This window comes from Streptomyces malaysiense, from assembly GCF_000980885.2.
Lineage (GTDB): Bacteria > Actinomycetota > Actinomycetes > Streptomycetales > Streptomycetaceae > Streptomyces > Streptomyces malaysiense.
In genome coordinates this window covers 1-111,885 of record NZ_LBDA02000001.1, presented here as the reverse complement: position 1 = coordinate 111,885, position 111,885 = coordinate 1, and the positions used below count along the sequence as shown (strand labels likewise).

At 73.8% G+C, this 111,885-nt stretch carries 109 protein-coding genes, 2 pseudogenes and 1 riboswitch (1 of these 112 only partly in view); of the genes and pseudogenes, 65 read left to right on the top strand and 46 right to left on the bottom strand.

What is annotated here, in order from left to right:
- On the bottom strand, positions 1-181 hold the 5' end (the start) of the coding sequence (locus VT52_RS00535; RefSeq protein WP_046426784.1) for a L,D-transpeptidase family protein. The gene continues 518 nt to the left of window position 1, outside the view; the window shows 181 of its 699 coding nt (coding positions 1-181); its start codon is at positions 179-181; its stop codon lies off the left edge, out of view.
- A gap of 120 nt (positions 182-301) precedes the next feature.
- A complete protein-coding gene (locus VT52_RS00530) occupies positions 302-931 on the bottom strand; it encodes a maleylpyruvate isomerase family mycothiol-dependent enzyme (protein WP_046426782.1) in 630 nt (209 codons plus the stop codon).
- A gap of 71 nt (positions 932-1,002) precedes the next feature.
- On the opposite strand from VT52_RS00530, the gene VT52_RS00525 reads away from it, so the two are divergent.
- Positions 1,003-1,905, top strand: coding sequence for a LysR family transcriptional regulator (locus VT52_RS00525; protein ID WP_046426781.1), 903 nt, complete (start codon positions 1,003-1,005; stop codon positions 1,903-1,905).
- Between the two features lie 28 nt (positions 1,906-1,933).
- Here VT52_RS00525 and VT52_RS00520 read toward each other — a convergent pair whose 3' ends face one another.
- The 4 genes from VT52_RS00520 to VT52_RS00505 all read right to left on the bottom strand — a co-directional run bounded on the left by VT52_RS00520 (position 1,934) and on the right by VT52_RS00505 (position 4,994).
- Positions 1,934-2,728, bottom strand: a complete 795-nt coding sequence (locus VT52_RS00520; protein WP_071387335.1) for an SDR family NAD(P)-dependent oxidoreductase — start codon at positions 2,726-2,728, stop codon at positions 1,934-1,936.
- Positions 2,729-2,873: 145 nt separating this feature from the next.
- Positions 2,874-3,248, bottom strand: a complete 375-nt coding sequence (locus VT52_RS00515; RefSeq protein WP_071387334.1) for a DUF4180 domain-containing protein — start codon at positions 3,246-3,248, stop codon at positions 2,874-2,876.
- Positions 3,249-3,276: 28 nt separating this feature from the next.
- Positions 3,277-3,906 carry an MBL fold metallo-hydrolase gene (locus VT52_RS00510; protein WP_046428916.1) on the bottom strand — a complete coding sequence of 210 codons (630 nt, stop codon included), beginning with the start codon at positions 3,904-3,906 and terminating at the stop codon, positions 3,277-3,279.
- The gene (locus VT52_RS00505) at positions 3,906-4,994 is read right to left on the bottom strand and encodes an S-(hydroxymethyl)mycothiol dehydrogenase (protein WP_071387333.1); all 1,089 of its coding nucleotides are present in this window, start codon (positions 4,992-4,994) and stop codon (positions 3,906-3,908) included. The genes VT52_RS00510 and VT52_RS00505 overlap by 1 nt, the downstream gene beginning before the upstream one ends.
- Positions 4,995-5,253: 259 nt before the next feature.
- Here VT52_RS00505 and VT52_RS00500 point away from each other — a divergent pair, with 259 nt between their 5' ends.
- The gene (locus VT52_RS00500; protein WP_240509614.1) at positions 5,254-6,036 is read left to right on the top strand and encodes an acyltransferase domain-containing protein; all 783 of its coding nucleotides are present in this window, start codon (positions 5,254-5,256) and stop codon (positions 6,034-6,036) included.
- A gap of 9 nt (positions 6,037-6,045) precedes the next feature.
- Here VT52_RS00500 and VT52_RS00495 read toward each other — a convergent pair whose 3' ends face one another.
- On the bottom strand, positions 6,046-6,348 hold the full coding sequence (locus VT52_RS00495; RefSeq protein ID WP_046425548.1) for a hypothetical protein: 303 nt from the start codon (positions 6,346-6,348) through the stop codon (positions 6,046-6,048).
- Between the two features lie 172 nt (positions 6,349-6,520).
- On the opposite strand from VT52_RS00495, the gene VT52_RS00490 reads away from it, so the two are divergent.
- A complete protein-coding gene (locus VT52_RS00490) occupies positions 6,521-6,886 on the top strand; it encodes a nuclear transport factor 2 family protein (RefSeq protein WP_046425550.1) in 366 nt (121 codons plus the stop codon).
- A gap of 367 nt (positions 6,887-7,253) precedes the next feature.
- Positions 7,254-7,333, top strand: a riboswitch (ZMP/ZTP riboswitch).
- A 26-nt stretch (positions 7,334-7,359) separates the two neighbouring features.
- Positions 7,360-8,220 carry a bifunctional 5,10-methylenetetrahydrofolate dehydrogenase/5,10-methenyltetrahydrofolate cyclohydrolase gene (locus VT52_RS00485; RefSeq protein ID WP_046425551.1) on the top strand — a complete coding sequence of 287 codons (861 nt, stop codon included), beginning with the start codon at positions 7,360-7,362 and terminating at the stop codon, positions 8,218-8,220.
- A 132-nt stretch (positions 8,221-8,352) separates the two neighbouring features.
- Here VT52_RS00485 and VT52_RS00480 read toward each other — a convergent pair whose 3' ends face one another.
- The gene (locus VT52_RS00480; protein WP_046425553.1) at positions 8,353-9,378 is read right to left on the bottom strand and encodes an alcohol dehydrogenase catalytic domain-containing protein; all 1,026 of its coding nucleotides are present in this window, start codon (positions 9,376-9,378) and stop codon (positions 8,353-8,355) included.
- A 333-nt stretch (positions 9,379-9,711) separates the two neighbouring features.
- Positions 9,712-9,924, bottom strand: coding sequence for a hypothetical protein (locus VT52_RS39630; RefSeq protein WP_046425554.1), 213 nt, complete (start codon positions 9,922-9,924; stop codon positions 9,712-9,714).
- A gap of 253 nt (positions 9,925-10,177) precedes the next feature.
- Between VT52_RS39630 and VT52_RS00470 the strand changes: the two genes are divergently transcribed.
- The 6 genes from VT52_RS00470 to VT52_RS00445 are packed head-to-tail and all read left to right on the top strand — an operon-like array spanning position 10,178 to position 16,733.
- Positions 10,178-10,708, top strand: a complete 531-nt coding sequence (locus VT52_RS00470; RefSeq protein ID WP_046425555.1) for a (2Fe-2S)-binding protein — start codon at positions 10,178-10,180, stop codon at positions 10,706-10,708.
- Positions 10,705-13,080, top strand: a complete 2,376-nt coding sequence (locus tag VT52_RS00465; protein ID WP_046425556.1) for a xanthine dehydrogenase family protein molybdopterin-binding subunit — start codon at positions 10,705-10,707, stop codon at positions 13,078-13,080. The genes VT52_RS00470 and VT52_RS00465 overlap by 4 nt, the downstream gene beginning before the upstream one ends.
- Positions 13,077-13,931, top strand: coding sequence for an FAD binding domain-containing protein (locus tag VT52_RS00460; RefSeq protein ID WP_046425593.1), 855 nt, complete (start codon positions 13,077-13,079; stop codon positions 13,929-13,931). The genes VT52_RS00465 and VT52_RS00460 overlap by 4 nt, the downstream gene beginning before the upstream one ends.
- Positions 13,932-13,946: 15 nt before the next feature.
- A complete protein-coding gene (locus tag VT52_RS00455; protein WP_046425567.1) occupies positions 13,947-14,822 on the top strand; it encodes an AAA family ATPase in 876 nt (291 codons plus the stop codon).
- A 5-nt stretch (positions 14,823-14,827) separates the two neighbouring features.
- Entirely contained in the window at positions 14,828-16,027 is a 1,200-nt protein-coding gene (locus VT52_RS00450; RefSeq protein WP_079174758.1) for a vWA domain-containing protein, read from the top strand.
- A gap of 31 nt (positions 16,028-16,058) precedes the next feature.
- The gene (locus VT52_RS00445; protein ID WP_046425569.1) at positions 16,059-16,733 is read left to right on the top strand and encodes an SRPBCC family protein; all 675 of its coding nucleotides are present in this window, start codon (positions 16,059-16,061) and stop codon (positions 16,731-16,733) included.
- 86 nt (positions 16,734-16,819) lie between these two features.
- Here the strand turns inward: VT52_RS00445 and VT52_RS00440 are convergent, their stop codons facing one another.
- Both VT52_RS00440 and VT52_RS00435 read right to left on the bottom strand, forming a co-directional pair.
- Positions 16,820-17,416, bottom strand: a complete 597-nt coding sequence (locus VT52_RS00440; RefSeq protein ID WP_046425572.1) for a GNAT family N-acetyltransferase — start codon at positions 17,414-17,416, stop codon at positions 16,820-16,822.
- A gap of 7 nt (positions 17,417-17,423) precedes the next feature.
- On the bottom strand, positions 17,424-17,939 hold the full coding sequence (locus VT52_RS00435) for a metallophosphoesterase family protein (protein ID WP_046425575.1): 516 nt from the start codon (positions 17,937-17,939) through the stop codon (positions 17,424-17,426).
- Between the two features lie 122 nt (positions 17,940-18,061).
- Between VT52_RS00435 and VT52_RS00430 the strand changes: the two genes are divergently transcribed.
- Positions 18,062-18,499, top strand: coding sequence for a MarR family winged helix-turn-helix transcriptional regulator (locus tag VT52_RS00430; RefSeq protein ID WP_046425577.1), 438 nt, complete (start codon positions 18,062-18,064; stop codon positions 18,497-18,499).
- A gap of 77 nt (positions 18,500-18,576) precedes the next feature.
- On the top strand, positions 18,577-19,161 hold the full coding sequence (locus VT52_RS00425) for an isochorismatase family protein (protein WP_046425578.1): 585 nt from the start codon (positions 18,577-18,579) through the stop codon (positions 19,159-19,161).
- Positions 19,162-19,284: 123 nt separating this feature from the next.
- Here VT52_RS00425 and VT52_RS00420 read toward each other — a convergent pair whose 3' ends face one another.
- Both VT52_RS00420 and VT52_RS00415 read right to left on the bottom strand, forming a co-directional pair.
- Entirely contained in the window at positions 19,285-19,470 is a 186-nt protein-coding gene (locus VT52_RS00420; protein ID WP_046425581.1) for a hypothetical protein, read from the bottom strand.
- A 242-nt stretch (positions 19,471-19,712) separates the two neighbouring features.
- Positions 19,713-20,000: a hypothetical protein gene (locus tag VT52_RS00415; RefSeq protein WP_046425583.1), complete on the bottom strand. Its 288-nt coding sequence runs from the start codon at positions 19,998-20,000 to the stop codon at positions 19,713-19,715.
- 735 nt (positions 20,001-20,735) lie between these two features.
- On the opposite strand from VT52_RS00415, the gene VT52_RS00410 reads away from it, so the two are divergent.
- The 8 genes from VT52_RS00410 (at position 20,736) to VT52_RS00375 (ending at position 32,068) form a co-directional block, all read left to right on the top strand.
- A complete protein-coding gene (locus VT52_RS00410; RefSeq protein WP_046425584.1) occupies positions 20,736-20,951 on the top strand; it encodes a hypothetical protein in 216 nt (71 codons plus the stop codon).
- A 103-nt stretch (positions 20,952-21,054) separates the two neighbouring features.
- Positions 21,055-21,861 (top strand): HlyD family efflux transporter periplasmic adaptor subunit, encoded by an 807-nt coding sequence (locus tag VT52_RS00405; RefSeq protein WP_046425585.1) that lies wholly within the window; start codon positions 21,055-21,057, stop codon positions 21,859-21,861.
- Positions 21,858-24,083 (top strand): NHLP family bacteriocin export ABC transporter peptidase/permease/ATPase subunit, encoded by a 2,226-nt coding sequence (locus VT52_RS00400; RefSeq protein WP_046425586.1) that lies wholly within the window; start codon positions 21,858-21,860, stop codon positions 24,081-24,083. Before VT52_RS00405 ends, VT52_RS00400 begins: the two co-directional genes overlap by 4 nt.
- Positions 24,080-26,914 carry an NHLP bacteriocin export ABC transporter permease/ATPase subunit gene (locus VT52_RS00395; RefSeq protein ID WP_046425588.1) on the top strand — a complete coding sequence of 945 codons (2,835 nt, stop codon included), beginning with the start codon at positions 24,080-24,082 and terminating at the stop codon, positions 26,912-26,914. The genes VT52_RS00400 and VT52_RS00395 overlap by 4 nt, the downstream gene beginning before the upstream one ends.
- Positions 26,915-27,276: 362 nt before the next feature.
- The gene (locus VT52_RS00390) at positions 27,277-29,055 is read left to right on the top strand and encodes a hypothetical protein (protein WP_143070820.1); all 1,779 of its coding nucleotides are present in this window, start codon (positions 27,277-27,279) and stop codon (positions 29,053-29,055) included.
- Positions 29,048-30,001 carry a hypothetical protein gene (locus VT52_RS00385; protein ID WP_143070819.1) on the top strand — a complete coding sequence of 318 codons (954 nt, stop codon included), beginning with the start codon at positions 29,048-29,050 and terminating at the stop codon, positions 29,999-30,001. The genes VT52_RS00390 and VT52_RS00385 overlap by 8 nt, the downstream gene beginning before the upstream one ends.
- 113 nt (positions 30,002-30,114) lie before the next feature.
- On the top strand, positions 30,115-31,398 hold the full coding sequence (locus tag VT52_RS00380) for an MFS transporter (protein ID WP_046426590.1): 1,284 nt from the start codon (positions 30,115-30,117) through the stop codon (positions 31,396-31,398).
- A gap of 34 nt (positions 31,399-31,432) precedes the next feature.
- Complete coding sequence (locus VT52_RS00375; protein WP_046426593.1) at positions 31,433-32,068, top strand: FMN-binding negative transcriptional regulator; 636 nt, start codon at positions 31,433-31,435, stop codon at positions 32,066-32,068.
- 23 nt (positions 32,069-32,091) lie between these two features.
- Here the strand turns inward: VT52_RS00375 and VT52_RS00370 are convergent, their stop codons facing one another.
- The gene (locus VT52_RS00370; RefSeq protein WP_240509613.1) at positions 32,092-32,940 is read right to left on the bottom strand and encodes a ribonuclease BN; all 849 of its coding nucleotides are present in this window, start codon (positions 32,938-32,940) and stop codon (positions 32,092-32,094) included.
- Between the two features lie 238 nt (positions 32,941-33,178).
- On the opposite strand from VT52_RS00370, the gene VT52_RS00365 reads away from it, so the two are divergent.
- On the top strand, positions 33,179-34,255 hold the full coding sequence (locus VT52_RS00365) for an MGDG synthase family glycosyltransferase (RefSeq protein WP_079174757.1): 1,077 nt from the start codon (positions 33,179-33,181) through the stop codon (positions 34,253-34,255).
- Between the two features lie 44 nt (positions 34,256-34,299).
- Here the strand turns inward: VT52_RS00365 and VT52_RS00360 are convergent, their stop codons facing one another.
- Genes VT52_RS00360 through VT52_RS00350 form a run of 3 tightly spaced genes read right to left on the bottom strand, consistent with a single transcriptional unit; the run spans position 34,300 to position 36,820 of the window.
- Entirely contained in the window at positions 34,300-35,058 is a 759-nt protein-coding gene (locus tag VT52_RS00360) for a polysaccharide deacetylase family protein (RefSeq protein ID WP_053055681.1), read from the bottom strand.
- Positions 35,051-35,962 carry a DMT family transporter gene (locus VT52_RS00355; RefSeq protein WP_046426599.1) on the bottom strand — a complete coding sequence of 304 codons (912 nt, stop codon included), beginning with the start codon at positions 35,960-35,962 and terminating at the stop codon, positions 35,051-35,053. Before VT52_RS00355 ends, VT52_RS00360 begins: the two co-directional genes overlap by 8 nt.
- A gap of 6 nt (positions 35,963-35,968) precedes the next feature.
- Positions 35,969-36,820 (bottom strand): SDR family NAD(P)-dependent oxidoreductase, encoded by an 852-nt coding sequence (locus VT52_RS00350; RefSeq protein ID WP_046426711.1) that lies wholly within the window; start codon positions 36,818-36,820, stop codon positions 35,969-35,971.
- Between the two features lie 340 nt (positions 36,821-37,160).
- Between VT52_RS00350 and VT52_RS00345 the strand changes: the two genes are divergently transcribed.
- The 5 genes from VT52_RS00345 (at position 37,161) to VT52_RS35140 (ending at position 40,857) form a co-directional block, all read left to right on the top strand.
- Positions 37,161-38,666, top strand: coding sequence for an MFS transporter (locus VT52_RS00345; protein WP_046426601.1), 1,506 nt, complete (start codon positions 37,161-37,163; stop codon positions 38,664-38,666).
- 176 nt (positions 38,667-38,842) lie between these two features.
- Positions 38,843-38,980, top strand: coding sequence for a hypothetical protein (locus VT52_RS37735; protein WP_167377645.1), 138 nt, complete (start codon positions 38,843-38,845; stop codon positions 38,978-38,980).
- Entirely contained in the window at positions 38,977-40,005 is a 1,029-nt protein-coding gene (locus VT52_RS00340) for an iron-containing redox enzyme family protein (protein ID WP_046426603.1), read from the top strand. Before VT52_RS37735 ends, VT52_RS00340 begins: the two co-directional genes overlap by 4 nt.
- Positions 40,005-40,679, top strand: coding sequence for a HemK2/MTQ2 family protein methyltransferase (locus VT52_RS00335; protein WP_046426607.1), 675 nt, complete (start codon positions 40,005-40,007; stop codon positions 40,677-40,679). The genes VT52_RS00340 and VT52_RS00335 overlap by 1 nt, the downstream gene beginning before the upstream one ends.
- Positions 40,660-40,857, top strand: coding sequence for a CDGSH iron-sulfur domain-containing protein (locus VT52_RS35140; RefSeq protein WP_079174756.1), 198 nt, complete (start codon positions 40,660-40,662; stop codon positions 40,855-40,857). Before VT52_RS00335 ends, VT52_RS35140 begins: the two co-directional genes overlap by 20 nt.
- 215 nt (positions 40,858-41,072) lie before the next feature.
- On the opposite strand, the gene VT52_RS00330 is transcribed toward VT52_RS35140, so the two are convergent.
- The 3 genes from VT52_RS00330 to VT52_RS00320 all read right to left on the bottom strand — a co-directional run bounded on the left by VT52_RS00330 (position 41,073) and on the right by VT52_RS00320 (position 42,568).
- Positions 41,073-41,507 (bottom strand): protease inhibitor, encoded by a 435-nt coding sequence (locus VT52_RS00330; protein ID WP_046426713.1) that lies wholly within the window; start codon positions 41,505-41,507, stop codon positions 41,073-41,075.
- Positions 41,508-41,947: 440 nt separating this feature from the next.
- Positions 41,948-42,325 carry a toxin Doc gene (locus tag VT52_RS00325; protein ID WP_046426714.1) on the bottom strand — a complete coding sequence of 126 codons (378 nt, stop codon included), beginning with the start codon at positions 42,323-42,325 and terminating at the stop codon, positions 41,948-41,950.
- Positions 42,326-42,328: 3 nt separating this feature from the next.
- On the bottom strand, positions 42,329-42,568 hold the full coding sequence (locus VT52_RS00320) for a hypothetical protein (RefSeq protein ID WP_046426609.1): 240 nt from the start codon (positions 42,566-42,568) through the stop codon (positions 42,329-42,331).
- Between the two features lie 307 nt (positions 42,569-42,875).
- Between VT52_RS00320 and VT52_RS00315 the strand changes: the two genes are divergently transcribed.
- A complete protein-coding gene (locus VT52_RS00315) occupies positions 42,876-45,269 on the top strand; it encodes a SpoIIE family protein phosphatase (RefSeq protein ID WP_046426611.1) in 2,394 nt (797 codons plus the stop codon).
- On the opposite strand, the gene VT52_RS00310 is transcribed toward VT52_RS00315, so the two are convergent.
- Positions 45,256-45,804, bottom strand: coding sequence for an RNA polymerase sigma factor (locus VT52_RS00310; RefSeq protein WP_046426613.1), 549 nt, complete (start codon positions 45,802-45,804; stop codon positions 45,256-45,258). The genes VT52_RS00315 and VT52_RS00310 overlap by 14 nt on opposite strands.
- A gap of 47 nt (positions 45,805-45,851) precedes the next feature.
- On the opposite strand from VT52_RS00310, the gene VT52_RS00305 reads away from it, so the two are divergent.
- The 4 genes from VT52_RS00305 (at position 45,852) to VT52_RS00290 (ending at position 49,994) form a co-directional block, all read left to right on the top strand.
- Positions 45,852-47,264, top strand: a complete 1,413-nt coding sequence (locus VT52_RS00305; RefSeq protein WP_046426615.1) for a serine/threonine-protein kinase — start codon at positions 45,852-45,854, stop codon at positions 47,262-47,264.
- Between the two features lie 159 nt (positions 47,265-47,423).
- Positions 47,424-48,131: a DUF4232 domain-containing protein gene (locus tag VT52_RS00300; protein WP_046426617.1), complete on the top strand. Its 708-nt coding sequence runs from the start codon at positions 47,424-47,426 to the stop codon at positions 48,129-48,131.
- Between the two features lie 102 nt (positions 48,132-48,233).
- Entirely contained in the window at positions 48,234-49,487 is a 1,254-nt protein-coding gene (locus VT52_RS00295; protein WP_046426716.1) for an SLC13 family permease, read from the top strand.
- Positions 49,488-49,502: 15 nt separating this feature from the next.
- Positions 49,503-49,994, top strand: a complete 492-nt coding sequence (locus VT52_RS00290; protein WP_046426620.1) for a universal stress protein — start codon at positions 49,503-49,505, stop codon at positions 49,992-49,994.
- Positions 49,995-50,114: 120 nt separating this feature from the next.
- Here the strand turns inward: VT52_RS00290 and VT52_RS00285 are convergent, their stop codons facing one another.
- Positions 50,115-51,083, bottom strand: a complete 969-nt coding sequence (locus VT52_RS00285) for an aldo/keto reductase (RefSeq protein WP_046426622.1) — start codon at positions 51,081-51,083, stop codon at positions 50,115-50,117.
- Positions 51,084-51,185: 102 nt separating this feature from the next.
- On the opposite strand from VT52_RS00285, the gene VT52_RS00280 reads away from it, so the two are divergent.
- Positions 51,186-51,992 (top strand): endo alpha-1,4 polygalactosaminidase, encoded by an 807-nt coding sequence (locus VT52_RS00280; protein WP_046426624.1) that lies wholly within the window; start codon positions 51,186-51,188, stop codon positions 51,990-51,992.
- 136 nt (positions 51,993-52,128) lie between these two features.
- Positions 52,129-52,986: a hypothetical protein gene (locus tag VT52_RS00275; protein WP_046426626.1), complete on the top strand. Its 858-nt coding sequence runs from the start codon at positions 52,129-52,131 to the stop codon at positions 52,984-52,986.
- On the opposite strand, the gene VT52_RS00270 is transcribed toward VT52_RS00275, so the two are convergent.
- The 3 genes from VT52_RS00270 to VT52_RS00260 form a co-directional block, all read right to left on the bottom strand.
- The gene (locus VT52_RS00270; protein WP_046426627.1) at positions 52,983-53,525 is read right to left on the bottom strand and encodes a flavoprotein; all 543 of its coding nucleotides are present in this window, start codon (positions 53,523-53,525) and stop codon (positions 52,983-52,985) included. The two genes, VT52_RS00275 and VT52_RS00270, sit on opposite strands and share 4 nt — an antisense overlap.
- Positions 53,526-53,608: 83 nt before the next feature.
- Complete coding sequence (locus VT52_RS00265; RefSeq protein ID WP_046426629.1) at positions 53,609-54,385, bottom strand: thioesterase II family protein; 777 nt, start codon at positions 54,383-54,385, stop codon at positions 53,609-53,611.
- The gene (locus VT52_RS00260; protein ID WP_046426631.1) at positions 54,382-55,380 is read right to left on the bottom strand and encodes an LLM class flavin-dependent oxidoreductase; all 999 of its coding nucleotides are present in this window, start codon (positions 55,378-55,380) and stop codon (positions 54,382-54,384) included. Before VT52_RS00260 ends, VT52_RS00265 begins: the two co-directional genes overlap by 4 nt.
- 348 nt (positions 55,381-55,728) lie before the next feature.
- Here VT52_RS00260 and VT52_RS00255 point away from each other — a divergent pair, with 348 nt between their 5' ends.
- The 3 genes from VT52_RS00255 (at position 55,729) to VT52_RS00245 (ending at position 59,646) form a co-directional block, all read left to right on the top strand.
- On the top strand, positions 55,729-56,598 hold the full coding sequence (locus tag VT52_RS00255; RefSeq protein WP_240509611.1) for an AfsR/SARP family transcriptional regulator: 870 nt from the start codon (positions 55,729-55,731) through the stop codon (positions 56,596-56,598).
- A 432-nt stretch (positions 56,599-57,030) separates the two neighbouring features.
- Positions 57,031-58,491, top strand: a complete 1,461-nt coding sequence (locus VT52_RS00250; protein WP_206306401.1) for a flavin-containing monooxygenase — start codon at positions 57,031-57,033, stop codon at positions 58,489-58,491.
- A 189-nt stretch (positions 58,492-58,680) separates the two neighbouring features.
- Positions 58,681-59,646 carry an alpha/beta hydrolase fold domain-containing protein gene (locus tag VT52_RS00245; RefSeq protein WP_053055682.1) on the top strand — a complete coding sequence of 322 codons (966 nt, stop codon included), beginning with the start codon at positions 58,681-58,683 and terminating at the stop codon, positions 59,644-59,646.
- Between the two features lie 223 nt (positions 59,647-59,869).
- Here the strand turns inward: VT52_RS00245 and VT52_RS36630 are convergent, their stop codons facing one another.
- From VT52_RS36630 to VT52_RS00225, 4 genes are all read right to left on the bottom strand, one after another.
- Positions 59,870-60,385, bottom strand: coding sequence for a hypothetical protein (locus VT52_RS36630; RefSeq protein WP_046426635.1), 516 nt, complete (start codon positions 60,383-60,385; stop codon positions 59,870-59,872).
- Between the two features lie 136 nt (positions 60,386-60,521).
- Positions 60,522-62,105: a long-chain-fatty-acid--CoA ligase gene (locus VT52_RS00235; protein WP_046426637.1), complete on the bottom strand. Its 1,584-nt coding sequence runs from the start codon at positions 62,103-62,105 to the stop codon at positions 60,522-60,524.
- On the bottom strand, positions 62,102-66,634 hold the full coding sequence (locus VT52_RS00230; RefSeq protein ID WP_046426639.1) for a type I polyketide synthase: 4,533 nt from the start codon (positions 66,632-66,634) through the stop codon (positions 62,102-62,104). The genes VT52_RS00235 and VT52_RS00230 overlap by 4 nt, the downstream gene beginning before the upstream one ends.
- Positions 66,635-66,659: 25 nt before the next feature.
- A complete protein-coding gene (locus VT52_RS00225; RefSeq protein ID WP_240509610.1) occupies positions 66,660-66,923 on the bottom strand; it encodes an acyl carrier protein in 264 nt (87 codons plus the stop codon).
- 198 nt (positions 66,924-67,121) lie between these two features.
- Here VT52_RS00225 and VT52_RS00220 point away from each other — a divergent pair, with 198 nt between their 5' ends.
- Positions 67,122-68,576, top strand: coding sequence for a CoA transferase (locus VT52_RS00220; protein WP_046426641.1), 1,455 nt, complete (start codon positions 67,122-67,124; stop codon positions 68,574-68,576).
- Positions 68,577-68,632: 56 nt separating this feature from the next.
- On the top strand, positions 68,633-69,190 hold the full coding sequence (locus VT52_RS00215; RefSeq protein ID WP_046426642.1) for a carboxymuconolactone decarboxylase family protein: 558 nt from the start codon (positions 68,633-68,635) through the stop codon (positions 69,188-69,190).
- Positions 69,191-69,370: 180 nt separating this feature from the next.
- On the opposite strand, the gene VT52_RS00210 is transcribed toward VT52_RS00215, so the two are convergent.
- Positions 69,371-69,589 (bottom strand): ferredoxin, encoded by a 219-nt coding sequence (locus VT52_RS00210; protein ID WP_046426643.1) that lies wholly within the window; start codon positions 69,587-69,589, stop codon positions 69,371-69,373.
- Positions 69,590-69,601: 12 nt separating this feature from the next.
- Positions 69,602-70,831 carry a cytochrome P450 gene (locus VT52_RS00205; RefSeq protein ID WP_046426644.1) on the bottom strand — a complete coding sequence of 410 codons (1,230 nt, stop codon included), beginning with the start codon at positions 70,829-70,831 and terminating at the stop codon, positions 69,602-69,604.
- Positions 70,832-71,211: 380 nt separating this feature from the next.
- Here VT52_RS00205 and VT52_RS00200 point away from each other — a divergent pair, with 380 nt between their 5' ends.
- Positions 71,212-71,661 (top strand): nitroreductase family deazaflavin-dependent oxidoreductase, encoded by a 450-nt coding sequence (locus VT52_RS00200; RefSeq protein ID WP_046426645.1) that lies wholly within the window; start codon positions 71,212-71,214, stop codon positions 71,659-71,661.
- 78 nt (positions 71,662-71,739) lie between these two features.
- Here VT52_RS00200 and VT52_RS00195 read toward each other — a convergent pair whose 3' ends face one another.
- Entirely contained in the window at positions 71,740-72,651 is a 912-nt protein-coding gene (locus tag VT52_RS00195) for a cation diffusion facilitator family transporter (protein ID WP_240509617.1), read from the bottom strand.
- Between the two features lie 291 nt (positions 72,652-72,942).
- Between VT52_RS00195 and VT52_RS00190 the strand changes: the two genes are divergently transcribed.
- Together VT52_RS00190 and VT52_RS00185 are read left to right on the top strand one after the other, a co-directional pair.
- Complete coding sequence (locus VT52_RS00190) at positions 72,943-73,959, top strand: glutathione S-transferase family protein (protein WP_046426647.1); 1,017 nt, start codon at positions 72,943-72,945, stop codon at positions 73,957-73,959.
- Between the two features lie 28 nt (positions 73,960-73,987).
- Positions 73,988-74,308: a DUF4235 domain-containing protein gene (locus tag VT52_RS00185; protein WP_046426650.1), complete on the top strand. Its 321-nt coding sequence runs from the start codon at positions 73,988-73,990 to the stop codon at positions 74,306-74,308.
- A gap of 114 nt (positions 74,309-74,422) precedes the next feature.
- Here the strand turns inward: VT52_RS00185 and VT52_RS00180 are convergent, their stop codons facing one another.
- Positions 74,423-74,887 (bottom strand): pyridoxamine 5'-phosphate oxidase family protein, encoded by a 465-nt coding sequence (locus VT52_RS00180; protein ID WP_046426651.1) that lies wholly within the window; start codon positions 74,885-74,887, stop codon positions 74,423-74,425.
- Positions 74,888-75,184: 297 nt separating this feature from the next.
- On the opposite strand from VT52_RS00180, the gene VT52_RS00175 reads away from it, so the two are divergent.
- Both VT52_RS00175 and VT52_RS00170 read left to right on the top strand, forming a co-directional pair.
- Positions 75,185-76,135, top strand: a complete 951-nt coding sequence (locus tag VT52_RS00175; protein WP_046426723.1) for an NADP-dependent oxidoreductase — start codon at positions 75,185-75,187, stop codon at positions 76,133-76,135.
- A gap of 126 nt (positions 76,136-76,261) precedes the next feature.
- Complete coding sequence (locus tag VT52_RS00170) at positions 76,262-76,642, top strand: anti-sigma factor antagonist (protein WP_046426655.1); 381 nt, start codon at positions 76,262-76,264, stop codon at positions 76,640-76,642.
- A gap of 73 nt (positions 76,643-76,715) precedes the next feature.
- Here the strand turns inward: VT52_RS00170 and VT52_RS00165 are convergent, their stop codons facing one another.
- Together VT52_RS00165 and VT52_RS00160 are read right to left on the bottom strand one after the other, a co-directional pair.
- On the bottom strand, positions 76,716-77,660 hold the full coding sequence (locus VT52_RS00165) for a ribose-phosphate diphosphokinase (protein ID WP_046426656.1): 945 nt from the start codon (positions 77,658-77,660) through the stop codon (positions 76,716-76,718).
- A 43-nt stretch (positions 77,661-77,703) separates the two neighbouring features.
- Positions 77,704-79,902, bottom strand: a complete 2,199-nt coding sequence (locus VT52_RS00160; protein WP_046426658.1) for an ArnT family glycosyltransferase — start codon at positions 79,900-79,902, stop codon at positions 77,704-77,706.
- Between the two features lie 327 nt (positions 79,903-80,229).
- On the opposite strand from VT52_RS00160, the gene VT52_RS00155 reads away from it, so the two are divergent.
- Complete coding sequence (locus tag VT52_RS00155) at positions 80,230-81,474, top strand: ricin-type beta-trefoil lectin domain protein (protein ID WP_046426660.1); 1,245 nt, start codon at positions 80,230-80,232, stop codon at positions 81,472-81,474.
- Between the two features lie 9 nt (positions 81,475-81,483).
- On the opposite strand, the gene VT52_RS00150 is transcribed toward VT52_RS00155, so the two are convergent.
- Positions 81,484-81,729, bottom strand: coding sequence for a hypothetical protein (locus VT52_RS00150; RefSeq protein WP_046426662.1), 246 nt, complete (start codon positions 81,727-81,729; stop codon positions 81,484-81,486).
- 104 nt (positions 81,730-81,833) lie between these two features.
- On the opposite strand from VT52_RS00150, the gene VT52_RS00145 reads away from it, so the two are divergent.
- Together VT52_RS00145 and VT52_RS39510 are read left to right on the top strand one after the other, a co-directional pair.
- On the top strand, positions 81,834-82,877 hold the full coding sequence (locus VT52_RS00145; RefSeq protein ID WP_046426664.1) for a PHP domain-containing protein: 1,044 nt from the start codon (positions 81,834-81,836) through the stop codon (positions 82,875-82,877).
- Entirely contained in the window at positions 82,775-83,581 is an 807-nt protein-coding gene (locus tag VT52_RS39510; protein ID WP_338059170.1) for an HAD hydrolase-like protein, read from the top strand. The genes VT52_RS00145 and VT52_RS39510 overlap by 103 nt, the downstream gene beginning before the upstream one ends.
- Here the strand turns inward: VT52_RS39510 and VT52_RS00140 are convergent.
- Positions 83,484-84,377, bottom strand: coding sequence for an alpha/beta fold hydrolase (locus VT52_RS00140; protein ID WP_063888377.1), 894 nt, complete (start codon positions 84,375-84,377; stop codon positions 83,484-83,486). The two genes, VT52_RS39510 and VT52_RS00140, sit on opposite strands and share 98 nt — an antisense overlap.
- A 194-nt stretch (positions 84,378-84,571) precedes the next feature.
- On the opposite strand from VT52_RS00140, the pseudogene VT52_RS00135 reads away from it, so the two are divergent.
- Together VT52_RS00135 and VT52_RS00130 are read left to right on the top strand one after the other, a co-directional pair.
- Positions 84,572-84,984: pseudogene (locus tag VT52_RS00135) on the top strand (hypothetical protein); the annotation flags it as partial.
- 191 nt (positions 84,985-85,175) lie between these two features.
- Entirely contained in the window at positions 85,176-85,928 is a 753-nt protein-coding gene (locus VT52_RS00130; protein WP_046426668.1) for a dienelactone hydrolase family protein, read from the top strand.
- A 30-nt stretch (positions 85,929-85,958) separates the two neighbouring features.
- Here VT52_RS00130 and VT52_RS00125 read toward each other — a convergent pair whose 3' ends face one another.
- On the bottom strand, positions 85,959-87,251 hold the full coding sequence (locus VT52_RS00125) for an ROK family transcriptional regulator (RefSeq protein WP_046426670.1): 1,293 nt from the start codon (positions 87,249-87,251) through the stop codon (positions 85,959-85,961).
- Between the two features lie 141 nt (positions 87,252-87,392).
- Complete coding sequence (locus VT52_RS00120) at positions 87,393-88,277, bottom strand: DUF3626 domain-containing protein (RefSeq protein WP_046426672.1); 885 nt, start codon at positions 88,275-88,277, stop codon at positions 87,393-87,395.
- Positions 88,278-88,359: 82 nt separating this feature from the next.
- On the opposite strand from VT52_RS00120, the gene VT52_RS00115 reads away from it, so the two are divergent.
- The 3 genes from VT52_RS00115 to VT52_RS00105 all read left to right on the top strand — a co-directional run bounded on the left by VT52_RS00115 (position 88,360) and on the right by VT52_RS00105 (position 91,479).
- The gene (locus tag VT52_RS00115) at positions 88,360-88,854 is read left to right on the top strand and encodes an FBP domain-containing protein (RefSeq protein WP_046426674.1); all 495 of its coding nucleotides are present in this window, start codon (positions 88,360-88,362) and stop codon (positions 88,852-88,854) included.
- Positions 88,855-88,947: 93 nt separating this feature from the next.
- Positions 88,948-90,198, top strand: coding sequence for an FUSC family protein (locus VT52_RS00110; protein WP_206306400.1), 1,251 nt, complete (start codon positions 88,948-88,950; stop codon positions 90,196-90,198).
- An 87-nt stretch (positions 90,199-90,285) separates the two neighbouring features.
- Positions 90,286-91,479, top strand: a complete 1,194-nt coding sequence (locus VT52_RS00105) for a lactonase family protein (protein ID WP_206306399.1) — start codon at positions 90,286-90,288, stop codon at positions 91,477-91,479.
- Here VT52_RS00105 and VT52_RS00100 read toward each other — a convergent pair.
- A complete protein-coding gene (locus tag VT52_RS00100; RefSeq protein ID WP_046426677.1) occupies positions 91,447-92,172 on the bottom strand; it encodes a DUF2470 domain-containing protein in 726 nt (241 codons plus the stop codon). The two genes, VT52_RS00105 and VT52_RS00100, sit on opposite strands and share 33 nt — an antisense overlap.
- Before the next feature lie 129 nt (positions 92,173-92,301).
- A complete protein-coding gene (locus VT52_RS00095; protein WP_046426678.1) occupies positions 92,302-92,907 on the bottom strand; it encodes a TetR/AcrR family transcriptional regulator in 606 nt (201 codons plus the stop codon).
- A gap of 121 nt (positions 92,908-93,028) precedes the next feature.
- Between VT52_RS00095 and VT52_RS00090 the strand changes: the two genes are divergently transcribed.
- A complete protein-coding gene (locus VT52_RS00090; RefSeq protein WP_079174753.1) occupies positions 93,029-94,603 on the top strand; it encodes a cytochrome P450 in 1,575 nt (524 codons plus the stop codon).
- A gap of 55 nt (positions 94,604-94,658) precedes the next feature.
- On the opposite strand, the gene VT52_RS00085 is transcribed toward VT52_RS00090, so the two are convergent.
- Complete coding sequence (locus tag VT52_RS00085; protein ID WP_046426731.1) at positions 94,659-95,510, bottom strand: pentapeptide repeat-containing protein; 852 nt, start codon at positions 95,508-95,510, stop codon at positions 94,659-94,661.
- A 209-nt stretch (positions 95,511-95,719) separates the two neighbouring features.
- Here VT52_RS00085 and VT52_RS00080 point away from each other — a divergent pair, with 209 nt between their 5' ends.
- Positions 95,720-96,874, top strand: coding sequence for a glutathione-independent formaldehyde dehydrogenase (locus VT52_RS00080; protein WP_046426732.1), 1,155 nt, complete (start codon positions 95,720-95,722; stop codon positions 96,872-96,874).
- 60 nt (positions 96,875-96,934) lie between these two features.
- On the opposite strand, the gene VT52_RS00075 is transcribed toward VT52_RS00080, so the two are convergent.
- Positions 96,935-98,236, bottom strand: a complete 1,302-nt coding sequence (locus VT52_RS00075) for an alpha/beta fold hydrolase (RefSeq protein WP_046426681.1) — start codon at positions 98,234-98,236, stop codon at positions 96,935-96,937.
- Positions 98,237-98,497: 261 nt separating this feature from the next.
- Between VT52_RS00075 and VT52_RS00070 the strand changes: the two genes are divergently transcribed.
- The 4 genes from VT52_RS00070 to VT52_RS00055 all read left to right on the top strand — a co-directional run bounded on the left by VT52_RS00070 (position 98,498) and on the right by VT52_RS00055 (position 102,583).
- Entirely contained in the window at positions 98,498-99,253 is a 756-nt protein-coding gene (locus VT52_RS00070; protein WP_046426682.1) for a (Fe-S)-binding protein, read from the top strand.
- Entirely contained in the window at positions 99,250-100,725 is a 1,476-nt protein-coding gene (locus VT52_RS00065) for a LutB/LldF family L-lactate oxidation iron-sulfur protein (protein ID WP_046426685.1), read from the top strand. Before VT52_RS00070 ends, VT52_RS00065 begins: the two co-directional genes overlap by 4 nt.
- Positions 100,722-101,366 carry a LutC/YkgG family protein gene (locus VT52_RS00060; RefSeq protein WP_046426687.1) on the top strand — a complete coding sequence of 215 codons (645 nt, stop codon included), beginning with the start codon at positions 100,722-100,724 and terminating at the stop codon, positions 101,364-101,366. The genes VT52_RS00065 and VT52_RS00060 overlap by 4 nt, the downstream gene beginning before the upstream one ends.
- A 62-nt stretch (positions 101,367-101,428) precedes the next feature.
- On the top strand, positions 101,429-102,583 hold the full coding sequence (locus tag VT52_RS00055) for a betaine/proline/choline family ABC transporter ATP-binding protein (RefSeq protein WP_046426690.1): 1,155 nt from the start codon (positions 101,429-101,431) through the stop codon (positions 102,581-102,583).
- A gap of 27 nt (positions 102,584-102,610) precedes the next feature.
- Here VT52_RS00055 and VT52_RS00050 read toward each other — a convergent pair whose 3' ends face one another.
- Genes VT52_RS00050 through VT52_RS00040 form a run of 3 tightly spaced genes read right to left on the bottom strand, consistent with a single transcriptional unit; the run spans position 102,611 to position 104,891 of the window.
- Positions 102,611-103,546, bottom strand: a complete 936-nt coding sequence (locus VT52_RS00050) for an ABC transporter substrate-binding protein (protein WP_046426733.1) — start codon at positions 103,544-103,546, stop codon at positions 102,611-102,613.
- A complete protein-coding gene (locus VT52_RS00045; protein ID WP_046426692.1) occupies positions 103,543-104,214 on the bottom strand; it encodes an ABC transporter permease in 672 nt (223 codons plus the stop codon). The genes VT52_RS00050 and VT52_RS00045 overlap by 4 nt, the downstream gene beginning before the upstream one ends.
- Positions 104,211-104,891 (bottom strand): ABC transporter permease, encoded by a 681-nt coding sequence (locus tag VT52_RS00040; RefSeq protein WP_046426693.1) that lies wholly within the window; start codon positions 104,889-104,891, stop codon positions 104,211-104,213. Before VT52_RS00040 ends, VT52_RS00045 begins: the two co-directional genes overlap by 4 nt.
- A gap of 200 nt (positions 104,892-105,091) precedes the next feature.
- Between VT52_RS00040 and VT52_RS00035 the strand changes: the two genes are divergently transcribed.
- The 8 genes and pseudogenes from VT52_RS00035 to VT52_RS39625 form a co-directional block, all read left to right on the top strand.
- Positions 105,092-105,949, top strand: a complete 858-nt coding sequence (locus VT52_RS00035; protein ID WP_046426695.1) for an AAA family ATPase — start codon at positions 105,092-105,094, stop codon at positions 105,947-105,949.
- Positions 105,946-107,298 (top strand): vWA domain-containing protein, encoded by a 1,353-nt coding sequence (locus tag VT52_RS00030; protein ID WP_046426697.1) that lies wholly within the window; start codon positions 105,946-105,948, stop codon positions 107,296-107,298. Before VT52_RS00035 ends, VT52_RS00030 begins: the two co-directional genes overlap by 4 nt.
- Positions 107,299-107,495: 197 nt before the next feature.
- Positions 107,496-108,464, top strand: coding sequence for a pyridoxal-phosphate dependent enzyme (locus tag VT52_RS00025; protein ID WP_046426699.1), 969 nt, complete (start codon positions 107,496-107,498; stop codon positions 108,462-108,464).
- Between the two features lie 192 nt (positions 108,465-108,656).
- Positions 108,657-109,073 (top strand): hypothetical protein, encoded by a 417-nt coding sequence (locus VT52_RS00020; protein WP_046426700.1) that lies wholly within the window; start codon positions 108,657-108,659, stop codon positions 109,071-109,073.
- Positions 109,074-109,135: 62 nt separating this feature from the next.
- The gene (locus VT52_RS00015) at positions 109,136-109,789 is read left to right on the top strand and encodes an RNA polymerase sigma factor (RefSeq protein ID WP_046426702.1); all 654 of its coding nucleotides are present in this window, start codon (positions 109,136-109,138) and stop codon (positions 109,787-109,789) included.
- A complete protein-coding gene (locus tag VT52_RS00010; protein WP_046426704.1) occupies positions 109,786-110,136 on the top strand; it encodes a hypothetical protein in 351 nt (116 codons plus the stop codon). Before VT52_RS00015 ends, VT52_RS00010 begins: the two co-directional genes overlap by 4 nt.
- Positions 110,137-110,202: 66 nt before the next feature.
- Positions 110,203-111,168, top strand: coding sequence for a pirin family protein (locus VT52_RS00005; protein ID WP_046426705.1), 966 nt, complete (start codon positions 110,203-110,205; stop codon positions 111,166-111,168).
- 119 nt (positions 111,169-111,287) lie between these two features.
- Positions 111,288-111,503, top strand: a pseudogene (locus tag VT52_RS39625) (IS5/IS1182 family transposase); the annotation flags it as partial.
- Positions 111,504-111,885: the final 382 nt, after the last annotated feature.

Here is a 111,885-nt window from a genome sequence, read left to right as displayed (position 1 = left end):
CGGACTGGCGGCCGTCCACCGGGCGGCCGAGGAACTTCTCGGCCTGCTTCTGGTACGGGCCCGTCGATGTGGTGCAGTAACTCGCGGCCTGGGCCGGTGCCGCGGTGAGGGCGAGTGTGAGCGGCGCCACGAGTCCCGTGATTCCGGCCGCCACAACACCTCGTCTGCGTATGTCCCCCATGAGGGCTTTTCTCCTTCTTCTCACCTTTTTTCCCAGGGCCTCCCCCGGGTGCTCGCGTCCGCGATTCCCACGATCTCGGACAAGTAGACCCGATCGGACACGCCGGGGTTGCCTTTCTGGTCACCTCGTGACGAAACGGTGAGCTTCCTCACCCCGGAGCCGGCCGTCGGGGAGCGCCCGGCCGTAGGCGACGAGCAGCAGGTCCTGGGCACTGCCGCGCAGGGGTGCGCCGGCACCGAAGGACCAGTCGAGATCGTCGGCGCACAGCCGCACCCCGGTGAGGTCGGTGCCGAAGAGGCGGAAGGCGCGCGGATCGACGGCGTCGAGGAGGACCCGCAGCCGGTCCTCGGGGACCCGGCGGTCCAGGCCCAGCGCCACGGTGACGTCCAGGCCGTGGACGACGTCATGGCCGAGGGCCGCGGCGAGGCCGCCGACCGGCGGCTTCCAGGGGTGGCGGGCATGAGTGCGCAGAAAGCCGGCGAGGGCGCGGTCCGGGTGGGCGGCCGCGTCCCGGCGGGCGAGCCGGTCGGTCATCCGGTGCAGGCTCCCGCGCGCCTTGGCCAGCTCCAGCAGCACCTTCGCGGTCGGGTACCGGAACCCCATCGACATGTGCGCCACGACCTCTCGGACCCGCCAGCCCGCGCAGAGGCTGGGAGCGTCCCACTGCGCCGGCGACAGCTCCTCGAAAAGTTTGGCCGATTCGCGGCGTTCGGCGGCGATGAGTGCGGCGATGTCCGGTGCTTTCTCCATGCCCCCAGCATGGGGAGCGCCGCGGCGACGCGTCCAAGACCGGGTCCGTATCGCAACTAGCATGATCCGTTATGGAGTTGAGGCAGCTGCGCTACTTCGTGACGGTGGTGGAAGAGGCCGGTTTCACCCGGGCCGCCGCACGGCTGCATCTGGCACAGCCGGGGCTGAGCGCGCAGATACGGCAACTGGAGCGGGAGTTGGGACAGCCGCTGCTGGACCGCTCGGGGCGCACGGTGCGGCCGACCGAGGTCGGCGAGGCCGTACTGCCGTACGCGCGGGCGGCACTGGCGGCGGCCGACGGGGCGCGGCGGACGGCGCAGGAGTACACGGGTCTGCTGCGCGGGCGGGTCGCGATCGGACTCGTGCCCGGTGCCCTGGGCCATCCGTCCGACCTCGCCGGGCTGCTGGCCCGCTTCCACCGGACGCATCCCGGGGTGGAGGTCACCCTCACCGAGGACCTCTCGGACGGGATGCTCTCCGCGCTGCGCGCCGGCACGCTCGACCTCGCGGTGGCCGGGGTGGCGGACCGGACCCCGCCGGCGGGCCTCGCCTGGGAGGTGTTCGTCGATGTGCCGCTGGTGGTGGCGGCCGTACCGGAGCATCCGCTGGTGGGCGGCTACCGGGAGGGGGAGGCCGTCCCGGTGGGCGCCCTGGACGGGCACCGGCTGATCGGAACGCCGCGCGGAACCGGGACGCGGACGGTGCTGGAGCGGCTGTGTGCCGAGGCCGGGTTCGCGCCGCACGTCGTGTTCGAGGCGGCGGCTCCGGACGCGCTCGCCCGCCTCGCCGCGCGCGGCCTCGGCGTCGCGGTCCTGCCCGGTCCAAACCCCCGGCCCGGCCTGCGCGTCCTCCCCCTCGACAGCCCGCGCGCCCGCGGCCGCGTGGCCCTGGTCTGGCGGGCCCGGGGTCCGCTGGGCCCGGCGGCGCGGGAGCTGCTGGGGCGGCTGCGACGGGAGTTGCGCGCGGAGGGCTGACGAGGACCGCGTCCAAGCTGGTCCGGGGTCAGTCGTGCCGATCGTGCAGGGCGGCGTGGAAGCCGGTGTGCACCGAGGTGAGGCCGCCGTCGACCACGAGGGTGGTGCCGGTGATCCAGGCGGCGTCGCGGGAGGCGAGGAAGGCCACCGCGGCGGCGACGTCCTCGGGTTCGCCGATCCTGCCCAGCGGGTACAGGGCGCGGACGGCGTCGAGTTCGTCGTCGCGGCCCTGCCACGCCGAGGTGCGCACCGTGCCCGGCGCCACGAGGTTGACCCGGACGCCCCGGGCCGCCGCGTGCCCGGCGAGGGTGCGGGTCAGGGAACCGAGACCGGCCTTGGCGGCGCTGTAGGCGTGGTTGCCGAAGTCCTGGAGGCCGTTGACGGAGCCGATGCTCACGATCGCGCCGCGTCCGGAGGCGGCCAGGTGGGGCAGGGCGGCGCGGCAGCAGCGGTGGACGCCGGTCAGGGTGATGTCGAGGTCGCGCGCCCACGTCTCGTCCGCGCCGTCCTCGAAGCGCGGGGTGTCCGGGGTGCAGTGGGCGGCACAGTTGACCAGGACGTCCAGGGAGCCGTAGGCGTCGACGGCACGGCCCACGGCCGCCTCCACGCCGGCGCGGTCGGCCACGTCGCAGGCGAACGCCTCGGCGATCAGCCCCTGTTGGCGCAGCCCGGCGGCGGTCCGCTCGGCCTCGGCCGGGTCCCGGTCGGCCAGCAGGACCCGGCCACCCTCCTCGGCGAGCCGCCGGGCGACGGCGGCGCCGATGCCGCGGGCCGCTCCGGTGACGAGGACTCCGTGTCCCGCGAAACGGGTGTGATCGCTCATGGGGCGACGGTACGTCCGTACCCTGTGGTCCTTCACCGTCCCGTGCCGGCGCGTTTCCCGACCGTCCCGCGCCGGCGTGTTCCCCCGACCCCCCGTCGGGGCCGCCCGGTTGTGGCCGCGTGCCGCCCCGTGTCCTGGACCCGCGTCAGACGGCGCCGGCGAGCCGCCCGGCGAGGGCGTCGGCGTCCGGCAGGAACCAGAGCTGGTCGCCCTGGTTGGACTCGTGCACGAAGTCGCGCAGGGCGCCGCTCGCCCCGGTGTGAACCGAGATGTCGCCGACGACGGCGAGCCGCACCCGGTAGTTCACGAACTTCTGGACGATGGCGCCCGCGACGCCCGACCGCAGCCGGAAGAACTCCTGGGCGATTCGCGCCACGGGCACCTCGACCAGCTGGGCGTCCTGCCCGAAGGCGTCGCCGATCAGGTCCAGTGCCGCCCGCTCGCCGTCCAGGGGCGGGCCGTCGGGGGCGCAGCGCAGGACGCGGACGTCGTGCAGGGTCACGAGCGTGTTCGTGGTCATGATCGCGACCCTATGCGCACGACGCGGTTCAGTGCCCGCGTTTGATCCACTCGTCCAGGTGGGAGGCCTCGGCGCCGATGGTGGTGGAGTCGCCGTGGCCGGTGAGGACCCTGGTCTCGGGCGGGAGGGTGAGCAGTTTGCCGCGGATGGAGTCGATGATCGTCGGGAAGTGGGAGAAGGAACGGCCGGTGGCGCCGGGACCGCCCTGGAAGAGGGTGTCGCCGGTGAAGACGGCGCCCAGTGCGGGGTCGTAGAGGCAGACCGCGCCGGGTGCGTGCCCCGGGGTGTGCAGCACGGTCAGGTCGGCGCCGGCGGCCTCGATGACCTGGTCGTCCACGAGGAGCCGGTCGGGGTCGCGGTCGGGGTGGGTCATCCGCCACAACGGCAGGTCGTCGGGGTGCAGCCAGATGACGGCGCCGGTGCGGTCGGCCAGCGCGGGAGCGGCGTCGATGTGGTCGTTGTGGGCGTGGGTGCACACGATGGCGGTGAGCCGCCGGTCGCCCACGGCGCGGGCGATGGCGTCGGCGTCATGGGCGGCGTCGATGACGATCGCCTCGTGGTCGTCGCCGACGATCCAGACGTTGTTGTCGACGTCCCAGGTGCCGCCGTCGAGGGTGAACTGCCCCGAGGTGACGAGCCGTTCGATGCGTGCGGTCATCAGAGGACCACCACCGAGCGCAGTACGTCGCCCTGGTGCATCCGCTCGAACGCCTTCTCGACCTCGTCCAGTCGGATGGTCTCGGTGACGAAGGCGTCGAGCGGCAGCCTGCCTTGCAGGTGCAGGTCGATGAGCATCGGGAAGTCGCGGGAGGGCAGGCAGTCGCCGTACCAGCTGGACTTGAGGGCGCCGCCGCGGCCGAACACGTCCAGCAGGGGAAGTTCGAGCTTCATCTCCGGCGTGGGGACGCCGACGAGGACGACGGTGCCGGCGAGGTCGCGGGCGTAGAAGGCCTGCTTGTACGTCTCCGGGCGGCCGACCGCCTCGATGACGACGTCGGCCCCGAAGCCGCCGGTCAGCTCGCGGACGGCTTCGACCGGGTCGTCGCGCTTGGAGTTGACGGTGTGGGTGGCGCCGAGGGCGCGGGCCTTCTCCAGCTTGCGGTCGTCGATGTCCACGGCGATGATCTTCGCCGCGCCGGCCAGGCCGGCCCCGGCGATGGCCGCGTCGCCGACACCGCCGCAGCCGATGACGGCGACCGAGTCGCCCCGGCCGACTCCACCCGTGTTGATGGCGGCGCCGATGCCGGCCATCACGCCGCAGCCGAGGAGGCCCGCGACCGCCGGGGAGACGGCCGGGTCGACCTTGGTGCACTGGCCGGCGGCGACGAGGGTCTTCTCGGCGAACGCGCCGATGCCGAGGGCCGGGGAGAGCTCCTGGCCGGTGGCGGCGAGGGTCATCTTCTGCCTCGCGTTGTGGGTGTTGAAGCAGTACCAGGGGCGGCCACGCAGACAGGCACGGCAATTGCCGCACACCGCACGCCAGTTGAGGACGACGAAGTCACCGGGCGCCACCTCGGTGACCCCCTCGCCGACCGACTCCACCACGCCGGCGGCCTCATGACCGAGGAGGAAGGGGAAGTCGTCGGAGATGCCGCCCTGCTTGTAGTGCAGGTCGGTGTGGCAGACACCGCAGGCCTGGACGCGTACGACGGCCTCGCCCGGCCCGGGATCCGGCACCACGATCGTCTCGACTCGTACGGGCTCGTCCCGGCCCGGTGCGATCACGCCGCGTACTTCCTGCGCCATGGTCTGGTTCCTTCCATCGAGTGCTTACGGTGCAGACCCTACGCGCGTCCGGTGGGCGGCGGGACGGGCCACGGCGGTGACCGTGGATCTTTCCCCCGGGGGCGCCGGTTCACCGGGCACGCGTCCCTCCCGGCCCGAGGAACGCTTATGAATCGCACAAGAATCGGACCGAATGACGACGTCCGCTGATGGCGATTCCTTTGCGCGGCGGGGGCACGCGACCGGTCCCGTGCTTACCCGGCCGTGGCTTCATGGAGGCATGCTCGCTGATGGCCGTAAGGGACGTACCGCATTCCTGTTCTCGGCCGGGGCCTTGCCGCGCCCGGGGACGGAACGTGAACTCGCGGCGGCTTTCCCGCTGTTCGCGAAGACGCTGGACGAGCTCTGCGCGCGTCTGGACCCGTATCTCGAACTGCCTCTGAAAAGCGTGATGTTCGCGGATCCCGGTACCCGGACGGCGGCCCTGCTGGGCCGGGCGTCTTACGCGGGCCCGGCACTCTTCGCGGTCCAGGTGGCGCAGTACCGGCTGCTGCGGAGCTGGGGCGCCCGCCCCGATGTGCTGTTCGGGCACGGGGCCGGGCGGATGGCCGCCGCGTACGCCGCCGGGGTCTTCTCGCCGGCGGGCGGCTGCCACGCGGTCGGCACGCTGGCCCGGCTGCTGGACGGCGCCCCGGGCGCGGCCGCCCCGCAGGCTCTGCGCACCGCCTACGGCCGTACGCTCGCCACCCTCCACCCCCGCCCGCCGCGGCTCCCGCTCGTCTCCGACCTCACCGCCCGCCCGGTCGGCGCCGAGACCGCCGAGCCGGGGTTCTGGCTGCCGGGCCCGGGGAGCCGGCGGTTCGCGGACGTGGCGGCTCTGCTGCACCGGGACGGGGTGCGGAACTGGCTGGAGCTGGGCCCGGCGGACACCCTGACCCGCGCGCTGGCCGAGGCCCTGCCGTCGGACGCCGCCCCGGCCCCCGGCTCTGCGTACGCCGTGGCCCGGGACTGGGCGGTGCTGAGAGCGGGCTTCGGCTCGGGGCTGCGCGGCGCCCCGGTGTGAGGCGCCGGGTCAGGCGACGGCGGGCACCAGGCCGGTCACCGGCGCCACGATGTCGGTGACCTGGTGGAGCTCGCTGAGCCGGTTCAGCTCGCCGACCTGGTTCAGGGCCTTGAGCTGCTCGGAGGTCGTGGGCAGCTGCGCCCGCTGCGCGGCGGGGATGTCACCGGCGGTCAGGGAGTCGAGAGCGGTCATCGGGTTGATCCGCCCGCTGTGCGAGGCGCTCGCGTCGGCCGCGTTGGCGAGGGGGGCGGCCAGGCCCGTGACCCCGGCGGCGAGACCGAGGACGGCGACGATACGGCGTGTTGAGATCATGCCCTCAGCAACGGCCCGGACCCCCGGCCGGACACGGGCGGCGGCCCGCGCTCACTCGTGAGGCGGAGCGCGCCCCGTGCGCTTGCCGAGGCCGCCGGGCCGGGGGACGCTCGAAGACGGGGCCCGTACGGTCCGCCGCGTGCCGGGCCGGGAGCGCCCGAAGGAGGTCACCATGGGCACCGTGACAGGCTCCGGCTTCGACGTCGAGACACTGCGCCGGGGCATCGAGGGGAACACCGGGAACACCCTGCTGTCCCTGTACGCGGACGACGCGGAGATCCGCATCATCGACCGCGACACCCAGCCCAGCCACCCCAGGATCCTGCACGGCAGGGGCGAGATCGCCGAGTTGCTCGACGACGTCTACCGCCGCGACATGATCCACAAGCTGGACCGGTGTGTGGTGCAGGGCGACCACGTCGCGTTCACCGAGTCCTGCCAGTACGGGGACGGCACCCGCGTCCTCGCCGAGTCGATGATCACCCTGCGGGACGGGAAGATCGCCGAGCAGATTCTGATCCAGGCATGGGACGACTAGGCGGAAGGTGCGCGCGGATCCGGATCAGCTCCCGGCTGACCTGGACCTTCTCGGCCCGCGCGGTGATGGGCCGGGTGCGGCCCCGCCGCCGCGGGCTGGTCCGCGCGGCGGGTGTGCCGGTGACGAGGGCGGCCGTGCGGTCGGCCCTGAAGGCGGTACGCGGACGTCCCCCGGCGGCGGTGCCGCGCGGGTCCCGGGTGCCGCGGGTCCGGCGTGGGCCGATACGGAGGCGGTGAGCCTGCCCGGCAGCGGGCTTCCCGGGCCGGCCGGTCCGGGGGACCCGGGCAGGTGCGCGCGGATCGCGGCGGCGGAGCCACGTGGGTGAGGGCGCCCGCGGCTCAGCCGCGTACCCGCCTCGGATACGCTGTGTCCGGGCCGTGACTGGCGCTGAGGTGGAGTACCACCGGGGAGCGGTCCGTGTGGTTGCCGCGCGCCTGGGCGAGAGACTTCGATCCAGCTCAGGAGTGTGCCGCATGACCCAGGCCCGTCTCATGGACGGAACCGCCCTCGCCCGTCGCATCGTCGAGGACACCGCGCGCAGGGCGGCGCAGCTCACCGCCCGCACCGGTGTGGTGCCCGCTCTCGCGACCGTGCTGGTCGGCGAGGACCCGGCGTCCGTGACCTACGTCCGGATGAAGCGGAACCGCTGCCGCGAGGCCGGCATCACCTCCCGGCACGTGGCCCTGCCCGCGAGCACGAGTACCGCGGAACTGGTGGGCACGCTGCGGGAGTTGTCGGCCGATCCGGCCGTGCACGGGATCCTGCTCCAGCATCCGGTGGGAGACCACATCGACGAGCGGGCCGCGTTCGAGGCGATCGCGCCCGGGAAGGACGTGGACGGGGTCACCTTCGCCTCCTTCGCCACGATGAGCTTCGGCCTGCCGGGCTTCGTGTCCTGCACGCCGGGCGGCATCATGCGGCTGCTGGACGAGTACGCCGTCGACCCGGCCGGGAAGCGGGCCGTGGTGGTGGGCCGCAGCGCGATCCTCGGCAAGCCGGTGGGCATGCTGCTCCTGGCCAGGGACGCGACGGTGACGTACTGCCACTCGCGCACCCGGGATCTGTCGGCGGCGGTCCGCGAGGCGGACATCGTCGTCGCCGCGGTCGGCCGGCCGCGGCTGCTGCGGGGCCAGGACATCAAGCCCGGCGCGGTCGTGATCGACGCCGGATACAACGCGGGAAACGTCGGCGACGTCGACTTCGACTCGGCCGTCGAACGGGCCTCCCTGATCACCCCGGTGCCGGGCGGCGTCGGTCCGATGACGATCGCCACGCTGCTGGAGCAGACGGTGACGGCGGCGGAGGCCGCCGCGGGAGGGCTCCAGGCCGCCTGACGGAAGGGGGCGGGGCGGGCGCGCTCGGCCGTGCCGGCCGTACCAAGGTCGTCCCCCGCGGGAGCCGGTGGGAGCCGTCCGCCCCGCCGGGTGCCGTCCGCCCCGCCGGGTGCCCCGCCCCCGCCGCCCGGCTCACCCGTCCGTCAGCACCATCCTGAACCGCGCGCCGCCCGACATCATCTTCCGGTACGCCGCGTCCGCCTCCGCCAGGGGGACCTTCTCCGTCATCGGACGGATGCCGTGCAGGACGCTGAAGGCCATGGTGTCCTCGACGTCCCGGGAGGTCCCGGAGGGGTGGCCCCGGACCACGCGGCCGGCCATGAGGAGCTGGTTGGGGCTGATGCCGAGGGGGGCGGTGTCCGCGCCGATGACGACCAGTTCGCCGCGGTGGGTCAGGCCGTCCACGGTGGCGGAGATGGCCTCGGAGTTGCCGGCCGTGCCGAGGACGACCTTGGCGCCGCCCAGGGACTGGAGCGCCTCGGCGACCGGGGTGGCGGCGGTGCTGTCGACGTAGTGGTGGGCGCCGAGCTGCTTCGCGAAGTCCGCCTTCTGCGGGCCCCGCGCGATCGCGACCGTCTCGAAGCCCATCGCGGCCGCGTACTGCACCCCGAGGTGGCCGAGACCGCCGAGGCCGAGCACCGCGACCAGGTCGCCGGGACGCCCCGCGCTGCGCCGCAGCCCGTTGAACGTGGTCACACCCGCGCACGCGAGCGGCCCCGCGTCGCTCGCGGCGAGCGCGTCGGGGATCCGGGCCAGGGCGTCGACGGGTGCGACCACCTGCTCGCCGAAACCGCCGTCGTAGGTCCAGCCCGGCACCTTGAGACTCTCGCACACGATGAAGTCGCCCTCGCGGCAGGCCCGGCAGTGGCCGCAGCTGCCGCCGAACCAGCCCACGGCCACCCGGTCGCCGACCTGCCACCCCCGGTCGCCCGCCCCCTCGCCCAGCTCCGCGATCCGCCCGGCGATCTCGTGACCGGGTACCTCGGGGAAGGTGATGCCCGGCATGGCCGCGCTGACGAACAGCGCGTCGCTGTGGCAGACGCCGCACGCCTCGACGGCGATCCGCGCATGGCCGGGCCCCGGCCGCGGCACCTCGCGCTCGACCATCTCGAACGTGCCGTTCGGGGCGGTCACCTGGGCCACTCGATAGCTGCTCATGGATCTCTCCGCGGAAGGTGTACGAGTGATGGGGGCGACCGGGCGGACGCTCCGGCCGCCGCTCTCCCGGACGGGCCGGTGCGACGGTCCGCCCCTCCCCAGCAGACCAGTTCCGGCGCGATCGCGCGCGCCGAACGGCTCCCGCCGGACCGGACCGCTCAGGCCCCCACCCTGCGCGTCACGTTGAGCAGGTACTCCTTCCGGTCCAGCGGGTCGCGGTCGGTGCGCGGACGCCGGGGGACCGGGCCGTGGGCGAAGGAGTCGCGTAGTGGGAGAAGGCGGTCTCCGGTCCGCCCTCGCCGCGGGCCAGCCCCGGCAGCCGTCGCTCCGGCTCTAAACCCGGGCGGCGGGCAGTACGCCCGCCAGGACGGCCGCGGGGCCGCCGGTGCCGGTGTTCCCGGGGATCGCGCCGAGCCGGGCGAGCACCGGCGGCAGGACGCCGAGGGTGCCGGCCGGTGCCGCCGGACGGACGCGGTGCGCGAAGCAGACGACGGCGGACTTGACGGTGATCCACCTGGACGTGATCGACGGGTGATCGACAGACACCCCGCGTCATGGCGAAAGGACCTCGGATGCGCACCGCGTGCGTGTCCGCCCGGGAAGGAATCCACCCCCATGCCGAAGGACGTCACGCTCAGTGCACCTGCCCGACCTCGGAATCCTCGCCCGTGTCGACGCCGGTAGGACCGGCCTGACCGAACGGCGCAGCGCTCGCCGGGTTCACACCCGAGCCATAGAGTGACCTACATCACGCCGGACCGGCTGATACCGACTCCTGCCCGCACGGTCTGGAGGGCGCATGACGCACATCAAGGTGAACGTGGACGGCACGAGCTACGAGGACGACGTGGAGCCGCGGCTGCTCCTCGTCCACTATCTGCGTGACCGCCTCGGCCTGACCGGCACCCCGATCGGCTGCGACACCTCCAACTGCGGGGCGTGCACGGTCGACCTGGACGGCGCGACCGTCAAGAGCTGCTCGGTACTGGCCGTCCAGGCGGACGGATCGGCGGTGACGACCGTGCAGGGTCTGGCGAAGGACGGCGAGTGGACGGGGCTCCAGCGCGCGTTCCACGAGCAGCACGGACTCCAGTGCGGCTACTGCACCCCCGGCATGATCATGGCGGCGCGCGATCTCCTGCGGGAGAACCCGCAGCCCACCGCCGAGGAGGTGCGCGGCGCCCTGGAGGGCAACCTCTGCCGCTGCACCGGCTACCAGAACATCGTCCGCGCGGTCCTCGCCGCCGCCGGCCGGCAGGACGGCCCGGCGGACGCCTCCCGTACGGCGGGCGCCGGCGGGGCGCAGGTCACCGAGGAGGTCGGGGCATGACCGACAGGGCCGTGGCGAGCGGCACCGGCCGGGAGGTCGGCCGGTCCCGGCTGCGCAAGGAGGACGCCCGGCTGGTCACCGGCCAGACCACCTGGACCGACAACATCCAGGTCGCCGGGCTGCTGCACCTGGCCGTGCTGCGCAGCCCGATGGCGCACGCCCGCGTCACCCGCGTCGACGTGGCCCCCGCGCTCGAACGCCCCGGCGTCCTCGCGGCGTTCAGCGGCGCGGACCTCGCCGAAGGACTCGGCTCGCTGCCCTGCGCGTGGCCGGTGACCGAGGACATCGTGCTGCCCGACCATCCGCCGATCGCGGTCGAGGAGGTCCGCTACGCGGGCGACCCGGTGGCGGTCGTCGTGGCCCGCGACCGGTACGCGGCGGCCGACGCGCTGGAGGCGATCGACGTCGACTACGAGCCGTTGCCACCGGTCCTGGACCTGGAGGAGGCGCTCGCCGAGGGCGCCCCGCTGGTCCACTCCGACAAGGGCACCAACCGCTGCTACACCTGGCCGCTGGCCACCGGCGAGAGCTTCGCGGCGGTGCGCGAGCGCGCCGAGGTAACGGTCCGGCGGCGCTACCACCAGCAGCGGCTCATCCCCAACGCCATGGAGCCGCGCGCGGTCGTGGTCACCCCGCTGGCCGCCTCCGGCGAGTACACCGTGTACTCGGCCACCCAGATCCCGCACATCCTGCGGATCATGCTCGCGACGGTCACCGGCATCCCGGAGCACAAGCTGCGGGTGGTCGCCCCGGACGTCGGCGGCGGCTTCGGCTCCAAGCTCCAGGTGTACGGCGAGGAGGTCCTCGCCCTCGCGGTCGCCCGCAGGCTGGGGCGGCCGGTGAAGTGGACCGAGTCCCGCTCCGAGGGCTGTCTCGCCACCCACCACGGGCGCGGCATGATCCAGGACATCGAGGTCGCGGCCACCCGGGAGGGCCGGCTGCTCGGCCTGAAGGTGGATCTGCTGGCGGACATGGGCGCCTATCTGATGCTGGTCACACCGGGCATCCCGATCCTGGGCGCGTTCATGTACCCGGCGATCTACAAGATGGATTCCTACGAGTTCAACTGCACCGGCGTCTTCACCACCCGCACCCCCACCGACGCCTACCGGGGCGCCGGCCGCCCGGAGGCCACGTTCGCCATCGAGCGGATCATGGACGAGCTGGCCGCCGAACTGGACCTGGACCCGGTGGAGTTGCGGCGCCGCAACTGGATCCGGCACGAGGAGTTCCCGTACACCACGATCGCCGGACTGACCTACGACAGCGGCGACTACGAGGCGGCCACCGCGAAGGCGCTCGCCCTGTTCGACTACGACGGGCTCCGCGCCGAGCAGCGCGAGCGCGCCGGGCGCGGCGACCCGGTGCGCCTCGGCATCGGCGTGTCGACGTTCACGGAGATGTGCGGGCTGGCGCCGAGCCGGGTGCTGCGCGACCTCAGGTACGGCGCGGGCGGCTGGGAGGCGGCGAGCATCCGGATGCTGCCCACCGGCAAGGTCGAGGTGGTCACCGGGACCAGCCCGCACGGGCAGGGCCACGAGACCTGCTGGAGCCAGATCGCGGCGGACGTCCTCGGCGTGCCGTTCGAGGACGTCGAGGTGCTGCACGGCGACACCAGGTCCTCCCCGCAGGGCATGGACACCTACGGTTCGCGCTCGCTCGCCGTCGGCGGCGAGGCCGTGCACCGGGCGGCGACCACCGTGGTCGACAAGGCCCGCAAGGTGGCCGCGCATCTGCTGGAGGCGAGCGAGCAGGACCTGGAGTTCCGGGAGGGCGTCTTCTCCGTGAAGGGCTCACCGGAGGCGCGCAGGTCCATCCAGGAGATCGCCTTCGAGGCGTTCACCAACCATGATCTGCCCGACGGGGTGGAGCCGTCCATCAACGCCGAGCACGTGGTCGACCCGGAGAACTTCTCCTTCCCGCACGGCACCCATCTGTGCGCGGTCGAGGTCGACACGGAGACCGGCCTGACACGGATCAGGTCGTACGTGTGCGTGGACGACGTCGGCCATGTGGTCAACCCGATGATCGTCGAGGGGCAGGTGCACGGCGGGCTCGCGCAGGGCATCGCCCAGGCGCTGTACGAGGAGGCCGTCTACGACGACGAGGGCAACCTCGTCTCCGGCAGCATGGCCGAGTACCTCGTGCCCTCGGCCGCCGACCTGCCGGAGTTCGTGACCGACCGGACCGAGACCCCCGCCTCGTCCAACGCGCTCGGGGTGAAGGGGGTCGGCGAGGCCGGGACGATCGCCTCGACGCCCGCCGTGGTCAACGCCGTCGTGGACGCCCTGCGGCCGCTGGGCGTGCACGACGTACGGATGCCCTGCACCCCGGAACGGGTGTGGCGCGCGGTGAGGGAGGCGACGGCATGATTCCCCCGGCGTTCGAGTACGCCCGCCCGGAGACCGTCGAGGAGGCCGTACGGCTGCTCGGCGAGGCGGGCGAGGAGGCGAAGGTACTGGCCGGCGGGCAGAGCCTGCTGCCGCTGCTGCGGTTGCGGCTCGCCTTCCCCGAACTCGTGGTGGACGTGGGCCGGATCCCCGGTCTGCGCGGGGTCCGCGAGGACGGCGGCACACTGGTGATCGGCGCGCTCACCACCCACCACGACGTGATCCACGACCCGCTGGTGCGCCGCCACGCAGGTCTGCTGGCGGAGGCGACGGCGACCGTCGCCGATCCCGCGGTACGGCACCGGGGCACGCTCGGCGGCTCGTTGGCGCACGCCGACCCGGCCGGCGACCTGGCCGCGATCGTACTGGCGCTGGACGGCGAGCTGGTCGCCGCGGGCCCCGGCGGCCGACGCACGGTCCCGGCCCGGGAGTTCTTCGTCGACTACCTCCAGACCTCGCTCTCCCCCGACGAGTTGCTGGTGGAGGTGCGGCTGCCGAAGGCGGACGGCTGGGGCTTCGCCTACGAGAAGTTCCACCGGGTCGCGCAGTCCTGGGCGATCGTCGGGGTCGCCGCCCTGGTGCGGCGGGAGGACGGGCACATCGCCGAGGCGCGGGTGGGCCTGACCAACATGGGCGCGACCCCGCTGCGCGCGGCCGCGGCGGAGGCGGCGCTGGCCGGAGCCGACGGGCCGGACGCGGTGGCACGTGCCGCGCGGTCGGCGGCCGAGGGCACGCGGCCGGGGCGGGACGCGTCGGCCGCGCCCGACTACCGGACGCATCTGGCCCGGGTGCTGACCGAGCGGGCGGTGCTGACCGCCGCCGGGATGGGGTGAGCGCCGATCACCCGGATGGATGACCCGGAGCAGGTGCGGGCCCGCCTGGAGGAGACGGGATATCTCGTCGACGAGGGGCTGGCCGTCACCTGCTACCTGGCGCTGAGACTGCACCGGCCGCTGTTCTGCGAGGGCGACGCGGGCGTCGGCAAGACCGCGCTCGCCTCCGCCCTCGCCGAGGCACTCGACGCGCCGCTGATCCGGTTGCAGTGCCATGAGGGCATCGACGCCTCGCAGGCCCTGTACGACTGGGACTTCCCCCGTCAGCTGCTGCACCTGCGCGCGGCGGAGGCGGCCGGCGTCAAGGACGCGGACCGGCTGGAGAGCGAGCTGTACGACCGGCGGTTCCTCGTCGCGCGGCCACTGCTCCAGGCCCTGCAGACACAGCCCTCGGTACTGCTGGTGGACGAGATCGACCGCGCCGACGACGAGTTCGAGGCGTTCCTGCTGGAGCTGCTGTCCGAGTACGCGGTGACGATCCCGGAGCTGGGCACGCTGCGCGCCGAGGTGCCGCCGGTGGTCGTGCTGACCTCCAACCGGACCCGGGAGGTGCACGACGCGCTGAAGCGGCGGTGCCTCTACCACTGGTTCGACCATCCGGGCTTCGCCCGTGAACTGGCCATCGTGCGCCGCCGGCTGCCGGGGGTCTCGGCGCGTCTCGCCGAACAGGTCACGGCTCTCGTCCAGGCGTTGCGCGGTGCCGACCTGGTGAAACCCCCGGGTGTCGCGGAGACCATCGACTGGGCCGAGGCGCTGGACGCCCTGGGCGCCACGGAGGTCGACGCGGAACTCGCCGTCTCCACACTGGGTTCGGTCCTGAAGTACCGGGAGGACACGGACCGGGCCCGGGGGCTCGACCTGGCCGCGGTGCTGGCGGCGCGGGGGGTGTGAGCGGGATGGCGGCCGGCGGGCGGAAGGAGTCGCGGGAGGCCGGGCCGCCGGCTCCGGGGCCGGCCGGGGCCGACGCCGTACTGCTCGGCTTCGTACGGGCGTTGCGCGCGGCCGGGGTCGACGCGAGCGCCGAGCGGATGTACGCCTTCCTGCGCGCGGTGTCCCTGCTGCGGCCCGGGGTGCGGGCGGACGTGTACGCGGCGGGCCGGGCGACGCTGTGCGGCGGACCGGACGACCTGGAGCGGTACGAGCGGGTGTTCACCGCCTACTTCGGTCGCACCGGGGGCTCCGCCGCCCTGCCGGCGGTCCGCACCCCTCCCCCGCCGCGGCCACGGCTGGGCGCGCGGGACTCCGTGAGCGGCGGCCGCGACCCCGGCGAACGCGATCCACTGGGCCCGCCCACCGCGGCGCTCGCCAGCTCCACCGAGGTGCTGCGGCACCGCGACGTCGCGGCGCTGGACGCCGCCGAGCGCGCCCAGCTCCACCGGCTGCTGGCCGCGTTCGCGCTGCGGGGCGAGGCCCGGCGCGCCGCGCGGCGGCGGCCGGCGCGGCGCGGGGAGGTGGATCCTCGTCGTACCGTGCGCGAACTGCTGCGGCGTGGCGGCGAACCGGCCCGGCTGCGCCGGCACGCGCGTGTCGAGCGGCCGCGCCGGGTGGTGCTGCTGGTGGACGTGAGCGGTTCGATGGCGCCGTACGCGGACGCGCTGCTGCGCTTCGCCCACGCGGCGGCGCGGGGCGGCCGTACCGAGGTGTTCACGATCGGCACGCGCCTGACCCGGGTGACGCGTGAACTGTCCCGTCGTGACCCGGACCTGGCGATGGCGGCGGTCGCGGCGGCGGTGCCCGACTGGCGGGGCGGCACCCGGCTGGGCGAGCTGCTGCGCGAGTTCCTGAACCGCTGGGGTCAGCGGGGCATGGCACGCGGCGCGGTCGTCGTGCTGCTCTCCGACGGGTGGGAGCGCGGCGATCCCGCGCTGCTCGGCGCCCAGATGCGCCGGCTGCACACGCTGGCGCACCGGGTGATCTGGTCCAACCCCCGTAAGGCACAGCCGGGTTACGCGCCGACGGCCGCGGGGATGGCGGCGGCGCTGCCGAGCGTGGACGAGTTCGTGGCGGGGCACAGCCTGGAGGCGCTGGAACGGCTCGCGGCGGTGGTGCGCGGGGCACGGACCGGTGCGGTGCCGGGGGCGGGGGCCGAGCGTTGATTCCCGATCCGTTACCCCGAAGGAGCCCGCGATGGAGTTGCACCACGAGTTCACCGTTCCGGTCCCGGTCGACCGGGCCTGGCCCGCGCTGCTCGACATCGAGCGGGTCGCGCCGTGTCTGCCGGGCGCGGTGGTGGAGGAGTACGACGGAAAGACCGTGACCGGCTCGGTGAAGGTGAAGGTCGGCCCGGTCACGGTGACCTATCGCGGTACGGCGGTGTTCGAGGAACAGGACGCGGTGGCCCACCGGATGGTGCTGGTCGCGAACGGCCGGGAAACCCGGGGCCAGGGCACGGCGCGGGCGACGGTCACCGCCGCGCTGGACGAACGGGAGGACGGCGGTACGGCGGTCTCGGTCCGCACCGACCTCACGGTGACGGGACGTCCCGCGCAGTTCGGGCGGGGGGTTCTGGCGGAGGTGGGCGACCGGCTGGTGGGCCGGTTCGCGGACTGTCTGGCCTCACGGCTGGCCGGAGGGGCCGAGGAGGAGAGGGCGACCGGGGCAACGGGCACGGCGGAAGGGGTGACCGCCCCGGCCGCCCCCGCCGCGGCCGGGGGCACCGAGTCGGAACCGCCCGCGCTCGACCTTCTCCGCACCGCCGGCGTCCCCCTGGCCAAACGCGTGGCACCGGTGGCGGCGGCCCTCGCCGTGCTGGTCGTGGTGGTGGTACGGCTACGGCGTCGCGGGCGGGGGCGGCGCAGGTGACCATGTGCCGGACCAGGTCGGCTCCGGGCGCGACGGTACCCGGCCCGCGACCCGGACCAGACCCGAAGGAGAGGTCCTAGCCCGTCCTAGCCCTGTTCCGGGTCGCCCGCCACCCGTGCGTGCAGGTGCTGGTCGTGCCATCCGTCGGCGTGCAGGAGGGCGTCGCGCATCGTGCCCTCGAAGGTGAAGCCGGCCTTCTCGGCGACCCGGCAGGAGGCGGGGTTGGCGGTGGAGTGGCACAGGCGCAGGCGGTGCAGGCCCAGGTCGTCGAGGGACCAGTGGGTGAGGCGCCGGGTCGCGGTGACGGCGAGGCCGGCGCCGCGGGCCTCGGGCAGCAGCCAGTAGACGAGTTCGGCGGTGCCGCCGGCGAGGTCGATGCCGTTCAGTCCGATCAGTCCGGTCGCCGCGCCACCGGTCCCGGCGACGGCCCAGACGGCACCGGTCTCGCTCCGCCACCGTTCGTGCATCCGCTCGATCCGGCGCCGGGCGTCGGCGCGGTCGGCCACGGTGAACAGGTTCCAGCGCCGGATCGCCGGATCCCGCGCGGCGGTCAGGAGCGCGTCGGCGTCGTCCGGCCTCCAGGGCCGAAGCTCCACACCCGCCACGAGGCCGAGAACGGGCTGCGCGCCGGCCGCCATGCGGCCCGCGGGTACGACGTCGGGTATGTCCGCACCGGAGATCATCCGGTGATCATCGCACGCCGTCCTCCCGCCGGGGCAGCCGGTGCAGGGTCACCCCGGCGAGCGTCCCGCCCTCGATCTCGGCCGTGAGATAGGTGGGGTACGGCCGGCGGCGGCGGTCGGTCGGCGAGCCGGGGTTGAGCAGCCGCAGCCCGCCGGGTGCCGTGCTGTCCCAGGGGATGTGGCTGTGCCCGAACACGAGCACGTCGAGGCCGGGAAAGCGGGCGGCACAGCGGGCCTCGCGCCCCCGCGCGGATCCGGTCTCGTGCACCACCCCGAAGCGCAGGCCGTCGAGTTCGGCGTACGCCACCTCGGGCAGCCGGGCCCGCAGTCCGGGCCCGTCGTTGTTGCCGTACACCCCGATCAGCCGGCGGCTGCGGCTCTCCAGCAGATCGAGCGTGGCGGCGTCCACCCAGTCACCGGCGTGGAACACGACGTCCGCGCGCGGGAGTTCGTCCAGCAACGCGTCCGGGAGCCGCTTGGCGCGCCGGGGCAGATGCGTGTCGGACATGAGCAGGAGTCGCACGGCTTCAGCCTAGGGGGTGCGCAGGAAGCGCTCCCGCTCGGACGGGCGCCCGGCATTTCCTTCAGGTGGAACTGAACAGCTTCGACTGGACAGTTCATCCTGACGGATCTAGGCTGACGGACGTGGAAGACATCTCCGAAGCCGCGGTCCGGGCGGCACGCGATCTGCGGGTGGCGTTCAGCCGGCTGCGGCGCCGTATCCGCGAGGTCGCCCGGGACGCGGACCTGAGTCCCTCGCAGGAGTCGGCGCTGAGCCTGGTCGGCAAGCACGGCGCGGCCACCGCGAGCGCGCTGGCCGCCGCCGAGGGAGTGCGCCCGCAGTCCATGGCCACCACGCTGGCCGGGCTGGAGGGTCACGGTCTGATCCGCCGCGCCCCCGACCCGGACGACGGCCGCCGCCAGCTGGTCACCCTGACCGACGCCGGCCGCGCCCGTGTCGAGGGCAACAAGCAGGTGCGCGAGGAGTGGCTGGCACGCGCCTTCCAGGACCGGTACAGCGACCAGGAACGGCAGACGATCCTGGCGGCCCTGGAGCTGATGCAGCGGCTGTCGCGGCCGTAGCCACCGGAAGAACACGCACCACCCCGCACGACTGTGAACGGCCCCTGAAACAACCCCTCGAAAGGCCTGACCGACTCATGTCGCTCACCACGCTCGACCCCCGCACCGCCCTCGTCGTGATCGACCTCCAGCACGGCATCGTGGGCTCCCCCACCCAGCCGCACCCTGCCGCCGACGTGCTGTCCCGCTCGGTGGAACTGGCCGAGGCGTTCCGCGCCCGGAACCTGCCCGTCGTCCTGGTCCGGGTGTCCTTCGCCGCCGACTTCTCCGACGTCATGCCCGGCCGCACCGAGCAGCAGGGCGGCGGCGCGGCGTTCCCGGAGGGCTGGGACGTCATCGTCGGCGAACTCACCGGCCACGCGGGCGACATCCAGGTCACCAAGCACAACTGGAGCGCCCTGTTCGGTACCGACCTGGACGTGCAGCTGCGCCGCCGGGGCGTCACCCAGATCGTGCTGACGGGCATCGCCACCAGCATCGGGGTCGAGTCCACCGCGCGGGACGCCTACGCCATGGGCTACCACGTCACCCTGGCCACCGACGCGATGGCCGACCGCGACGCCGCCACGCACGCACACAGCGTCGAGAAGATCTTCCCGAGGCTGGGCGAGACCGGCACGACGGCGGAGGTCCTGGAGCTGCTGGCGAAGACGCACGGCTGAGCCCGACAACCGGCGGCGTCCCGCGGAAGAACCCCGCCGACCACCGCACCGGCCCGGTTCCCTCGTCCGCGCGAGGGGCCGGGCCGGTGCGGTGTCCGAGGCCGCCGGGCGGGCGCCGTGCGCTCAGTCCTCGCCGCGCACGATGGTGTCCGCGGGGCCGTTTCCCGGCCACCAGGTTCCGGTGCGGTCCAGGACGGCGGGCACGCAGGTGCGCACCCCCAGGTCCGGCCGGTCCCGCCGGCTGTGCGCCTGCGCCCACCCCGTCTCGGCCCGCGGTATGTCCGGCTGCTCGGTCGGCTGCGCGATCACGTCGTGTCATCCACCCTCTGCGTTGCGCGGCCCGCGGGACCGGCGCGACGGCCCCGCAGACCTGGTCTGGACTGTCCGTCGCGGGTAACCGCCCGGCGCGCCCCGCAAACACCGGCCACGCGCCGGAGGCGCTCGGGCACGGCCGCCGCCACCGCCGCCGGAAGGGATGTCGCCGAGCTTGATGGACGCCGGGTACCCGGGGCGGGCGGACGGATTCCGGCTCCGGCGCGGCCCCCCGGCCGTCAGCCCGCGGGCGGTCTCTCCCCCTGCGCGGCGGCGGCGCGCTCCACCTCGGCCTCGATGTCGGCGCGCGGCCGGCCCGTGTCCCTCGCGTACTCGCTCAACGCGGTCTGCACATCGCGGGCGAGGTCGCGCCAGGCGCGCAGGGCGGTCTCGTAGGTGCCCGACTGCGCGCCGGTCATGCCCTGTCCGGCCGGCGGGCCGTACGTCTCCCGCAGTTCCTCGACCGTGGTGTGGGCCGCGACGGCCGCCCGCTGCTTCTGCACCAGTTCCTCGAAGGTGTGTGCCACCCCATCGAATCTAGGCGCGGTCCGGTCGGCGCGCCTGTCCAAGCCGCAACCAAGCCCGTCGCCGCACCCGGCCCGCGCCCGGCGGCCGGCGCCGCGGTCCGCCGCCGCACACGACGGCGCGTCGCGGCGTCACGTCGCCCGGGGCGCTCGCCGTGCGCCGGGCGCCGCCAGGCGGGAGTCTTGTCCGGGACGCGACACGCGGCCGTAGGAGGAACCCGGGAGTGCCCTCGTACCCGGACCGCGTGTGCCCCGGCCCGAGCCCTGGAGGGTCACCCACGCGAACAGACACACTCAGCGATCGATCCGTGACGGTCGGTTCCGGTCGCATACCGGAATCCCTGCTTCAGGGAATCTACACATTGAATACTCAACCAAGTCACCGCGGTCAGCGCTTCTGCACATCCTGGCGCCCCCGGCCCGCCCTGGGCGGCCCCCGCGCCGGACGCACCGCCCGAGGCAACCCCGCGACCGCGACGATGCCGTGGCACATGTGAAAAAGTCGCCGACAAGCCGTGCCCACGCCTGCACGGTTGCACCCCGTCATGGATCAAATTCCCTGGTGAGGGCCCTGATTGATTGGAAGCGCGGCCAGCCTGCGTGCTTTGATCCTTCGCATCGCGGGGGGCCGACGGGCACCGGCGACGGAGCCCGCCACCCCGCGGCCGCGGCCCTCCTCCTGTTGATCGGAGGGACCGTTTCCCCCTTGTGAATATCCATATGAAGGGAAGTTCCATCATGAACTCCACCCCCCAGGTCGAGACCGTTGAGATCGCCGACGCCGAGCTGGACGCCGTCTCCGGTGGTCTCCAGGTGAACGCCCTCAACACCGTGACCGGCGCCGTCAACGGCATCGCCCCGGTTTCCGGCCTGGCCGACACGGCCATCGGCACGGTCGAGGGTGTCACCGGCCTGAACGTGGCCCCGGTCACCAGCCTGGTCGCCGGTCTCTGACCGAGCCCCCTCGCAACCCGTCGGTCCCGGAGCCGTCCCCCGGCTCCGGGGCTCTCGGGCGTCCCGACACACCAGCGACTCCCCCACAGGTGAGGGAAGTTCCGTGCAGTTCCGCCAACAGGCCCTCGCCAAGAACCAGTCGCCCCAGGAGCTGGACCTCCCGGTGCGGCTCGCCCGCCCGCAGGGCTGGCTCGCGCTCGGTGTCGCCGTCGCCGTCATGGCCGCGGCCTCCGTCTGGGCGGTGACCGGCTCGGTCGCCTCCACGGTGAGCGCCGGCGCCATCCTCACCCACGGGCAGGGCAGTTATGTCCTCCAGAGCCCGGTGGCTGGGCAGGTGACGGCCGTCCTCGCCCGGCAGGGCGAACAGCTGCCGGCCAACGCCCCCGTGGTCAAGGTCCGTACCCCGCAAGGGGATTCGGTCGTCCGCACGATCGCCGCGGGCCGGATCACCACGCTCGCCGCCACCATCGGCCAGATCGTGCGGACCGGCACCGACGTGGCCGCCGTCGAGAAGGTCGCCCACCCGGACGACCCGCTGTGGGCGACCGTGTACGTGCCCGCCGAGAACGCCGCCGCCATCCCCGCGCACGCCTCCGTGGACCTCACCGTCTCCTCCGTGCCGGCACAGCGCTACGGCGTGCTGCGCGGTCAGGTGCGCTCGGTGGACCGGGCCGCGCAGTCCGCGCAGTCGATCGCCGCCTTCCTCGGCGACGGCCAGCTCGGCCGGCAGTTCACCCAGGGCGGCCGCCCGGTCGCGGTGACGGTCCGGCTGGACGCCTCCAGGGCGACCAGGAGCGGTTACCGGTGGTCGACCGCCGGCGGACCGCCGTTCCGGCTGGACTCCATGACCCTCGCCTCCGCCTCCATCCGGCTGGCCGACCAGCACCCCGTCGATTGGCTGCTCCCGTGACGCCCGCTCCCCAGGAGACCCGCGGCCGCAGACGCGCCGCTCCCACCCGGCGCGGGGCCCCGGGGCCCCGTACCGGCACGGTCCGTACGCCCACCGTGCTCCAGATGGAGGCCGTCGAGTGCGGCGCCGCCTCCCTGGCCATGGTCCTCGGCCACTACGGCCGGCACGTCCCGCTGGAGGAACTGCGCATCGCCTGCGGCGTCTCCCGGGACGGCTCGCGCGCCAGCAACCTCCTGAAGGCGGCGCGCAGTTACGGCCTGACCGCCAAGGGCATGCAGATGGACCTTGCCGCCCTCACCGAGGTGCGCGCCCCGGCCATCCTGTTCTGGGAATTCAACCACTACGTCGTCTACGACGGGACGGGCCGCCGCCTCGGCAGGCGCGGCATCCACATCAACGACCCCGCCAAGGGCCGGCGTTTCGTGCCCCTGGAGGAGTTCGACGGCAGCTTCACCGGCGTGGTCCTGGTACTGGAGCCCGGGGAGGACTTCACCCGGGGCGGGCGCAAGCCGGGCGTGCTGGGCGCGATGCCGGCCCGGCTGCGCGGCACCGCGGGCACCCTGCCCGCAGCGGTGCTGGCCAGCCTGCTGCTGGTCGCGGTCGGCGCGGCCGTGCCGGCGCTGAGCCGCACCTATATCGACATGTTCCTGATCGGCGGGCAGACCTCGCTGCTGGGCGTGCTGTTCACCTCGATGGCCGCCTGTGTGCTGCTCACCCTGGTGCTGACCTGGCTCCAGCAGGCCAATCTGCTGCACGGCCGGATCATCTCCTCCACGCTGACCAGCGCCCGCTTCCTGCGCCATCTGCTGCGGCTGCCGGTGACGTTCTTCGCCCAGCGCTCCCCCGCCGATCTCGTGCAGCGCCTCCAGTCCAACGACCAGGTGGCGGAGACGCTGGCCCGCGACCTCGCGGCGGCCGGCGTGGACGCGATCGTGGTCGTGCTGTACGCGGTGCTGCTCTACACCTACGACCCCCAGCTGACGTTCCTCGGCATCGGTGTGGCCCTGCTGAACATCGTGGCCATGCGGCTGGTCGTACGGCTGCGCGCGACCCGTACGGCCAAGCTGCGCGCGGACACCGCCCGGCTGACCAACACGGCCTACACCGGGCTCCAGTTGATCGAGACGATGAAGGCGACCGGTGGTGAGGACGGCTACTTCCGCAAGTGGGCCGGGCAGCACGCCGCCACGCTGGAGGAGCAGCAGCGGCTCGGGGTGCCGAGCGCCTGGCTCGGGGTGGTCGCCCCGACGCTGGCCACGTTCAACAGCGCGCTGATCCTGTGGATCGGTGGCCTGCGCGCCGTCGAGGGCCACATCTCGGTGGGTCTGCTGGTGGCCTTCCAGGCACTGGTCACCCGCTTCACCGCACCGCTGACCCGGCTCAACGGGGTGGCGGGCCGCATCCAGGACTTCGCGGCCGACGTGGCCCGGCTGAAGGACGTGGAGAACTTCCAGGCCGATCCGCTCTACGCGCGGGGCGGCCCCGGCGACGAGACGCGCCGGCTGCACGGCCATGTCCGGCTGGAGAACGTCACGTTCGGCTACAGCCCGCTGGACAAGCCGCTGCTGACCGGGTTCGACCTGACCGTGGGGCCGGGACAGCAGGTGGCTCTGGTGGGCGGCTCGGGCAGCGGCAAGTCCACGGTGTCCAGGCTCATTTCGGGCCTGTATGCGCCGTGGGACGGGGTGATCCGCATCGACGGCCGGCGCCTGGAGGACATCCCGCGCGGCGCCCTCGCCGCCTCGGTCTCCTTCGTGGACCAGGAGGTGTTCCTCTTCGAGGGCTCGGTCCGCGACAACATCGCCCTGTGGGACCCCTCGATCCCGGACGAGGCGGTGGTCGAGGCGCTGAAGGACGCGGCCCTGTACGAGGTGGTGGCGCGCCGGCCCGGCGGCATCCACGGCAGGGTCGACCAGGACGGCCGCAACTTCTCCGGCGGGCAGCGTCAGCGCCTGGAGATCGCACGGGCGCTGGTGCGCAGGCCGAGCATCCTGGTGCTGGACGAGGTGACCAGCGCGCTGGACGCGCAGACCGAGCTGCTGGTGATGGACAACCTGCGCCGGCGCGGCTGCGCCTGCGTGGTGATCGCGCACCGGCTGAGCACCGTCCGCGACAGCGACGAGATCGTCGTGCTCCGGCACGGCACGGTGGTCGAACGCGGGCGGCACGAGGAGCTGGTGGCGCGCGGCGGCACGTACGCGGCGCTGGTCAGGGAGCGTTGATGACGGTTCAGGAGGGCTACGGGGAGGACGTGGTGCTCGGGGCGCTGGGCGCGCTCGGCACCCGCGTCGACGGCGCCGGACTCACCCGCCTCGACCTGGCGGGCCCCCAGGTGCTCTGGCTGGTGGCGGCGGGCGCCCTGGACCTGTTCGCGGTCGATGCCGGCGGGCAGGGCCAGTGGCACCATCTGGGCCGCCTCGAAGCGGGCGCGCTGCTGCTCGGCCCGGTCTCCGGTCCCCGGCACACCCTGGTGGCCCGCCCGGTGCGGGACTGCGCGCTGCACCGGGTGAACCTGCGCGAGCTGTACCAGCGGACGGACACCCAGACCTGGTCGTACGACGAGTACGGGCGGCCGCAGTACGTGCCGCCCGTGTCCAGCCCGCTGGAGTACGCCCTCGCGCTCGGCGTCGGCCGCGGCCTGTCCGTGCTCTTCCAGGCCCCGCTGGCCGAGGAGCGGCCCGAAGTCCCCACCGACGACGACGTGTTCTGGATGCAGGTGCCGCCCGGCAGCGTCCAGTACGGCTCCCTGTACGGCGCGGAGGCCGCCGCCGACCTGCTGATGGACGCGGCGCTGTGGCAGTCGCTGGTCGACCAGCAGTACCGGCTGCTGACCGCGCTGGACCGCTGGATCGAGCAGCTGGAGCGCAGCCACGAGACCCGGACTGCCGCCGGGATCAAGGCGGGTGAGGCGGCGGGCGCCCAGGCGGACCGCACCCTGCTCGCCTCGATCGGCCGCCGCTCGGGGCGTCGTACGACGGCGGCCGACGCCGATGCCACGTACGCGGCCTGCGAGTTGGTCGCCGCGGCCGCCGGGATCAGGCTCGCCGAACCCGCGCGCGGCGGCACCGAGAGCGAGCGCCTCGATCCGGTCGAGCGCGTGGCGCTGGCCTCCCGGGTACGCACCCGCGCGGTACGGCTCGACGGCCGCTGGTGGCGGGAGAACGTGGGGCCGCTGGTGGGGCAGCGGGCGCTGTCCGGAGCGCCGGTCGCCCTGCTGTGGCGGCGCGGCGGCTACGCGGCCGTCCACCCCGGCAGCGGCCGGGAGACGCCCGTCGACAAGGTGAACGCGCAGGATTTCGAGCCGCGCGCGGTGATGTTCTACCGGCCGCTGCCCGACAAGCCGCTCTCGCCGCTCGGCCTGCTCCGGTTCACCCTGCGCGGCGCCCGCGGTGATCTGCTCGGGCTGCTGCTCGCGGGTCTGGTGACGGTGGCGATCGGCGCGCTGGTGCCCGTCGCCACCGGCAAGGTGCTCGGCGAGTACGTGCCGAGGGCCCAGGAGGGCCTGATCGTCCAGGTGTGCCTGGCGGTGATGGTGAGCGGGGTGGTGTCGGCGGCGTTCACCCTGCTGGAGAACCTGTCGATCCTGCGTCTGGAAGGGCGGGTCGAGTCGGCGCTGCAACCGGCCGTCTGGGACCGGCTGCTGCGGCTGCCCACCCGGTTCTTCACCAGGCGTTCCACCGGCGAACTGGCCAGCGCGGCCATGGGGATCAGCGCGATGCGCCGGATGCTGGCGGGCGTCGGCCCGGTGGTCGCCCAGTCGGTGACCGTCGGCGCCATGAACCTCGGTCTGCTGCTGTGGTACAGCGTACCGATGGCGCTCGCGGCGATCGGCATGCTGGTGGTCATCGCGGCCGTGTTCCTCGGGCTCGGGCTGTGGCAGGTGCGCTGGCAGCGGCGTCTGGTGGTGCTCGGCAACCGGCTGAACAACCAGGCGTTCCAGACCCTGCGCGGGCTGCCCAAGCTGCGGGTCGCGGCCGCCGAGAACTACGCGTACGCCGCGTGGGCACGGGAGTTCGCGCGCGGCCGGGAGCTCCAGCAGAAGGCCGGGCGGATCAAGAACCTCAGCACCGTGCTCGGCGCGGTCTATCTGCCGGTGTGCTCGCTGCTGATGTTCATGCTGCTGGCGGGCCCGGCGAAGGGCACGCTGTCGGCGGCGGACTTCCTCACCTTCAACACCTCGGTGACGATGGTGCTCACCTCCGTCACCCAGCTGACCGGCTCCCTGGTGTCGGCGGTGGCCGCGCTGCCGCTGTTCGAGGAGATCCGCCCGGTCCTGGAGGCCGCGCCCGAGGTCCGCGCCGCGAGCACCCGGCCCGGACCCCTCAGCGGCGCGCTGGAGGCCCGCAAGCTGTCCTTCCGGTACACCGAGGACGGCCCGCTCGTCCTGGACAATGTCGACTTCACCGTCGAGGCGGGCGAGTTCGTCGCGGTCGTCGGCCCGAGCGGCTGCGGCAAGTCCACCCTGCTGCGGCTGCTGATCGGCTTCGACCGGCCGCTCTCCGGCAGCGTCCTGTACGACGGCCAGGATCTCGCCGCCCTCGACCAGTCGGCGGTGCGCCGCCAGTGCGGGGTGGTGCTCCAGCACGCCCAGCCGTTCACCGGCTCACTCCTGGACGTCATCTGCGGCACCGAGCCGTGCACCCCCGAGGAGGCGATGGCAGCGGCCGAGATGGCGGGGCTCGCGGAGGACATCAAGCGCATGCCGATGGGCCTGCACACCATCGTCTCCGGCAGCGGCTCGGTCTCCGGCGGGCAGCGCCAGCGGCTGATGATCGCCCAGGCGCTGATCCGCCGGCCCCGCATCCTCTTCTTCGACGAGGCGACCAGCGCGCTCGACAACGACACCCAGCGCATCGTCATCGACAGCACCCGCAAACTCAACGCCACCCGCGTCGTCATCGCCCACCGCCTGTCCACGGTCCTGGACGCGGACCGGGTGATCGTCATGGAGAACGGCCGCGTGGTCCAGCAGGGCAGGCCGGCCGAACTGCTGGCGGACACGACGGGCCGGCTGCACGAACTGGTGCGGCGGCAACTGGCCGAAACGCTTTGATCAATTTCTCTCCTTCTTGCCGGAACCCGGTCCTGCGGGTATTCAGGTTGGCGACCTGCCGGCACTGATTGAGGAGAATGCGATGGCCGAGGAAATCTCGATCGAGGAACTCCAGGAGATCGCGGACGTCGAGGCGCGCGCCGCCGAGGCGTCGCAGGAGCTGCGGGCCGCGGTCGTCGAGTAAACGTTCCCGCGCGTGCCGGTGCCGCCCCTCATCAGGGCAGCACCGGCACGTCAGGACGAGTGCAGGCAGCTGACATTCGGCGTGGGAGAGAGAATTGACGAAGCTCCGCAGGACGGTTCCCTACCTTTCCCGTTCCAGTGACGACGAGAAAACGGAACCGGTAATTCTCGTGGATTCCGTGGAGCTTCCGCTCACCGCGGCCGGAAATTCCTCGCTGCTGACCACCCTGCTGCGCCCGCTCGGGCTCGGTCCCGGCGACCGGTGCTTCCCGGCGGCCGAGGCCGGACAACTGGTCGAGGCGCAGTACCGGGCGAGCCTGGAGTTCGTCTACGGCCACCCGGTGTGGCGGCGCATCCGCGCGGCGCGCGGCACCGACGGCGCCGCGCCCGTCCTCGCCTACCTCCTGGAGTCGCGTCACTATCTGGCCGCGGCGCCGTTCCGGATGGCCGGCGGCATCACCGACGCGCTGCGACCCGGTGCCCTGATCCGCCTCCAGGCGCACCACGTGGTCGAAGAGGCCGACCACGACACGTACTTCGAGAACGGGCTGGCCGCGCTGGGCCTGCCCCGCGACCTGGTGCGCGAGGCCCGGCCCGCGCCGGTGACGGTCGAGTGGATCCACCTCATGCGCACGGTCGCCGCCTACGGCCCGCTGGCCGCGGCGCTCTGCTCCGGGCTGCTGGAGTACACCGCCGGGGACCGCGAGTCGGTCGCCGGGTGGCACACCATGCTGGTCGACCAGGGGGTGCTCTCCCGCGAGGCGGTCGACGCGATCTTCGAACACGTGCAGACCGACCTCGGCCTCGGCCACGGTTCCAACTGGCGGCACGCCCTGGAGGCCGCCGGCGTCGTGCCCGCGGCGGAACTCGCCGACTGGCTCAACGCGGTGAGCCTGGTCGCCGAGATGATCGTCCGCTGGCTGGAGACGTGCACCGAGGGCCTGTCGGCCACCGTGGTCGAGGCGGCCCCGGGGCTGGCCCTCGACGGTCCCGTGCGCACCCTCGGTGGCGAGGCCGACGGACTGCCGGTGTGGCCCGCCGAGATCTACGACTCCGTCACGCACGGCCCGCGCAGCCCGCGCCCCGGCGTCCGCCGGACCCTCGCGCTCGCCTACGCCTTCTCCGGGCGTGCCACCGGCCGGGAGCCGGCCGCGGAGGGTGCCGGTCCCACTCCCGCCACCGCCGCGCGCGACCTGACCACGCGTACCGCGCGCGACTGGGACGGCGGCACCAGCGCGGCCGACCTGGAGAAACTGGTCGAGGGCTGGATGACGGCCATCGACGGACACCGGCTGTGGCGCCGGCTCACCGAGGACCCCACCCTTCCGCTGGTGCACGGCTGGATGGTCGAGAACTACCACTACGTCGCCGGGATCTGGCAGCACGCCGGCGCCGCGGTCGCCGCCTGCCCGGACCCGGTGATCCGGGCCGAACTCGTCAAGCATCTGACCGAGGAGTTCAATCACGGCAAGATGTTCCTGCGCGGCATCGAACGAGCACGCGGGAACCGCTACCCGGGGCTGCCCACCGACCGGATGCGGCCGCTGCCGACCACGGTCGCCTTCGTCGGCACCCTGCGCGAGCTGGGCGGGCGCGACTGGAAGGCGTACGTGATCGCCCTGGCCTACCTCCAGTTGTCGCTCACCGCCGCGGACGGCGGGGTGCACGCCCGCCACGACGGCTTCTACCGCACGGTGTTCGACCGGTGCCCCGGCGCGGAGGCGATGGTGGCGGCGATGCGGCGCCACGACGACGAGGACACCCGGCTCGGCCACGGCGACGACACCCGGGTCCTGCTCGACCTGCTCACCACCCGGCACCGCGTCGACCGCGAGTCCGTCGCCGCGGCCGCCCTCGTCCCCCAGCTCACCTGGAGCTTCCTGGACGGGATCCTCCAGCACTACCGGCACGGCGAGGCGGCGATCGTGCAGCGGGCCGGCTGGCACACCGATGCCTGAGACGACTCGCGAGGGAGCGGACGGGGCGGGTCGCTTCGGCGTGGGCGCCGTGCTGCCCCTGGAGCGACGGCCGCTGCGCAACTCCTTCGCCGCGCTGCGCGACCTGCTGGCCGTGGGCGTGCCCGGCGACGACACCGCGGCCCTGCGCGACCCCCGGCTCCCGCCCGCGGTGTGGCCGGGGGTGCTCGCCCGGGAGGTGGCCGCCACCGCGCGCTGGTCGGCCCGGCGGACGCTCGCCCTCGCCGGCCGGGAACCCGCCGCGAGGGCCGGCTGGCACGGGCGCGGGCGGGTGCTCGCCCTGCTGCCCGCCCACGGGCACATGGTCCATCTGCTGCGGCGGGCCGCGCCGTTCGCGGTGTGCGGCGTCCCGGTACGGGTCGCGGGCCACGACCGGCAGCGCGCCGCGATCGCCTCGGCGGTGTCCCGGACGGCCCGGCTGCTGCGCCTGCCGGACGACGCGCTGCGCCCGGCTGCCGCGCCCGCCGCCGAGGCGGTCGCGGCGCTGACCGCCGACGACCTGGTGGTGGTCACCGGCCATCCGGCCACCGCCGAGAAGGTGCGGGCGGCCACCCGCGCGACGGTGCTGGGCGCGACCGGCGGCTGCGTCGTGCTCGCCGGCCCCGACGGCGAGCGGCTGGCCGCCGCGGCGGCCGCGCTCGGCTCCCACCGGCACCCCGGCAGCTGCACCCGGCTCGGCGGTGTGTGGGGCACCGGCCCGGCGGGCGCCGCGCCCTGGCGGCGCGACGGCACCGGAGTCGCGCCCGGGGAGGTCGTCACCCAGGCCCACCCCTCGGCAGTCCTGCGGCTCACCGGCTCCCTCGACGAACCACCCGGGGAGATCGCCGGATACACCGCCCTGCCGTGCGACGCCGACGGTGCGCTCGGCACCCTGGTGGGCTTCGGACGCGACCCGTGGCAGGGGTGGCCCGGCGACTTCCTCGTATGACGCGCGGGACGCGGATGTCCGGCGGCACCCCCAGGACGCGTGGGACCGGCGAGGGCCGACGGGCCCGCGGCCGGCGAGCAGACGAGCAGGCGAGCAGGCGAAGGAAGTAAGACGTGGCGTTGAGCACCGGTACGGTCCGCGGCAGCACGTTCAGGCTGCTGTGGAGCGGCCAGACGATCTCCGTCATCGGGGACGGCGCGGCGGCGCTCGCCGTCCCCCTGCTGGTGATCCACGCCACCGGCAGCCCGGTCCTTGGCGCCCTCGCGGCGACCCCCCGTACGGTGGCGTACCTGCTCGTGGGCTTCCTCGCCGGGCCCGTCGTGGACCGCGTGCGCGACCCCCGGCGCGTGATGCTGGTCTGCGACCTGCTGCGCTTCGCGGTCTTCGGCGTGCTGCCCGCCGCCGTGCAGGCCCCCTTCGGCCCGGCGCTCGTCCTGCTGCTGGCCTTCGCCGCGTCCTCGGCCGGCGTGTTCTTCGAGACCGCCCTTGCCGTCGCCGTCCAGACCAGCCTGCGCCCACAGGACCTGGTGACCGGCAACGCCCGCCTGGAGATGAGCAATCAGCTCGGTCTGCTGCTGGGACCCGCCGTCATCGGGACCGGCGTGGCCGCGTTCGGTGTGCCCTCCGCGATGTGGTTCAACGCCGTCACCTTCCTGCTCTCCGCCCTCACCCTCGTCCCGATGCGTTTCGACGCGGGTACCCCGGCCGGGCCCGGGGCGCGTGCCTCGGTCCGCCGGGACATGGCCGAGGGGCTGCGCTACATCCGCGGCCACGCGCTGGTCATGCGGCTGGTCTCGCTCCAGGTGGTCGTCAACCTGGTCATCGCCGCCGAGACCCTCGTCGTCTTCTACGCCACCCACGATCTGCACGCCTCGCCCACGTGGATCGGCGTCGTCCTCGCCGCGGCCGGACTCGGCGGTGTCGGGGCCACCTCCGTCGCCGACGCCGCGGCCCGGCGCTTCGACGCCGGACCGCTGATCGCCGTGTCCGTCATCGGCCTCGGCGGCACCCTGCTGGCCATGGGAGCGGCCCGCGACCCGCTGTTCCTGGCCGCCGCGAACTTCCTGCACGGGGGCCTCTCGGTGTTCGCCTCCGTGCACATCCGCGCCGTGCGCCAGCGCGTCGTGCCGGCCCGGCTGCTCGGCCGGGTGACCGCGAACGCCCGTACGTTCGCGTTCGCCGCCAACCCCCTGGGCGCCGTGCTGTTCGGGGCGATCGCCGCCGGCGCCGGCGGCGACGCCCGCTGGAGCTTCCTGACCGCCGCCGCCCTCAGCGTGGCCAGCGCGGCGACCGCCTACCGCGGGCTCGCCGCGCACCGCACCCGGCCGGCCCCGGACGGCGCTCCGGGTCCCGCGGGACCCGAGGCCGTGCCCGAGCCGCGCGCGACCTCCGAGTAGGCTCACGCCCCTGGAACCGTCGGAGGAGGGGACGTTGTTCGTTCAGCCATGGGACGCCGGGACGGCCGAGGAGGGTCTCGAACTGGCCCGGACGCACCGGTTCGGGCAGTTGGTCGCGGCCGGGCGGGGGCGGGACGTGCCGGTGGTCGTGCCGACGCAGTTCGTCGTGACCCAGGACGCGGACGGGGCCGAGGTCCTGCTGCACCTCGCCCGCGCCAACCCCGTCTGGGCCGCGGTCGAGGAGAACCCGGTCGTCATGATGTCCGTCGCCGGCGACTGGGCGTACATCCCGGGCGCGTGGAAGACCCTCGGTGACGAGGACCCCGCGCGGGGCGTCCCGACCACGTACTACGCGGCCGCCCAGCTCGTCGGCACGGCGCGCGTCGTCGCCGACCCCGAGGGCAAGGCGGAGATCCTGCGCCGCCAGATCGCCCGCGAGGAGAGCGACGGCGGTGCCTCGCTGGTCGACCCCGCCGAGCACGGCCGCCGCCTCGCCGGTATCCAGGGGCTGCGGGTCCGGGTGGAGAAGGTGACCGCCAAGTTCAAGTACGGCGGCAACGCGGACGCCCCGCACCGCGCCCACGTGGCCGGCCTGCTCGCCCGCCGCGCCGGTCCCGGGGACGAGATCGCCCGGCGGCGGCTCGTGGAACGCGGCGGCGACGGGGCCTGAGGAGAGCCGGGACGATCCCCTGGCTAGAGGGGCTCGTCCTGCTCCGGTTCCCCGGCCTCCCCGCTGTCCCCGTCCTCGTGTCCGCGCAGGTGGGCCGGCATCCAGTGGTGATCGCAGAACCAGCGGCCGAACAGGGCGCCGCCGTAGATGACGAAGCCGACGCCGATCAGCCAGGACTCCAGGACGAGGACGGTGCCGACCGCGCCGTAGCTCAGGGCGTTGGTGACGATGAGGGGCGTGAAGACGAGGTAGGAGAAGGCGCGCAGGCCCGCGAGGCCGATCATGGTGGCCAGCGCGCCGGGCAGCAGTTTCCGCCAGCGGACCTGGTCGCCGAGCAGGAAGTGCTGCCCCCACCAGAAGAACAGCACACCGCTGAGCCCGGACAGCACGATCCGCTGGGAGCCGTGCAGCGCGGCCTTGGTCGCCACCTCCTGGTAGAGGTAGGCCGTCAGCACGATCAGCCAGGTGGCCTGGCGCCAGACCCGGTGCCAGGGCCCGGCGGAGAGGCCCCAGATGCGTTCGTAGGCGTTCTGCACGCTGCCCCCGAAGGACACGCCGAACACCGCGAGCAGCACGGCGCTCCAGGCACTGGTGGCGCCGATGACGTTGTGCGGGGGGCTGATGACGTCCGTGACCACGCGCGCCGACGGGCCGGACAGCCCCATCCCGTCGGTCAGCCAGGAGGCGAACCCGCCCTGCACCAGCGGGTCGGCGGCGGCGACCACGATCAGCAGCGGGGCCAGCGTCACCAGCGCCAGGGTGGCGAAACCCATGGCCCGGTGCATCAGCTCCAGCTCCCGGCCGTGCGTGAACAGGGCCTGGATGCGGATCCACCGCCAAGCGCGGTGCAGGCCGCGCCGCAACCGACTCACGGCACCTCCCGTGCTCACCGCCGCGCGCGTGCGGGTCCGGCGTGAACGCGCGCCTGGCTTCACTCTGGCACGGTCCGGGCGTCCCGCCACGGAGAAGTCGGCCAGTCGGGTCCGAGGACGCGGTGCGACACGGCCCCGGGTTGTCCGGTTCGACCGCCCCGGCCCCGGAGAATCGGACCCCGTGTGTGCATCTGCCGAGGGGCCCCGGCGGCGCCGGACGTTGATCGTGAGCGCGAGCATGGGGGCCGGTCATGACACGGTCGCCGCCGAACTGGCGCGGCGGGCCGGGGGGTACGGCCATGAGCCGTACGTCGTCGACGTGCTGACGCTGCTGCCCCGCGGGCTCGGGGCGGGGCTGCGCGGCTGGTACCAGGCGGTGGTCCGGCACGCGCCCTGGGTGTACGCCGGGGTCTACGAGGCGTTCCTGCGCGGCGGTCCCGGCGGCACCCGGCCGAGCGGGGTGCCGCTGGCGCGGCTCGCCGGGGAGCGGCTGCTCTCGCTCGTGGACCGGGTGGACGCCGATGTGGTGGTGCCCGTCTTCCATCTGGCCGCCCAGCTGACCGGGGATCTGCGGGCACGGGGGCGGCTGCGGGTGCCGAGCGCGGTCTATCTGGTCGACTTCGCCGTGCACCGGCAGTGGCTGCACCCGGGCAACGACCGCTATCTGTGTCTGACGCGGGCGGCGGCCCTGGAGGTGCGCCGGAACCTCGGGGTGGAGGCCGTGCCGACCGGCCCCGCCGTGGCACCGGCGTTCTCGGCGCCGGCCGCGGGCGCGGCGCGCTGGCGGGAGCGGTTCGCCCGGCGCGCGCCCGGCCGGCCGCCGGTGCTGCTCTCCGCGGGCGCCTGGGGAGCGGCGTCCCGGCCGGACGCCACCGCCGGGCTGCTGGCCGGTGCCGGGTATCTGCCGGTGGTGCTGTGCGGCCGTAACCGACGGCTGTACGACCGGGTCGGCCGGGTTCCGGGGGTGCTCGCCCTCGGCTGGGTCGGGGACATGCCGGGGCTGCTCGGCGCGTCCCACGCCCTCCTGGACAACGCCGCCGGCCAGACCGCCGTCCAGGCCCTCGCGGCCGGGCTGCCGGTCATCGGCTACCGCCCCCTGCCGGGCCACGGTCTGGCGGGCGTCCGCCGGATGGCCGAGCTGGGTCTGTCGGACCTCGCCCCGGACCCGCCCGCCCTGCTCAAGGCCCTGGCCGGCCTTCCGTCGGCCGCCCCGGCGAGGGCGGCACAGGTCCGGGCCCTGTTCCGGGCGGACCCGATGGCGGCGGTGGCGGAACTCGCCGAACACGCGCACCACGCCGGTCCGCCGGCCCCCTGACCGACGGCTCCCTGACCGACGGCTCCCCCGCGCGAGTCCGCCGGTCAGCCGATCCCGTGCTCCCCCAGTGTCCCCACCGCGAGCCCCGCCTCACGGCAGTCCCCGACGATGCCCGGCAGAGCGTCGAGAGCCGATCGCCAGCAGCCGGGCGCGGACTGCCGGTCCGAGTCGTGGAGCAGGATCGTGCCGCCGCCCCGCAGTTGCGCGGTGACCAGGGCGTGTACCGACTCCGGGGTGGCGTCCGCGCGCCAGTCCTCGCCCCACGCGGACCACAGGACGGGCCGCAGCCCGGCACGGTGGGCGGCCAGCCAGCGGGGAGAGGTGAGGATGCCGTAGGGCGGGCGGTACCAGCGGGGGCGGCCGCCGGTCAGGTCGTGCACGGCGCGGGCGGTGCGGGCGACGCCCTCCCGTTCGCGGACGAGTGCGGGACGCCAGGGCCGGTCGTGGCTCCAGCCGTGCACCGCGATCTCGTGCCCGCGCCGCGCGGTGTCCGCGACCAGCCCGGGATGCCGCACCGCGTGTTCGCCGAGCACGAAGAAGGTGGCGCGCACGCCGAGCCCGTCCAGGACGTCCAGGAAGCGTGGCGTGGCGACCGGGTCGGGGCCGTCGTCGAAGGTCAGGGCGACATGGTGGCCCGCTCCGGTACCCGCGAGCCGGGGGAACAGCGGCAGCCGTACGGCCGGCAGCCATGTGGCGGCCGGGCCGATATGGGCGCCCGCGAGCCCGAGCGGCAGCAGGGCGGCGGCCGTGCGCAGGGCGCGCGCGGGCGGGGAGGTGGCCCGCCGGGTCGGATGTTCACTCACGGCGCGTCCCGACCTGGCCGCCGCCCGCCTCGGCGGGTGTGTCCCAGCCCCGGTTCACCGAGGGCGCGTTGGCCAGCCCGACACTGCCCGCGCCGATCAGCGCGATGCCGATGACCTCCGGGATGATCCGCAGTCCCAGCTGCACGGACTCCGCGAACAGGGCCCAGCCGAGCGCCACGCTGGTGAGGGCGTCGCCCAGGGTGAGGGCGGGCTGGGAGGCGGCCAGCGATCCGGCGCCGAGCGCGCTCTGGAGCAGCAGGAAGGCGACGAGCCCGACGGCGGCGGTGGCGTACGGCGACCAGTGGGAGAACATCACCCCGGGCCCCAGGCGCAGCCGTCCCACGGTCTCCTTGAGCAGCGCGGCGGTGGTCGCGAAGGACACGGCGGACGCGAGGCCCAGCAGCGCCGCGCGGGCGGGCCCCCGTACCGCTCGGGCGGAGAGCACCAGCAGCAGGACGACGCAGCAGGCCACCCCGCCCGCCATGAGCCACGCCCGGGAGGTGGCGTCGTCGCGGCCCGGACGCGGCGCGGCCGACAGCAGGAAGACGGCGAGCCCCACGGCGAGCGCGACGAACGCCAGCCAGGTGTGGCGGTCCGGACGGCGCCGGAAGACGAGGCCGCCCACGATCAGCGTGAACAGCAGCTCGGTGGCGAGCAGCGGCTGCACCAGCGACAGGCTGCCCACGGCCAGCGCCCAGCCCTGCGTGACGGCGGACAGCATCAGCAGGGCGACGCCGGCCAGCCAGTCCGGGCGGCGCAGCAGTCGCCGCAGCCCCCGCAGCAGCGCGCCGGCCCCGCCGGGTTCCGCCGGGGTGTCCACCGCGGCGGCCCGGCGTTGCAGCACCGAGGAGGCGGCGTTCGCGAGGGCCGAGCACAGCGCCAGCGCGACCGTGAGGGCGAGCACCCGCGCTCACCCGAGGTGGGCGGCGAGCCGCCGGTAGAGCCCCGGCGCGGCGCCGCGCACCCGGGCGGGCAGCCGCAGCCAGCCGGGCACGTACACCTCGTCGGTGCCGCGCCGTACGGCGGTGAGCACGGCGTCCGCGACCCGCTCGGGCGGCACCGGGCGGGGCCAGGAGCGCCGGTAGGGGGCGCCGCGCCGGTCGAAGAAGGGGGTGTCGACCACGCCGGGGACCACATGGGTGACGCCGACGCCGGTGCCGCGCAGTTCGTAGCGCAGCGCGTCGGCGAACGCGGCCACGGCGGCCTTGGCCGCGGAGTACACGGCCTCGCCGCGCACGCCCACGCTGCCCGCGACGGAGCCGAGCAGCACGATCCGCCCGGAGCCGGCCGCGACCATGTGGGGCAGCAGTCCGCGCACGAGGTGCAGGGTGGCCAGCAGGTCGGTACCGACCAGTTCGTCGATGCGGGCGCGGGGCATGCCGGTGAAGTCGCCGGCCCAGCCGACGCCGGCGCCGGCCACGACCAGGTCCACGTGGCCCAGGTGGCCGAGGGCGGCCTCGGTCACCCGGCGGTCGGCGCCGGGCCAGGTGAGGTCGGCGGCGACGGTGGCCGCCGACATCCCGGCGGCCACCTGCTCCAGACGGGTGAGGTCACGGCCGTTGAGCACCAGCCGCCAGCCCCCGTCGGCGGCCAGCCGGCGGGCGACGGCCGCGCCGATACCGGAGGAGGCGCCGGTCACCAGGGCCGTGGAAAGGGGTTCCCGCTGATCGGCGGGCGGGGTGCCGGGACCCGCCGCCGGGCCCGACTCCGCCGCCGGCCGAGCGCGGTTCGACGGTCCTGCGGGGGACGGGGCGTGCGACATGGTGGCGACCTCACTGCGACGGCGTGCGGGGGTCGCGAGCTCCTGGGCCGGATCCTCGCGGTGTATCCAGGGCGCCACACCCGGAAACTCCGCGCATGTGGAAGCGGCGCGGACGGGGGCCCAGGTGCTCGGGGAGCGGGGTGGCCGGGTGGGTGGTCGAGGGGGGCGGGCACACCGTCCGGTCGGCGCCGGCGCGGGCGGCGGACGAGGGGCCTGGCGGGCGGTAAAGCGAAACGTTGCCGTTTCGCTCAAGCTGGTCTAGCCTCGACGCGTACGAAACCGTTTCGTTTATGTACGCCGCACGACTCGCGCGTGAACGACTTCCCCGGAGTAGTTCCCCATGTCCCAGAAGACCCTGACCGACGACCCCCGAACGGGGCCCCGGGCGGCGGCGCCGCACGACGCCTCGCCCCGGCGGTGGTGGATCCTCGCGGTGATCGCCGTCGCCCAGCTGATGGTGGTCCTCGACGCCACGATCGTGAACATCGCCCTGCCCTCCGCCCAGCGCGACCTCGGCTTCTCCGACGGCAACCGGCAGTGGGTCGTCACCGCCTACGCCCTGGCCTTCGCCTCGCTGCTGCTGCTCGGCGGCCGCATCGCCGACCTGTTCGGCCGCAAGCCGGCCTTCCTCGTCGGCGTCGTGGGCTTCGCCGGGGCCTCCGCGCTTGGCGGCGCCGCGAACGGCTTCGCCATGCTGGTCACCGCCCGCGCCCTCCAGGGCGCCTTCGGCGCGCTGCTCGCGCCGGCCGCGCTGTCCCTGCTCAACACCACCTTCACCGACGCCCGCGAGCGGGCCCGCGCGTTCAGCGTCTACGGCGCGATCGCCGGCGCCGGCGGCGCGGTCGGCCTGCTGCTCGGCGGGCTGCTCACCGACGCCCTGGACTGGCGCTGGACGCTGTACGTGAACGTGGCCATCGCGGTCGTCGCCTTCGCCGGCGGCTGGATCCTGCTGGGCAACCACCGCGACGCGGGACACGCCAAGCTGGACGTGCCGGGCACGGTCCTGGTCGCCGCCGGGCTCTTCTCCCTGGTCTACGGCTTCTCCAACGCCGAGAGCCACCACTGGCACTCCCCCATGACCTGGGGCTTCCTGCTCGCGGGCGCCGTACTGCTGGCCGCGTTCACCTGGTGGCAGACCCGCGCCGCGCACCCGCTGCTGCCGCTGCGGATCCTGCTGGACCGCGACCGGTCGGCGTCCTTCCTCGCGGTGCTGATCACCGGTGCCGGCATGTTCGGCGTGTTCCTCTTCCTCACCTACTACCTCCAGCTGAACCTCGGCTTCAGCCCCACCAGGACCGGTGTGGCGTTCCTGCCGATGGTCGGCGCGCTGATGGTGGCGGCGCAGCTGGGCACCACACTCCTGGTGCCGCGCCTCGGCCCGAAGACCGTCATCCCGCTGGGCTTCGCCATCGCCATGGCCGGCATGGCCTGGCTGACCGGCATCGGCCTCGGCTCGCACTACGGCAGCGCCGTGCTGCCGCAGCTGATCGTCACGGGCTTCGGCCTCGGCCTGGTGATGCCGCCCGCGATGCAGCTGGCCACCGGCGGGGTCGCCGCCGAGGACGCGGGCGTGGCCTCCGCGAGCGTCAACGCCATGCAGCAGGTGGGCGGCTCGGTCGGTACGGCCCTGCTCAACACCCTCGCGACCAGCGCCGCCACCCACTATGTGGCCGGCCGCGACGCCACGAGCAAGCTGGTCCAGACGCAGGCCACGATCGAGAGCTACACCACCGCCTTCGGGTGGTCGGCGGGCTTCTTCGCCGCGGGCACGGTGCTCGCCTTCCTGCTCTACCGACGCGGGGTGCCGCGGCAGGACCCGGACGCGGTGGCGGTCGTCCACATGTGAGGTCACCCGGCCCGGCCGAGCCGCCGAGGGGTCACCCGGTCCGAGGGGCCGCCGTCCGCAGGGGGACGGCGGCCCCTCGCCCGCGCTCGGGGGCACCCGTCCGGGTCCGGGCCTGGCCCCGGCAGGTCCGGGTACCGGGAGCGGGCCAGGACGACCACCTGGGGGAGGAAGACGCCATGGCCGGCGGGAACGAACGCGTCGAGCGGCCGGGGACGGCGCTGGAGGAAGTGCTGTACGAGGCGGAGCGGACCGAGCGGCGCGGCGCCCGGACGACGCAACTGAGCTGCCCGGATCCGGGTACCCGGCCGCCATGAACGCACGAGGACCCGAGCTGCCGCCCGCGCGGGGCCCGCTGTCCGCCGCGCTCATCGGATACCTGCGCGGCACCGGACCGCTCCCCGGCCCGGCCGGCTCCGGGGACCCTTGCGGGGACGACCCGCAGCTCACCCTGTACCTCTGCTACGAGCTGCACTACCGCGGCTTCGCGGGCGTGCCCGCCGAGGCCGAGTGGGACCCGGACCTGCTGCGGCTGCGGGCCGCGCTGGAGCACCGCTTCCTGGCCGCGCTGCGCGCCAGCGTCCCGGGGCACGAGAGCCTGGACGAGGCGCTCGGCGCGCTCCTGGTGGAACCGGCCGAGGGCACCGGCGTCACCCATTTCCTCTGCGCCGAGGGCGAGTTGTGGCAGCTGCGCGAGTACGCGGCGCAGCGCTCCCTGTACCACCTCAAGGAGGCCGACCCGCACGCCTGGGTGCTGCCCCGGCTGTGGGGGCGGGCGAAGGCGGCGATGGCGGCGGTGGAGTACGACGAGTTCGGCGGCGGCCGGGCCGAACGGGTGCACGCCCGCCTGTTCGCCGACCTGATGCGGGACCTGGGCCTGGACGCCGAGTACGGCCGTTATCTGGACGCGGCGCCCGCCGAGATGCTCGCCGTCGTCAACCTGATGTCCCTGCTCGGCCTGCACCGCGCGCTGCGCGGCGCGCTGGTCGGCCACTTCGCGGACGTGGAGATCACCTCCTCCCCCGGGTCCCGGCGGCTCGCCGAGGCGCTGCGCCGCACCGGCGCGGGAGCGGCCGCGCAGTTCTTCTACGACGAGCACGTGGAGGCGGACGCGGTGCACGAGCAGGTGGTCCGGCACGAGGTGATCGGCGGACTACTTGCGCAGGAGCCGGAGTTGGCCGCGGACATGGCCTTCGGTATCGGCGCGACCGAGTACCTGGAGGACCGGCTCGCCCGGCGGCTGCTCGCCGACTGGCGTGCGGGCCGGTCCTCGCTGCGCGTCCCCCTCACGCGGCCGGACGCGCCGGGGCAGCCGCGCACGGCGCGACCCATATTTCCGTGATGTCCGGGTACTCGCGTCACGTGATCGCTTTGCCGCTCCCGGGCGTCTACGCCCCTCAGGACGACACCGCGCTGCTGGCCGGGGCCCTGCGCGAGGAGGCGCTGCCGGCCGGGGCGCGGGTGCTCGACGTGGGCACCGGGAGCGGCGCGCTGGCACTCGCGGCCGCCCGGCGGGGCGCCGAGGTGACCGCGGTGGACGTGTCCCGGCGGGCGGTGTGGACGGCCCGGCTGAACGCGCTGCTGTTCCGGCTGCCGGTACGCATCCGGCGCGGCGACCTCTTCGCCCCGGCGCGCGGGCACCGCTACGATCTGATCCTCGCGAATCCGCCGTACGTCCCCGCGCCGCACGGCGGGCGCGGGCCGCGCGGCCGGTCCCGGGCCTGGGACGCGGGCCACGACGGGCGGCTGCTGCTGGACCGGATCTGCCGGGAAGCGCCCGGACTGCTGGCGCCCCGGGGCGTGGTGCTGATCGTGCAGTCGGCGCTGAGCGATCCCGGGCGCACCCTGGAACTGCTGCGCGGCGCGGGTCTGAAGGCCGCGGTGGTGCGGCGGCGCTGGATCGCGCTGGGGCCCGTGCTGCGCTCCCGGGAGCAGTGGCTGCGCCGGCGCGGACTGCTCGCGCCGCACGAGAGAACGGAAGAGCTGGTGGTGATCCGTGCCGAACGAACCCACTGACCGCGCCCGCCGGATCACCGTACGGCGGCCGGGGCCGCTGCTGGTGGAGGGGCCGGTCGAGGTGGAACTGGAAGACGGTACGACAGTGTTCTCGGACCGCTGGCGTGTCGCTCTGTGTACCTGCCACCGATCTCGCCGCTACCCGTGGTGCGACACGAGCCATCGGCGCAAGGCCTGAGCACCGTTCGTTTTTCGCCGCTCCCCGGCAGGCCCCCCACGGGCCTGTCCGGGGAGCGGCTCAGTGTGCCGGCAAGCCGGCGGGCGACCCCACTTCGCCCGGCGGTCCGGCGCGAGATCACGGGTTCCCCGTTCCGAGAGGTCCGCACTCCCCAGTCACGGTCCTGATCCGGTGTACACGGAGATCCTGCGATCCCGGTCCTTGCGCAGCCCTCGCTAGAACGCGAAGAGGCTGCCGCCGACGGCGTCCCGCTCACAGGAGTTGCCGAACGTGCGCTCGTAGCTGACCCGCTGGCCCTGCCACACACCCTGGGCGGTGACGACCACCGGGTCGTAGAGCTTGTTGCACCAGACGTCGTCACGCGCCTTGAGGGCGGTGAAGTCGCCGCCGACCGCGCGCAGTTCGGCGCAGGCCGCGGGGGCGGCCGGGTGGGTGCCGGAGGCGGTCGGGGCGCAGCTGAGTGTGACGGCGCGTTCGGGGGTCGCGGTGGCCGCTTCACCGCCGTGGCCGACGGTCAGCACCAGCGCCGAGGGGGCGTAGAGCGAGGCCGGGGCGGCGTCCGGGGCGGCGACGGCGGCCCCGGTCAGGGGTCCGCAGACGGCGACGGCCGTGAGGCCGAGGGCCGCTGCCCAGCGCGCGGTGTTCCGCATGGTGTGCATCCTTCCGCTCGAACTAGACGGGTGCCTGCTCCGTTTCCGGTGGGACGTCGGAGCGGCGAGCGCCACTCTGCCGAGTCCCCGCCGGAAACACACATCGACCCCGCAGGTTTCGGTAACATTTCGTGTTGAAGCAGTGGCGTGAAGTCACGGAATTCGAACGACGCGACCCGGCAACTGGGCGGTGGCGGCCCTTGGGAAGTCGTCAATTGGCTGAAAATCAGCGGTTATTTAATCGTCCGGAAACATTCCGACACGGCCGTCCGGGACCCCCTCCATGACTCCCTGTGTTCACCTGACGATCACCGCTCCGCGCGGCGGACGGGGGCGCGCAGGCGAAAGACGGCGACCGGCGGCGGGAGCGGCGGCGCGCACGGGGGGTCGCGGGAAGTCCGGGGAAGCCGGGGGACGGTCCGCCCCCCGGTCCCGCGCGGTCAGATCTGCCAGGAGCGGAGCCGGTCGGCGGCCCCGTACACGTCCGTCTTGCCGGAGATCAGGTCGCGGGCGAGGTCCACCAGGGCGCCGTAGGGCGGGTCGATGCCGGCGCCGCTGACGAACATGTAGGCGACGGCGGTGGCGCAGGCGAAGCGGGCGTTGGCCGCGGGCAGCGGCTTGAGCAGGGCGAGGGTGTGCAGCAGGGCGGCGGCCCGCCATGCGGGGTCGGAGTCCACGCCGAGCCGGGGCGGGTCGACCCGGTGCCGGGCGACGGCGGCGACCAGCGCGGAGAAGTCGTCGACCGCGGGCTGCTCGGGCAGGACCTCTTCGTGCCGCTGGAGCAGCCACGGGACGTCGATGTGGATGACGGGCGGCATCACTCAGGCGGCCTCGCCCCGTGCGGGCGGTTCGTCCTCGGGGAACGCGGCGGCGAACTCGTCGGCGTGCGCGGTGAAGAAACTGCGGAACGCCGCGGCGCCCTCCTTCAGCGCCCGGTGCCGGGCGATGTCGGCGGCGGCGGCCTCGCGGACGAGGGCCTTCATCGACGTACCGCGCTCCTTGGCGATCTGCCGCAGGTCCTCTAGTTCCCGATCACTGAACTCCACGTTGAGAGCTGGCATGGACCAAACCGTACCGCTCGGGTACTCACCCGTAAATTTCCCCAGGCCACGTCGTATCCGGTGCGGTACCGGCCGGCCCCCGGAACGGCCGGCGCGATGCGGCACGGGGTGAGCGCCGCAGGGATCCGGACGGCGGCGCCCGCCGGGGCCGGTGTGCCACGACGCGAGCCGGTCACCGCACCCCGCGGCCGCCCGCGCTCCCACCCCGTCCCGGGGCCCGGCGTTCACCGCTCTGCGGGAAGCACTAGGCTGGGGTCGCGAGAGGTGCCACCTTTTCACTGTGAGTGTGCGCTTGGGAGCGGCGACGATGAGCCGGGTCAATCCGTTCGACGAGGCGGCGACGGCCCGAGCTGTCATCGATGACGACGGAACGCTGGTGGAGTGGAACGAGGGCGCGCGGCGTCTGCTCGGCCACCCCGCCGACGCGGTCCTGGGCCGCCCCGCCGCGGATCTGCTCACCGGCCCCGCCCCCGTCCTGCCCCGGGGTTCCCGCTGGCACGGCACGCTCTGCGTGCGCCACCGCGACGGCCGCGGCGTCGACGTATGGCTGCTCGCCCGGTACCGCCCGGCGACGGACGGATCGGGGGGCCGGTGGATCCTGGTCACCCCGGTGCCCCGTGCGGAACCGCCCGCCGCGGACGATCCGCTTGGCGATGCGGGCCTGATCCAGTCGCCGTGCGCGATCGCGGTGTACGACGAGGAGCTGCGGCTGCGCCGGATGAACGAGGCCATGTCCCTGGTGTCCGGGCTGCCGGAGGAGCACGCGCGGGGCCTGCGCTTCACGGAACTGGTCGACGACCCGCGGAGCGAGGAACTGGCGCGGGGCATGCGCGAGGTGCTGGCCACCGACCGCCCGCTGGACGTGCAGACCTTCATGCGGGCGGGCGGCGAGAGCCGGGCGCACGCCTGGCTCGCCCGGATGGCCCCGGTGCACGACCGCGCGGGCCGGGTGCGGGGGGTCTGCCTGGCCGCGCACGACGTCAGCGACAGCCACCGGGCCCGGCAGCGGCTCCAGCTGGTCAACGAGGCGAGCGTGCGCATCGGCACCACCCTCGACGTCACCCGCACGGCGCAGGAACTGGCCGACATGTGCGTGCCGGCGCTCGCCGACTTCGTCACCGTCGACCTGCTGGACCCCGAGGAGTACGGCGGAGAGCCCCCGGCCCGCATCGCCACCCCGGTGACCCTGCGCCGGGCCGCCCACCGCTCGATCCTGGACGGGGTGCCGGAGGCGGTGATGGAGCCGGGGCAGACCGAGCGCTATCCGGGCGGCTCCGCGCAGGCCGACTCGCTGACCGCGGGTCGCACCATCATCGCCTCCAGGACCGTGGGCGGCACGCACCCCTGGATGAACTGGAACAGCGCCCGCACCCGGCAGGTGCGGGCCTTCGGCATCCACTCCACGATGTCGGTCCCGGTGCGGGCCCGCGGGCTCACCCTGGGGGTCGCGGTCTTCGTACGGCACCGGCGCCCGGACGGCTTCGACTCCGACGACCGGTTGCTGGCGGAGGAGATCACCACCCGGGCCGCCGTCTGCATCGACAACGCCCGGCGGTACTCGCGGGAACGGGAGACCGCCCTCGCCCTGCAGCGCAGCCTGCTGCCCCGCACGCTGCCGCGCACGGCGGCGCTGCAGGCGTCCTCCCGCTATCTGCCGGCGGCGCGGGCCGGGGTGGGCGGCGACTGGTTCGACGTGATCCCGCTGTCGGGGCTGCGGGTCGCGATGGTCGTCGGGGACGTGGTCGGGCACGGCGTGCAGGCCTCGGCCGCCATGGGCCGGATGCGCACCGCCGTACGCACCCTCGCGGACATCGACCTCGCCCCGGACGAACTGCTCACGCACCTGGACGACCTGGTGATGCGGCTCGCCGAGGAGACCGGCCGGGACGGCAGCACCGGCGAGGTCGGCGCGAGCTGTCTGTACGCCGTCTACGACCCGGTGTCGCGGCGCTGCACGCTGGCCCGCGCCGGGCACCCACCGCCCGTCGTGCTGCCGCCGGACGGCCGCCCGCACCAGCTGGACCTGCCCGCGGGACCGCCGCTGGGCCTGGGCGGGCTGCCGTTCGAGTCCGCCGAGGTGGAGCTGGCGGAGGGCACCGTGCTCGCGCTGTACACGGACGGTCTGGTCAAGTCCCGGGACCGGGACGCCGGGCGCGCGATGCTCTTCGAGGCGCTGAGCGCGGGCGCCGGTTCGCTGGACCTCTCCTGCGACCGGATCCTGCGCACCCTGCTGCCGACCGGTGGCGCCGCCGACGACGTGGCGCTGCTGCTCGCCCGCACCCAGGGCCTGCCCGCCTCCCAGGTGGCGACCTGGGACATCCCGGCGGACCCGGCACTGGTCGCGCCGATCCGCAAGCAGGTGGTGGGGCAGCTGGACATGTGGGGGCTGAGCGAGGCGTCGTTCACGGCGGAGCTGGTGGTCAGCGAGCTGGTCACCAACGCCATCCGCTACGGCGCCCACCCGATCCGGCTCCGGCTGATCCATGACGCGGCCACACTGATCTGCGAGGTCTCCGACACCAGCCACACCGCCCCGCATCTGCGCCGGGCCAAGACCTTCGACGAGGGCGGCCGGGGGCTGCTGCTGGTCGCCCAGCTCACCCAGCGCTGGGGCAGCAGGCACACCGGCGACGGCAAGACGATCTGGGCGGAGCTGCCGCTGTTCGAGGAGGACGGGCAGCCGCCGGTCACAGGCTCGTGAGCCAGGGCCTCACCTGTCTGCGGGCCTCGTGCAGACGGGACTTGAAGGTGCCGAGCGGAATACCGGCGCGTTCGGCGGCCTCGGCGTAGTCGAGCTGGCAGATGTCCCGGTAGACCAGCGGCGCGACCAGGTTCGGATGCTCCCGCTCCAGCCGTTCCAGGGCCTCCAGCAGGTCCACCCGGGAGCCGGCGATGACGCTGGTGGTGCGCGGGTCGACGGCGTGCGCCGGCTCGATGGCGACGGGCTGTTCGGCGGCCCGCCGCTTCAGCTCGCGGTACTTCTGCCTGCAGCAGTTGGCCACCACGGTGTACAGCCAGGTGCCGAAGCGGCTGCGGCCCTCGAAGGCGCCGATGTGCCGGGCCACTTGGAGCAGCACGTCCTGGGCGGCCTCCTCGGCGTCCTCGCGGCAGGGCAGGAAGCGTCCGCAGCGGCGTACGACGTCGGGCCGCAGCTCGGCCAGCAGCCGGTCCAGTGCCGTCTGGTCCCCGGCGGCGGCATGCCGGGCGAGTTCCTCCACCGGCCCCTCGTCCCGCACGTCGTGGCCCTCCTTCGAGTCGATCTCAGGGCAGGCATGATAGTCGTATGCACTCCCTGGAGCGGATCGGCCGCCACCGTCTCGAACGGCCGCTGGGCACCGGCGCCTTCGCCACCGTGTGGCTCGCCCACGACCCGGAGCTCGAGGCCCCGGTGGCGGTGAAGGTGCTCGCCGAGAACTGGTCGCACCGGCTGGACGTCCGGGACCGCTTCCTGTCGGAGGCCCGGCTGCTGCGGCGGGCCGGTTCCAGCCGGGTGGTGCAGGTCTACGACATCGGTGAACTCCCCGACGGACGGCCGTACTTCGTGATGGAGTACGCCGACGGCGGCACCCTCGCCGGTCTGTTGCGGGACGGCCCGTTGCCGGTGCCGGAGGCGCTGGCGCTGACGGCGGAGGCGGCGCGGGCCGCCGCCGCGCTGCACGAGGCGGGGATCGTGCACCGCGACATCAAGCCGACCAATGTGCTGCTGCACACGGCCCCGGACGGTACCCGGCGGGTGCTGCTGGCCGATCTGGGGCTCGCCAAGAGCCTGGCGCAGGGCTCGGTGCTGACCCTGGCGGCGGGCTCGGCGGGCTACCGGCCGCCGGAGCAGGCGGAGCCCGGCGCGGGCATCGACGAGCGGGCCGACGTCTACAGCCTGGGCGCGGTGGGCTATGAACTGGTCACCGGGAACGTGCCGGGGCCGCCCGGCAAGGTGGTGCCGCCCGCACGGCTGCGGCCGGATCTCGGCGACGACGTGGCGCGGGCGCTGCTGCAGGCCCTGGAGCCGGACCGGGCGCGGCGCTGGCCCGGCGCTCGGGAGTTCGCGGCCGAGCTGGACCGGCTCGCGGGGCGGCCGGCCGGGGCCGCGGTCGGGGCCGAGCGGCCGGGACCGGGCCGGGACCGCGGTGGGGTCCGGGGCCGGCTGAACGCCGTGACCATGTCCGTGGCCGCGCTGGTCGCGGCCGCGGTGGCGGCGGTCACGGTGACCGTGGTGCTCCACCGCGGCGGGGCCCCGGAGCAGCCGCGGGTGGCGGACGCGGACGGCCGGGTGAGCGTCCGGGTGCCCGCGAGCTGGGACCGCGAGCTGCGCGACGCCGGCTGGGACCCGCGTGTGCTCGGACTCGGCTCCGGACACGAACCGGGCCTGGTGGTGGCCGACGACCTCGCCCGCTGGCCCGATCTGGCCGCCCCGGTCGACGGGGTGTTCGTCGGGGTCAGCGCGCACGGCGATGTCACCGAACGGGTGAAGGCCCTCACGCACACCGGCTGTCACCGCTCCGGCAGCCGGGACTTCCGCAGCGCCGACTGGCACGGCCTGGTGCGGTCCTGGACCGGCTGTCCGGACGGCGGTTCGATCACCGAGTCCGCGCTCGTCCCGGCGGGCGGTGCCACCGAACCGCAGGTGTACGTGCAGCTACGCCAGCAGGGTGACGGCGACGCCACCGATGGCGTACTCCGCTCCCTGCGGGTGAGCTGAGGGGTGAGCCGAGGGTCGGTCCGGGGCCGAAGCGGGAAAAAGTACCGTCGTGTTCCGAACTTTTCCCACCGTCCGTGCATCGGAGTGGGGTGACGGCGCACTCGGCACCGTAGGCACGCGTCCGGCGCGTGCCCCGACCAACCAGGAGTGTTGAGCGACATGGTGTACACCCCACGGTCCGCGCGGCGCGGAGTCCTTTTCGCGGGCTCGGTCGCCGTGCTGGGCCTGCTGACCGCCTGCGGCAACGGACAGACCGTGCACAGCGATCCCCCCATGAAGTCCTCGGGCACGGCGGCGCCCGCGACCGGCGACTCCACACCGGGGCCCTCCGACACCGCGACCACACCCTCCCCCGCGTCCTCCGCGTCCTCCGCGCCCACCGGCGCCCCCACGGCGGCGCCGACCCGGGCGACCGCCACCTCGGGCGGAGGCACCACGGCGGTGAGCACCCGCTGCCACACCTCCGAACTGCGCGCCTCCGTGGGCCGCAACGACCCGGGCGCCGGGCAGGAGAACTTCCCCCTGGTGCTCACCAACACCTCCGGGCGCACCTGCACCGTGCGCGGCTTCCCGGGCGCGGCATTCGTGAACGCCTCCGGCGACCAGCTCGGGCCCAATCCCGGACGGGAGTCGGGCGGCACCTCCAAGACGGTCACCCTCAAGCCCGGCCAGAGCGCCTGGGCCGGGCTGACCTTCTCCAACCCGGGGGTGAGCGGGGCGAGGACGGCCAAGCCGGCGGCTCTGCTGATCACCCCGCCGGATGAACGCGATCACCTGAAGGTGACGTGGACGGGTGGCGAGGTCCCGGTCTCCGGCAACTCCTCGTCCGTCTTCCTGACGGTGTTCAGCCCCGGCACCGCTCCCTGACGGGTCCCGCCCCGGCCGTCGCGGCACGGCCGGGGACTCCGTACTCCCGAGCGGGTGTTTTCATGGGCGGGACAGCGTGACCGAATCCGGAAGGACCCCGCACTGAACAGCGCGCTCGCCGAAGCACTCTCCGTCGTCCTGCTCCTCGGGGTGCTCGCCTTCGCCGTCGTACGGCCCTTCGGGTGGCCGGAGGCGGTCATGGCCGTGCCGGCCGCCGGGATCGTCATCGCCTCCGGCGCCATCTCCCTCGGCCATGCCCGCGCCGAGGCCGAGCGGCTGGGTCCGGTGGTCGGTTTCCTCGCGGCGGTTCTCGTGCTCGCCCACTTCTGTTCCGTGGAGGGCCTGTTCCGGGCGTGCGGGGCGTGGATGGCCCGCTGCGCCGCGGGACGTCCGGTACGGCTGCTGACGGCGGTCTTCGTGCTCGCGTCCGCCATCACCGCCGTACTCAGCCTGGACGCCACGATCGTGCTGCTCACCCCGGTGGTGTTCGCCACCGCCGCGCGCACCGGCGTACGACCCAAGCCGCATGTCTACGCCTGCACGCATCTGTCGAACACGGCGTCGCTGCTGCTGCCGGTGTCCAATCTGACGAACCTGCTGGCGTTCGCGGCGAGCGGGCTGAGCTTCACCCGGTTCGCCGGGCTGATGGCGCTGCCGTGGCTGGCGGCGATCTGCGTGGAGTACGCGGTGTTCCGGCGGTTCTTCGCCGGGGACCTCGCGGCGGCGGCCCCGGCGGGCCGCGACGCCGGCGAGCCGCCCGTCCTTCCCCGGTTCGCGGTGGTGACCGTCGCCTGCACGCTGGCCGGGTTCGTGGTGGCCTCGGCGTTCGGCGTCGAGCCCGCCTGGGTGGCGGCGGCCGGGGCGCTGGTGCTGGCCGGGCGGTCGCTGCTGCGCCGGGAGGCGACCCCGGTGGACGTGGTGAGGGCGGCGGCCCCGGCGTTCCTCGCGTTCGTCCTGGCGCTGGGCATCGTGGTGCGGGCGGTGGTGGACAACGGGCTCGCCGACGCGCTCGGCCACGTCGTGCCGGGCGGCACCGGTCTGCCCGCGCTGCTGGGGACGGCCGCGCTGGCCGCCGTCCTCGCGAACATCGTCAACAACCTGCCCGCGGTGCTGGTCCTGCTGCCGCTCGCGGCCCCGGCGGGTCCCGGCGCGGTGCTCGCGGTGCTGCTCGGCGTGAACATCGGCCCGAACCTGACCTACGCCGGGTCGCTGGCCACGCTGCTGTGGCGGCGGATCGTGCACCAGCACGAGCACGGCGTGAATCTCGGCGAGTTCACCCGGCTGGGTCTGCTCGCCGTGCCGTCCTCCCTCGCGGTCGCGGTGGTGGCACTGTGGGGGTCGCTGCACGTTCTCTGACGGGAGGCCGACCCGATGCGGGTGATCGTCTGGCTGGTCGAGGGCACCTGGCCCGCCTGCGTGGACGCCGTGCGCACCCACGCGCCGGAGTCCGCCGAAGTGGTGCTGCTGCACGTCAGCGGCCCCGATGTGCCCGGGGTCGCACACGGCGCGTTCGCGGGATTGCTGGGCCGCGGGCACCCGGAGCGCGATCCCGGTGTCCTGCTGGAGGAGCTGGGCGGGACGTCGGCCGCCGAACTCCTGGCAGCCGCGGCCGAGCGGCTGGGCCGGCCCGCCGTGTGCGAGGAGCGCGCGGGCCGGGTCGAGCGGGAGGTGGTGGCCGCCGCGGAGGGGGCCGATCTGCTGCTGCTGGCGCGGGACGGCGACCGGTCCCGGCTCGGGCCGCGCAGCCTCGGCCCGGCGGTCCGCTTCGCCGTCGACCACGCCCCCTGCCCGGTCCTGCTGGTCTGGCCCGAGCCGGCCCCCGGCCTCGGGACCATCCCGCCTCCGCCGCCGCACCACCCCTGAGCAGGTCCGCCCCCGTCACGTCGGTCGCCCGCGCGACGGGCACCGGCCACGGCTCCGCGGCGGGCGCGGAAGGCCCCTGTGAACCGACGGGGGCCGAGGGCGTCCGGAGCGCCGGGGGACTCAGTGACCGCTGATCGCGCGAGGTGTGTACGGCCGTTCCAGCTCCTCGATCTCCTGGTCGCCGAGGGTGAGTCCGACGGCGGCGACCGCGTCCTCGATGTGCCGGGGGCTGCCCGCGCCGACGATCGGGGCGGTCACGGTGCTCTGGTGCAGCAGCCAGGCGAGGGCCACCTGGGCGCGCGGCACACCCCGCTCCCCGGCGATCCGGCCGACCGCCTCCACGATCGCGCGGTCGCCCTCCTGGTACAGCCTGCTGCCGAAGTCGTCGCGCTCGCTGCGCCCGGTGACCGTGCCCCAGTCCCGGGTGAGCCGGCCCCGGGCGAGCGGGCTCCACGGCAGCACGCCGACGCCCTGGTCGGCGCAGAGCGGCAGCATCTCCCGCTCCTCCTCGCGGTAGAGCAGGTTGTAGTGGTCCTGCATGGAGACGAACTTCGTCCAGCCGTGCCGCTCCGCCGTGTACTGGGCCTTGGAGAACTCCCACGCGTACATCGAACTCGCCCCGATGTAGCGGGCCTTGCCCGCCTTGACCACGTCGTGCAGCGCCTCCATCGTCTCCTCGACGGGCGTGGCGTGGTCGTAGCGGTGGATCTGGTAGAGGTCGACGTGGTCGGTGCCGAGGCGGCGCAGGCTGTGGTCGATCTCGGTCATGATCGCCTTGCGGGACAGTCCGGCGCCGTTGGGGCCCGGCCGCATCCGCCCGTGGACCTTGGTGGCCAGCACGATCTCGTCGCGGCGCGCGAAGTCCCTGAGCGCCTTGCCGACGATCTCCTCGCTGGTGCCGTCGGAGTAGACGTTGGCGGTGTCGAAGAAGGTGATGCCCGCCTCCAGCGCCTGCCGGATCAGCGGACGGGCGGCCTCCTCGTCCAGGGTCCATTCGTGGCTGCCGCGCTCCGGCACCCCGTAGGTCATGCAGCCCAGACAGACGCGCGACACGTCCAGGCCCGTCGAACCGAGCTTCACATACTGCATCGTTGCTGCTCCTGCCTTCGGGACGGGTGATCAACGGCCGAGCCTACGGCGTGGCCGGACACCGGCTTGACCGGCGAAGCGTCCGAAGGCTTTGATCCTGACATGTTCCGCGCCGCGTCAATCGTCGTACTGGCCGTCACCGTCTCCGTCCTGACGGGCTGTGCCACCACCGGGAAGGACGACGGCGCGAAGCCGCCCGCGGTGCGACTGCCGCCCCGGCACGCCGGGTTCGACTACCAGATCGGCGGCGCCTATCCCCCGCCCTCCGGCGTCCGCGTCGTCAGCCGCGACCGGTCCGACTCCCCCGCGCCGGGCCTGTACAACATCTGCTACGTCAACGCCTTCCAGGCCCAGCCCGCCGAACGCGCCTCCTGGCCGCGGGACCTGCTGCTGCGAAACGCGCGCGGCGAGGTCGTCATGGACCGGGACTGGAACGAGGCACTGCTCGACATCGGCACCCCGGCCAAGCGGAAGCGGGTGGCGCGGCGGGTGGACGGCTGGATCGACGAGTGCGCGCGCAAGGGCTTCGACGCCGTGGAGCCGGACAACTACGACAGCTACACCCGCTCCGACGGGCTGCTCTCCGCCTCCGACGCGATCGCGTTCATCGCCCTGCTGTCCCGGCACGCGCACGACCGGCACCTGGCCGTCGCGCAGAAGAACACCTCCGAACTGGCCGGTCAGCGGCGCCGGGCCGGGCTGGACTTCGCGGTGGCGGAGGAGTGCGGGCAGTACGACGAGTGCGGGGTGTACGCGAAGGCGTTCGGGGACCGGGTGGTGGACATCGAGTACACGGCGGCCGGACTGCGCAAGGCCCTGGCCGGCTGGGGCAAGCGGCTGAGCATCGTCCGCCGTGACCGGGACGTGTCGACCCCGGGCGCCTCCGGGTACGTGCGCGCGGTGCGTTAGCGGCCGCCGGGACGGATGTGTTGCTGCCCCCAGGTGACCGTTCGGCGTGGGAACCGACGGGCGGTCGTACCGTCGGACGATCCTCGTGGGCAGGCGACCGGCACCCGGCCGGTCATGGCCGTCCGGGAGGAACGCGGTGCCGTCTCGTCCGACCACCCTGAGAGCACTGACCGGGGCGGCGCTGCTGCCCGTCGCCCTCGTCACCCCGGCCTGGGGCAGCACGGCCGCCGCCCCGGCCCCCAAGGCCGAGGATCCGGCCACGCTGTGCGCGGTCGCCGGGACACTGCGCGGCGATCACGGCCAGCACGCGCTGGTCAGCCTGTGCGCGGGCAGCGGCACCCCGCAGTTCGCGGTCTCCGCCCCGGCCTCCTGCGGCCGGGCCGGCACCCGGGTCCGCTACACCTGCCGGACCAACGGCACCTGGACCGCGAAGCGCTCCGGGAAGACCCTGGCCGGCGGCCCGCTGCCCGGTTCGGGCGACTACCCGGGGCCCGGCACGTACGACATCACGGCCACCGTGCGGGTAAGGTCCGCGCCCGCCGGGGTGGACCTCATGGGCCAGGTGCGGGCCACCCTGACGCTGACCGCGCCCAAGGCGCCGCCCAGCCACGCCATCACCGTCGACCGGACGAGGCTGCGGCGCAACAGCACGACCACGCTGACCTACACGGTGCGCCGGGACAGCGCGGAGGGCGACGGCAGTGCCCGGTTCGGGCTGATCGGCGAGGCGGGCAGCGGTGTCCGGATCACCACCTCGGACGCCCGCTGCGTCAACCCGCTGGTGGGCGAGTACCCGGCGAAGACCCGGCTGCCGTACTCCCTGGACTGCGCGCTGACCGAGCTCCAGCCCGGCCACCCGGAGCGGGTCAGGGTCCGTGTCACCGTCGGCGCGACCTGCTCCACGGTGGTCTCCAAGCTGGGCTACTGGATGCCCGACGGTCAGGCCCTGTACACCGGCGGCATGCTGAAGGGGCCCGAGCTGACCTGCTCCTAGGGTTCTCCCAGCAGGTCCAGCGCGGTCGTCCAGGGGAACTCGGGACGGCCGCCGTCAGGGCCCGGCTCGCCGGAGTACGCGTCCCCGAAGCGCACGCCCATCCCGCGCAGCCGTACCAGGCTGTCCCGGTAGGCGGGATGGGCGGCCAGCGCACCGGACACACAGGGCAGCACCGCGATCGGCACACCGAGGCCCGCCGCCTCGCACAGGGTGCTGACGGCAAGGGTGTCGGCGATGCCCGCCGCCCACTTGTTGACGGTGTTGAAGGTGGCGGGCGCGACCGCCACGGCGTCGGGCGCCGGGAACGGCCGCGGATCGGCCGGAGACCGCCACGCCGACCGTACGATCCTGCCGGTACGGGCCTGAACCGCCGCGAGGTCGAAGAAGCCGCCCGTCGCGACCGGCGTGGCGATGACCCCCACCTCCCAGCCCCGCCGCTGCGCGGCGACGATCAACTCCTCGACCCCCGCGGCGATTCCGGCCGCGCAGACGACGACGTACAGGAACGGCTTCCGGGATGCTCCGGCGTCTTCGGTCACCCGGGAAGGGTATCGACCGGGTGCCGTGCGTGAGCCGCCTGCCCAGGGGCCCGGTTCCGGGACGGGCGGCCGGTACCCGGCCGTCAGATCCGGGCGGACAGGCGGCGCAGCCGGCGGTCGAGGCTGTGCTGGAGGGCCGCGGTGTGCTCGAAGAGGTAGAAGTGGCCGCCGGGGAACTGGGTCGCGCCGAGGAAGTCGGTGCAGTGGTCCGCCCAGGCGGCCATGTCGCCGGGTGCCACGATCGGGTCGGTGGTGCCGCAGTAGGCGGCGACCGGACAGGGCGCCGGCTCGCCGTCCTCGCGCAGGCTGCCGGCGGCCAGGAAGTCGGCGCGCAGTGCGGGCATGATCGAGGCCAGGGTGGCCGGGTCGAGCGTCGCACCCTCCGGCATCAGACCCAACTGCCCTACTTTTTCGAGGAGTTCATCATCCGACATGGTGGCGACCCGGGCCAGCTCGGCGGCCGGTTCCAGGGCCGGGGCCCAGGCCGAGACGCCGAGGAGCGCGGGGGCCGGCAGGCCGTTCCACGCGGCGGCCACGGACAGCCGGTAGGCGAGCAGCGCGCCGAAGCTGTGGCCGAAGAGCAGATAGGGCCGGCCGTCGAGCTCGGCCTCGAAGACCTCCAGGAGCGCGTCCACCAGGGGGTCCACGTCGGTGAACGGCTTCTCGCCCGAGCGCTCCTGACGGCCCGGCAGCTGCAGGGTGCGCACGTCCATGGTGGAGGGCAGGGTGGCGGCCCACGTCTGGTAGGCCGGGGCGGTGCCGCCCGCGTGCGGGAAGAGGAACACCTGGTGGTCGGCGTGGGGATCGGCCCCGGCGGTGGTGAACCAGCGGGCACGTCGGGTGCGGCCGGCGGCGCTCATGTGTTCTCCTGATCTGTCTGGCGGGCCTTGGACACGAGTACGTCCGCGATCTCCCGCAGGTGTGTCTCCGGTCGCAGCGATCCGATGCGGAGCAGGATGTGCCGGGCGCCCGCCCGCACATAGTCGGCCAGGCGCTGCGCGCAGTGCTCGCTGGGCCCCCACGCGTAGGCGCGCACGGCCGACATCTGCTCCAGGGCGCGCCCGTAGCAGTGTTCGAGGTAGTCGTCCAGCTCGACCCTGGCCCCGCGCTCGTCCGGGCCGACCGTGACCGTCAGGTACAGGGCCGGGGTCACCGCTCCGGCCCGGCGTCCCGCGCGCCGGCAGAGGTCCTCCAGACGGCGCCGCGCACCGGCGTAGGACTCGGCCGAGGTACGGGACGACAGCCAGCCGTCGTAGAGGCGCGCGGCCCGTTCGAGCGCGCGGGCGCCGTCGGCGCCGGCGGCGAGCCACAGCGGCGGTCCGTCCAGCGCGGCCGGGCAGATCAGCCGGTCCAGGCCCTCCGCCTGCCAGTGCCGGCCCGTGAAGTGGTTGGGCGCGCCGGGCCGGGTGCTGCTCCAGGCGGTCCGCCACAGCGCGGTGACCTCGTCGAGGGTGCCTGCGCGAGTGGTGGACGAGGCGCCCACGGCGGCCAGTTCCTCGTCGGCCTCCGGCACCGGGAAGCCGGACCCCACCCCGAGGACGAGCCGGCCGGAGCTGACGTGGTCCAGGCTGCTGACCATGCTCGCGGCCATGAGCGGATGCCGCAGCGCCGGCGCCATGGCCGCGGTGCCCAGCAGCACCCGGCGGGTCACCGCGCCCACGGCGGACAGCACCACGAGGGGGTCGAGCCGGGGGCGCGCGGCGAGCGAGTCGCCCGTCCACAGCGAGTCGAAGCCGAGCTGTTCGGCGCGCCGCGCGAAGTCCAGCAGGGAGGAGGCACTGTGCTCGCCGAGGATCGCCTGCTCCCGGGTCGGCAACAGGACCCCCACCCGGAGCGGCTGACGGACGGCCCCCATCACACACCTCTTTCTCTGGTCGCGGTCGGCGGTACCCGCGATCCAAGCAAGCGCACCTGACAGGTTCCTGATCGTCCGATGAAAGAGGGCGCGGGAATTGGAAAACCGTTAATGCGGAGTCTTAACCAGCCGTGGCTGGGCTCCATAATCGGCAGGAAGCGGCGACGAACACCCAATTATCATGTCCGACATGCACCGTTCCGTCCCGACATCACCGGCAGAAATCAGCATTGTTGCAAGGGGCACGCACTGGCCTGGAAGCGACGGCTGACACCGTTCGATACTTGCGGCTGCGAAGGTTAATAGAGTCAATTAAAGGACCCGCGTACGGTACGGCAGGAGGAAAAAGTGATCACCTATTCGCAGTTCGAGGACGCCCATCCGAACAACGAACGCAGACTGCCTTCCGGGCCTTCGGCGCGGGACGCTTCCCCGACGCGTCCGGTCTGCGCGTTCCTGGGCCCCCTGGAGGTGCGCGCCGACGGTCGTACGCACACCGTCGGCGGCAACCGGCAACGCACCCTGCTGGCGGCGCTGCTGGTGAGCCCCGGCCGGCCGCTGGCCGCCGAGCAGCTGTACACCGAGCTGTGGGGGGAGAACCCCCCGCCCACCTTCGAGAACTCACTCCAGGCCCACGTGTACCGGTTACGGCGGACCCTGCAGCAACTGGCCGGGCCGGACGGCCGGGCGCCCGAACTGCTCACGCGCTCGTCGGGCTACGTCCTGGAGCTGGGAGACGAGGAGACCGACGCCGCGGCCTTCCGGCGGCTCGCCGGCCAGGCCCGCGCCTGCGCCCGGCACACCCCCGACCAGGCCCTTCGCCTGCTCGACGAGGCGCTCGCGCTGTGGCGCGGCGCACCCTTCCAGGACGTCGCCCAGGGGCCCATGTCGCAGAGCGTGGCGCTGGCCCTGGAGGAGGAGCAGCTGTGCGCGGTCGAGGACAAGCTCTGGCTGGGGATACAGCTGGCGGACCCGGTGCACAGCATCAGTGAGCTGAAGCGCATGCGCACCATCCACCCCTGGCGGGAGCGGCTGACCGAGATGCTGATGCTGGCCCTGTACCGGACCGGGCGGCAGGCCGAGGCGGTGGAGACGTACAACAGCACGCGGCACCGGCTGGCGAGCGAGCTGGGCATGGAGCCCTCGCTCAAGCTGCGCCAGCGGCTCCAGCAGATCCTCAACCAGGCGCCCTCGCTGGACGCCGCCGTGCCGGCCTAGCCGCGGAGCGGCCGACCGACAGCGACGACGAGGCTGCGGCAGTACGCCCGGAAACCGCCGGGGGCGTACCGCCGCAGCCTCGTTCCGCGTTTCCGCCCCGGGCCCCTCCCGACGGAGTCGGTGCCGCGTCAGCCCCGCGTCAGCGCGGCGCGCCAGACTATTCCTCGCGCATACCCCGCGAAGAAATCGACAGGAGAACGAAGAGAGCGCTGTCAAAGCAGTTTCGGGCGCTTTTCTCCCTGATGTCGACAAGGGTTTATTTCTCGCATCCTTTCCTGTTGCAATCAGCGACTGAAAATCCTTATACGGGTCTGTCGAGATATCTTCACCATGAGAGAACAACGGTTGTCCGCCATCACTCCATCAGTGGTTCTTCAGCGGTCGATCAGCAGCCCTGTCCAGGGTGGACCGCGAAGAGGTACTACGAAGGGGATGACTATGGACGAGGACTTCGAGATCGTCATCATCGGCGCCGGGATGTCGGGCCTCGGCATGGCCGCCCGCCTCAAGGAGGCCGGCCGGCACACGTTCACGGTGCTGGAGAAGGCCGCCTCGATCGGCGGGACCTGGCGCGACAACACGTACCCCGGAGCGGCCTGCGACGTGCAGTCCCACCTGTACTGGTACTCCTTCGGCGAGCAGCCCGACTGGAGCCGTACCTACGCCGGGCAGCCGGAGATCCTGCACAACCTCGAACGGTTCGCCGAGAGCCAGGGGCTGACGGAGCACATCCGCTGCGGCACCGAGGTCACCCAGGCCACCTGGTCGGACGAGGACGGCCGCTGGCTGCTGCGCACCGCGCGCGGCGAGCGGCTGCGGGCCCGGGTGCTGATCACCGCCTGGGGGCAGCTGAACCTGCCGGCCTGGGCGGACATCGAGGGCGCGGAGCGCTTCACGGGGACCCAGGTGCACACGGCGCGCTGGCCCGGGGACCTCGATCTGTCGGGCAAGCGGGTCGCCTGCATCGGCAGCGCGGCCAGCGCCGTCCAGCTGGTGCCCGCCATCGCCGAGGACACCGAGCGGCTGACGGTGTTCCAGCGGTCCGCCAACTACCTGCTGCCGCGCCAGGACCAGGCGCTGAGCGACGACGAGCGCGCCGGGCTGCTCGCCGAACCGCACCGCTACGACGAACTGCGCGAGGGTCTCTACCGTGAGCGCGACGGCTGGGCCGTCGGCCTGCGCGACGACGGCAACCCGGTGCGGGGCGAGTTCCTGCGGGTGGCCGAGGACCATCTGGCCGGACAGGTCGCCGACGAGGGACTGCGCGAACGGCTCACCCCCGACTACGCGTTCGGCTGCAAACGGGTGCTGATCAGCGACGACTACTACCCGGCGGTCTCCCGTGACGACGTCGAGCTGGTCTGCGAGCCCATCACGCGGATCGAGCCGGAGGGCGTCAGGACCGCGGACGGACGGCTGCACGACGTCGATGTGATCGTGCACGCCACCGGCTTCCAGCCGCTGGACCGCACCGGCGGGGCGGAGATCGTCGGCCGGAACCTGCTGACGCTGCGCGAGGCGTGGAAGAACGGCCCCGAGGCCTATCTCGGGGTGTCCGTCAGCGGCTTCCCCAACATGTTCATGCTCTACGGCCCGAACACCAACCTGGGCCATCACTCGGTCCTGTTCATGGTGGAGTGCCAGATCGACTACGTCCTCAAGGCGCTCGGCTCCCTCGACGGCGACCGGGACCGCACCCTGGACGTCGCCCCCGAGGTGCAGCGCCGGTACAACGAGGAGCTCCAGCGGGACCTCGCGGGCACGGCCTTCGCCGCCGGCTGCGCGAGCTGGTACAAGACGGGCGACGGCCGCGTGGTCAACAACTGGCCCGCCGGCATCGAGGCGTACCGGGAGCGCACCGCCGTCTTCGAGCCGCGGGACTACACCCGCTAGGCGGATCCCGACCCGTTCCCGGCCGGGCCGGTCAGGGCTCCGGGCGGCACCGCGGCAGCGTCCCGTTCGGTGTTCCCGAGCGGCGGCAACGCCCCGGTGCCGCACGGAAGTTCATGGTCACCGCGGCCCGGCCGGTCTCGCCGCCTCGGGCGACGCCCCCTCGCTCCGTACCCGGGAAGGAAAGAGACCATGGCCTACGACATCGATCCCGAGCTCGCGACCGCGCTGGCCGGCCTGCCCAAGGCCCCGAACGGCGCGCTGCTGGACCTTTCCGACATCCCGGCGTGCCGCGAGCGGGTGGCGGCCGCCGAGGAACTGCTCCCCGCGCCCGCCCCGGACCCGCGCGTCACGACCGAGACGCTGCGCCTTCCGCGCGCCGACGGGACCACGCTCGACGTGCTGCTGTTCCACCCCGGCGGCGCCGACCCCGCCCGGCCGGCCCTGGTCTGTTTCCACGCCGGCGGCCAGGTCCTCGGCAGCGCCCACGACCGCGCGGTTCGGGCGTACGGCGCGGACCTGGCCCTGCGGCTCGACGTCGTACTGGCCGCGGTGGACTACCGGCTGGCGCCGCGGACCCCGGCGCCGGGCGCGGCCGAGGACGGCCACCTGGCGTACACGTATCTCACCGGGCACGCGGCCGAGCACGGGCTCGACCCGGACCGGATCGGGCTCGCGGGCGCGAGCGGCGGCGGGGCGGTCGCCACGGCCGCCGCGCTCATGGTCCGCGACCGCGGTGAACGCCCTCCGCGGCTGCTGTCGCTGCACTACCCGATGCTCGACGACCGCAACGAGACCCGCTCCAGCCACGAGATCACCGACCTCGGCGTCTGGGACCGCCGGGAGAACCTGTACGCCTGGGCCGCGGTGCTGGGTGAGCGCGTGGGCGCGCCCGACGTGCACCCGTACTCCGCACCCGGCCGCGCCACCGATCTCGCCGGTCTGCCGGACACCTTCATCGCCGTCGGCCAGTTCGACCTCTTCCGCGACGAGGACATCGACTTCGCGCGGCGGTTGATCGCCGCCGGTGTCCCGGTCGACCTGCACGTCTACGCGCACGCGTACCACTCGTGGGACGTGTTCGCGCCGCGGTCGGCCCTCGCCAGGACCCTTGAGCGGACCTGGCACGAATACCTGCGCCGCCACCTGCACGGCTGACCCCCGCCGGACGACACCGCGCGGACGCCCCGCGGGCGGGGCGTCCGCTCACGCCGTCCACACCCGCACCGCGTCGCCGCCGGTCTCCACGAACTGCCCGGCGCCCGGATGGTGGTGCGCGGGGAGGAAGCCCGGCACCACTCCGACAAGCCGTCCGGTGGCGGGATCCCACGCGGACAGGCCCGCGGTACCGGCGTCACCGCCGCTGGACAGGTGGGTACCGTCACTGAAGAAGTGCCCCGCCGGGCCGTACGACCTCCTCGTCGTCGCCGAGCCCGGCGACGGCGACCCTGGTCGAGTCGATCCATGTCATGGGCCGGTCCCAGTAGTACTCCCGGCCGCACAGCCCGACCCCGCTCGGGCCTTCCTCCGACTCCCGCACCGCGCCCCGCAGCCATGCGGTCAGATCCCGTACGGTGGGGATCCCGACGGGATGCCACACCCAGCGCCTCCCCGTGCCGGCCGTAGTCGTCGACCACCGCGGCGAACGTCCCGTCGGCGGACGCGTGCGGGCGCCGACGGCACCGGCGACCGGCCCAGGATCCGGCTCCGTCGCGAGGGTGGTGGCCGCCACCGGCTCATGGACCGCGGCCGCCACGTCCCAGCGGCCGGTCGTCCCGTCCGCCCCCGGCACCAGCCACACGGGCCGCCCGGCATCGCTCACCGGCGCCAGACCGGCGGTCTCCCCCACACCCCCCGGCACCGCGATCTCCCGGCCCCCTCCGTCGCCGCCGATCACCGCTGTCCCTCCCCCGAGCCGGACGGGCAGCCTATCCGCGCCGGTCGGCCGGCCCGCGCCCCGGGCTCCGCGCCCACGGCGCCGGTCCGCCCCCCGGTCCCGGGGCGGGCCGGCGTCGTGGGCGATGCGCGGTCGATCAGCCCCGCGCGGCGGCGAGTTCGTCGCGTACCGCCCGGCGCAGGACCTTCCCGCTGGGGTTGCGGGGCAGGGCGTCGGTGAAGTCGTACGACGTGGGCATCTTGAAGTCCGCCAGCCGGCCGCGCAGGAAGAGGTGCAGATCCCTGGCCCCCGCCTGCCTGCCGGGCTCCAGGACCACCCGGGCGTGCACGGACTCGCCCCAGCGCTCGTGCGGCAGGCCCACCACGGCGGCGCCGGACACCGCGGGGTGCCGCCCGAGGGCGTCCTCGATCTCCTTCGGGTAGACGTTCTCGCCCGCCACGATGATCATGTCGTTGACCCGGTCGCGGACGTAGAGGTAGCCGTCCTCGTCGAGGTGGCCGGCGTCCCCCATGTGCACCCAGCCGTCCACCACGGTCCGCTCGGTGGCCTCGGGGAGCCGCCAGTAGCCGAGCATCCGGGCGGGGGTGCGCACACAGACCTCGCCGACCTCTCCGGCGGGCAGTGCCCGGCCCTCGGGGTCCTCGACGCGCACCTCGATCCCCGGGTAGGGGCGGCCCGCCGCGCGCAGCCGCGCACTGCCGGGGACGTGGTCGGCGGGCGGCAGGCAGACGGCGAAGTTGCCGGTCTCACTGCTGCCGTAGATCTGGAGGAAGTCGCAGTCCATGAGGTCGATCGCCCGGCTCAGCAGGTCCTCGCCGATCGGCGAGCCGCCGTAGACGATCTTGCGCAGCGAGCCGAGGGCACCCCGGGCGGCGGCCGGTTCGAGGAGCATCAGCTCCAGCATGGCGGGCGCCACGATGCCGGTGGTGACCTTCTCCTCCTCGATCACGCGCACCGCGTCGGAGCTGATGAAGGCGGGCAGCGACACCACCGTGACACCGGCGTTGAACGCCTGCATCGCGTAGGACAGACCGCCGATGTGGAAGCCGGGCAGGCCGATCAGGCTGCGGTCGCCGGGCCTCCAGTCGAGCCAGTCGAGGCCGTTGTCGTCCATCGCCTCGGCGACGTTGAAGAAGCTGCGGTGCGGCAGGACGACCCCCTTGGGCAGCCCGCTGGTGCCGCTGGTGTAGATCTGCACGACGGGGCTCTCCGCGTCGTCCGGCACGTCCCGGCCGCCGGACCTCCGCGGGCCGGCACCCGCGGCCACCGCGTCCTTGCGGGCGGCCAGGGACTCGGCGCCGGGCGTGTCGGCGTCCAGGCAGACCAGGGTCCGCAGCGTGGGCAGCCCCTCGCGCACCTCGGCGGCCACCGGCAGGTGCTCCTCGTCCACCAGCAGCACCTGGGTGGTGGAGTCCCGCAGGATGTGGTCCACCTCCTGCGGGGTCAGCCGCCAGTTGACGGGGACCAGGACCGCGCCGGTGCGGGCACAGGCGAAGGCAAGCTCCCAGTACTCGACGGCCTCCTTGCCGAGGTAGCCCACCCGGGCGCCGGGTACCACACCGGCCGCGCGCAGCACCTCGGCCGTGCGCGCGCTCTCCCGGTCCAGCTCCCGGTAGGTGAGCGCCCGTCCGGCGCAGACGACGGCCGGCTGCTCGGGCCGGAGCGCGGCCTGGCGGGAGATCACTTCCCCCAGGGTCCGCGATCGCGTGGATGTGGTCATCGGTGTGCTCCCGTTCCCGCCTCGTGCGCCGGTGCCTCGGCACCGGACAGCAGTTCTTCGATGTGTGCGCTGAGCAGGTCCACGCCGGGGCGGTCGAAGGTGACCGACGCGGGCAGCGTGATCCGGAAGGCCGCCTCCAGCGAGTTGCGGATCTCCACCGCGTTGAGCGAGTCCATGCCGAGGGCGGCCAGTTCGGCGTCGGGTTCGATGTCGTCGGCCGACTCGAAGCGCAGGACGTCCGCGAGCCGGGCCCGCACGATGGCGTTGATCCCGGCCGAACGCGCGGCCCCCGAGGTGTCGGCCAGGGCGTCGACGCCGGTGGGCGCCCCGTCCGCGGCGGCGCCGGAGACCAGTTCGGCGAAGAGCGCGCTCGGCGCCCTGCGGGCCACGAAGCGGTTCCAGTCGCAGCGGCCCATCAGGACCTGGGCGCGCCCGGCGTCCAGCAGCGCGGGCAGCGCGTCGGTGGCCTCGTCCTCCTCGAGGAGCGTGATGCCCTGTCCCTCCCAGCTGCGCACCAGTGAGGAGCTGAGCTGCCGGCCGGGCTCCCGGGGCGCCCACGGTCCCCAGTTGACGGCGGTGGCGGGCAGGCCGGCACCGGCGCGCTGGGCCATCAGATGGTCGAGGAAGGCGGCGCCCGCGCCGGCACCGGTCTGCGTGGCGGCGCCGAACAGGGCGCCGGCCGTGGAGCAGCCGAGGAAGAAGTCCAGTTCGGGCAGGTCGGCGGTGGCCTCGTGCAGCAGCCAGGCGCCGTAGACCTTCGCCTGGAACACGGCGTCCAGGCTCTCCCAGGTCTGCTGGGCGAGCGGCAGGTCCCGTGCGGCTTCCTGGGCGGCGTGGACGACTCCGCCCACCGGGGGTGCGCCGGCGGCGAGTTCGGTCAGGACACGGGTCACGTCCGGCGCGGAGCCGAGGTCGCAGGCGTGGACCCGCACCGTGACGCCGTCGCCGAGGGCCGGGGCGGGGCCGCCGGTGCGGCTCAGCAGGGCCAGGTGGCGGGCGCCGAGGGCGACGAGGCGGCGGGCGACGGCGCGTCCGACCATGCCCGTCGCGCCGGCCACCACATAGGTGCGGTCGGGGCGGACGGTGCGGGGGCGGGAGTCCTCGGGGACGGGGCAGGCCGCGCGCAGCCGTCGTACCCAGCGCCCGCCGTCGCGGTGGACGATCTCCAGTTCGCTCTCCCCGGCGGCCGACCACTCCCCCACCAGGCCGGCGGCGGCCCGGCCGCCGGGCGCCAGGTCCAGCAGGGTCACCCGGTAGCCGGGGAACTCCGCGCCCAGGGCACGGCCGAAGCCCCACAGGGTGGCCGCGGCCGCCGGTTCGGCGCTCTTGTCGCCGGGCAGGTGCTGTGCGCCCCCGGTGACCAGCCACAGCCGCTGTCCCCGGCCGAAGCCCGAGCGGGCCAGCGTGTCCAGCACGCCCAGCAGATCGCGGTAGTTGGCCTCGGACTCGGCGCGCAGTCGCGCCACTCCGTCCTCCTCGCCGGTGTGGGCGCGCCAGAGCCAGCACACATCGGTGGGCGGTTCGCCCTCCAGCGCCCCGGCGAGGGCCGCGTGACCGGGTACGACATCGAGGGTGACGCCCGCCGCGGCGGCCGCCGCGGCCAGCCCGCCCGGCAGCCGGTCCGTGTCCCCGGCGACGAGGACGCGGCGTCCCTCGCGGCGGGTGTCCGGCAGGGTCCGGGGCACCCAGTGCTGCTCGTAGAACAGGCCGCCGTTCGCGCCCCGCGGGTCCTCGCCGGTCCGCTCCGCCTGCCAGGCGGCCTCGGCGGCCCGGCGCTGCGCGGTGGGCAGCCAGTACCGCTTGCCGTCGAAGGGGTACGACGGCACGGGGACGCGGCGCAGCGGGGCGCCCTCGTGATATCCGGCCCAGGAGACGGGCACGCCCGCCTCGTAGGCCTTGGCCAGGGACCGGCGGATCATGTCCCCGTCGCGGTCGTCGCGGAAGGTGCTGCTCAACCAGACGTGGTCACCCTCGCCCGCCGTGGTCCTGGCCAGCGCGGTGAGCGCGCCGGAGGGGCCGAGCTCGACGAAGACGTGCCGGCCGCGCTGGTCCACCGCCTGGACCCCGGCCTCGAACTGCACCGGTTCGAGCAGGTGGCCGATCCAGTACTCGGGGTCCGCCATCTGCCGTCCGCGGGCCACGCGTCCGGTCACGTTGGACACCAGGGCCATGCCGGGGGTGCGGAACTCGACACCGGCGAGGACCTCGCGGAACGCGTCGGCGATCTCGGCCATCAGCGGTGAGTGGTAGGGCACGGCGCCCTTCAACGGGGTGAATTTCACGCCGCGTTCGGCCAGCCGCCGGCCCGCGTCGGTGAGCGCGTCGTGGCCGCCGGTGAGCAGGCACTGGCCGGGACCGTTGACGGCGCCGATCGTCAGGTCCGGGTAATCCTCGACGAGCGGGGCGATCTCGGCCGCGGGCGCGCCGACCGCGGCCATGCCGCCCTTGCTGCGCAGCGCCTCGCTCAGCCGGCCGCGGGCGGCCACCAGGCGGGCGCCGTCCTCCAGCGAGAACAGTCCGGCCACCGCGGCGGCGGCGAACTCGCCCAGGCTGTGGCCCATCAGTACCGAGGGGCGCACGCCCCAGGACAGCCAGAGCCGGGCCATCGCGTATTCGAGACTGAACAACGCGGGCTGGAGGTAACGGGGTTCGTGGATGCGCTCGGGTGCCTCGCACTCGCCGCGGATCAACTCGCCGAGGGGCAGGCCGAGCAGTGGGGTGAGGACGGCGTCGCACTCGTCCAGCGCGGCGCGGAAGACCGGGTACTGGTGGTAGAGCGCGGCGCCCATGCCGGGGTACTGGGTGCCGGTGCCGGAGAAGAGGAACGCGACCTTCGGGGCGCTCGCCGAGCCGCCGCCGCGGGCACCGCCCGCCGCCAGGGACTCGGCTCGCCGGCCGAGGGCCCGTACGGCGTCGGTCCGGTCGCCCACCACCTCGGCGATCCGGTGACGGAAGTGCGCGCGCCCGGTGTTGGAGGTGCGGCAGAGGTCCGCGAGCGGGGTGTCGGGGTGGCGGTCCAGGTGGTCGAGGTAGCGCTCGGCGAGGCGGCGCAGCGAGGCGCGGCTCTTGGCGGACAGGGTGAGGACGGCGCTCGGGCGCGCCGGGGCGTCCGCTTCCCCGGCGGGTGCGGCCGGTGCCTCTTCCAGGACGACGGAGGCGATCGTGCCGGTCACACCGAAGCCGTTGACCATCGCGCGTCCGGGGCCGGTGCCGGGCCAGGGGCGGCACTCGGCCGGCACGGTGACGGGGGCGTCGTCCCAGGCGATGCGCCGGGAGGGGGTGACGAGGTTCAGGTGCGGGAAGACCGTCCGCTCCCGCAGCTGGAGCACCGCCTTGATGAGCGAGCCGGCACCGGCCGCGCCTTCCATGTGCCCGATGTTGGTCTTCAACGAGCCCACCACCATGGGCCGTTCCTTGGTGTGCGACTCGGCGAACACATCGCTGATCGCGTCCATCTCGGTGGGGTCGCCGAGCGCGGTGCCCGTGCCGTGCGCCTCGACGTAGTGGATGTCGCCGGGGGCGAGCCGGCACCGGGCCAGTGCGGAGCGCATGACCTGTTCCTGGGCCGCGCCGTTGGGGGCCACCAGGCCGGCGCTCTCGCCGTCCTGGCCGACCGCGGAGCCCCGGATCACGGCGTGCACGGTGTCGCCGTCCCGCAGCGCGTCGGACAGCCGCTTGAGGACCAGCACCCCGCAGCCCTCGGCGCGGGCGTAGCCGTCGGCCCGCTCGTCGAAGGTCTTGCACTGCCCGTCGGCGGAGAGCACGCCGCCCAGCTTCAGGATGGTGTGGTTCTGCGCGTTGTGGATGACGTTGACGCCCCCGCTCAGCGCGATCCCGCACTCGCCGCCGCGCAGGGCCTGCACGGCGAGGTGGGTGGCCGTCAGCGACGAGGAGCAGGTGGTGTCGACGGTCATGCACGGACCGCGCAGCCCGAGGAAGAAGGACATCCGGCCCGAGACGGCGCTGTGGCTCAGTCCGGGGGCGAGGTAGCCGTCGAGGTCGGCGGGGGCGAGGTCGGTGGACTCGAAGATGTAGTCGAGGGTGGTGACGCCCATGAACACGCCGGTGTCGCCGTGCCGCAGCGAGGTGGGGTCGATGCCCGCGTGCTCCAGTGCCTCCCAGGCAGTCTGGAGGGCCAGCCGCTGCTGGGGGTCGATGTAGGGCGCCTCCTTGGGGGAGATCGAGAAGAAGGCGGCGTCGAAGCGGTCGACGTCACGCACGAAGCCGCCGCGCGGCCGGCCCTCCTGTTCCTCGCCCTCGTCCTCGCCCGGGGCCATCTGACGGCGCTCCCCGGCCGGCAGCGGCCCGATGCCCGAGCGGCCCTCGCGCAGGAACTCGGCGAATGTGTCGACGTCGTCGTTCCCGCCCGGAATACGCAGCCCCATGCCTACGATGGCGATGGGTTCATATTTCTCGCGCTCCAGGGCGGCGAGTGCTTCCGCGTTGGCGGCGAGCGCGTCCTCCTTGCGTCGCAGTTCCGCGCGTACGGCGGCCAGTTCGGCCGCCGCAGGACTCGATGTTTCCGACATTTATTCCCTCCGGTCAGGAAAAAGATCACGCACAAAGATGGTCGATCAACTGACCGGCGGTCGGATGGCCGAAAAGGGCGGCCGTCGAAATCTCGCGCCCCAGCTTCCGCTCCAGGGAAAGCTTCACCTCGCTCAGCCGCAGCGAGGTGAGCCCTAGGTCGAAGAAGCCCACGTCCAGGGCGAACTCCTCTCGGTCGGTCATGAAAAGGGCGCTCTTGAACTCCTCCACCACCAGGTCCTCGATGAGTTCCCGGCGCTCGTGCTCCGGCAGGTGATTGAGCTCCTCCACGGCGGGAAAATCATGCGACATCCACGTCACCGCCTCTCTACGAATCGACTGCTTCAGGACAACCGAACCAGCTGTTCCTGATAGTGAACTGATAGCCGACTGATGACGGTTCGACTTTCGTCATCACCGTCGCGCACCCCCTCCGAAAACGGCGTTTCCCCGGTTTACCGCCACCTCATCGGTGCTATGTTTCCGGGCATGGAAGAAAACGAATTCGATCTGATCGGTGAATTAGACAGGACACTGAAGACGCTCGGCCTGTCGCGTGACGACGCGGTCAGCGAACTCGTCGTGCGCGGACACGATCCGCTGGTGCCGTCGACCATCCGGCTGGGCTCGGCCATGGGCATAGCCCTGCTGTCCGCGGCCGTGGGCGCGGCACAGATCTGGCAGGGTGCGACGGGCCGCGCACAGCGCCTCGGGCTGGACCTCGGGCAGGCCATGCACCAGCTCACCCCCTATCTCGGCGGCGGCAACACGCTGAACGGCTACGGCTCCAACATGGGCAGCGTGCTCGGGCTCGACGGCGGGCTCGCTCCGGCGCTGTGGGACCTGTACCGGACCGCGGACGACCGCTGGGCCATTCCGATCGCCTGCTATCCGAGCACCCGCGACGCCTTCCTCGACATGCTCGGCGCGGCGCACACCCGGGAGCACATCGGTGCCGCCGTCGCCCGGCGGGTCTCCTGGGACCTGGAGGAGGAGGCGGCCGTCCGGGGCGTGCCCCTCGCCGTCGTCCGCAGCCGGGAGGAGTTCCTCGCACACCCGCAGGGCCGGGCCGTGCTGGACGAGCCCCTCGTGGCCGTCGAGCGGGTGGGCGACGCCCCGCCGCGTCCGCTGCCGGCCGGCGCCCAGCCGCTGTCCCGTCTGCGCTCCCTCCAGTTCACCCATGTCTTCGCCGGCACCGCGGCCGGCCGGGTCCTCGCCGAGCAGGGCGCCGACGTGCTGCACGTGTGCGAGCCGAACGCCTTCGACCACGATCTGTGCTGGAACGAGACCGGTGTCGGCCTGCGCTCGGCCCGGCTCGCCCTGGACTCCGGCGGCGAGGGCCGGCGCGTCTTCGAGGAACTGCTGCGCACCGCCGACGTGTTCGTGCACAACCACCGGGCCGGCAAGATGTCCCGGCTCGGGCTGAGCCCCGAGGAGTGCGCCGAGATCTCGCCCGGGGTCATCCACGTCTCCGTGCGCGCCTACGGCCACAGCGGCCCCTGGCAGGACCGGGGCGGCTTCGACCAGCACGCCCAGGCCCTGACCGGCGTCAACTGGAGCGAACGGCGGGACGGACGACCGCAGTTGCCGCCCGGCCGCATGCTCAACGACTACCTGGCCGCCTACCTCGTCGCCGCCGGCGTGATGAGCGCGGTCCTGCGCCGCGCCCACGAGGGCGGCAGCTACCGGGTCCGGGTCTCCCTCGCCGGTGTGTCCAACTGGGCCTGGCAGCTCGGCACGTTCACGCAGGAGCAGGCGGAACGACTGCTGCCCGCCTCTCCGTTGCCCCCGCCCGAGCGCCTCGTCCGAACCACCCCGCTCGGCGAACTCTCCCTGGTGGCACCGCCGGTGACCCTGAGCGCGACCCCGCCGGCCTGGCGCGGCCCGCTGCTGGTCCCGCGCGGCTCGTCACAGCCGCGCTGGCTCGACGACCAGGGTTCCTGACCCCACCCCACACGTTCCCCGGCCCCTCGCACCGACCCCTCCCGAGGAGAGACACCATGTCCCGCATCCCCTGCCTCGACACCGAGGCGCTGCCCGAAGCCCTGCGCTCGCTCAGCCAGGGGCGCATCATCAACGTGTACCGGACGCTCGGCCACGCGCCGCGGTCGGTCACGCAGATCGCCCGGCTGGGCGCCTCGCTCTTCGCCGACGCCAGCCTGGACGCGATCGACCGCGAGCTTCTCATCCTCACCTACGGCACCGTGTTCGAGGCCGAGTACGAGTGGGCGCAGCACGTGCCCATCTCCCGGGCCGTGGGTGTCACGGACGAGCAGCGCACCGCCCTGCGCGCCAAGCGATACGACGCCGACGTCTTCACCCCGGCCCAGCGGGCGCTCGTCACCTTCGCCGCCGCCGCGGCCGCCGCGCCCGTCGTGGACGACGCCCGTTACGCGGCCGTCAGCGCCCACTACACCGAGGAGCAGATCGTCGAGACCCTCGTCCTCGCGGGCTTCTACTACCTCCTGGCCCGCGTCTGCACCGTCCTGGACGTCGGGATAGACGCGGCGGATAGCGACGAGCTGGTACGGATGGCGCAGAGCATGCACGGCGACTGAACGTCCGGGCGCCCGCCCCGGCGCCTCGCGGCGACCGAGGCGGCGCCCGGTGACCGCCGCCTCGGTCCGGCCGGCGGTCCAGGGCGACCGAGCGGAGACGGGGGCGGTGTCGATCGCGATCACCGGTGTGGCGGGAACGCCCGGCTGCGGCCCCCGCCGCCCGCCCGGCCCCCGGCTCCGTCACTCCACCTGCGCCTCCGCCGCCGCGGAGTCCGTCACGGTGATCGCGCCCACCGGGCACGCCCTGGCCGCCTCGCGGACGTTCGGGTCGCCGCCGCCGTCCTCGCGGCCGGGGATCAGCATGCTGAACCCGTCGTCGTCCTGGGTGAACACACCCGGCGCGGTCAGCGCACACTGGCCCGCGCCGATGCAGACGTTCTTGTCGATCTCGATGTGCATGAGCTGAGCCTCTTACCAGGTCACGGGGAGTTCCAGCATCCCCTGGATCGTGTCGCCGGGTTTGAAGGGGATCTCCTCGGCGGGCGCGGCCAGCCGCAGTCCCGGCAGCCGGGTGAGCAGGGTGCCGAGGGCGATCTCCAGCTCCGCGCGGGCCAGGTTCTGGCCCAGGCACTGGTGGATGCCGAATCCGAACGCCACGTGGTGACGGGTGGGCCGGTGGAAGTCCAGGGCGTCGGGATCGTCGTACTGCCCCGGGTCCCGGTTGATCACCGACGTGGCGAAGAAGACACCCTCACCGGCCCGGATCGTGGTGCCGTCGATCTCGATGTCCTGGAGCGCCACCCGCGCCAGCCCGTCGGCGATGGACAGCATCCGCATCAGTTCCTCGACGGCCGCTGGCAGCAGCGCCGGGTCCGCGCGCAGCTCGGCCAGCCGGCCGGGGTTCTGGAGCAGGGTGAAGGTGCCGAGGGAGATCATGTTGGCGGTCGTCTCATGGCCCGCGACCAGCAGGATCACCGCGAGCGAGACGACGTCGGCGCGTTCCAGCGTGCCCTGGCTCAGCTGCTGGTGGACGAGTTCGTCGAGGACTCCGTCACCGGGCCCGGACTGCCGCGCCTTGGCGTCCACCAGGCCGCCGAGATACTCCTCCAGGCGGTCGCGGGCGCCCTGGCTGTCCGCGGCGGTCGGGCCGCGCAGCAGCCGGCGCGACTGCTCCTCGAAGAACTCGTGGTCGGCGTAGGGCACGCCGAGCACGTCGCAGATCACCATCGACGGCACGGGCAGCGCGAAGGCGGAGACCAGCTCGGCGGGCGGGCCCTGTTCGATCATCGTGTCCAGCAGGCCGTCCACGATCCGCTGGATGGCGGGCCGCAACCCGCCGGCGCGTTTGAGGGTGAACGACGGGATCATCATCCGCCGCTGCCGCTGGTGCTCGGGGTCGTCCTGGCCGAGCAGCGCCACCCGGCGGTCGCGGACGCCCTCGAAGCGGGGGGAGAGCAACGGGAACTCGCCGCGGCGGCGGTCGCTGGACAGCCGGGGGTCGGCGAGCAGTGCGCGGGCGATGGCGTGCCCGGTGACCATCCAGACCTCGCGGCCGTCGTAGAGGGTGACGCGGGCCAGGGGCCGGGCCTCGCGCAGCGGGGCGTAGCCGGTGGGCGGGTGGTAGGGGCAGGTGCGGTCCTGGGGGAAGGCGACGGGGTCGGCCGGGGTCGCCGGGCCGGTGATGTCCGTCAGTTCCGTCATGGAAAGACCTCGCAGACGAAGAGGTGCGTCGTGCCGATCTTCATTAGATGCCTCAGGCACCTATGGGTCGATGACAAGTTCGGCCACTTCAAGGATCCTCCCTATCCGTCCGGATCGCGAAGGTGTGAGAGATCAGTTCCGGCCAGACGGGGCAATGGCCGCTCACCCCGCCCCGGTCTCTCCCTCGTACGGGACGCGGGCCCCGAGGGCGGGGCGAACCGGGCGGCGGCCACCGGTGCCGGGGGCGGCGCGGGTGACGCGGGTGGCCGCGTGGGTAATGATCGCGGCGGTGCGGGGAAGCACCGTACGGATGGAGCACGCGGCCGCCGGCGCCGAAACCGGTGCGGGTGCGTGCGTCGGAGCGACGAAGGGACGGATCCATGCCTCTCGAGGGTGAGTACGAGCCGAGCCCGGAACAGTGGGTGCGCGATCAGGTGGAGTTGTACGAGAGCTCCGGCGGGACGAAGGGGAACACCCTGCTGGACACCGGGATGCCGGTCATCGTGCTGACGACCCGGGGCGCGAAGAGCGGGAAGATCCGCAAGACGCCGCTGATGCGGGTGGCGCACGAGGGCGCGTACGCGGTGGTCGCCTCGCAGGGCGGCGCGCCGAAGCACCCGGTGTGGTACTTCAACGTCAAGGCCGATCCGCGCGTCGAGCTGCAGGACGGCTCGGTCAAGCAGGACATGCGGGCCCGTGAGGTCACCGGTGCCGAGAAGGCCCGGTGGTGGGAGCGAGCGGTCGCCGCGTACCCGCCGTACGAGGAGTACCAGCGGAAGACGGACCGGGAGATCCCGGTGTTCGTGCTGGAGCCCGCCGAGGGGAGCTGACCGCTCGCCCCGGCCGTGCCCCCGGAGAAGTCCTCACCCGGCGGGTGTGAACCGTCTCCGGGACGGGCAGTCGTGCCGTCAGGCCCCGCCGCGTTCCCCCGTCGCGGCGGGGCTCTGCCGTGTCTCGCCGTCCGGGCTGTCGGTGACGTCGAGGAAGATCTGGTCGGCGGCCGGGAACGTCGCCGCGAGCGAGTGCTTGATGCGGTCGGCGACCTCCTCGACGCGTTCGCTGTCCAGGCCCGGCACGAGATCGATGCGCGCGGCCACCAGGGTGGAGTCGAGGCCCAGTTTCATGGTGAACAGCTCCGCCACGCTGTCGATCTCCGGCTGCGCCCGCAGCAGCGCGCGGATACGGCCGCTGAGTTCCGGATCGGCAGCCTGTCCGATGAGCTGGTCACGGGCCTCGCGTCCCAGCCGGTAGGCGACGTACACCAGCAGGACCCCGATGGCGAGCGAGGCGGAGGCCTCCCAGGCGACCTGCCCGGTGGCCATGTGCAGGGCCATTCCGGCGATCGCCAGGGTGACGCCGAGCACCGCCGTGCCGTCCTCGGCGACCACCGTGCGCAGCGCCGGGTCGCGCAGCGCCGCCCGTCCGCCCCGTTTGCGCACCTGGTGGAGGGCGCGCAGCAGCGAACCGCCCTCCGCGATCAGCGCCACGCCCAGCACGATCAGGCCCACCAGATAGCCGCGGGTCGTCTCATGCGTGCCCTGGCGCAGTGCCTCGAAGCCCTGGAAGAAGGAGAAGCAACCGCCCATCACGAAGATCCCGACGGCGGCGAGCAGCGACCAGAAGAAGCGCTCCTTGCCGTATCCGAAGGGGTGCCGCGCGTCGGCGGGGCGGCGGCTGCGGCGCAGGGCGGCCAGCAGGAACACCTCGTTGAAGGAGTCGGCGACCGAGTGCGCGGCCTCCGACAGCAGGGCCGGCGACCCCGAGATCACCCCGCCGACGGCCTTGGCCGCGGCGATCAGCAGATTGGCCGCGAGGGCGATGAGGACGGTGACCCGGGTACGGCGGTCGCTCGCCCGGCCGCGCCGCTCGCGGACCCGGGTACGGCGGTCGGTGGTCCGGGTGCGCCCGTCGTCGCGGGCGGCGCCCGCCGGGGCGGCCCGGTGCTCCTGTCGTTGCGATGGTGTTCCGCTCACGGGGGCCGACTGCCCGGGGGCCTGGGAATCACACCGTGCGGGCGCCCGGAAACGGGGAAGTCGGTGCTCTGACGGAGAAGTCGGTGCTCCGGGGACCCCGGCGGCGAGCGGGCCGGGCCCCGGCGGCAAGGAGGAGACATGGGCGGGGACGGCAACCGCGCCTACGGCCACAAGAGCTTCAGCCGGTCGCGCAGCCATTTCCGGGACCGGATCACGGCGGACGGCCGGGGCGGCCGGCCGGTGGCGGCGGGGCGCTACCGGCTGGTGGTGTCGCGGGCCTGTCCCTGGGCGAGCCGAGCGGTGATCTCCCGCCGGCTGCTGGGACTCGAGGACGCGCTGTCGATGGCGGTCGCGGACCCGGTCCAGGACGACCGCAGCTGGCGGTTCACCCTGGATCCGGGCGGCCGGGACCCGGTGCTCGGCATCCGCTATCTCAGCGAGGCGTACGACCGCCGGGAGACCGGGTATCCGGGCGGGGTGAGCGTGCCCGCCGTGGTGGACGTGGCGAGCGGGGAACTGGTCACCAACGACTACCAGCAGCTCACCCTGGACCTCGCCACCGAGTGGACGGCCCTGCACCGCGAAGGCGCCCCCGACCTGTATCCGGCGGCCCGGCGCGACGAGATCGACACGGTGATGGCCGAGGTGTACGAGGACGTCAACAACGGCGTGTACCGGGCCGGCTTCGCCACCGGCCAGAAGGAGTACGAGAAGGCGTGCGCGGGGGTCTTCCGGCGGCTGGAAACGATCGCCGGACGCCTGGCCGGACAGCGGTATCTGGTCGGGGACACCCTCACGGAAGCGGACATCCGGCTGTTCACCACGCTGGTCCGGTTCGACCCGGTCTACCACGGCCACTTCAAGTGCAACCGCTGGAAGCTGGCGGAGGAGCCGGTGCTGTGGGCGTACGCCCGGGACCTGTTCCAGACCCCCGGGTTCGGCGACACCGTCGACTTCGACCACATCAAGCGGCACTACTACCAGGTGCACACCGGTATCAACCCGACCGGCATCGTGCCGCTCGGCCCCGACCTCGCGTCCTGGCTGAGCCCGCACCATCGGGAGGAGCTGGGCGGCCGGCCGTTCGGCGACGGCACGCCCCCGGGCCCGGTGCCCGAGGGCGAACGGGTGGCCCCCGCGGGCCGCCCCGTATGAGAACCCCCTGACGAGGAAGGAGTCATCCATGTCCAAGTCGAAGAAGTCCAAGCTCCCCTTCGTCTACCAGCCGGTCGGTTTCGTGCTCGGCTGGGCGAGCGGCGCGCTCGCCGGCCTCGCCTTCAAGCAGGCGTGGAAGGCGATACGGCACGAGGACGAAGCGCCCACCGCCCTGGACGAGGACCGCCGGCTGCGCGAGATCCTGCTCGCCGCCGCCCTCCAGGGCGCGATCTTCGCGGTGGTGCGCAGCGCCGTGGACCGCACCGGTGCCAAGGCCATCGCACGCTCCACCGGGGTCTGGCCGGTGGCCGAGGGCAAGGGGAACGGCGCCGGGAGCAGGGACACCTAGGGCCTCTCGTTTGGATCATGCCGGGCTCGCGGGGTCTGGCCTGATCCAAGCGAAAGACCCTGGCGGGGCGAGGGCGGCGGGCGGGAGTGGCGCCGAGGCCCCGTCCGGCCTGCCTCAGCCGTCGAGCAGCCACCGCCCGCCGCGCATGAGGTCCCGTCCGGGCAGCTCGTTCGCCTCGCGCCAGGCCTGGATGCGCTCGGGGACGACCCGGAAGTACAGATAGCGGGTGGCCAGCCGCCGGGGGTCGAAACCGGTCTTGCCGGCGAAGACCTCCGCGTCCTCCTCGGGCAGGTCCTCCGGGCTCACCGACCGCACCTCGCCGTCCACGAGGACGACGTCCCTGGTCGACCCGATGCCGAGCCGCACCCGGCCGCTGTCGACCAGGTTGCGGCCGGTGGGGCTGTCGGCCGGGGTGGCGAAGAGCAGGAGGGCACCGTCCCAGACGAACGACAGCGGCACCAGGTAGGGCGTGCCGCCGTCCGGGCCGGCCGTGGCCACCCAGGCGTCCTCGTCGTGGTCCAGCCGGTGCAGGGTGTCCTTCTTGCGCTGCTCGGCGGTGCGGGCGGGCGGCGGGGTCATCGCGTGCGGCCTCCTGACGGGTTGCGGGTGCGCTCCAGTGTGGCCGCAGGGACCGGGCCCGCGCATGCGCTCCGTCCCCCGCGGCGCGTCCCCGCCCGAGCCGTGCGCGCCCGCGGCCTCTCCTGCCGGGGCGGAGCTCGAGCCCTCCTCGGGGTGGCGCCGGCCTCGGGCACGCTCCAGGCGCCGGGCCCGCCGCCGGCGGAGATCTCTTCCCGTCGCGCTCCGGCGCCCGCCGGACCGCCGTGGAGGCCGCCGCGAGCGGTGCACGTGGGGCGCGGCGGGGCGGGCTGGGGGACCATGAGCGGTGTGACCACCATGCGAGCCATCGGCCAGGACGTCCTCGGCGGCCCCGGGGTACTGAGGGAAGTGACGCTGGAGCGGCCGAAGCCACGGCCGAACGAGGTACTGGTCCGGGTGCGGGCCGCCGGCCTGAACCCCACCGACTGGAAACACCGGGCCACCGGCGGCTTCCTCGGCGATCCGCCGTTCGTGCTCGGCTGGGACGTCTCCGGGGAGGTCGCCGAGACCGGGATCGGCGTGGCCGAGTTCCGGCCCGGCGACGAGGTGTTCGGCATGCTGCCCTACCCCTTCGGGCACGGCTCGCACGCCGAGTACGTGATCGCCCCCGCCCGCGCCCTGTGGCACAAACCGGCCTCGGCCGACCACGTCCAGGCGGGCGCGCTGCCGCTGGTGTCGCTGACCGCCTGGCAGGCGCTGACCGAGCGGGCCGAGGTGGGGCCGGGCCGACGGGTGCTGATCCACGCGGCGGCCGGCGGGGTCGGGCATGTGGCCGCGCAGATCGCCAAGGCGCACGGCGCGTACGTGATCGGCACCGCGAGCGCGGCCAAACACGGCTTCCTGCGGGAGATCGGCGTGGACGAGCCGGTCGACTACCACGGCACCGATGTCACCGAGGCGGTACGGGACGTGGACGTCGTCCTGGACACCCTCGGCGGCGAGACGGCCCTGCGCTCCCTGCGGACGCTGCGGCCCGGCGGCATCCTGGTGTCGATCCTGCCGGTGGGCCCCCGCGAACTGTACGACGAGGCCGGGCGGCTCGGCGTACGGGCGGTACGGATGCTGGTGGACGCCGACCGGACCGGAATGCGGTCGGTCGCGGAGCTGGTCGAGGCGGGGAAGCTGAGGGCGACGATCGCCGGGACGTACCCGCTGGCCGACGCCGCGAAGGCGCACGAACAGGGGGAGACCGGGCGCACCACGGGGAAGCTGGTGCTGCTGACCGGCTGAACGGCTCGCGGACACGCGTGAAACCCGAAGACATATGTCAATCGAACATGCTCAAATTCCTTCTGACGAAGGTAACTTGACGGTCGGATATCCGACGTCCGGGCGCGGGTGGGAGGTGATGCCGAGGTGCGACGGGAACCCGTGTCCCTCACCCGGCATCTGCGCGTGTACGCATACCGTGCACATACCGTCCTGGAGTTCCGGGGCGAGATCGACATCGTCGCGGCGGCGGAGATCCTCCCGCTCCTGGACCGGATCACCGGCCGCCCCGGCGCCCGGGTCGTGCTCGATCTGCGGCCCGTGGAGTTCTTCGACTGCTCGGGGCTGCGGCTCCTCTACCGGGCGCGGACCCGGACCCTCGGGCACGGCGGGCAGTTGCACCTGGTGTGCACCCACCCGCTGACCCTGCGCGTCCTGCGGGTGACGGGCCTGTCCCGGCTGCTGCCACCGCACTCCACGCCGGACGCGGCCCTGGCGGGCGCCGGAGCGGCGTCCGGTTCGCGGTGAGCGGGCCGGCGTCCGGTTCGCGGTGAGCGGGCCGGGGGCGGCTCGCGCCTGCCGGGCGGAGCCGCCCCCCGGCTCACCCCTCCTCGAACAGCGCGCTGACCGATTCCCCGTCGTGGATCCGCCGTACCGCCTCGGCGAGGGCGGGGGCGACGGACAGGACGCGCAGTTTGTCGGTGTGCTCGTCGTCCGGGATCGGCACGGTGTTGGTGCAGACGATCTCCAGCACGTCCGGCTGCTCACCGAGCCGCTTCAGCGCACCGGCCGCGAACAGCCCGTGCGTGCACGCCACCCGGATCGAGCGCGGGCCCGACTCCCGCAGCCGGTCGAGGAGTTCGAGCACGGTGCTGCCCTTGGCGATCTCGTCGTCGAGCACGATGACGTCCCGCCCGGCGATCTCGCCGATGACGGAGCTGATGCTCACCCGGTCGTCCGCGTACCGCTGTTTGGCCCCGGCCGCCACCTGCGCGCCGATGCGCCGGGCGAAGGCGGCGGCCTCCTTGGCGTTGCCGAGGTCCGGGGAGACGACGGTGGTGCGCGACAGGTCGTACTGCCCGAAGTGCGCGGCCAGTTCGCGCAGCGCGTGCAGATGGTCGACCGGCACCGAGAAGAAGCCGTGCACCTGCGGGGAGTGCAGGGTCATGGCGAGGACGCGGCTCGCACCCGCCGAGACCATCAGGTCCGCGACGAGCCGGCCGCCGATGGAGATGCGGGGCGCGTCCTTCTTGTCGGAGCGGGCGTATGAGTAGTGCGGCATGACGACCGTGATCCGGGAGGCGGAGGCGCCCCGGGCCGCGTCGCACATCAGCAGCAGCTCCACCAGGTGCTCCTGCACCGGCTTGACCAGCGGCTGGATCAGGAAGACGTCCCGCTCCCGGCAGTTGGCCTGGAGCTGCACCTCCAGGCAGTCGTTGGCGAACCGGCTGACCCGGGTCGGACTCAGCGGCACCCCCAGGTGCGCGCAGACCTCCTCGGCCAGTTCGGGGTGGGCACTGCCGCTGAAGACGGCGATGTCTCGCACGATCTGCTCCTCGCATGATCATTCCGGGCTGCCGGCCCTCATGCTACTGGCCGGGACCGCAGCGGTAGAGCGTCCGGGCGGTCCGGGCGGGGGCCGGGGGCGCGGGGCGGGTGTCCGTGCCCCCGTAGGCCGAGGCGGGAACCTTCGCGCAGGTGGCCTCGACCCAGTCGGCGATCCGCGTCGCCGGGGTCGGCCCGGCGGCCGCGTTCCCGGTGCCGGCCGCCCGCGGACCGAGCCCGGCGGGGCCGCCCGTGAGCACGTACCGGACCTGCCCGGTGGCCACGAGGCGCTGGAAGCCGGCCCGCGTCGGGAAGGGCACCTTTCCGCTGAACCCGCCGAGCGGCAGGGCGTGGGCGCCGGCCGCCAGGATGTACGGCGAGGCCGTGTTCCAGTTGGTGGTGGCGAAGACATAGCGGGACCCGCCCCGGCGGGCGCGGGTGTAGTCGAGGACGCGGCGCTCCTCGGGGGTCAGGACACCGTCCGAGGCGATGCCGGCCAAGGCGGCGAAGCCGGCCCCGGCGGTCCCGCGGCCGCCGCCGGCCCGCGCCCCGGCGGCCCGCGCCGGGACCTCCGGTCCCGAACTCCCCCGGTTCTGTTCCCGGTCGGGGGTGGTCGGGCCCACCGAGCCCATGCCCGAGGCGCCGTACGCCGGGTCGAACACCTGTACCGCCCACGTGCTCGGGGCGACGAGCACGGCCGTGAGGGCGGTGGCGAGTCCGGCGAGCGCCAACCGACCTCCCTCGCCGGGCCGTTCGGGCCGGGCGAGGGCCAGCAGGACGACGCCGGCGAGACCGAGCGCGGCGACTGCGGGCGCCAGCCACGGCAGGAAGGAGACGGCGAACCGGTCGGCGAGACACGCGCTCCACACCGTGGTCGCCGCCACCGTGGCCGGCAGGGCCCAGGCGCGCCGCCCGCCGGCCCGGTGGGCGCGCCACATCCGCACCGTACCGGCACCGGTGAGCGCGGCGAGCGGAACCGCGATCACACCCATGTAGTACGTGTGCGGGCCGACGCTGCCGGCACTGAACACCAGGAAGTACGTGGCGAGCCAGGCGCCCCACAGCAGGAATCCGGCGCGCGAGGCGTCGGTGCGCGGCCGTCCACGCCGCCAGAGCAGCCCGCAGGCGACGGCCGCGGCGGCGAACGGGTAGAGCCAGCCGGTCTGGGCGGCGAGCGTGGTCCCGAACATCTTCGCCCACCCGTTCTCCCCGCCGCCGAAGCCGCGGGCGGCCAGCGGCGAGACGCCCGCGGCGGCCTCCGGGCTCTGCTGCCCGGAGGCTTGGTGGGCGGCCACGCGTACGGCCCCGGGTCCGGCCGCGCCCCTCGTCCGGCCGCCCCGGTGCCCGCCCCCCTGTGTCGCGCTGACGCTCCCGGTGGAGGACGCGCTGAGGCCGAGCGAGCCGAAACGGTTCAGGAAGTTGTAGCCGACGACCATGCTGAACGCGGAGTTGTCGGTGGTGCCGTCGACGTACGGACGGTCCTTGGCGGGTACGAGGGTCACCGCGAGCATCCAGGAGGCCGAGACGGCGACCGTCACCAGGGCGGCCAGGCCGAGGTGGGCGAGGCGGCGGCGCAGCGCGAGCGGTGCCGAGACCAGGTACACCAGGGCGAGGGCGGGCAGTACGGCCCACGCCTCCAGCATCTTCGCCTGGAAGGCGGCGCCGACCCAGACCCCGGCCAGCAGCAGCGGGCGCAGCCGGCCCGCGCGCGCGGCCCGCTGGGTGGCCTCGGCGGCGAGCAGCAGACACAGGGTGAACGCCGGGTCCTCCACCGAGGTGCGGAACAGGCCGACGGCGGCCGGGGTCACGAGGAACGCCGTCGCGGCCAGCAGCGCCGCGTGCGTCCCGGCCCAGCGGTGCACCATGCGGTGGAGCACCAGGAGACTCGCCACGCCTTCCAGGACCTGGGGCAGCGTCAGGGTCCACGGGTGGAAGCCGAGGAGGCGGGCGGACAGGGCCTGCGGCCACAGGAATCCCGGGGTCTTGTCGAGCGTGATGGAATTCGCGGGGTCGAAAGAACCGTAGAAGAACGCCTTCCAGCTCCCCGTCATGCTGCGGGCCGCGTCGGCGTAGAAGGTGTGGTACTGGCTGTGGGTGATGCCCCAGGAATAGGACACCGCGGCGAGCACGACGAGGACCAGCAGTGCCGGACGGGCGTACGGGGGCTCGCCCACCGGGGCTTTCCACGGTGCGCGGCGACCGCTGCCGGTGGTCGCGGTCACGTCGAGAACGTTCGTTGCCATGCCCGGCAGTTTTGGTCACACCACCGGCCCGTAACGGCGTGTCGCGCCCTCTTCAAGGAAACTCTCATCACGAACAGATCAATTCTTTGATCACACGATAAGGAATTTGCTCTGGTAAAGCCGAGTCATTACCCGAGGCGCGATGACGCTCCCGGCGACGCGGGAGGCCGCCCGAACGGGCCCGAGGGGGCGCGAACGATACCGGGGCAAGGCACCCCGGCCCGTCGACGGCCGGTCCGCGCCGACCTCTTGACGCCCACTTATCTCACTTCTTAAATCAAGAAGCATCGCTTCATCCGAGAGCCTCCCCCCACCGACCGGAGAGCCATGTCCTCCCCCCGCCGCATGCTCCGCAGATGCCTCTTCGCCGCCCTGTCCGCCGCGCTGGTCGGCGCGGCCGCCGTCGGCCCCGCGCAGGCCCGCCCCGCCGACCGGGCCGCCCCCGCCGCGACCGTGACCACCTTCTCCGACGATTTCGACGGGCCGGCGGGCTCGGCGGCCGACCCCTCGAAGTGGACCCAGGAGACGGGCGACAACGTCAGCAACCACGAGCGGGAGTACTACACCTCGGGCACCGGAAACGCGGCCCTGGACGGCCAGGGCCATCTGGTGATCACGGCAAGGAAGGAGAACCCGGCCGGATACCAGTGCTGGTACGGCAGTTGCCAGTACACCTCGGCGCGGCTGAACACGGCCGGGAAGTTCGAGGCCCGGTACGGACATGTCGAGGCACGGATGAAGGTTCCGCGGGGGCAGGGCATGTGGCCCGCCTTCTGGATGCTCGGCACACCGGTGAACTGGCCGGACTCGGGCGAGATCGACGTGATGGAGAACGTGGGCTTTGAACCGTCGACCGTGCACGGCACCATCCACGGGCCCGGCTACTCCGGCTCGGACGGTATCGGCGCCGCCTACAGCCTGCCGAACGGGCAGGCCTTCGCGGACGGCTTCCACACCTTCGCCGTGGACTGGGCGCCGAACTCGATCACCTGGTCGGTGGACGGGACCGTCTACGAGCAGCGCACGCCCGCCGACCTCGGCGGCAAGACCTGGGTGTACGACGACCGGCCGTTCTTCCTGATCCTGAACCTCGCGGTCGGCGGCTACTGGCCCGGCGACCCGGACGCCGGCACCCGGTTCCCGGCGCAGCTGGTGGTGGACTCGGTCTCCGTCACCACCAGTGACACGGCGGCGGGCCTCCCGATCCGGGGGCTGGCCGGAAAGTGCGTGGACGTGGCGGGAGCGAACTCCGCGAACGGCACCCCGGTCCAGCTCTACGGCTGCAACGGCACCGCCGCGCAGTCCTGGACGGTCGGTTCGGACGGCACGATGAGGGCGCTCGGCAAGTGCCTGGACGTGACCGACCGGGGAACGGCGGACGGCTCCACCGTCCAGCTGTGGGACTGCACCGGCGGCACCGACCAGAAATGGACCGTCACCGGCGCCCACGACATCGTCAACCCGCAGGCCGACAAGTGTCTGGACGTCACCGGGAACAACTCGGCCGACGGGACGCGGTTGCAGATCTGGTCCTGCACCGGCGGCGCCGACCAGAAGTGGACGGTGGGCTGAGCCGGCGGCTCAGCGCAGCGTCCAGTGGTACTTGCCGCCGCCGACCCAGCGGACCACGTCCGGATCGTCGAGGTCGTGGATGGTGATCCCGTAGGCGGCGGCGACCTCCAGCACATCGGTGACATTCCTGGCCTCGCCGATCACCTCCCCGTCGATCTCCATGATCCGGAAGGGCGGCTCACCCGGCTTCCCTGGGCACACGCCCAGCACCAGGATGCGCGGCTTGGAGATGTGGGGGGCTCCTTGTTCGGTCATGCAATTCAGGTTAGGACGGAACGCCCTCGATGGGGTTGTCCGGGGCATCTGCCCGGGGGCGGTCCGCCGTGCCGACGGGGGCGGGTGGTGCGAGCCTGGGTCCTGTGGAACCCGTTGCCGCACTGGAGCGGATCGCCTTCCTGCTGGAGCGGTCCCTGGCGCCCGGATACCGCGTACGCGCGTTCCGAACGGCCGCCCGGGTGGTGGACGGACTCCCGCCCGGGGAGGCGGCCGCACGGGCGGCGGACGGCTCGCTGGAGTCGCTGAAGGGGGTCGGGCCGAAGACGGCGCAGGTGGTGCGGGAGGCGCTGGACGGGCAGGTGCCGGGGTATCTGCGCAGGCTGGAGGAGGCCGGCGGGGACAGCGCGGGCGCCGAGGGGCCCGGGGCCGCCCTCCGGGCCCTGCTGCGAGGGGACTGCCACACCCACTCGGACTGGTCCGACGGGGGCAGTCCGATCGAGGAGATGGGACGGGCGGCGGCCGCGCTCGGCCATGAGTGGACCGCCCTCACCGATCATTCTCCGCGGCTGACCGTGGCCCGGGGCCTCTCCTCGCAGCGGCTGCGCGAACAGCTGGACGCGGTCGCGGAGCTGAACACGCGCTGGGCGCCGTTCCGGCTGCTCACCGGCATCGAGTGCGACATCCTGACCGACGGCTCCCTGGACCAGGAACCCGAGCTGCTGGAGCGGCTGGACGTGGTCGTGGTGTCCGTGCACTCCAAGCTGCGGATGGACGCCCGCGTGATGACCCGCCGCTTGACGGCCGCCGTACGCGATCCGCACGCCGACGTCCTCGGGCACTGCACCGGGCGCCTGGTCACCGGCCGGGGGCGCCCGGAGTCGGAGTTCGACGCGGACGAGGTGTTCGCCGCCTGCGCCGGGTCCGGCACGGCGGTGGAGATCAACAGCCGCCCAGAACGGCTGGATCCGCCCCGCCGGCTGCTGCGCCGGGCCGTGGCCGCGGGGACCCTGTTCGCCGTCGACACCGACGCGCACGCGCCGGGCCAGCTGGACTGGCAGATCCTGGGCTGCGCCCGCGCCGAGGAGTGCGGCGTCCCCGCCGAGCGGGTGGTCACCACGTGGTCGGCGGAGGAACTGCTGGGGTGGACGCGCGAGGGGCGGGTGCCCGCGCGCGTGGCGGGAGCCTGACGCGCCACCCGGGGCGGAACCGGAAGGGCTGGGCCGGGCGATCGGTGCGGACGAGGCGATCGAGGCCACCGCGAGCGGCGACGACGTACGGGGGCAAGCCCGCTCCGAAGCCGGCGGAGCACGCGCTGGAGCCGGCCGGGGTGCCGGCCGAGCGGGCGGTGCCCGTCGGGGACACGGCGCGGGACACGGCGCGGGACACGCGGGCGGGCGCCGAGGCCGGGGTGCGCCGCCTGGGCGTGCCGTGCGGTGGGGCCGGCCCGGCGGAGGCCGGCGCGGAGGCGGCCCGCGCGGGACCCCGCCGATCCGCTCCCCCGCCTCGACGAGGCCCGCCGACCTGGGCCTTCCGCCCTGTGGCGCAGGTCACCGACGGGAGTGGAACAGCTGGTGCCGGTCGCCCGTTGAACGGGGCGTGGGTACGGACGGGACAGTGTCCCCGGGCCTCACCTTTCGCCCACAGGGACGATCGTTCGGCCGAAGCCCTGTGGAGCCTTTCGCCGAGGGGCGACCGCCGTCCGCACCCGCACTCCGACCGCCCCGGCCGTGAATCCCCCCGTCACGGCCGGGGCTTCCTCGTCTCCGGCCCGGCCGCCCCCTCCGCCCGGCGGGCTATCCGCCGATCCCCGCCGCGGCCAGCATCCGGCAGATCCCGGTGGTGGCCGTCGTGGCACCCGGACCGCCGAGGTACGCCCGCAGGTCCGTGGTGAGGCGTTCCGCGTGGGTGAAGAACAGGCCGTGACCGCCGTTCTCGTACACCTTCAGGACGGCGTCCGGCAGCAGCCGGGCCAGCCGTTCACCCGTACGGGCCAAGGGTGCGGAGGTGTCGTGGGTGCCGTGCACGACGAGCACCGGTACGTCCACGGCGGACAGCTCGGCGGTGAGGTCGAGGCCGGTCACGACGGACCGCACGCCGGTGGCGGCACGGGGCGTGGCGACCAGGCAGCGGTCGACCAGATACCGGACGTAGGCGTCGGAGACCTCGTTCCCCGCGCTGGTGACGGCGAAGAAGGCGTCCGCGAATCGGGTGAACCAGGCGGGCCGGTCGCGTCGGAAGAACTCCTCGTCGGCCCGCGCGAGCGCCGGATCGACGCCGTCGGGCAGCCGCTCCGAGCGGATGATCCCCGGGCTGACCCCGCAGACCAGCGCGGCCCGGACCACCCGGGACGAGCCGTGCCGGGTCAGGCAGCGCACCACCTCGGCGGTGCCGACGGAATGCGCGATCAGGGTGACCTCGCGCAGGTCGAGGTGGTCGAGCAGCCCCTGGAGGTCGTCGGCGAGGGTGTCGAGGTCGTACCCGGACCACACGTCGTCCGAGCGCCCGTGACCGCGCCGGTCCAGGCCCACACAGCGGTAACCGGCCTCCGCGAGCGGCAGCATCTGGTGCTCCCACATCTCGTGGCCCAGATAGGCGCCGGCGACGAAGACGGCGACGGCACCGCGGGCGGGACCGTGGTCGACGTAGTGCAGCCGGGTGCCGTCGACGGGGCTCTCGTAGTACGGCATGGGGGGGTCCTCCTCGGGATACGGCGCGCGGGCACCGGCGGGCGCACGGGGGGCGGCGGTCCGCCGATGATCCCGATCCTTCCCGGAACGGACCGCGTGGTCGATTACCGGGCACGTCAAGCACGTGTGTCCGAGTGCCCGGATACCCGGCGGGACGTCGCGGACCCTTCGCCCGAGTACGGAAGGAGCCGGAGGTGAGCGGCACGGCGGGCAGCACGGTGGGGGTCACGGGAGCCACCGGCGATGTCGGTACGAGCGTGGTGCGCCCGCTCTCCCGTGATTCCGGGATCGCCGCGGTACGGGGCCTCGCGCGCCGGATGCCCGAGTGGCCGCCGGCGGGGACCGAGCGGTCCGCCGTCGACCTGGCGTCGGAGCGGGCGGCCGGTTCCTGCCGGGCCCGCCGGTCCGGCCCGAGCTGCTGCCGTTCCTGCCGGACGTCCCCGGCCCGCGCGTCCAGGCGCCGCACACCGACGACGCCGCCGAGGCCTACCGGCTCGCGGTGCGCTCGGCGACCGCCCGGGGCGCCTTCGACCTCGCCGCCGAACCGCCGCTGGACGCCGCCGTCCGCGGCGAACTGCTCGGCGCGCGTCCGGTACGGCTCCCGCGTGGCCACAAGGCGGGCCGAGAGGTGATGTCGCTCCGGCCGCGCGGCAGCGGCCGCGGACCGCGCGACCGTCCGTCCGGCGGACCGACCGGCGGCCGCGGACCAGGGCGGGTCACCTGCCCGAACGTCCTTTGTCCCCGACGGGGTTGATCTCCCTTGCGCGCGTCGGGCGAGGCGGGCGAGGATGATCGATCATGCCCACCAAGACTCTGCGCATTCCCACTCCGGACGGCGTCGCCGACGCCTACGCCGCCTTTCCCGACGACGACCGGCGCCATCCCGCCGTGCTGGTGTACCCCGACGCCTTCGGCCTGCGGCCCGTGCTGGAGGAGATGGCCCGGGAGCTGGCCGGACACGGGTACTACGCGCTCGTGCCCAACGTCTACTACCGGCAGGGCCCGGCGCCGCTGACCGATCTGCCCGAGCACATCGGCGAGGAGATCCGGCCCAAGGTCATCGCCCAGCTGATGCCGCTCGTCGAGGCGCACACCACCGAGCGCGTCCTGCGTGACGCCGACGCCTACCTCGCCTTCCTGGCCGACCAGCCCGAGGCGGCCGCCGGGCCGGTCGCCGCGATCGGCTACTGCATGGGCGCCGTGCTGGCCATGCGCACCTCGACGGCCCGTCCCGACCGGGTGGCCGCGGTCGCCGGGTTCCACCCCGGGTTCCTGGTCACCAAGAGCCCCGACAGCCCGCACCTGCTCATCCCGGAGCACCTCTCCGCCGAGGTGCACCTCGGCCTCGCCGAGCGGGACATGACGCCCGAGGGCATCGCCACGATCGAGGAGGCGTTCGCGGCGGCGGGGGTCGGCCACAGCACCGAGGTCTATCCCGGCACCGTCCACGGCTTCACCATGGCGGACACCGACGCCTTCGACCCCGCCGCGTTCCAGCGGCACTGGGACCGGCTGCTCCCCCTCCTCGGCCGCACCCTGACCGAGGGCTGAGGCCGCGGCCGCGGGACTCCGAGGGCCCCGTCACGCGCCCGGAGTCCGCTCCCGCAACGCCGTCCGCCAGGCGGGGAGCGGGCTCTGCGGGGCCGGGGCGGGGCGGTGGCCGCCGCTGGTGAAGAAGTCGGCCAGGGGGAGGATCGCGGCGCCGACGGTCACGGCGTCCGGGCCGAGCCGGCCGAGTTCGATGCCGACCTTGTCCGCGGGGTGGCGCAGGGCGTACGTCGTCGCGTGCCGGCGCACGGCGGGCAGGAACCGGGTGCCGAGCTGGAGCCCGGCCCAGCCGCCGACGATGATCCGCTCGGGCTGGAAGAGGTTGATCAGGTCGGACAGGCCGGCGCCGAGGTACTCGGCGGTCTCCTCCAGGACGGCCAGTGCCACCGGGTCCGCCGCGCCGCCGTCCGCCGGGTAGGCGGCCGCGAGCATGGCGGTGAGCGCGGTCTCCTCGTCGGCCCCGGCGGGCGGCCGGCCGCCCGCCTCCCGCCAGCGGGCGAGCAGCGACTCGGCGCCCGCGTACGCCTCCAGGCAGCCCGGAGCGCCGCAGCGGCAGCGGCGCCCGCGCACCCGTACCGTCAGATGTCCCCACTCGACGGCTCGCCCGTGTTCCACCTCGGGGGTGACCAGGCAGGCGCCGACGCCGGAGCCGAACAGCACGACGACGGCGTTGCGGGCGCCGCGTCCCGCGCCGAACCACATCTCGGCCTGACCCAGGGTCTTGGCGCCGTTGTCGATGAAGTACCGCACGTTCTCCGGCAGTTCGGAGGTGGTCCGGAGCAGCCGCTCCAGCGGGACCGCGTCCCAGCCGATGGTCTGCCCGTGCACGACGGCGCCCCGGTCGGCGGTGTGCTCGACGATGCCGGGGACCCCGACACCGATGCCCAGCAGTCGCTCGGGCACGGCGGCTCGCGCCGCCAGCACCTCGGCGACGCCCTCGCGGATGTGTCCGGCGATGACGTCGGCGTCGTAGCGCTGGGCGGTCAACGGACGCTCGGTGCGGGCGAGTTCGTTCAGCGCCAGGTCGAACAGCTCGACCCTTACCCGGGTTTCGCCGACGTCGACACCGATCATCTGTCCGCTGTCCGGGGCGACGCGCAGCAGGGTGCGGGGCCGGCCGCCGTCGGAGTCGACGCTGCCGGCCTCCTCGACCAGCCCGTCGGCGACCAGGTCGGCGACCACGTTGCTGACCGAACCCGAGCTGAGACCGGTGGCCGGACCCAGCTCGAACCGGCTCAACGGTCCGTCGAAGTACAGCCGCTGCAAGACGGCGGTACGGTTGCCCCGCCGAAGGTCACGCACCGTGCGCCCGTTCCGCCCCGCCATGCGGCTCCTTTCACGAACCATGCCCGACCTGCAACATACTCCTTCGGGCGACCGGAACGCGACTTTCCACCAACCCTTAGTTCATGCTGTGAGCTAAGCAGGGACTCCATGAGCCCGTCCCGTCGGGACGAAACCGCCGGCTCAGCCCGCCGCGGGCACGTCCGCGGCGGACGCCGTGCCCGCCCCCTGCGGCGCGCCGAAGCGGGCCAGCGTGTGCCAGACCATCTTCAGATGCTGGAGGTCGTACCGGCCGGTGCGGGCCGCGTCGCCGAGGTGGCGGGGGGTCAGGCGGCCGTCCCGGGCGATGCGGGTACCGAGGGCCGTGTACCGCGGGCCCCGGTAGCCGGCGTGCTCGCGCAGGCGGTCGACGGTGAGGACGTAACCGGGGTGCCACTCCAGGGGGAAGGGGAGGAGCCGGGCGGCCGACTCCACCGGGGTGCCGCGGTAGCTCGCGTCCAGGACCAGGGCCTCGATGTCGCGGGCGAGCAGCACTCCCCCGTGGACATGGCTCTCGATGTAGTCGTCGAGGGCGTCCCGCTCGTCCGCCTCGGCGCGGGCGATCAGCCCCATCACGGAGGCCACGCCGAAGTCCGTGGGCTCGGCTGCGCTGTCCGGGTAGCAGAAGGTCGCACGGGCCGTGGTCCGCGCGGTGAGCCGTAGGTGCGAGGAACCGAAGCGCGGCGCGGCGCCCACCACTTGGCGGCGGAAGTCCAGCGCGCCGTAGACCGGCCGCTCCGCGGGCCCGGCGTCGTCGTAGGCGCCCCCGAAGATCCGGCTCTCCCAGCGCCACCGGTCGCCACCCGGGTGCGCGGTGAGCCCGCCGTTGCTGGTGCCGGTGACGAACTGGGAGTGGTAGACGCCGTCCCGGGCGAGCGAGGCGAGGATCGGCAGCCCGCCCGAGAGCCGGTCGGGGTGGAAGTTCAGGGTGATGCGCGGGCCGGGGCCGAGCGGGGGCCCGGCGGCGTGGGCGGCCACGTGCCGCAGCGCGCGCAGGGCACGTGTCGAAAGCCCGTCCGGGAAATCCATTGGCCCGCCCTCCCCTGAGGTACCTAGGCTGATCAGGGGCCTCATTTTCCGGGTCCGGCGCACGTACGACGAAGGATTTTCCATGAAGCCGCTCACCGAGCAGGACATCCGCAGCTCTTTCGTGAACTGCTCGAAGGGCGAGGCCAAGCGGCTCGCCGTACCGCGGAACCTGGAGGAACGGCCCTGGGAGGACCTGGACTTCCTGGGCTGGCGGGACCCGGGCGCGCCCGACCGCAGCTATCTGGTCACCGAGCGGGAGGGCCGGCTCGCCGGTGTCGCCCTGCGCTTCCCCTCCTCCCAGCGCGGCTTCCTGCACCGCAGCATGTGCTCCCTGTGCCTGACCACCCACCACGGCGGCGGGGTGTCCCTGATGACCGCGCGCAAGGCGGGCACCGCGGGCCGCGAGGGCAACTCGGTCGGCCTGTACATGTGCACGGACCTCTCGTGCTCGCTGTACGTACGCGGCAGGAAGACCCCCGACTCCGGGATGCGGATCGAGGAGAGCCTGACCGTGGAGGAGCAGATCGCGCGGACGACCGCCAATCTGGCCGCGTTCCTCGACAAGCTGTACGTCTGAGTTCCCGGGCCCGCCACCGCCGTTTGGCCCAACTCCTCACCCCCCTCGAACAGCCACGTTCGGCGCGGCCGGGGAACGGGAACAGGCCAAGGGATGCACGAGGTACGCAAGGGGACCGAGGGACTGCTGCGCCTGGTGAAGCGTCGCCGGGAGCCGGTGGTCGTCCAGACGCTGCGGTCGGCCACGGCGGCGACGATCGCCTATGTCATCGCGCTCCGGCTCAGTCCCGAACCGGCCCCGCTGACCGCGCCCCTGACCGCGCTGCTGGTGGTCCAGGTGACGTTCTACGCCACCCTGACCAACGGCATCCGCCGGGTGAACGCGGTGGTGGCCGGCGTCCTGGTCGCCATCGCCTTCAGCGTGCTGGTGGGCCTGACCTGGTGGAGCCTCGCACTGCTGATCGTGGCCTCGCTGGCCGTCGGCCACCTGGTGCGGGTGGACGAGTACGTGGCCGAGGTGGCGATCAGCGCGATGCTGGTGCTCGGGGTGACCACCGTCGGGTTCACCGCGTGGGCGCGGATCGTGGAGACGCTGATCGGCGCGGTCGTCGGCACCGCCTGCAACCTGCTGCTGCCACCGCCCGTGTGGGTGGACAAGGCGGGCCGGTCGATCGAGGACCTGGCGCGCCGGGTGCGGCAGTTGATGCTGCGAATGGGTGAGGAGGCCGCGGACCGCATCCCCTGGGAGCGGGCGGCCGAGCGACTGCACGAGGCGCGCCGGCTGGACCAGTACATCGCCGAGGTCGACGCCTCGCTGCGGCAGGCCGAGGACAGCCTGCGGCTCAATCCGCGGGTCAAGGAGGGCCTGCTGCACCGGGTGGTGCTGCGCACCGGCCTGGACACACTGGAGATCTGTACGGTGGTGCTGCGGGTGCTGGCCCGTTCCTTCACCGATCTGGCGAAGGCCCGTGAGTCCGATCACCTGTTCCCGTCCCCGGCCGGGGCGACCGTGGAGGAGCTGCTGTCGGAGATCGGCGACGCGGTGGTGAGCTTCGGGGTGCTGGTGACGGCCCACCTGAGTGCGGACGCCGAGTCCGCGGAGTCCCGGCTGGCGGCCGAGCTGCACACCGCGGCCGGCACCCGTGACCGGCTCGCCGAGCAGTTGCGGGAGGAGGTCCGCGCGGACTGGGCGAACTGGCAGCTGCTGGGCGCCGTACTGACCGAGACCACCCGGATCATCGACGAGCTGGACACCGAGCACCGCACCCATCGCCTGCTGGAGGAGCTGGACCGGGTCTCCCGCGAGCAACGCGCCAAGCTGCCCCGCATGACCCGGCTGCGCGAGCGGCTCGGGGTGCAGGAGGAGCTGTGGCGCCGTTCGGGTTTCGGTGACCGTACGTGGTGAGCGGTCGGCATCCGGTGCCGGGTTTGCCCTCGGGCCAGGCTCGGGCGAGGCTGGCCGCCGACGACCGGGACGACCTGAGGTGGGTGTATGAGCACGCGGGCGGGAGCGGGCGGTGGCTGGAGCAGGCGCAGGTTCATCGGGATGGGCGCGGGCGCGGCCGCCGTCGTCGCCGTGCCCGCCCCGGCCGCGCCTCCCCCGGACCCCGCGCCGGCCGGAGCCCCGGGCCGCCGGTCCGCCGACCGCTCCGGCGGGCCCCGCCCGCTGTACCTGGGCACGTACACCTCCGTGCCGGGCGGGGGCACCGGCATCGGGCTCGCCTCGTACGACCCGGAGTCCGGCCTGATCACCGGGTCCGGGACGCTCACCGGGGTCCCCGACCCGTCGTACCTCGCCGTCCACCCGGACGGCCGGACGCTGTACGCCGTGGACGAGCGGCAGGACGGCGGGGTGACGGCCGTACGGCTCGGCGACCGGCGCGTCCTCGGCACCCGGAGCACCGGCGGCGCGGGTACCTGCCATCTGTCGGTGCACCCGTCCGGACGGTGGCTGCTCAGCGCCGCCTACGGCTCGGGGAGTGTCGCCGTGCACCCGATCGACGCCTCGGGTGCCCTGGGCGAACGCACCGACCTGGTCACGCACGGCTCACCGGCGCCCGGCCCCGGCCAGGAGGGGCCGCACGCGCACCAGTTCCGCACCGGCCCCGACGGCCGTCATCTGCTCGCGGTGGACCTCGGCACCGACACCGTCTACACCTACCGGCTCGACGCCGCGAAGGGCACGCTCGCCGAGGCGGGGCAGGCGCACACCCGGCCCGGCGCGGGGCCGCGCCATCTGACCTTCCATCCGGGCGGCCGGTACGCCTATCTGGCCAACGAGACGGACGACACGGTCGTCGTCTGCGCGTACGACCCCGCCACCGGCCGGCTGGCCATCGGCGAGCCGCAGTCCACGGGCGCCACCGGGGACGTCACCAACTACCCGGCGCAGCTGCTGGTCACGGCGAACGGCCGGTACGCCTTCCTCGCCAACCGCGGCCACAACAGCCTGGCCCGGTACGCCGTCGAGGCCGGCGGGGCCCGGCTGCGGCTGCTCGGCACGGTGCCGGTGGGCGGGGACTTCCCCCGGCAGATCGCCTTCTCGCCGGACGGCCGGCTGCTGTTCGCGGCGAACCAGCGCTCCGGCACGGTGACCGTCTTCCAGGTCGACGCCGACCGCGGTGAACTGCGCGCCGCGGGCGAGCCGTTCGCGTCACCCGTCGCCGTCTGCGCGCTGCCGCTGTAGCGCCCGGGGGCAGCCGGCGGCGCTCGCCTGCGCCAGCAGGGCGTGCACCCGCTCGGCGAGCCGGCCGAGGTCGTCGGCGGGGGTGTGGAACGGCAGGCGCACGTCGCCGTGGGCGCGGGTGCGTTCGACGCGCAGGGTCAGCCCGTGCCGGTCGACGGCGAGCGGCAGCACCCGGATCGCGGCGTGCAGGCTCTCGGGCCGCACCAGCCGGGTGAGCCGTTCCACGGCGTCCGGGTGGACCTCGGCGAGATGGGTGAGCAGTCCGGCCTCGGCGACGGCCAGCGGGTCGGGCCGGGCGGTGGCGTACTCGCCCGGGTCGACGAGCACGGTGCCGCAGGAGCGCCGCAGCACCACCCGGCCGGGGTGGAAGCACAGGGCTCCGTCGGCCGGGGTGAGCCGGCCGGCCAGCCAGAGGCGGGCGCGGATCCGGTCGCGCACGGGGACGGGGGCCACATCGGCGAACTCCAGTACCGCGCGGGATTCCTGGCGCGGGGCGCGGAGGGCCGCCAGGTGCGGGGCGCTGTCCTCCGGCAGCGTCAGCAGGACAGCTCCCTCGTCGGTCACGGTGTGCGCGCCGACGTACTCCTCGCGGGCGCCGCCCGCGGTCACCGCGCACGACCAGGCGGTGGCGAGCACCGAGCGCGCCCGTTCCGCCGCGCCGGGGGCGGCCGTCCATGCCTGCGTGTCACCCATCACGAGACCTCCCTAGGTAAGGCTTGCCTAACTTATCGGAGATCGGGGCGCACGCCAACCAGGCGCCCGGTCCGCGCCCGGCGAGCCCGTCCGCCGCGGCCACCCGCCGGCCGGATCCTCGCGCGGGCCTCAGGCGATGGCGCCGAGCAGCGCGCGGGCGCACAGGTCACGTACCTGTTCCCGGCTCGACTCGCCGTCGCGCAGCCATTCCAGGCAGACCGCGGTGGTGAAGGCGAGCCAGCCGCGCACCGCGAGCCGCAGGTGCGGGGCACCCCCGAGGGCCGGCCCGAACTCGGGGTCCGCGGCGAGGGCGGCGAGGATCTGCTTCTCCTGCGCGGCCAGGGCCCGCTGGTAGACCCGGCGCACGGCCTGGTCGCCGGCGGCGTCGGCGCGGTGGAAGGCGCGGAAGCCGTGGGCGTGGGCCTCGACGTAGCCGAGGTAGGTGTCGAGCCCCGCGGTCAGCTGCTCGCGCGCCGGCACGCCCGGCTCGGCCGCCGTCATGCGCAGCATCCGCTCGCTCTCGCGCTCCACGACCGCCGCGAAGAAGTCCCGCTTGGTCGGGAAGTAGTGGTAGAGCAGCCCCCGGGACACCCCGGCGAGATCGGCGACCTGCTCGATCCACACCTCGTCGTACGGGCTCTCCGAGAACAGTCGCGCGCCGACCGTCAGCAGTTGCTCACGCCGTTCGCCGGTGCTGAGACGGCGCCGTGCGCGCTCCCCCTGGTTCGCGGGCATGGCGTCACTTTACTTGACGTCGGTTCAGCAAGCGGATCAGACTGTGGCCGTTGTTGAATCCACGTACAACAGGCGTGCGCCGGGGGCTCGACGGCCCGCCGGGTCAAGGGAGATCGGCGTCATGGCGCAGACGACGCGGAGCGCGCGGACCACGGACGAGACCGGGGATCCGCGGCCGGCGAAGGGCTTTCGGAGTGCCGAGCTGGGGTGGCCCGAACTGCACCGCGTCCCGCATCCGCCGCGCCGGCTGCCGCTGCTCGGCGACGTGGTGGGGGTCGACCGGCGCAAGCCCGTCCAGGACTCGATGCGGTTCGCGCGCGAGCTGGGCCCCGTCTTCCGGCGCCGGATCTTCAACAAGGAGATCGTGCTGGTGTGGGGGGCGCGGCCGGCCGCCGATCTCGCCGACGAGTCCCGCTTCGCCAAGCACGTCGGGCTGGGCGTTGCCAACCTCCGCCCGGTCGCCGGGGACGGGCTGTTCACGGCCTACAACCACGAGCCCAACTGGCAGCTGGCGCACGACGTCCTGGTGCCCGGGTTCAGCCGGGACGCCATGGAGGGCTACCACGGGATGATGCTGGCGGTCGCCGGGCGGCTGACCGACCGCTGGGACCGGGAACTGGCCGCGGGGCGCCCGGTGGACGTGCCCGCGGACATGACCAAGCTGACCCTGGAGACGATCGCGCGGACCGGGTTCGGCCACGACTTCGGCTCCTTCGAGCGGGACCGGCCGCATCCCTTCGTCTCGGCGATGATCGGCACACTGACCTACGCGCAGCGGCTCAACGCCGTGCCCGGCCCGCTGGCCCCGCTGCTGCTGCGCGGCGCGTCCCGGCGCAACGCGGCCGACATGGCGTATCTGAACCGTACGGTCGACGCCCTGGTCGAGAAGCGGCGCCGGTCGGGCGGCGGTGACGGGGACCTGCTGGACCGGATGCTGGCCACGGAGCATCCGTCGACCGGGGAGAAGCTGTCCGCGCACAACGTCCGCCGGCAGGTCATCACCTTCCTGGTGGCCGGGCACGAGACCACCTCGGGCGCGCTCTCCTTCGCCCTGTACTACCTCGCCCGCCATCCGGACATCGCGGCGAAGGCACGCGCCGAGGTGGACCGCGTCTGGGGCGGCACCGGGCAGCCGGGCTACGAGCAGGTGGCCAAGCTGCGCCATGTGCGCCGGGTCCTCGACGAGTCGCTCCGCCTGTGGCCGACCGCGCCCGCCTTCGCCCGCGAGGCCCGCCGGGACACGGTGCTCGCCGGTGACCATCCGATGCTGCGCGGCGCGTGGGCCCTGGTCCTCACGCCCATGCTGCACCGGGACCCCGAGGTCTGGGGCGACAGGGCGGAGGAGTTCGACCCGGACCGCTTCACCCCGCAGGCGGTCCGCGGCCGTGCCCCGCACACCTTCAAGCCCTTCGGCACCGGGCTGCGCGCCTGCATCGGCCGCCAGTTCGCCCTCCACGAGGCCACCCTCGTCCTCGCACTCCTCCTGCGCCGCTACGACCTCCACGCGGACCCCGCCTACCGGCTGACGGTGACCGAACGGCTGACCCTGATGCCGGAGGACTTCCGGCTGCGGCTGTCGCGCCGCGCGACGCCGGGGAAGGTGTCGGGGCAGGGCGCGGCGACGGCACCGGAGGGCGGTGACGCTCCCCGGGGCCGTCCGGCGCGGGCGGCCGAGGGGGGCCGGGAGCCGAGGTGAGCGGCCCGGGGAAGCCGGCCGGCCCGGTGACCCGGCGCCCGGTCGGCCGCGCCGCTCACTCCCAGTGCGCCGGCCGGCTCAGCGTCCCCGGCAGCTTCGTCCCGGTGTTTCCCCGGGCGGCGTTCAGCTGCGGCTGGGTGAGGAAGAAGGCGCCGGTCAGGTCGGCGTCGGAGAGGTCGGCGTCGCGCAGGTCGGTGCCGATCATGTCGGCCTCGCGCAGGTCCGCGCCGGTCAGGTCGGCGGCGATGAGGTAGGCGCCGCGGAGGGTGGCCCCGCGGAGGTCGGCGCCCCGGAGCCGGGCGCCCATCAGATCCGCGCCCCGGCGGTCCTTGCCCCTGCCGCTCTTCCCGCCCTTGCCGCCCTTGCCGCCCGCCGCCCCGGCCCGAACCAGTTCGCTGGTGCGCAGCAGGAGCACGTTGATCTCCGAACGGTGCGCGGCGACGTCCAGCGCGGCCAGCTCCTCGGCGGGCAGCAGGGTGAGGCGTTCGGTCTCCTCCAGCGCCCGTCGAAGCCCGGCACGGAGGGGACGGGCTGCGGGCAGGGACAGCGCCTCGGTCAGGTACCAGAGCAGCTCGTGCAGCTGTCGTACGACGGGAAAGACCTCGAACATCCGGCGGGCCCGGTCCTTCGGCGCCGTACGCCAGTCCTGCCCGTCGAAGGTGTGCCGCGAGACCTTCTGGCCCGCGCCGAAGCAGTCGTAGACGGTGCAGCCGGTGAAACCGCTGTCCCGCAGCCGGGCGTGGATGCCGCAGCGGTGGTCGGTGGCGAGGTTGGGGCACGGGCGGCCCGCGGGCTTGTCGAGCGCGAAGTCGGCGGACGCGGCGAAGGGCAGGGCGACGCAGCACAGCCCGAAGCAGCTTCCGCAGTCCCCGCGCAGCTCCGGAAGTCCGGCTGTCTGATCTGGCATGAGCACAGTCTACCGGCGCCGACCAGCCGGAATCCGGGCCCGCCGGGCCGGGGTTGCGACCCCCGGCGCGGGGGAGTTACCTGGAAGTACCGGCGGTGATGCGCGCGCACGGGGGCTCCGGCACGTACCGAGGGCCCGGGTAGACGTAGCCTGCTCCCCCGGTTCCGGCTCGCCGCCGTCATCCAGCGTTCCACGCGGAGGTGACCAAGGTGAAAGCCGTCGTCTACGAAAAGCCGTTCAGCGTGACGGTGCGAGACGTCGATGATCCGCGCATCGAGCATCCCAACGATGTGCTGGTACGCGTCACGTCGACCGCGATCTGCGGTTCCGACCTGCATATGTACGAGGGCCGCACGGCGGCCGAGCCGGGCATCGTCTTCGGGCACGAGAACCTCGGAGTGATCGAGGAGATCGGCAACGGAGTGACCTCGTTGTCCGTGGGCGACCGCGTCGTGATGCCGTTCAACGTGGCCTGCGGATTCTGCAAGAACTGCCTCGCCGGCGAGACCGGGTTCTGTCTGACGGTGAACCCCGGCTTCGCCGGCGGCGCCTACGGTTACGTGGCCATGGGCCCCTACGAGGGCGGTCAGGCCGAGCATCTGCGGGTGCCGTTCGCCGACTTCAACTGTCTGAAGCTGCCGCCGGGCGAACAGTTCGAGACCGATTTCGTGCTGCTCGCCGACATCTTCCCGACCGGCTATCACGGCTGTGAGCTGGCCCAGGTGTCCCCCGGCGAGAGCGTGGCCGTCTACGGCGCCGGTCCGGTGGGCCTGATGGCCGCCTACTCGGCGCTGCTGCGCGGCGCGTCCAAGGTGTTCGTGGTGGACCGGGTGCCCGAGCGGCTGGCCAAGGCCGAGCAGATCGGGGCCATCCCCATCGACTTCACCAAGGGCGACCCCGCCGAACAGATCAGGGCGCAGACGAAGGGCGAGGGCACGGACAAGGGTGTGGACGCCGTCGGCTACCAGGCCCAGGCGCACGACGACACCAGCCATGAGGAACCGGCCGGCGTCCTGAACGCGCTGGTGGAGACGGTACGGGCGACCGGCAGGCTGGGCGTGCCGGGTCTGTACGTGCCGTCCGACCCGGGCGGGCCCGACGAGCACGCCAAGCACGGGCAGCTCCTGGTCTCGATCGGCAAGATGTTCGAGAAGGGCCAGAAGATGGGCACCGGTCAGTGCAACGTAAAGCGGTACAACCGCCAGCTGCGCGATCTGATCATCGCCGAGCGGGCCAAGCCCAGTTTCGTGGTCTCCCATGAACTGCCGCTGGACCAGGCGCCGCAGGCGTACGAGAAGTTCGACAAGCGGATCGAGGGCTACACCAAGGTCGTACTGCACCCGGGGCACACGCTCGCCGCGTGAGGTCCGGCCGGTCGGGGCCGGGGGTCCGGGCGCCCGCACGGGACGCCCGGACCCGCGGTGTCACACCTCGTCCCGGACCACCGCGAGGAGCCGGTCCAGCACCCGGGGCGCGCCGCTGCGCAGCCCATCGTGCTCGTACTCGTCGGTGACCCAGGTGCGCAGGCCGCGGATGGCGCGCGCGGTGCGCAGCGAGTGGCCGGCGTCGACGTACATGTCGTCGTGGTAGACGGCCGCGGCGACCGGGACCTCGTTGGCGGCGAGGCGGTTCCGGTCGTACAGCGGGGACCAGTCGGCGCGGGCGGCGAGCAGTTCGGCGGTCTCGCGCAGCGGGCGCAGGGCGGGATCGGTCTCGAACATCCAGGGATGGATGGTCTCGCCGGTGAAGAGCAGCGGCTCGTCGCCCGCGAGCGTCTTCGCGGCGTCGAAGCGGGGGAACTCGGCGCGGACGCGTTCGGCGGCCCAGGCGGTGGGGCGGGCGTCCTGGCCGTAGATCGACTCGTGGACGAGGGCGTACAAGGGGTGGCCCGCGAACGACAGCAGGTTCTGGACCTGCTCCTGGAAGGCGTCCGCCAGCTCGTGTCCCGCCGGGGTGCGGACGAAGGCGTCCGCCAGCAGGTGGTGCAGCCGGTGGCTGCCGTCGCCGCTGCCGAGCATGAGGCCGAGGGACTGGAAGGCCTCGACGGTGAGGCGGTAGCCGTTCGGCAGGACCACGTCATGGGTGAGCAGGTGGTCGGCGATGCGACGGGCCCGCTCGATGTCCTGCGGGTACCGGGCGTAGTGCGCGGCGACCTTGCGTTCGATGCGGGGGTAGGCGGCCCGGTAGACGTCATCGGCGTGGGCGTCGAGGGAGGGCAGTCCGCCGGTGATCAGAGCGGTGTCCAGGCCCTCGGGGGCGAGCGAGAGGTACGACACCGTGCAGAAGCCGCCGAAGCTCTGGCCGAGGACGGTCCAGGGGGCGCCGCCGGTGACCTCGGCGCGGACGGCCTCGCAGTCGCGCACGATGGAGTCGGCGCGGAAGTGGGCGAGGTAGTCGGCCTGCGCGGCCGGGCCGCCGCGCTGCGGCAGGGTCTGCCGGGTGGCGGGGGTGGAACTCCCCGTACCGCGCTGGTCGAGCAGCAGCACCCGGTACTCGTCGAGGGCCCGGTCGAGCCATGCCTGCCGTCCGACGAAACGGTTCGCCCCGAAGCCCGGACCGCCCTGGAGGTACAGCAGCCAGGGCAGTTCTCCGCCCGCCTTGTCCCCCGCGACCACCTCCCGCGCGTACAGCTCGATGCTCTCGCCGCCGGGATCGGCGTGGTCGAGGGGCACGGTGAACCGGCGATCGGTCAGAACGACGCCGGGCTGGCGGTAGCTGATGCTCAACGGGTCTCCCGGGAGGGGTGATGAGGACGGGTCAAGTTCAGCACACGAGGGGGTGAGCCGGGGCGGACGGGTGGCGGTCCGCCGGGGCGCGCGGCCGCGGGCCCGGCCCGGCCGGGCCCCACGGCCAGGCGTCGTCGGGCGAGGCGCGGTGCCTTCCGCGCATGCCGAGGCACGCGCCACGCCCCGGCTCGACGGTCTACAGCACCGCCCCCGCGGCGATTAGGCTGCATCGCGCCCCGTGATCTATGCCGAGGAGCCGCGATGCGAGTCGCCCTGTTCCTGACGTGCGTCAACGACGCGCTCTATCCGGAGACCGGGAAGGCCGTGGTCAAGCTGCTCACCAGGCTGGGGGTGGAGGTCGATTTCCCGATGGGGCAGACGTGCTGCGGGCAGGCGCACTACAACACCGGGTATCGGCACGAGGCGGAGCCCCTGGCGCGGCGGTTCGCGGAGGTTTTCGGGGAGTACGAGGCGGTCGTGACGCCCTCCGGGTCGTGCGGGGCGATGGTGCGGGAGCTGTATCCCCGGATGGGCGAGCGGGCCAGGGCCGAGGGCCGCGGGGACTCGCTCGCGCGGACCCTCGCGCCGGTGGTGCCGAGGACGTACGAGCTCACGGAGTTCCTCGTGGACGTGCTGGGCGTGACGGACGTCGGCGCCTGGTATCCGCACACGGTCACCTATCACCCCACCTGCCACGGCCTGCGCGGCCTGGGCCTCGGGGAGCGGCCGCACCGGCTGCTGGCGGCCGTGCGGGGGCTGGACCTGGTGGAGCTGCCCGGCGCGGAGGAGTGCTGCGGGTTCGGCGGCACCTTCGCCGTGAAGAACGCCGCGGTCTCGGCCGCGATGGGCGCGGACAAGGTACGCAACGCCGAGTCGACCGGCGCCGAGGTGCTGTGTGCCGCCGACAACTCCTGCCTGATGCACATCGGGGGCACCCTGTCCCGTCTCCGGGCGGGCGTCCGGCCCGTCCACATCGCGGAGATCCTGGCGAGCACCGAGGAGGACCCGGCGCTGTGAGCAGCACATTCGTCGGCATGCCGGCCTTTCCCGAGGCCGCGCGCGCCGCCGTCGACGACCCGACCCTGCGCGCGAACCTGCGGCACGCCACCCACACCATCCGCGCCAAACGCGCCCGCGCGGTCGCCGAGTTGGCCGACTGGGCCGGGCTGCGTGCGGCGGGGCGCCGGATCAAGGACCACACGCTGCGCCATCTCGACCGCTATCTGGAGCAGTTGGAGGCGTCGGTGACCGGGGCCGGCGGCACGGTCCACTGGGCCGCCGACGCCGACGAGGCCAACCGGATCGTGGCCGGGCTGGTCAAGGAGACCGGCGAGTCGGAGGTGGTCAAGGTCAAGTCGATGGCCACCCAGGAGATCGGGCTCAACGAGGCGCTGGAGGCCGAGGGCATCCGCGCCTACGAGACCGATCTCGCCGAGCTGATCGTGCAGTTGGGCAAGGACCGCCCCTCGCACATCCTCGTCCCGGCCATCCACCGCAACCGCGGCGAGATCCGCGACATCTTCGCGCACGAGATGGCCGCCTGGGGCCGGCCCGCCCCCGAGAATCTCACCGACACGCCCGCCGACCTCGCCGAGGCCGCCCGGCTGCATCTGCGGGAGAAGTTCCTGCGGGCCAAGGTGGGCATCTCCGGCGCCAACTTCATGGTCGCCGAGACCGGCACCCTGGTAGTGGTGGAGTCCGAGGGCAACGGGCGGATGTGCCTGACCCTGCCCGAGACGCTGATCTCGGTCGTCGGCATCGAGAAGATCGTGCCCACCTGGCGCGACCTGGAGGTCTTCCTCCAGACCCTGCCCCGCTCCGCCACCGCCGAACGGATGAACCCCTACACCAGTACCTGGACGGGGACCACCGACGAGGACGGCCCGCGCGCCTTCCATCTCGTGCTGCTGGACAACGGCCGCACCGACGCCCTCGCCGACCGGGTCGGCCGCCAGGCCCTGCGCTGCATCCGCTGCTCGGCCTGCCTCAACGTCTGTCCCGTGTACGAGCGGGCCGGCGGACACGCCTACGGCTCCGTCTACCCGGGCCCGATCGGCGCCATCCTCACCCCGCAGCTCCGGGGCACCGCCAGCGAGATCGACGCCTCCCTGCCGTACGCGTCGAGCCTGTGCGGTGCCTGTTACGAGGTGTGCCCGGTCGCCATCGACATCCCCGAGGTGCTGGTGCATCTGCGTGAACGGGTCGTCGAGGGCGGCCCGGCGGTGCGCCGCGGCAACAAGGTGGTGCTGCGCCCCGCCAGGGGGCACGCGGCCGAGCGCGCCGCGATGCGGGCGGCCGCCTGGGCGTTCGGCCACCCGAGCGCCCTGCGCACCGGCCAGCGGCTCGCCTCCCGCTCCCGCCGGCTGCACCCGCGCGCCCTGCCGGGCCCCGGCCGGGCGTGGTCCGGCACCCGGGATCTGCCGGCGGTGCCCGCGGAGCCCTTCCGCGACTGGTGGCTGCGCACGCGCGGCGGAAAGGACGCCAAGTGAACAGCAGGGAGCGGATCCTGGGCCGGGTGCGGCGCGCGCTCGCCGACGTGCCCCCGGACGAGCGGCCGTACGAGGAGGCCGTGCCCCGGGACTATCTGCGCGAGCACGGGAAGCGGACGGTGGAGGAGACGGTCGAGCTGCTGGCCGAGAACCTCGCGGACTACCGGGCGATCGTGCACCGCGCCGATGCGGAGGAGTTGCCGCTCCTCGTCATGCGCTTGCTGGCCGCGCACGGCTCTCAGGAAGCGGTGGTGCCCCCCGAACTGCCGCCCTGGTGGACGGCCGCGGCCGACCTGGTGCGTATCCACGACCGGGCCGCGGACACCCCGCAGCGGCTCGACCGGGTCGGCAGCGTCGTGACCGGCTGTGCCGTGGCGATCGCCGAGACCGGCACCGTCGTCCTCGACGGCTCCCCCGACCAGGGCCGGCGCCGTATCTCGCTCGTCCCCGACCACCACATCTGCGTGGTCCGCGTACCCGAGCAGGTCGTGGCGTCGGTTCCCCAGGCCCTCGAACGCCTCGATCCCACCCGCCCGTTGACCTGGATCTCCGGTCCCTCGGCCACCAGTGACATCGAGCTGGACCGGGTGGAGGGCGTCCATGGGCCGCGCACGCTGGAAGTGATCCTGCTGGACGGCTGAACCACGAAGACGGCGCCCGGCGCCGCCGCGCGTCCCACCCGTGGCGCCGCTAGCGTGGGGACATGATCCGGTTCGAGCACGTCACGAAGCGCTACCCGGACGGTACGACGGCCGTGGACGACCTGTCCTTCGAGGTGGCCGAGGGCGAGCTGGTGACGCTGGTCGGCCCGTCGGGCTGCGGCAAGACGACGACCATGATGATGGTGAACCGGCTGATCGAGCCGACCTCGGGGCGGATCAGCGTCGACGGCGAGGACATCGCGGCGGTCGACCCGGTGCGGCTGCGCCGCCGCATCGGGTACGTCATCCAGCAGGTGGGGCTCTTCCCGCACCGCACGGTGCTGGACAACACCGCGACCGTGCCCGCGCTGCTCGGCTGGAAGCGGGCGAAGGCGCGGACCAGGGCGGCCGAGCTGCTCGACCTGGTCGGCCTGGACCCGAAGACGTACGGACCGCGTTACCCCGAGCAGTTGTCCGGCGGGCAGCGCCAGCGGGTCGGGGTGGCACGGGCACTGGCGGCGGACCCGCCGGTGCTCTTGATGGACGAGCCGTTCGGCGCGGTCGACCCGGTGGTGCGCGAGCAGTTGCAGGACGAGTTCCTGCGGATGCAGGCCGCGGTGCGCAAGACGGTGCTGCTGGTCACCCATGACATCGAGGAAGCCGTCCGGCTCGGGGACCGGATCGCCGTGTACGGGCAGGGCCGCATCGAGCAGTTCGACACCCCGGGGGCGGTGCTGGGGGCGCCCGCCACGTCGTACGTCGCCTCGTTCGTGGGCGCGGACCGGGGGCTGAAGCGGCTCTCGGTGACCGCGATCGAGCCGGACGATCTCCAGCAGCCGCCGGTGGCCCGGCCCGACGAGCCCGCCGCACGGGCCCGGGAGCGGCTGAGCGAGCAGGGCGCGCGCTGGGCGGTGGTGCTGGACGAGCGGGGCGACCTCCACGGCTGGGTCGGGGCGGCGGACCTCGCGGCGGGCGGCACGGTCGGGGAGTTCGCCCATCGGATGACCGCGTGGGTACCGGTCGGGGCGCCGCTGAAGCAGGCGTTCGGGGTGATGCTCCAGCACGACGCCGGGTGGGTCGCGGTGCTGGACGGGGCGCGCTTCCTCGGGGTGCTGACCCCGGCGAAGCTGCACGAGGCGCTGCGCCGCTCGGTGGACGCGGACGCGCGGGGCGTGGCGCGCGGGCAGGTGCCCTTCGACTCGGTGTCCGACGCGTGAGACCCGGTGCGCGCGGATGCGGGAGGCCTACTTCAGCAGGCCCTTGTCCCTGAGGTAGGCGCGGGCCACGTCGGCGGGGAGCCTGCGCCAGCTGTCGACCTGTTCGTTCAGGTCGGCCAGGTCCGCGGTGGTGAGGACGTCGGCCAGCCGTCCGAGGGCCTTGGTGACTCCGGGGCCGCCCGCGCGGGCGCGGTTGACGACCGGGACCACGTAGTCGGCGTTCTGGAGCTGCCGGTCGTCGGTGAGCAGGACGAGCCCGAACTGGTCGAGGGTGGCGTCCGTGGTGGTCGTCAGCACCATCTGGTCCCGGCCCTGCCGCACCGCTCGCTTGGCCGGGGTGGTGCCGACGCCCTTGGGGTCGACGCCGGTGACGTCGATGCCGTACTCCCTCCTCAGGCCCGGTGCGCAGTACGGGCGCCGCACGCATTCGTCGCCCGCCGCGAGCCGTACCTTCAGACCTGACGCGCCGAGGTCGCTGAGCGTCCTGAGGTGGTGCAGGCGGGCGTAGTCGGCGCTCACCGCGAAGGCGTTCCGGTCGACGGCCCGGCCCGGGGGCAGCACGGTGAGGCCCCGGGGGGCGGCGAGCGCGCGCAAGGCGTCCATGGTGGTGTCGAGGTCGGGTGAGCCGACGGGTCGTGCGTCGCCGCCGTGGACCTTGGCGTTCAGCCAGTCCGCGAAGGTGGCCGCGAACTCGGGCACGACGTCGATCTGGCCGGACTCCAGGGCGGGTTCGTACAGCTCCCGGTTGGCGACGGTGAGGACCGAGGTCTTGTAGCCCGCCCGGTTCAGCAGCTGGGCGTACATCTGGGCGAGCAGGTCGCTCTCGGTGAAGCCGGCCGAGCCGATGGTGAGGTGGTGGCTGTCCCCGGGGGGCGCGGTGACCTGACCGCGGTTCTCCAGGGAGGGGCCGGTGGCGCAGCCGGCGAGGGCGAGCAGCGTGAGCAGCCACGGGACGCGTCTCATCGCCCGCCCCTCGCCCACGCGGGACCCAGCCGTTCGGCGATCTCGAAGCCGCCCTCCACGAGGAGCGCGAACACGGCGACCAGCAGGGCGCCCGCGACCACCTGGGGCGTGCTGGCGAGGTTGAACCCCGCGGTGATGATCCGGCCGAGCCCGCCACCGCCCGCGAGCGCCGCGATGGTGGCGGTGGCGACGAGTTGTACGGCCGCGATCCGCACCCCGTTCATCAGCAGAGGGAGCGAAAGGGGCAGTTCCACGTGAAACATCAGCTGCCGGCCGGTCATGCCCATGCCCCGGGCGGCCTGGACGACGCCCCGGTCCACCCCGCGCATCCCGACGTAGGCGTTGGTGAGCAGCGGCGGCACCGCGAACAGCACCAGGGCGACGACGGTGGGGCCCTCGCCCCAGTTGCCGACCGGGGTGAGGAGCAGCAGGACCAGCACGGCGAAGGTGGGCACCGCCCGGCCGGCGTTGGAGATGTTCACGGCGAGCGCCCCGCCCCGGCCGAGGTGACCGAGGACCAGGGCGACGGGCAGCGCGAGCAGACAGCTCAGCACGAGGCAGACGACGGTGAGGAGGAGGTGCTGGAGCAGCCGGTGCCACACGCCGTTGTCGCCGGACCAGTGCGCGGGGTCGGCGAGCCAGTCCCAGGTGGCCGTGAGCGTGCTCATGCGCGCGCCGCCCTCGTCCAGGGCGTGATCAGCCGCTGGACGCCCAGCAGCAGCAGGTCCGCGGCGATCGCGATCAGCACGCACAGCACGGACGCGGTGAGCACCTGTGCCTTGAAGTAGGTGTTCATGCCCGCGTAGACGAGGTTGCCGAGGCCCCCGTAGCCGACGATCGCGCCGACCGTGACCAGGGAGACGGCGGAGACGGTGGCGATGCGCAGCCCGGCCATCGCGGCGGGCAGGGCGAGGGGCAGCTCGACGGTGAGCAGCAGCCGGATCGGGCCGTAGCCGAGGCCGCGCGCGGCCTGCCGGGTCTCCTCCGGGACCGCGCGCAGGCCCGCGAGCAGGTTGCGGACCAGCAGGGTGAGCGAGTACAGCACCAGCCCGGCGACGACGAGGGTGGCGGAGAGGCCGTAGAGGGGCAGGAGCAGGGAGAACATCGCGAGGGACGGGATGGTGTAGAGGATCGTCGTGAGGGCGAGCACCGGTCCGGCGGCCCAGCCCCAGCGGCGGGCCAGCACCGCGAGCGGAACCGCGACGGCCAGGCCGATCAGGACCGCGAGGGAGGTCAGCTGGAGGTGCTGGACGACCGCGTCGAGCAGGATTCCCCGGCGGCTGCTCAGATAGGCGCCGCAGATCCACTCGTTGCGCGCGAGGCAGTCGTCGGGGGCCGCGGTCACGGGTCCATTGCACCGGGCGGGGCAGCCGGTGTGCGCGCGGTGGTGGGCCGTACGAGGGAGGGCGCGTACGACCGGGCCTGGAACGGGGCGTACGGCCGGGACGGGAATCCGTGCGTGACACGGGTGCTGAACAAGCGCTTAGATAGGAGGGCTCGGGTGGAATTCCGCACCCCGCTCCCCGACCCCGCCGGAGGACCCCGTTGTTCACGTCCGTCGACGATGTCTCCGCCCGCCTCGCCGAGACCGGCTACCTCGCCTCGCCCGCCGTCGCCACCACCGTGTTCCTCGCGGCCCGGCTGGGCAAGCCCCTACTGGTGGAGGGCCCCGCCGGGGTCGGCAAGACCGAGCTGGCCAAGGCCGTCGCCGCGGTGGCCGAAGCCCGCCTGGTGCGGCTCCAGTGCTACGAGGGCGTGGACGAGTCCCGTGCCCTGTACGAGTGGAACCACGCCAAGCAGTTGCTGCGCATCAGCGCGGGCCGGGACGAGAGCTGGGACGAGACCCGGACCGACATCTTCAGCGAGGAGTTCCTGCTCCCGCGCCCGCTGCTGACCGCGATCCGCGGCGACGAGCCGACGGTGCTGCTGATCGACGAGACCGACAAGGCCGATGTCGAGATGGAGGGCCTGCTCCTGGAGGTGCTCAGCGACTTCCAGATCACGGTGCCGGAGCTGGGCACGGTCACCGCGACCCGCCGGCCGTTCGTCGTGCTCACCTCCAACGCGGGCCGGGAGCTGTCCGAGGCGCTGCGCCGCCGCTGCCTGTTCCTGCACATCGGCTTCCCGGAGGAGGAGCTGGAGCGGCGGATCGTACGGCTGAAGGTGCCGGGCCTTCCCGAGGCGCTGGCGGAGTCCGTCGTCCGGGTGGTCGGGGCGCTGCGCGCGATGGACCTGCGCAAGGCGCCGTCCGTCGCCGAGACCGTCGACTGGGCCCGCACGCTGCTGGCGCTGGGCGCGGACACCCTGGACGAGAGTGTCGTACGGGACAGCCTCGGCGTGATCCTCAAGCACCAGGACGACATCCAGAAGGCCGCGGCCAAGCTCGACCTGGACGCGCTGTGACGGACCCCGCCGAGCGGATCACCGGCCTGGTCGGGGCGCTGCGGACGCACGGGGTGCGGATCGGCACCGGGGAGACGGTGGACGCGGCCCGCGCGGCCGAGGCGCTGGGGCTCGCGGACCGGGAGCTGCTGCGCGAGGGGCTGGCCGCGACCCTGTTGCACGGTCCGGCCCAACGCGCCGTGTTCGACCCGATCTTCGACCTGTACTTCCCGCGCGGGGTGGGCGCCCCGGACACCGGCCCCACCGACCGGGAGAGTCTGCGCGACCGGCTGGCCGAGGCGCTGGCGGCCGACGACCGCGCCCTGATGGCCCGGTTGGCGGCCCAGGCGGTCGACGGCTTCGGCGGATACGGGAGTTCACCCGGTTCGGACGGATGGTCGGCGTACCAGACTCTCGAACGGCTGCGTCCGCAGACCTTGCTGGCGCGGGTGCGGGCCGGTGTACGGGCCGGCGCGGGCGAGGGCGGCCAGTTCGCCGACCGGCTGCTGGACGACGAGATCCGGCGCCGTATCGAGGAGTTCCGGCGGCTGGTCGGAACGGAGGCGCGGCGCCGGGTCGCCGAGCGGCGCGGGCGGGACGAGATCGCGCGGCGCGGGGTGCGCCCGACGGCCGACCGGGTGGACTTCCTGTTCGCGAACAGGGACCAGCTGGCCGAGCTGCGCAGGGCCGTCCAGCCGCTGGCCCGCAAGCTGGCCACCCGGCTCGCCGCGCGCCGCCGCCGGGCCACGCGCGGCACCGTCGACCTGCGCCGCACCCTGCGCTCCTCGCTGTCGACGGGGGGCGTCCCGATGCGCCCGGTGCTGCGCCGGCGCCGCCCGGTCCGCCCCGAACTGGTCCTGCTCTGCGATGTGTCCGGCTCGGTGTCGGGCTTCTCCGACTTCACCATGCTGCTGGTGCAGGCGCTGCACGACCAGTTCAGCAAGGTCCGGGTGTTCGCCTTCGTCAACCGGCTGGACGAGGTGACCGGCCTGCTCGACCACGGCCGCGCCGACCCCGAGGGCCTCGGCGCCCGGATCCGCGAGGAGGCCACGCTCACCGGCTGGCACGGCAGCAGCGACTACGGCATGGCGCTGGGCGAGTTCACCGAACGGTACGGCGCCGCGGTCGGCCCGCGCGGCACGGTGTTCGTCCTCGGCGACGCCCGTACCAATCAGAGCGACCCGAACCTGTCCGCGGTCCGCGAGATCGCCCGGCGGGCCCGGCGCGTGTACTGGCTGAACCCGGAGCCGGCCGGCCAGTGGGGCACCGGGGACTCGGCGGCGCCGGCGTACGCGGAACTGGTGGAGATGCACGAGTGCCGCACGGCGCGGCAGCTCGGGGAGCTGGTGGGGCGGCTGCTGCCGGTGTGAGAGAGGGGCCGCGGTGTGACGCCGTGCCGTGCCGGAGTGACGTACGGGACCTGCGGAGTGACGTAGGGGACCTGTGGAATGACGTGGGGACCCCGCTGTGATCGACTGATCGTCGCACCGCCGTCACCGAACCGGGGCTCCGGCCCTCCGCCACCGCCGTACCGAGGGCCCCGCCCTCCTGCCCCGAGGATCCGCCCATGACGCCCCCGCCCGTGCCGCTCGGCACCTTTCCCACCCCGCTGGAACCGGCGCCCCGGCTGGCCGCCGCGCTGGGGCTCGGCCCGGAGGACCTCTGGATCAAGCGGGACGACCTGACCGGTCTGGGCGGGGGCGGCAACAAGATCCGCAAGCTGGAGTGGACGGTGGGCGCGGCGCTCGCCGAGGGTGCGGACACGCTGGTGACCACGGGCGCCGCGCAGAGCAACCACGCCCGGCTGACCGCCGCCGCGGCCGCCCGGCTGGGCCTCGGCGTCGTGCTGGTGCTGCGCGGTGCCCCAGGTGCCTCCCGCTCCGGGAACCTCGCGCTCGACGGGCTGTTCGGGGCCAGGGTCGCCTGGGCGGGCGAGGTGGACCAGGCCGGTCTGGACGCGGCCGCGGCCGGGGTGTGCGCCCGGCTGCGCGCGGACGGGAAACGTCCCGCGCTGATCCCGTTCGGCGGGTCCGGGACCCTGGGCGCCCGGGGCTACGCGCGCTGCGGCGAGGAACTGCGCGCCCAGCTGCCGGAGTTGCGCACGGCGGTGATCGCGCTCGGCTCGGGCGGCACCATGGCGGGCCTGGTCGCCGCTCTCGGCAGCGGTCGCGTCCTCGGCGTCGACGTCGGTGCGCTGGCCGACCCGGCCGCCGCGGTGGTGGCGTTCGCGACGCCGCTCACCTCGGAGGAGGTCGTGGCGGAGCGGCTGCGGGTACGACGGGACCAGGTGGGTGCGGGCTACGCGGCGCTGACGGAGCCGGTGGCCGGGGCGCTGCGGCTGGCCGCGCGTACCGAGGGGATCGTGCTGGATCCGACGTACACGGGCCGGGCCCTGGCCGGGCTGTCGGCGGCGGTGCGTGACGGCTCGGTGCGGCCCGGCGAGAAGACGGTGTTCGTGCACACCGGTGGGCTGCCGGGGCTGTTCGGTCACGCGGCGGCGGTGACGGCCGCGGAGGAGGGCACGGAGGTGTTCTGAGAGGCCGCGCGGCGGGGGTTCGCCGAGGGGACGGGGGGCGTCACGAGGTGCGGGGACCCCGTCGGCCGGGGCGGTGAGACGCGTACGGGAAATTCGTCGGCCGGGACCCGCAACCTCGACCGGGGTCGGACGTCTGTCCGGGTGGAGGCCTCCACTTCGACCAGTTGTCCGACCTCGACCCCGAAGGAACCCATGTCCGCACATCGTGTCCCCCGCCCGAACCGCGCGCGCAGGCTGCGCACCGCTCTGGGGGTCTCCGCGCTGGGCGCGGCACTCGCCGTGACCGGCACCGTGGCCGCGCAGGCCGCGCAGTCCGGCCACCACGCCGCGGGTCACCCCGGCACCGCGGCGACGCCGAAGCCGGTCCCGGCACGTACGGCCGCCCCGACCCCCGTGCCGTCGGTCCCGGGCGGTACGGCCACCCCGACCCCCGTGCCGTCCGTCCCCGGCGGTACGGCCACCCCGACCCCCGTGCCGTCCGTCCCCGGCGGTACGGCCACCCCGACCCCGGTGCCGGCGCACTCCGCGTCCCCGTCGCCGGTGCCGTCGACGCCCGCCACCCCGCACCACGGCCCGGCCGTTCCGGCGCCGGTTCCGGCACAGCACTGAGGCAGGGGCGGGTGCGGGGCGCCGTCGTACGGCGGTTCCCCGCACCCGGCCCCGGGAGATCCATGACGACAGCCACACCATCGGCGGCCCTGCCCTGGGCACGCGCCGGAACGGCCCAGGTCCCTTCACCGCGGCGGATGTTCACCCGGCTGCTGGCCCGTATCCACGTTGGCGGGGACACCGTGTCCGGGCCGCCGCGTCCGGCCGCGGGGACGACCACGCCCGAACCCCCGCCCGGGATCGAGGAGTTGTACCACCACCGCCGGCTGCCCCTGGTGCGCCTGGCGGTGCTGCTGGTGGACGATCTGCCCACGGCCGAGGACGTCGTGCAGGACGCGTTCACCGCGCTGTTCCGCCGGCACGGCCATCGGCTCGCCGCCCTGGACGACCCGGAGGCGTATCTGCGGACCACTGTGGTCAACACGGCCCGCTCGGTGCTGCGTCGGCGCAGGACCGTACGGGCGCATCCGCCGGCGCCGGAAGGACACGCGCCCGCGCCGGAGGAGGACGTGCTCATCCATGAGGACCACCGGGAGGTGCTGGCGGCACTTGGCACCCTGACCCGGCGCCAACGGGAGGTACTGGTGCTGCGTTACTGGTCGCATCTGACGGAGGCCGAGATCGCGGCGACCCTCGGTCTGTCGAGAGGGGCGGTGAAGTCCACGGCCAGCCGGGCCCTGGACGCCCTCGGCCGGCGTCTGGAGGGTCTGCGATGAACCACTCCCCCGTCGACGGAGCCGTCCGCGAACCCGTCGAGGAACGGCTGCGCGCCGCGCTGGCCGCCCGCGCGAACGCCGTCGGACCGGCCGATCTGCGCCCCCTGCGTCCGCCGTCCGGCGCGCTCAGGGCTCACCGTCTGTCGCTGCGCGGGACCGTGGTGGGGCTGCTGGCCCTCGCGGCGGTGGCGGCCCTCGTCCTCCTCACCCTCCGCGACAGCGGGACCCGGCCCTCGGAACCGGCCCGCCCCCCGCGCCCGACCTTCAGCACCCCCTCACCGGTGCCGGGCTCAGCCTCGCCCACGCCCGTGGCGAGCCCTTCCTCCCCGGAGTCGGACCCGCCGTGAGCGCGGTGGCGAATTGCACCCGCCCACGCCCGCCGGTTCGGCATCGGCACCGCTAAGTTGGGCCGCATGAGCAACCTTGACCGCGCGCCCGAGCCGACCGCCTGCGGTGGCCGTGGATTCGTCGTCGCCGAACCCGTCCGCGAACTGCTGAGCCCCCGCCAGGTCAAGCTGGGGGAATCGACCGAGGTGCGCAGGCTGCTGCCGAACCTCGGCCGCCGCATGATCGGCGCGTGGGCCTTCGTCGACCACTACGGTCCGGACGACATCGCCGACGAGCCCGGCATGCAGGTCCCGCCGCACCCCCACATCGGACTCCAGACGGTGAGCTGGCTGCACGAGGGCGAGGTGCTGCACCGCGACTCCACGGGCAGCCTCCAGACGATCCGGCCCCGGCAGCTGGGCCTGATGACCGCGGGGCGCGCGATCAGCCACTCCGAGGAGAGCCCCCGCCCGCACGCCCGCTTCCTGCACGGCGCCCAGCTGTGGGTGGCGCTGCCCGACGCGCACCGGCACACGGAACCGAAGTTCGAGTTCCACGCCGAGCTGCCCACGGTCACCGCGCCCGGCCTCACCGGCACGGTGCTCCTGGGCGCTCTCGACGGCGCCGTCTCCCCCGGCACGGCCTACACCCCGATCGTCGGCGCCGACCTCGCCCTCACCCGGGGTGCCGATGTCCGGCTGCCCCTGGACCCCGACTTCGAGTACGGCGTCCTCGCGATGTCCGGCGAGGTCCACGTGGACGGCGTACCGGTCCTGCCCGGCTCGATGCTCTACCTCGGCTGCGGCCGCTCCGAACTCCCCCTGCGCGCCGAGTCCGACGCCGGCGTCATGCTCCTGGGCGGCGAGCCCTTCGCCGAGGAGCTCATCATGTGGTGGAACTTCGTGGCCCGCACCCAGGAGGAGATCGAACAGGCCCGCGAGGACTGGATGAAGGGAGCCCGATTCGGCGAGGTGAAGGGGTACGACGGCGCCCCGCTGCACGCCCCGAAGCTGCCGGAGGTGCCGTTGAAACCACGCGGAAGGGCGCGCTGACCTGGGAAGGTCCGGTCTTCCGATCAGGTAGGCTCGAGACGATCCCGCCGCCCGCCCCGCACAGAGCATCTGTGGCGGCCAGGCCATTGGACGCTGCCCTCGGGAGCCGATCGACCCCGGGGCCGGGGTTCGGCTCGGGCATGACGTGCCGGCGCAGGCCGCGGGACTGGACCGAGGCCGGTGTGTGGCAGCGGCTCCACGAAGTGCTCCTGGCCGAGCTGAACGCGGCCGCGCGTCGACGCGCTCGGTCCGCAGCGCCGTCCGGTCGTGCACCCGGCCGGGGCGGTTCGCGCGCGGACGGCGGACCTGGACCTCGCTTGGGACAAGGCCGTGCGGCCCAGGTATTGCCTCACAACAACACCCGAGCCACACGGCCTACTTCACGCCTCGGCAGTGCCTCGGTCATTGTCACGCACCACGTCGTAAGGTACGACCTATGTCTGATAGATCGATGTCCACGGGCCGCCTATGGGCAGTCCTGCTCGGGGTCGACGCTGTGGTTACTGCGTCGACGATCGTGGTGTGGAGGCAGAGCGGAACACCGTGGACCAATACCTTGGTCAGTTCGGGTGTGGTTGCTCTTGCGGTCCTGATAGCCGGCCCATGGGCGATAAGGCGGACCAGGGCAAGGGTCGAGGAAGCACTGCGGCAACAGCGTTGATCCAGTTCGGCCGCCTCCGCGAGCGCGGTACGTGACGCTGAGGTTGAAAGGGTGGG

Coding starts and splice junctions, on each gene's coding strand:
- VT52_RS00530 (WP_046426782.1), bottom strand. CDS start 931: ATGGAGAAAGCACCGGACATCGCCGCACTCATCGCCGCCGAACGCCGC.
- VT52_RS00525 (WP_046426781.1), top strand. CDS start 1,003: ATGGAGTTGAGGCAGCTGCGCTACTTCGTGACGGTGGTGGAAGAGGCC.
- VT52_RS00520 (WP_071387335.1), bottom strand. CDS start 2,728: ATGAGCGATCACACCCGTTTCGCGGGACACGGAGTCCTCGTCACCGGA.
- VT52_RS00515 (WP_071387334.1), bottom strand. CDS start 3,248: ATGACCACGAACACGCTCGTGACCCTGCACGACGTCCGCGTCCTGCGC.
- VT52_RS00510 (WP_046428916.1), bottom strand. CDS start 3,906: ATGACCGCACGCATCGAACGGCTCGTCACCTCGGGGCAGTTCACCCTC.
- VT52_RS00505 (WP_071387333.1), bottom strand. CDS start 4,994: ATGGCGCAGGAAGTACGCGGCGTGATCGCACCGGGCCGGGACGAGCCC.
- VT52_RS00500 (WP_240509614.1), top strand. CDS start 5,254: ATGCTCGCTGATGGCCGTAAGGGACGTACCGCATTCCTGTTCTCGGCC.
- VT52_RS00495 (WP_046425548.1), bottom strand. CDS start 6,348: ATGATCTCAACACGCCGTATCGTCGCCGTCCTCGGTCTCGCCGCCGGG.
- VT52_RS00490 (WP_046425550.1), top strand. CDS start 6,521: ATGGGCACCGTGACAGGCTCCGGCTTCGACGTCGAGACACTGCGCCGG.
- VT52_RS00485 (WP_046425551.1), top strand. CDS start 7,360: ATGACCCAGGCCCGTCTCATGGACGGAACCGCCCTCGCCCGTCGCATC.
- VT52_RS00480 (WP_046425553.1), bottom strand. CDS start 9,378: ATGAGCAGCTATCGAGTGGCCCAGGTGACCGCCCCGAACGGCACGTTC.
- VT52_RS00470 (WP_046425555.1), top strand. CDS start 10,178: ATGACGCACATCAAGGTGAACGTGGACGGCACGAGCTACGAGGACGAC.
- VT52_RS00465 (WP_046425556.1), top strand. CDS start 10,705: ATGACCGACAGGGCCGTGGCGAGCGGCACCGGCCGGGAGGTCGGCCGG.
- VT52_RS00460 (WP_046425593.1), top strand. CDS start 13,077: ATGATTCCCCCGGCGTTCGAGTACGCCCGCCCGGAGACCGTCGAGGAG.
- VT52_RS00455 (WP_046425567.1), top strand. CDS start 13,947: ATGGATGACCCGGAGCAGGTGCGGGCCCGCCTGGAGGAGACGGGATAT.
- VT52_RS00450 (WP_079174758.1), top strand. CDS start 14,828: ATGGCGGCCGGCGGGCGGAAGGAGTCGCGGGAGGCCGGGCCGCCGGCT.
- VT52_RS00445 (WP_046425569.1), top strand. CDS start 16,059: ATGGAGTTGCACCACGAGTTCACCGTTCCGGTCCCGGTCGACCGGGCC.
- VT52_RS00440 (WP_046425572.1), bottom strand. CDS start 17,416: ATGATCTCCGGTGCGGACATACCCGACGTCGTACCCGCGGGCCGCATG.
- VT52_RS00425 (WP_046425578.1), top strand. CDS start 18,577: ATGTCGCTCACCACGCTCGACCCCCGCACCGCCCTCGTCGTGATCGAC.
- VT52_RS00410 (WP_046425584.1), top strand. CDS start 20,736: ATGAACTCCACCCCCCAGGTCGAGACCGTTGAGATCGCCGACGCCGAG.
- VT52_RS00385 (WP_143070819.1), top strand. CDS start 29,048: ATGCCTGAGACGACTCGCGAGGGAGCGGACGGGGCGGGTCGCTTCGGC.
- VT52_RS00365 (WP_079174757.1), top strand. CDS start 33,179: ATGGGGGCCGGTCATGACACGGTCGCCGCCGAACTGGCGCGGCGGGCC.
- VT52_RS00350 (WP_046426711.1), bottom strand. CDS start 36,820: ATGTCGCACGCCCCGTCCCCCGCAGGACCGTCGAACCGCGCTCGGCCG.
- VT52_RS00345 (WP_046426601.1), top strand. CDS start 37,161: ATGTCCCAGAAGACCCTGACCGACGACCCCCGAACGGGGCCCCGGGCG.
- VT52_RS37735 (WP_167377645.1), top strand. CDS start 38,843: ATGGCCGGCGGGAACGAACGCGTCGAGCGGCCGGGGACGGCGCTGGAG.
- VT52_RS00340 (WP_046426603.1), top strand. CDS start 38,977: ATGAACGCACGAGGACCCGAGCTGCCGCCCGCGCGGGGCCCGCTGTCC.
- VT52_RS00335 (WP_046426607.1), top strand. CDS start 40,005: ATGTCCGGGTACTCGCGTCACGTGATCGCTTTGCCGCTCCCGGGCGTC.
- VT52_RS00330 (WP_046426713.1), bottom strand. CDS start 41,507: ATGCGGAACACCGCGCGCTGGGCAGCGGCCCTCGGCCTCACGGCCGTC.
- VT52_RS00325 (WP_046426714.1), bottom strand. CDS start 42,325: ATGCCGCCCGTCATCCACATCGACGTCCCGTGGCTGCTCCAGCGGCAC.
- VT52_RS00320 (WP_046426609.1), bottom strand. CDS start 42,568: ATGCCAGCTCTCAACGTGGAGTTCAGTGATCGGGAACTAGAGGACCTG.
- VT52_RS00315 (WP_046426611.1), top strand. CDS start 42,876: ATGAGCCGGGTCAATCCGTTCGACGAGGCGGCGACGGCCCGAGCTGTC.
- VT52_RS00305 (WP_046426615.1), top strand. CDS start 45,852: ATGCACTCCCTGGAGCGGATCGGCCGCCACCGTCTCGAACGGCCGCTG.
- VT52_RS00300 (WP_046426617.1), top strand. CDS start 47,424: ATGGTGTACACCCCACGGTCCGCGCGGCGCGGAGTCCTTTTCGCGGGC.
- VT52_RS00290 (WP_046426620.1), top strand. CDS start 49,503: ATGCGGGTGATCGTCTGGCTGGTCGAGGGCACCTGGCCCGCCTGCGTG.
- VT52_RS00285 (WP_046426622.1), bottom strand. CDS start 51,083: ATGCAGTATGTGAAGCTCGGTTCGACGGGCCTGGACGTGTCGCGCGTC.
- VT52_RS00280 (WP_046426624.1), top strand. CDS start 51,186: ATGTTCCGCGCCGCGTCAATCGTCGTACTGGCCGTCACCGTCTCCGTC.
- VT52_RS00265 (WP_046426629.1), bottom strand. CDS start 54,385: ATGAGCGCCGCCGGCCGCACCCGACGTGCCCGCTGGTTCACCACCGCC.
- VT52_RS00260 (WP_046426631.1), bottom strand. CDS start 55,380: ATGGGGGCCGTCCGTCAGCCGCTCCGGGTGGGGGTCCTGTTGCCGACC.
- VT52_RS00250 (WP_206306401.1), top strand. CDS start 57,031: ATGACTATGGACGAGGACTTCGAGATCGTCATCATCGGCGCCGGGATG.
- VT52_RS00245 (WP_053055682.1), top strand. CDS start 58,681: ATGGCCTACGACATCGATCCCGAGCTCGCGACCGCGCTGGCCGGCCTG.
- VT52_RS00235 (WP_046426637.1), bottom strand. CDS start 62,105: ATGACCACATCCACGCGATCGCGGACCCTGGGGGAAGTGATCTCCCGC.
- VT52_RS00230 (WP_046426639.1), bottom strand. CDS start 66,634: ATGTCGGAAACATCGAGTCCTGCGGCGGCCGAACTGGCCGCCGTACGC.
- VT52_RS00220 (WP_046426641.1), top strand. CDS start 67,122: ATGGAAGAAAACGAATTCGATCTGATCGGTGAATTAGACAGGACACTG.
- VT52_RS00215 (WP_046426642.1), top strand. CDS start 68,633: ATGTCCCGCATCCCCTGCCTCGACACCGAGGCGCTGCCCGAAGCCCTG.
- VT52_RS00210 (WP_046426643.1), bottom strand. CDS start 69,589: ATGCACATCGAGATCGACAAGAACGTCTGCATCGGCGCGGGCCAGTGT.
- VT52_RS00205 (WP_046426644.1), bottom strand. CDS start 70,831: ATGACGGAACTGACGGACATCACCGGCCCGGCGACCCCGGCCGACCCC.
- VT52_RS00200 (WP_046426645.1), top strand. CDS start 71,212: ATGCCTCTCGAGGGTGAGTACGAGCCGAGCCCGGAACAGTGGGTGCGC.
- VT52_RS00190 (WP_046426647.1), top strand. CDS start 72,943: ATGGGCGGGGACGGCAACCGCGCCTACGGCCACAAGAGCTTCAGCCGG.
- VT52_RS00185 (WP_046426650.1), top strand. CDS start 73,988: ATGTCCAAGTCGAAGAAGTCCAAGCTCCCCTTCGTCTACCAGCCGGTC.
- VT52_RS00180 (WP_046426651.1), bottom strand. CDS start 74,887: ATGACCCCGCCGCCCGCCCGCACCGCCGAGCAGCGCAAGAAGGACACC.
- VT52_RS00175 (WP_046426723.1), top strand. CDS start 75,185: ATGAGCGGTGTGACCACCATGCGAGCCATCGGCCAGGACGTCCTCGGC.
- VT52_RS00160 (WP_046426658.1), bottom strand. CDS start 79,902: ATGGCAACGAACGTTCTCGACGTGACCGCGACCACCGGCAGCGGTCGC.
- VT52_RS00155 (WP_046426660.1), top strand. CDS start 80,230: ATGTCCTCCCCCCGCCGCATGCTCCGCAGATGCCTCTTCGCCGCCCTG.
- VT52_RS00150 (WP_046426662.1), bottom strand. CDS start 81,729: ATGACCGAACAAGGAGCCCCCCACATCTCCAAGCCGCGCATCCTGGTG.
- VT52_RS00140 (WP_063888377.1), bottom strand. CDS start 84,377: ATGCCGTACTACGAGAGCCCCGTCGACGGCACCCGGCTGCACTACGTC.
- VT52_RS00130 (WP_046426668.1), top strand. CDS start 85,176: ATGCCCACCAAGACTCTGCGCATTCCCACTCCGGACGGCGTCGCCGAC.
- VT52_RS00125 (WP_046426670.1), bottom strand. CDS start 87,251: ATGGCGGGGCGGAACGGGCGCACGGTGCGTGACCTTCGGCGGGGCAAC.
- VT52_RS00120 (WP_046426672.1), bottom strand. CDS start 88,277: ATGGATTTCCCGGACGGGCTTTCGACACGTGCCCTGCGCGCGCTGCGG.
- VT52_RS00115 (WP_046426674.1), top strand. CDS start 88,360: ATGAAGCCGCTCACCGAGCAGGACATCCGCAGCTCTTTCGTGAACTGC.
- VT52_RS00110 (WP_206306400.1), top strand. CDS start 88,948: ATGCACGAGGTACGCAAGGGGACCGAGGGACTGCTGCGCCTGGTGAAG.
- VT52_RS00105 (WP_206306399.1), top strand. CDS start 90,286: ATGAGCACGCGGGCGGGAGCGGGCGGTGGCTGGAGCAGGCGCAGGTTC.
- VT52_RS00100 (WP_046426677.1), bottom strand. CDS start 92,172: ATGGGTGACACGCAGGCATGGACGGCCGCCCCCGGCGCGGCGGAACGG.
- VT52_RS00095 (WP_046426678.1), bottom strand. CDS start 92,907: ATGCCCGCGAACCAGGGGGAGCGCGCACGGCGCCGTCTCAGCACCGGC.
- VT52_RS00090 (WP_079174753.1), top strand. CDS start 93,029: ATGGCGCAGACGACGCGGAGCGCGCGGACCACGGACGAGACCGGGGAT.
- VT52_RS00085 (WP_046426731.1), bottom strand. CDS start 95,510: ATGCCAGATCAGACAGCCGGACTTCCGGAGCTGCGCGGGGACTGCGGA.
- VT52_RS00070 (WP_046426682.1), top strand. CDS start 98,498: ATGCGAGTCGCCCTGTTCCTGACGTGCGTCAACGACGCGCTCTATCCG.
- VT52_RS00055 (WP_046426690.1), top strand. CDS start 101,429: ATGATCCGGTTCGAGCACGTCACGAAGCGCTACCCGGACGGTACGACG.
- VT52_RS00050 (WP_046426733.1), bottom strand. CDS start 103,546: ATGAGACGCGTCCCGTGGCTGCTCACGCTGCTCGCCCTCGCCGGCTGC.
- VT52_RS00045 (WP_046426692.1), bottom strand. CDS start 104,214: ATGAGCACGCTCACGGCCACCTGGGACTGGCTCGCCGACCCCGCGCAC.
- VT52_RS00025 (WP_046426699.1), top strand. CDS start 107,496: ATGACGCCCCCGCCCGTGCCGCTCGGCACCTTTCCCACCCCGCTGGAA.
- VT52_RS00020 (WP_046426700.1), top strand. CDS start 108,657: ATGTCCGCACATCGTGTCCCCCGCCCGAACCGCGCGCGCAGGCTGCGC.
- VT52_RS00015 (WP_046426702.1), top strand. CDS start 109,136: ATGACGACAGCCACACCATCGGCGGCCCTGCCCTGGGCACGCGCCGGA.
- VT52_RS00010 (WP_046426704.1), top strand. CDS start 109,786: ATGAACCACTCCCCCGTCGACGGAGCCGTCCGCGAACCCGTCGAGGAA.
- VT52_RS00005 (WP_046426705.1), top strand. CDS start 110,203: ATGAGCAACCTTGACCGCGCGCCCGAGCCGACCGCCTGCGGTGGCCGT.